Source organism: Pseudomonas sp. EA_65y_Pfl2_P78 (assembly GCF_963970495.1).
Lineage (GTDB): Bacteria > Pseudomonadota > Gammaproteobacteria > Pseudomonadales > Pseudomonadaceae > Aquipseudomonas > Aquipseudomonas baetica_A.
The window spans coordinates 1-115,039 of record NZ_CAXAON010000016.1 but is presented as its reverse complement, the minus strand read 5'-3'; the positions used below and the strand labels follow the sequence as shown (position 1 = coordinate 115,039).

Sequence of the window (115,039 nt, the reverse complement as noted above, 5' to 3'; positions counted from 1 at the left end):
TTTGTAGAGTTCGGTATCGTGAAGAATAGCGTTGCGGGCTCTGTCGAATTTTTCGCGTGTTGTAACATCACTCACTCGTATAGTGAGTTGGTCATAGTCGTAACTGACATAGTCACTCACGGCGTGGATTTTTTTTGAAAACGTATGTCCACCACCACTATCTATTCGACTGTCTTCAATTCTGTAGGTCGCCCATTCAAATGACTCCGGCGCCTGAAACGTTGTGCGGCCGAGACATTCTTGGTAACCGGGGTCTGCCAGTGCTGACTGCATAGCAAACAACAGAGAGGTATAAGCGATGGTCACGCGGATCATGAATTGTGCTCTTGTCTCGGAGAGGTTTCGTTAGCGCTGGCGAAATGCACATCTGATTTTTTGTTTTGATTGTGCGCAATGATCGTCAGGTTCAATCCTGAGTCATTGTTCTCACCTTTAGTCCAGTTGATGGGTAAGGCCGTAATGAATCCTTCAATCCCTATTGGCGCAGGGTAAGTCTTTACGTCAGCTAACGTCGTGCTTTCCCAAAAAGATATCTCGTAGGGTAACGCCCCCGTAAGCTTACCTCCAAGGCTTGGGTCCAACGTTGAGCCATACACCCACGTTGGCCATATTGAGGCTGGGAATCCGTTTCGGTATTTTTTCGCTGTTGACTCTTCTATCACTTGTAATCGGCTTACATTCTGAGGAATGAAGCTGAAGGATCGTTCGTAGGCCCTTGAATTGTTATTGGCCCGTTCCTGAATAGCCTTCCACGTCTTTTCGGCCGCAGGTTGATCCAGCGAATCTCTCAATCCAGTGAAAGCAGGGACAGAGCTTTTTTTGGTTTGGCTTAATCCAAAATGCTTCTTCCACAAGTCCTTGCGTAATTGGTTGATGGTTTTTCCCACTTTTTGTTGGTGTTTGCCATCTAGGAGCACGTTGACCGATTCACTGTCACGCAAAATCACGGCCAGTTCCGAATCACGGTTACCGCATTGACTGCGGTCGTTTATGTTTGCACTGCCTAGGATGGCTACACGGTCATCGGCGATCAACAATTTGCTGTGAACGTAAATTTGCTCAGTCACGATTTTCCCGCCCCCGAGTTTGTCCCAGGTTCGCAAGTTAAGTAGGGTCAAATATTGGGTCCAGTTTTGCTGGGCATATACGGGCTCATCGTTGATGTCTTTGCGCTCAATGATTTTCGCGGCTTCCTCCCGGGTCGCGCCACGATCCATCATTGCTTTCATCGCCATATGTCGCTGAACACGCTTGACCAGACTCTGCTCACCAAATACCAGACTTTGCATGGTCAGGTGAATCTGATGCATTAGGTTCAGCACATTCAATGCGCCCTCCGGGTGTACCGGCAAAATCAGGTACACGTGAAATGGGCGGTTTTCTGTAATCGCTCGCCCAATCCGGTCGGCGAGTGCTTTGCCGATGCTGTTGGTGAGCTTTTGTTCTTTCCCCAACTTTTGGGTCAGCCAGCCCTGCGCATTGGTTTGCCAGATGGAAAGGAAACTGTTGAGAAACTTGTGTGCTTCTTCCCCTGGTTCCTTCCCGATGGCATTGACTTCCTTCCAGTCGATTTTGGTGAAGTCCTGATCTTCGAGAGCTTCGCGCAACTTAACCCGGGCGACGTAGCCCTGGTGCAGGGTGGCCGGGTCGCGCAGGCTGGCCATCGGCCCCGAAAGTTGGCCGTCTTCGGACAACTCTGCCTCATCCCCAAAATCAGTCTGAAAAAACTGGTTCTCGATGTAAATGAAGTGTTGGGCACTGGAAATGGTCTGCAGCATGGCGCGCAGGCAGTTGTCCTGAACGCCGCCAGTGTTGAATCCGGCGGGCAGCGGCAAATTCACTTTGGCTTTGCCTCTGCCCTTGGCTTCCTGGCTGCTCATGGTGGCCGAAGCACTACGCAATACCTGTACGCTGACTTTGCCCGTCAGGAGGGCTGGCGGTGTCGGTAATGTCGCAGCCTGGTCGATCCATACTGGCTTGGGCATCGGCAACTTAAGGTTGATCTGGTTGCTGGCGTCCAGGTGGTGGGGCAGGCCGGCGCTTCGGGCGAGGGTATTGACCCATTCCATCAGGGCAACGATCACGTTGGTTTTTTCCAGGCTCTTTATTTCGGCAATGTAGGCCTGCTGACCGTTCCAGCGGTCGATGAAGTTGCGCGACAGGTCATAGACAGACGGACCTTCGATGCGGCTGTGAACATCCTGCCAAGGCATTCGCGGCTGGTCGTCGGCCAATCGGCTGTAGTCCGACGAGGCCAGTGGCTGTGGTGTGTGTTTGAGATAGGCGAACGGCTCCTGATGATTTTCCAGACGGTTTTGCAGCAGCGCGTAGAAGTGCCCGAGCAACGAGGTGGCGATCTGGCCGATGTCGCTCAGCCAGCCCATTTTTTCCGCCGGCATGGCATCGTAGCCCTTGTCGCAGAACATGGCGATCATGCGTCCCAGGTCGGTCGTGCTCATCCATTTGTTGATCAGTTCGTAGCTCTTCAGGCGCAGCCCCGCCTGCAACTCTTCTGCACTGGCCTCCACCTCCCGTATCCAGACCTGTGCCTGGCTTCTGAGCGGTTCGGCAATGGGCAGGCGCGTCCAGTTGTGTTTGATCAGTGCGGTGATCTGGCGGATGGCGGTGTCGATCAGATACTGCCGGGGGGAGGCCAAAGGGTCGATGGCCCCCACGTACTCCTTCAGGCTATTGCCACCCTTGGCCATCCAGTCGAATACCGGCAAGGGCGGGCTGGCAAAGAAGTTCTGTACGGTCGCGCCGATATTGATCAGGGTGTCGCGCCGGGGCAGTTCGAGCTTGATGTTGACGCTGTCAGTGCCCAGGGTTGCGGCGGCGATGGGTTTGGATAGATCGAACAAGCTGCCAAGGAGCAGGCCTGTGCGACTGACATGTTTGTGCATGTCCATCCAGCCCAGATGCGGAATTCCCGGGTTGTACGCGTCGTTGCCCTTGCGATCGCGGGCATCAAGGCTGAAGTTGTTGTCATCACGACGCCCGTAAGCCAGATCGATGCCGCCGACGTAGCCGATCTTGTTGTCGATCACCACGCATTTCTGGTGGTGAGAAAACGTTGAACCCAGGCCTTTCATGTCGCTTTGCTGGATGGCCGGTGTACAAAATGCGCGTGCGCCGCCGAGCCCTGCGTTGAGCTGGAATACCGCGAGCATGGTTTCGAAGTCGTGGGTGCCGACGCTTGCTGCGGGACTCAGCCACGGCATGACGAAGACTTTGAGGGCCGGCGTTTTCACCAGTGCGGCGTGCAGGCATTCCCAAAGGCTTTGTTTGCCGTCCAGCGTGACGTCGTAGTTGATTTGCCAGCCCGTGATGAAAATCGAGGTTTGGGCATTGCCGATTTCAGTGGCCAGATCCTTGTAGTAGTCCTCGCCGGTGGTGAAGAAACGCACGTCATTGCCGCTGCGCTTGGGTGCGAAGGCCGACTCGTCCTGGATGAAGAAGTCCGGCGCGTTCACCGCTGGCAGGGCCTTGCCCTGAGCTGTATTGATCTGGCTGATTTCTTTGTGGCGAATGCCGTTGTAAGGCGTTGCTGAGTCCGTCATGGTCATTCGTCCCTGGTTTGCAACTGGTTGTACGGATTGCCGTCGGCGAGCAGATCCTGTTTGCTGCGTTCACTGTTCGCCGTACTGATCCGGCCATGTTTGGCGCTGTCGTGAAAGTCGAGGGCGGCGAGGGCGAAGCGCTCCTTGTCGGCTTCCGAGGGTTCGTCATGCAGCGCCACTGGCACGCGTTGCCCCGGATAGCAGAGCCACAGAGGGCCCTTGGTCGCATAGGCTTGGGACAACTTCAAACGCTGGGTTTCATCGATGTTGACCCGTCCGTCGTCGTCGGTTTGACCTTCTAGCAAGGGGGCCTGCTCGCCGTCCTGAACAATCGACCAAGCGGTGTGTGCCAACGGGAAACCTTCGTCCCCCGGGACGTCAGTCAACTTGATATCGAAGAAATACTCCCTTGGCTTGGCCGGTGGTGCGATGACGCCGGGTTGGGCGGTGTCGAGCAAATTACCGGGTTTGGCTGACGGCGGTGGTATCGGCAGTTTCGGCAGCAAAATCGCAATCCCTGACCCGGTTCCCGCAGCCCCCCCGGCATTGATTTTCACCACCGGCCCAACCACCGTCACGCCGCCAGCATCAAGCTTGATAAAGCTACCGCCACCCAACACGGTCAATTCCGTTCCCGCCTCGATCACCATTTTGTCGCCAGACTTCAGGTGGATTTCTTTCCCGGCATGGGTCAATTGAGCGGTTCCGAGTTTGATGTGCTGGTTTTGGGTCACGGACAGGTGATCGTCGGCCTTCACTTCAATTTTTCGGTCGGCAATCGTGGTGCGGTGCTCTTCGGCCTTGAGTTCGGTGTAACTGTTCTTTTCGACCGTATCGTGACGTTCATTCCCGACCCGAATCTTCTGGTCATGCTCAACGTTTTCATCCCAATCCCGCTGCGCATGAATGTAGATCTGCTCCGCACCTTTCTTGTCTTCGATGCGCAGTTCGTTGTAGCCGCCACCACCCGGCGAGCTAAGCGTTTTGAACACGCTGCGAGTCTTGTTCGCCGGCAAGGCATACGGCACCGGGTTTTCCTTGTGGTACAGACAGCCGGTCACCAGCGGTTGGTCGGGGTCGCCTTCGAGGAAGGTGACCAGCACTTCCATGCCGATGCGCGGGATGGAGATGGCGCCGTAGCGGTCGCCGGCCCAAGAGCTGGAAACGCGCAACCAGCAGCTGGTTTTGTCGTCGGCCTGGCCTTCGCGGTCCCAGTGGAATTGCACTTTGATGCGGCCGTATTGGTCGCAGTGGATTTCTTCGCCTTTGGGGCCGGTGACCATGGCGGTCTGGCTGCCGAGTACGCGCGGTTTCGGGTGTTCGAGGGCCGGGCGGTAGAACACGTCCCACGGGGTGGCGAGGAAGGTGTTGCGGTAGCCTTGGTGGAAGTCGTCCTTGTTGTCGGTGGTATCGCTGGTCACGCCTTCTTCGAGGACTTGCGGCTGTTTGCCTTCGTGGACGATTTCGGTGAGCAGCCACAGGTCGTTCCACTCGCTGCGCGGGTGGTCGGACATTTCCATGAAGTGGCCGCTGACCAGTTTGGTCTGGTCGCCGCGACCTTCGGCCTGGCGGTAGTCGGCGCGATGGCGTTCGAGGGCGCGCTGGCTGAGGAACTTGCCACGGGCGCGATCGATGAAGCGGCCGGGGTAGTCGTAGTCTTCGAGATCCGGTTCGGCGTCTTTGCTATCGAGAGCGCCTTCAGGTTTGTAGGCCGCTTCCATTTGCAGGCGCGGTTTTTCGAAGTCGTAATCGCGGCGGGTGACGCGGCGGGTGCGGGTTTCCAGGCGCAGCTTGAAGCCTTTGATCACCGGTTCGTCGGCGACCATGCCGCTGCCCTGCACGTAAGCGGTCGGCTGCCCGAGTTTCGGGAACACGGTCTGGTCGTCGCCGAACACCAGCAGGTGGGCTTTTTCGCTGTGCTGGAAGTGGTAGTGAATGCCTTCCTCTTCGCACAGACGCTGGACGAAATGCAGGTCGGTTTCGTCGTACTGCACGCAATAGTCGCGATCCGGGCACGGCTGGCTCAGCTGGAAGCTGTAGGCGTTGCCCTTGATGCCGTGTTCTTCGAGGATCAGCGCGATGATTTTCGGCGCCGACATTTGCTGGTAGATGCGCTGGTTGGTGCGGTGATACAGGTATTGCAGTTGCGGCACCATCGACACTTTGTAGCGGGTCAGGCGCTTGCCGGCATCGCCCTGGGCGACGCGGTAGATCTGGCCGTGGATGCCTGAGCCCTGCGGATCGAATGCGAGAAACGCCTGCTTGTGCAGAAGTTTTTCCAGGTCCAGATCGGGGTTTTCGCTGACCAGTTCGAGGTCGAAACGATACGGCTGGCTGATGCCTTCGGTGCCGACAAACGACAGCACTTGCAGGTCGCCCACGTAGTCTTCGACCTTGAGGCTGAAGTGGGTTTCGTTGGCCAGGTTGAACATCTCAGACTCCTTGAGACAGCGCCGGTAATCCGTGGGCGTAGTGCATCTGTGTAGGGGGATGCAGATGGGAGCTGGATGTTAAACGTAAAAAGTTGCGCAAAAAGTTGCGCACATACGGTGAGGGCCCCGGTCTATGGGGGCTCCGGGAAAGTAATGCGAAATATTTCTTGGCGATGTGCCATCAGCTAGCCCAGCACAGAGCATGCTTTGCTGGGCAGTCGAGGGCATTTTTCAGCCGCTCAGGCGCTGAATTCCACCACCGGCATCTGCCGCTTCATCAATACCTTGGCGCCGCGAATCGAATACAGCGGCAGACCCTGGCTACGAATCACTTCGTAATCACTGTCCGCCGAAAGGATCAACAGGTTCGCCGGGCGCCCCGGTTCAAGGCCATAACGCTCGCCCAGATGCATGGCTTTGGCGCTGTTGTCCGTCACCAGATCCAGCGCACTTTGCAGGTTGCGGTAACCGAGCATGTGGCAGATGTGCAGCCCCGCTTCAAGCACGCGCAGGATGTTGCCGTTGCCCAGTGGGTACCACGGATCGACGATGGAGTCCTGGCCGAAGCACACGTTCATGCCAGCCTCCAGCAACTCGTTGACGCGGGTCACGCCACGGCGTTTCGGGAAGTTGTCGAAACGGCCTTGCAGGTGAATGCTTTCGGTCGGGCACGAAACAAAACTGATCCCGGAATGGCCGAGCAGGCGGAACAGTTTGGCGCAGTAGGCGTTGTCGTAGGAGCCCATCGCGGTGGTGTGGCTGGCGGTGACGAGTGCGCCCATGTCACGGCTGCGCGCTTCTTCGGCAAGCACTTCGAGAAAGCGTGAGTGCGGGTCGTCGGTTTCGTCGCAGTGCACGTCGACCAGACAACCGGTGCGCTCGGCCAGGTCCATCAGAAACTTCACCGAACTGACGCCCTGATCGCGGGTGTATTCAAAATGTGGAATCCCGCCGACCACGTCCGCGCCCATGCGGATGGCTTCTTCCATCAACTCGCGACCGTTGCGGAATGACTCGATGCCTTCCTGCGGGAACGCGACGATTTGCAGGTCGATGAGGTGACGGCTCTCTTCGCGCACTTCGAGCATGGCCTTGAGTGCAGTGAGTTGCGGGTCGGTGACGTCGACGTGGGTGCGTACGTGTTGAATGCCGTGGGCGGCCAGTGCCTCAATGGTTTTCTTGGCGCGGGTCTTGGTGTCTTCTTCGGTGATGGTGACCTTGCGCTCGCCCCAGCACTCGATGCCTTCGAACAGCGTGCCGCTCATGTTCCAGCGCGGCTCGCCAGCGGTGAGGGTGGCGTCGAGGTGAATGTGCGGCTCGACGAAGGGCGGCACCACCAGGTTGCCGCCGGCGTCGAGGTCGTCGGGCCCCAGGGACGGCGCTTCGGTCTGGGGGGCGATGCTGCGGATCAACCCGTCTTCGAGTTGCAGTTGGTGCAAACCTTCCTTGTGGCGCAATCGGGCGTTGATGATGTGCATCAGGCGAATCCTTTTTATAGGTCTTGTAGTGGCGCGCTGGCGCGGCGGGCGCCGAGCAGGCCGGTGACGATGACATACGTTAGCGCGGCAGCGGCAACGCCGACCAGCGGCGCGACCCATGGCGAACTGAATGCGGCCACGGTGCCGACGGCGTAAGCCCAAAGCCCCGGCCAGTTGAAGGCTGGCAGTTGTGCGTCGACCAGCCGTGGATAGCGCCCGCGCCAACGGTAGAAAAAGTCAGCCATGATCACCCCGCCAATCGGCGGGATCACCGTGCCGAGCAGAATCAGATAGGGCACCAGCATGTCGTACATGCCCAGCAGGGCGAGCAGGGTGCCGATCACCGCGCCGGCGAGGGTCACGGTCTTGCGCCGCCCGGTGCGCAGCAGGTTGCAACCGGCGACGGCGAAGTTGTAGATGGTGTTGTCCTGGGTGCTCCAGATGTTGAGCAACAGCATCGCCATCGCCGCCATGGCGAAGCCTTGCAGCAGCAAGACTTCAACCACATCCGGCTGCTGATAGACGATGGCGCCGTAGGCCCCGATCAGCACCATTAAACCGTTGCCGATGAAGAACCCGATCAGGCTGGCCAGTACGGCGACTTTTGCCGAGCGTGAGAAGCGTGTCCAGTTGGTCGCCTGTGTTGCGCCGCTGACGAAGGTGCCGAACACCAGCGTGATCGCCGTCGACCAGTCCATCGAGCCGCTCGGGACGATGCTGAGCAAACCCTCGAAACCGCCGACCTTCACCGTCGCCACCCACATCGACAGCAACAGCAGCAACATCATCGCCGGCACCGCGATGCAGGAGAGAATTTCCAGTCCGCGATAGCCGACATATGCCGTGGCGCAGAACATCAGGCCGAACAGCACCATCAAACCCAGCACCGTGCCTTGATCAAGATCGAAATATTTGCCAATCACCACCGCCGCCGTCGCGGTGCCCCAGGCGTACCAGCCGATCTGGGTGAAGCCGAGGATCAGGTCGCTGAGTTTGCTGCCGACTTCGCCGAAGCAGAACCGGCCCATCAGCACCGAGTTGAGGCCACTCTTGAAGGCGATGTAACCCAGGCCCGCCGCGTAGAGGCCCAGCAGCAAGTTGCCGACGATGATCACCGCCATCATCTCGCTAAAACTGAACGCCACGCCGAGCTTGCCACCGGCAAACATGGTGGCAGTGAAAAACGTGAAGCCCAGTAACACGATCGCCGTCGAGGCCAGGCCTTTGCGCGCGTGCATGGGGACTTCGCTGAGGGGGTAATCGTTGCCGGCATCGTTCTGCGTCATGGGGTGGTCCTTGCTGAAAAGGGGAAGACGCGGGAGGGTTGCAGTGCTCGTGCCAAATGCGGGTGGGCGAGATTATGTATAGACGAGTCGCGAGGAATGGCACGAAAGCGGTGCAGTTGAACGCACCGAGGCACAATCTGGGAGCTGTCGAGGGCGGCGGGTTTTCCGATGCACAGCGCGAAGGTTTGAGCCCGAAAAGTCCAGGCATGGAAAAGAGCGGTGGTGGCTGTTTAGTGGTGAACTTCAGAGTTGCCGGTATAGAGCCGGATAATCTGATCAATCTCCCCCGACATTTTCATCCTCAGCAACGTGCGTAAAACGCGCTGCACTGGCACCTTTGGGTCATTCCTGACATAGCAGCCCACGCTCTGCTCCTGCAGTATCGCGACACCTTGCAGTTGCTTTTCAGGCGTCAGGCGTTGGTTGAACCAGTCCAGCGTCCACTGATTGCTCACGGCATAGCGGTAACGCCCGGCCAGCAGTTTTTCCAGTACCTGTTCCTGATTTCGGGCGTCTTCGCGATGCAGTCGATCAGCATCGAACAGGTTTTGCAGGGTCGGGTAGGTGTAACCGAGCACGGTGCCGATGGATTGGCGTGGCAGTCGGTTAGTGTCGACGCGGGCAGGCTGATCCTGGTGGCTGATCAGCAAATCACGCTGAAAAAACAACGGAATGCTCCAGATGTAATCCCCGGACTGATTCGGCAGCCAGGATTGTGCGGCAAAGCAGCGCACGTCGACTCCGCCGTGTTCCATGGTGCTTTGTACGCGAGTCCGGGGCAGAACGTGGAATTCTGCCGGCACGCCGACCTGAGTCGCGAGGCTGAGCATCATGTCGTACAGAATGCCTTGGGTCGGACGACCGCGTTCAAGTTGCACCATCGGCATGGCCCAGCTATCCGGCACGGCGAAGCGCAGTGGTGTTTGCGCTGCCGTCACGCTCAAGCTGATTCCCAGCAGTGCCCCCAAGGCCCAACGCATAAACGCTCCGGTCATTTCCCGATCCCGAGCCGATAAAAGACTCCGCTCATGCAGCTTAGCCACATTAGACGAGGACACCGGATGCAATTTTGCCCTTGCTCCGCTAGCATTAGCCGCTTCAGCTTCCTTCGTTGCGACGGTTTTCGATGAGTTATCAGGTTCTTGCACGTAAATGGCGTCCGCGCTCGTTCCGCGAAATGGTCGGCCAGACCCATGTGCTCAAGGCTCTGATCAATGCCTTGGACAGCCAGCGGCTGCACCATGCGTACCTGTTCACCGGTACACGCGGGGTGGGTAAAACCACGATTGCGCGGATCATTGCCAAATGCCTGAACTGTGAGACAGGTATCACTTCCAGCCCCTGCGGCGAGTGTTCGGTGTGTCGTGAAATCGACGAAGGCCGTTTTGTCGACCTGATCGAGATCGACGCCGCGAGCCGCACCAAGGTCGAAGACACTCGCGAGTTGCTCGACAATGTGCAGTACGCGCCGAGCCGTGGGCGCTTCAAGGTCTACCTGATCGACGAAGTGCACATGCTCTCCAGCCATTCCTTCAATGCGCTGCTGAAAACCCTCGAAGAGCCGCCGCCGTACGTCAAATTCATCCTGGCGACGACTGATCCGCAGAAACTTCCGGCAACGATTTTGTCGCGTTGCCTGCAGTTCTCTTTGAAAAACATGACGCCAGAGCGTGTGGTCGAGCATTTGACCCACGTCCTCAGTGCCGAAAACGTGCCGTTCGAAGACGATGCCCTGTGGCTGCTGGGTCGCGCCGCTGACGGGTCGATGCGAGACGCCATGAGCCTGACCGATCAGGCCATTGCTTTTGGTGAAGGCAAGGTTCTGGCCTCCGACGTGCGAGCGATGCTCGGCACACTGGACCATGGTCAGGTCTATGACGTCTTGCATTCGCTGATCGAAGGTGACGCCAAGGCGTTGCTCGAAGCTGTGCGTCACCTGGCCGAGCAAGGCCCGGACTGGAATGGTGTGCTCTCGGAAATTCTCAACGTGCTGCACCGCGTTGCCATCGCCCAGGCGCTGCCCGAAGGTGTCGACAACGGTCATGGCGACCGTGATCGCGTGTTGGCATTGGCTCAGGCCTTGCCGGCCGAAGACGTGCAGTTCTATTACCAGATGGGCCTGATCGGCCGTCGCGATTTGCCGCTGGCGCCTGATCCGCGCGGTGGCTTTGAAATGGTGTTGTTGCGGATGCTGGCCTTCCGGCCCGCCGACACAGTGGACGCCCCCAGGCAACCGCTAAAGCCAGTGGGGATCAGCCAGGCCACAGTTGATTCCGCAAACGCCGTGGCTGCCGCGCCTGAAGCTGCGCCGGTGGTCGCTGCAGCTATTGCGCCGGCTCCAGCGCCGGCTGCTGCACCCGCGCCGGCTCCCGAGCCAGCGCCGGTGATTGCTCCTGAGCCGGAACCGGAACCAGAACCAGAACCAGATCCTGTGCCCGAGCCTGAGCCAGTCGTCGTCGATGCCGTCGTCGACTTGCCCTGGAACGATCCGGTAGAACCCGAACCCGAACCGGCCCAGCAGCCGGCGGTCGACCCCGTGCTGGAAACCGCTGCCGAGCAGCCTGATCTGCCGCCGATGCCGTTGCCCACCCCGGACAGCGTTGTACCGGACGCGCCGGAGTGGGCCGCCGCACCGATTCCCGAGCCGTCGGTCGCCGACGTCGATGCCGCCACGCCGGGCATGGACACGGATGACGAGCCGCCGCTGGACGAGGACTACATCGAGCCGGACATGGATTCGGCATACAGCTATCTCGACGAACTGGCGAGCGAGCATGCCGCAGAACCGGCCCCGGAACCCGAGCCGGAGCCCGCAGCGATGCCGGCCACCGGTCTGGCGTTGCAATGGCTGGAACTGTTCCCGAAACTGCCGATCTCCGGCATGACGGGCAGCATCGCCGCCAACTGCACGCTGATCGCGGTTGATGGCGATCAGTGGCTGATGCACCTGGACCCGGCTCACAGCGCCTTGTTCAACGCCACTCAACAGCGTCGTCTCAACGATGCGTTGAACCAGTTCCACGGTCGCACGCTGAGCCTGACCATCGAACTGATCAAGCCCGAGCAGGAAACCCCGGCCCAGGCCGCGTCCCGTCGCCGTGCCAACCGTCAGCGCGAAGCGGAGGAGTCGATCCACGGCGATCCGTTCATCCAGCAGATGGTTCAGCAGTTCGGCGCAGTGGTGCGACACGATACTATTGAACCCGTCGACGCCTTGGTCGCCCAAGGCTAATAACTGAAGGCGCTCGTTCTCCAAGGCCGGGCGCTGTTTTGATCCAAGTACTTTTGAGGTGATTCCCATGATGAAAGGTGGCATGGCCGGCCTGATGAAGCAGGCGCAGCAGATGCAGGAAAAAATGGCCAAGATGCAGGAAGAACTGGCCAACGCCGAAGTCACCGGCAAGGCCGGCGGCGATATGGTCACCGTGGTGATGACCGGTCGTCACGACGTCAAAAGCGTGAGCATCGACCCAAGCCTGGTTGAAGGCCTGAGCGAAGACGACAAAGAGATGCTGGAAGCCGTGGTGGCTGCCGCCGTCAATGACGCCGTGCGCAAGATCGAAGCCAGCAGCCAGGAAAAAATGGGCGGCATGACCGCCGGCATGAACCTGCCAGCGGGCATGAAACTGCCATTCTGATTCGCCATTGCGCGACAGATGAGCTACACAAAGTGCCAGGCATTGCGCCTGGCATTTTTGTTTCTGGCTGATTGTTTTGCATTGGCAGGGCTGACGCCTTCGCGAGCAGGCTCGCGAAGAAGTCGACTCGGTCGGTCCGAATAAACATCGAACCCATCACCGCCACCCACGGTCTGCTCCCTATACCGCCGAATTCATCATTCACAGGAGACGCTGACATGTCCGACCCTCTCACCCTCAATCAACGTGTCGTCCTGGCCTCACGCCCGGTCGGTGCGCCGACCCCGGAAAATTTTCGCCTTGAGCGCGAAGCCTTGCCAGAGCTTGAAGACGGGCAGGTGTTGCTGAAAACCCTGTACCTGTCGCTTGATCCGTACATGCGCGGGCGCATGAGCGACGCTCCGTCCTACGCCGCGCCGGTGGAAATCGGTGAAGTGATGACCGGTGGTGCGGTCAGCCGAGTCGAACGCTCGACCCACCCCAAATTCCACACCGGTGATCTGGTCGTTGGCGCGACCGGTTGGCAGAGTCACAGCATCAGCGACGGGCGCAATATCATTCCGATTCCGGCAGGGTTGCCGAGCCCCTCAATGGCCCTCGGTGTGCTGGGTATGCCGGGGTTGACCGCGTACATGGGCCTGATGGATATCGGTCAGCCAAAGGCTGGGGAGACGCTGGTGGTCGCGGCGGCGTCCGGGGCGGTCGGCTCAGTGGTCGGCCAAGTGGCGAAGATCAAAGGCCTGCGCGCGGTCGGTGTGGCTGGCGGCGCCGAAAAGTGCAAATACGTGGTGGAGGTGCTGGGATTCGACGCCTGCGTCGATCACAAGGCTGCGGATTTCGCCGAGCAACTGGCGAAGGCCTGTCCCGATGGTATCGATGTCTATTACGAGAATGTCGGCGGTCATGTGTTCGAGGCCGTGGTGCCATTGCTCAATCCCAAGGCACGCATTCCGCTGTGTGGTCTGATCGCGGGCTACAACGCTCATGAAGCCCCGCAAGGCCCGGATCGCCTGCCGATGCTGCAACGCACCCTGTTGACCAAGCGTGTGCGGATTCAGGGCTTTATCGTGTTCGATGACTACGGTGATCGTCAGCCGGAATTCATCAGCCACATGGTGCCGTGGGTGCGTGAGGGCAAGGTGAAATTCCGTGAAGACGTGGTCGAAGGCCTGGAGCAGGCACCCGATGCGTTTATCGGTCTGCTGGAGGGGCGCAACTTCGGCAAACTGGTGGTGCGGGTCGCCCAGGACTGAGTATTTGACGCTGGCCAGAGGCGCGGGTATAAACCGCGTCTCGTTGTTTTGTCGGACTTTTTACCCATGAGCTTCAGCCCTTTGATTCGCCAACTGATCGATTCCCTGCGCGTTCTGCCGGGTGTGGGTCAGAAAACCGCCCAGCGCATGGCGTTGCAGTTGCTCGAGCGTGACCGCAGCGGCGGTCTGCGTCTGGCTCAATCCCTGAGTCAGGCCATGGAAGGGGTCGGTCACTGCCGTCAGTGCCGCACGCTGACCGAAGACGATCTGTGCCCGCAATGCGCCGATACGCGCCGCGATGACACGCTGTTGTGCGTGGTGGAAGGGCCGATGGATGTCTATGCGGTCGAGCAGACCGGGTTCCGTGGGCGTTACTTTGTGCTCAAAGGTCACCTGTCGCCGCTGGACGGCCTCGGGCCTGAGGCAATCGGTATTCCGCAGTTGATGGCGCGGATCGAAGAGGCGGGCACTTTTGCCGAGGTGATCCTGGCCACCAACCCGACGGTGGAAGGTGAAGCGACGGCGCATTACATCGCGCAGTTGCTGAACAATAAAGGCTTGATCGCCTCGCGGATTGCCCACGGTGTACCGCTGGGGGGTGAGCTGGAGCTGGTGGATGGCGGTACCCTTGCACACTCGTTTGCCGGGCGTAAGCCGATCTCTCTCTGATAGTTGTGTTGCCTGATCTGAGGCCTTCGCGAGCAAGCCCGCTGCCACAATGGTTTTGTATACGCTACAAATCCCATGTGGCAGCGGGCTTGCTCGCCAATGGCGCGCCTCGGTCTGTCTGAATCAAACAATCTTGTTGAAAACCAAGCAAGCGCTCGGTTAACGTCGGTCAACCCTTCCGTGGAGTTTGCCGATGCCTGCCTTCCAGGAATACTTCGACCCCAGCCACCAATTGGTTCGCGACAGCGTCAGACGTTTCGTGGAGCGTGAAATCCTGCCGGACATCAATGAGTGGGAAGAAGCCGAAAGCTTCCCCCGTGAGTTGTATCTGAAGGCCGGTGCAGCGGGGATCCTTGGTATCGGCTACCCCGAAGCACTGGGTGGCAGCCATGAAGGCGATGTGTTCGCCAAGGTTGCCGCCAGTGAGGAATTGATGCGCTGCGGTGCTGGCGGCCTGGTGGCGGGGCTGGGTTCGCTCGATATCGGCCTGCCGCCGATCGTCAAATGGGCGCGTCCCCACGTGCGCGATCGCGTGGTGCCGCCGGTGCTCCGTGGCGAGAAAATCAGTGCGCTGGCCGTTACCGAGCCCGGCGGCGGCTCTGACGTTGCCAACCTGCAAACCCGCGCCGTGCGTGACGGTGATTTCTACCGGGTCAGCGGCAGTAAAACCTTTATCACCAGTGGCGTGCGCGCCGATTTCTATACCGTCGCGGTTCGCACCGGCGCGCCGGGTTTTGCTGGCATCAGCCTGTTGCTGATCGAGAAGCAAACGCCCGGATTCACCGTCGGCCGCCAGTTGAAGAAAATGGGCTGGTGGGCGTCGGACACGGCGGAGTTGTTCTTCGACGATTGCCGGGTGCCTGTCGACAACTTGATCGGTGCCGAGAACATGGGCTTCGCCTGCATCATGGGCAACTTCCAGAGCGAGCGGCTGGCGTTGGCGCTGATGGCCAACATGACTTCACAGTTGGCGCTGGAAGAGAGCCTGAAGTGGGCACGCGAGCGTGAGGCATTCGGCAAACCGATCGGCAAATTCCAGGTGATCAAGCACCGGCTCGCCGAGATGGCGACGGCGCTGGAAGTGTCGCGGGAGTTCACCTATCGGCAAGCGGCGAAAATGGCGGCGGGGCAGAGTGTCATCAAGGAGATTTCCATGGCGAAGAACTTTGCCACGGACACCTCGGACCGAATCACCACCGAAGCGGTGCAGATTCTCGGCGGGCTGGGTTACATGCGCGAGAGTCTGGTGGAGCGGCTGTATCGGGATAACCGCATCCTGTCGATTGGCGGCGGGACGCGGGAGGTGATGAACGAGATCATCAGCAAGCAGATGGGGCTTTGAAGGGTAGCTGAGGCTACTGCCTCTGCGCGGGCAAGCCAGTTCCCGGTGTACACAAGATTTGTGAACGACCGAAATCACTGTGGGAGCGGGCCTGCCCGCGAAGGCATCAGTACAGGCGCTACTTACTTATCGGTCAGGGCAAACTGCGTCAGGCAGAATGTCGGGATCCCCATGTCTTCCAGACGCTGCGAACCACCGAGCTCCGGCAGATCAATGATCGCCGCCGCCTCATGCACCCGAGCGCCCATCCGGCGAATCAGATTGGCCGCGGCAATCAGCGTTCCGCCGGTGGCAATCAAATCATCAAACATCACCACCGAATCGCCCTCACACAGGCTGTCGGCGTGCACTTCAAGGAACGCTTCACCGTACTCGGTCGCGTAACCCTCGGCCAGCACGTCCGCCGGCAGTTTGCCTTGCTTGCGGAACAGCACCAGCGGCTTGTTCAACTGATAGGCCAATACCGAACCGATCAAAAAACCACGGGCATCCATCGCGCCGATGTGGGTGAAGTCGGCTTCGACATAGCGGTGAGCGAAGCTGTCCATCACCAGGCGCAGGGCCGTTGGCGACTGGAAGAGGGGGGTGATGTCACGAAAGATCACGCCCGGTTTCGGGAAGTCGATTACGGGGCGGATCAGGGATTTGATGTCGAAGGAGTCGAAGACCATCGTCGAAGTGTCCTGGCAGGGCTGCAAACGGCGCAGTATACCCGCGGCTGAAACGCTTCGCTCAACCGCGGATCGAGATCAGCCCTCGAGCGAGCCACCCGCCAGCGCACACAGCTGAATCGGGTCGAGGATATGAATTTCTTTGCCCTCGGCGGCAATCAGTTCGTTTTGCTGGAAGCGGGTGAACACCCGGGACACGGTTTCTACCGCCAGCCCCAGGTAGTTGCCGATTTCATTGCGCGACATGCTCAAGCGGAACTGGTTGGCCGAGAAACCGCGAGCGCGGAAGCGGGCGGACAGGTTGACCAGGAAGGTCGCAATACGCTCGTCGGCAGTCTTCTTCGACAGCAGCAACATCATTTGCTGGTCGTCGCGAATTTCGCGGCTCATCACGCGCATCAACTGGCGGCGCAGTTGCGGCAATTGCAGGGCCAGTTCGTCGAGGCGTTCGAAAGGGATTTCGCAGACCGAGGTGGTTTCCAGGGCCTGGGCGGAAACCGGGTGTTTTTCGGTGTCCATGCCGGACAGGCCGACCAGTTCGCTGGGCAGGTGGAAGCCGGTGAGTTGCTCTTCGCCGGTATCGCTCAGGCTGAAAGTCTTCAGGGCGCCGGAGCGTACTGCATAAACGGAATCGAACGTGTCGCCTTGGCGGAACAGGAACTCACCCTTTTTCAACGGGCGGCCGCGTTTAACGATGTCGTCCAGCGCATCCATGTCTTCCAGATTCAGAGAAAGTGGCAGGCACAGAGGGGCCAGGCTGCAATCCTTGCAATGAGCCTGGGTGTGAGCGCGCAGTTTAACTGGCTCGGACATTTCTTTAATCCTTGTGGGAAAACACACATAAGCCGTAAGGGTAACTCACGGGAGGACATTCAGGCCAGCTTGTGAAGAGATTGCCCTGCGGGCATAAAGCCGCAGGGCACGCGACAGTCGAGGTGCTATCGAGTGAATCCTGAACCATCGGTTTCAAAGCGTCTGCGTAAGCAATAACAGTTCAGATCACCCGGGAAAAACGCTGGCGGTTCTGCTGTTCAAGGTAGGCGTCAAATACCATGCACACCGAGCGCACCAACAGCCGTCCGGCCGGTAAAACCTCAATACGCTCGCGACCAAGCGTGATCAGGCCATCGTTGGCCATGCCTTGCAGTTGCGGCCACAGCGCGCCGAAATACCCCTGAAAATCGATGTTGAACTGCTGCTCGATCTCGGCGAATTCCAGGCTGAAATTGCAGATCAGTTGCTGAATCACTGCGCGTCGCAGCCGATCATCGGCGTTGCACACCAGGCCCCGACTGGTCGCCAATTGCGCGGCGGCGAGGGTGTTTTGGTATTCGTTGAGATCACTGCTGTTCTGGCAATACAGATCGCCGATCTGGCTGATGGCCGATACGCCCAGGCCAATCAAGTCGCAATGACCGTGGGTGGTGTAGCCCTGGAAGTTGCGTTGCAGGGTTTGTTCTTCCTGAGCGACCGCCAGTTCATCGTCGGGCAGGGCGAAGTGGTCCATGCCGATGTAGCGGTAACCGGCGGCGGTCAGTTGCTCGATGGTGCGCTGGAGCATGTGCAGTTTTTGCGTCGGGGTCGGCAGTTCATTGCTGTTGATCCGCCGCTGCGGCATGAAGCGTTCCGGCAGGTGTGCGTAGTTGAATACCGAGAGTCGATCCGGCTGCAGGCTGATGACTTCCTCGACCGTGCGGGCGAAGTTGTCGGGGGTCTGTTTGGGCAAGCCATAAATCAGGTCAATATTGATCGAACGAAATTGCAGCGTGCGCGCCGCGTCGATCACGGCGCGGGTTTCTTCCAGGCTTTGCAGGCGATTAACCGCCCGCTGTACCGCCGGATCAAGGTCTTGCAGGCCAATGCTGACCCGGTTGAACCCCAGCTCACGCAGCAAGCCCATGGTCGACCAGTCGGCTTCACGCGGATCGATTTCGATGCCGTAATCGCCGGAGTCGTCATCCAGCAGATTGAAGTGTTTGCGCAGATGCGCCATCAGTTGGCGCAGTTCGTCGTGGCTGAGGAAGGTCGGGGTACCGCCGCCGAAGTGCAACTGCTCGACTTTCTGCGCCGGGTCGAGGTGGCAGGCGATCAGCTGGATTTCCTGCTCCAGGCGTTGCAGGTAAGGCAGCGCTCGGCCACGATCCTTGGTGATCACCTTGTTGCAGGCGCAGTAGTAGCAAATGTTCGCGCAGAACGGCACATGCACATACAACGACAAGGGGCGTAGCGCCTTGCGGCTGTCGCGCAGGGCGTGGAACAGGTCGAAGGTGCCGACCTGACTGTTGAATTGCACGGCCGTCGGGTACGAGGTGTAGCGCGGCCCCGCCAAGTCGTAGCGGCGGATCAGATCTGTGTCCCAACGAATGGCGTCGAGCATGCGGGCATTCCCCCGGGTAGGCTGGCAGTGTTGGCGAGTCTAGGGGAGGGCGCGCGCAGGCATGTTGATTTGCATCAACGGGGAGATATGTGTGGCGGGTGCGGGCTTACCCGCGAAGGTTGCGCCGCCGACTCAATGCCCCATCAACCAGTGTTGATGAGGGCCGGGCAGGGTCCAGATGCCGAACAGCATCACTAAAACCCCGCCGGTCATGCGTACGCTGCGTTTGCGCAACAACGCTGTGACGCGCTCGGCGGCGAGGCCGGTTGCGAGCAGCACCGGCCAGGTACCCAGCCCGAATGCGAGCATCAACAAGGCACTGTCCAGCGCATTGCCCTGGCTCGCCGACCACAACAGCGTGCTGTAAACCAGTCCGCAGGGCAGCCAGCCCCATAGCGCACCGAGCAATAAGGCGCGGGGCAGGCTCGACACCGGTAGCAAGCGGTTGGCTACCGGTTGAATGTAGCGCCACAAGCCGCGACCGAGGCTTTCGATGCGGGTCAGTCCGCTCCACCAGCCGGCCAGATACAAGCCCATGGCAATCAACAGCAAACCGGCCAGCACGCGCATGAACAGCGCGGCCGGGCTGTTCGCCACTGCCCAACCGGCGAGGCCGATCAGCAATCCGGCGGTGGCGTAACTGAGGATTCGACCCAGGTTGTAGGCCAGCAGCAGACGAAAGCGTCGGCTGCGTTGTTCCTTGGGGATTGCCAGCGTCAGCGCGCCCATCAAACCGCCGCACATTCCCAGGCAATGGCCGCCACCGAGCAAGCCGAGGATCAGCGCCGACACCAGCAGAGGCGCCAATTCAAGCATGGGGCGGCGCCTTGTCGTCCGGTTTGGTTGCGTTGGCTTCGTCCACCGCAGCGGTGTGGTTGGGGTCCTGATCGTCGAACAGAATGCTGTGGGCCGGACCGTCGAGGTCGTCGTACTGACCGCTGTCCACTGCCCAGAAGAAAATGTACACGGCGATGGCCACGATCAGCAGGGCGGCCGGGATCATCACGTAGAGAGCTGGCATCTATACTCCATGCCCTTGCGGCTCAGGCCGGCAGCGGGCGGGTTTCTGACGCGGTGCGGGCGGCCGGCGCGCTCGGCAGGCGAGTCAGGCGCAGGGCGTTGAGCACCACAGTCAACGAACTGATCGACATGCCAACCGCGGCCCACACCGGGGTGATCCAGCCGAGGGCGGCGAACGGCAACATGAAGCCATTGTACAGCGCCGCCCATAGCAGGTTCTCGATGATTACCCGGCGGGTGCGTCGCGCCAGTGTGAAGGCTTGCACCAGTGCGTCGAGCCGATTGGACAGCAACACGGCATCGGCGCTGGTTTTCGCCAGGTCAGTGGCCGAGCCCATGGCCACGCTGATGTCGGCAGCCGCCAGCACTGGCACATCGTTGACGCCGTCACCGAGCATCAAGACTTTGCGACCTTCCCGGTGCAACTGGTGCAGCACTTGCAGTTTGTCGTCCGGGCGCAGACCGCCACGGGCCTCTTCGATGCCCAGTTCTGCGGCAACACTTGCGACCATCGGCGAACTGTCGCCGGACAACAGCAATGTGCGCCAGCCACGCGCCTTGCAGGCGGCGAGCAGGGCCGGTGCATCGTCGCGCAAACGGTCATCGAGGACGAACCAGGCCAGCGGCCGCTGCGTGTCGCCGAGCAGCAGCCATTGCCCGGGTTCATTCGGCATCGCAGGCGCAGTGGCGCCGCTAAGGGCGCAGACAAATTCCGCCTGACCGATGCGCAAGCGTTGTTCGCCGACCAAGCCTTCGAGGCCAAGCCCTGGCGTGCTGTGGACCTCTTCGGCCGCCAGCGGCGCACGGCCGAACGCGCGGGCAATCGGGTGTTCCGAACGGTTCTCCAACGCAGCGGCGAGGCTCAGGCATTGATCGCTGTCCAGTGCGCCCAGTGGGCGAATCGAGCGCAATACCAGTCGGCCTTCGGTGAGGGTGCCCGTCTTGTCGAAAATCACCGTGTCGATCTGGTTCAGGCCTTCCAGCACATGGCCGCGGGTCAGCAGCAAGCCGAGTTTGTGCAACGTGCCGGTGGCGGCGGTGAGGGCGGTCGGTGTTGCCAGCGATAGCGCGCAGGGGCAGGTCGCCACCAGCATCGCGAGGACGATCCAGAATGCGCGTGACGAATCCAGCTCCCACCACAGCAGGCCAATGGCAGCAGCGGCGATCAGCGACAACAGCAAGAACCATTGCGCGGCGCGGTCGGCGATTTCCGCCAGTCGTGGTTTTTCGGTCTGGGCGCGGTCGAGCAAACGGACGATGGCCGACAGTCGCGTGTCCTGTCCTAGCGCGAGCACTTGCACGGTTAACGCACCCTCAACGTTCAGGGTGCCCGCTGTGACGGCATCGCCCGGCGTGCGCGGTTGTGGCAGGTATTCGCCGGTCAGCAGTGATTCGTCGATGCTCGACTGGCCATCGAGGATCTTGCCGTCCGCCGGCAGGGTCGAGCCCGGTGGCACCAGCACGTGATCGCCCAGGCGCAGCTCGCTGAGCAGGATGCGCTCGCTCTGGCCGGCCTCATCAAGGCGCAGGCACGAGGCGGGCAACAGGTTGACCAACTGTGCGGTCGCAGCGGCGGTTCGCTCCCGCGCGCGACGCTCCAGATAGCGCCCGGCGAGCAGAAACAGCGCAAACATGCCGACCGCATCGAAATACAACTCGCCGACGCCGGTGATCGCCGTCCAGATCCCGGCCATGTAGGCGCTGCCGATCGCTAGCGACACCGAAACATCCATGGTCAGGTGGCGCGTTCGCAAGTCACGCATCGCGCCCTTGAAGAACGGCGCGCAACTGTAGAACACGATCGGCGTGGTCAGAAACAGCGCGACCCAGCGCAGGATGGTGTGCAGTTCGGGGCTCAGGTCGATGTTGAATTCCGGCCAGGTCGCCATGGTTGCCATCATCGCCTGGAACCATAGCAGCCCGGCCACGCCCAATTGGCGCAGGGCGAGGCGGTTTTCGCTGGCTATTTGTTCGCTGGCACGGTCGGCCTGATACGGGTGGGCGGCGTAACCGATGTGGCGCAGTTCGGCGAGCAATCGGCTCAGCGGCAATTGCCCATCCGCCCAGCGAACGTGAAGTCGATGGTTGGACAGATTCAGTCGGGCTTCGGCGACCGCCCCAAGCGTGCGCAGATGTTTCTCGATCAGCCAGCCGCAGGCGGCGCAACTGATGCCTTCCATCAGCAGCGTGGTTTCGGCCAGTTCGCCTTCGTGGCGCACAAAAGGTTGCTGGACATCGGCGCGGTCGTACAGCGCCAACTCATCGACCAATTGCACCGGCAGCGCTTCGGGGTTGGCCGAGGCTTCGCTGCGGTGCTGGTAGTAGCTTTGCAGACCACCGGCAACGATGGCTTCGGCCACAGCCTGACAGCCCGGGCAGCAGAACTCACGGGGTTCCCCGAGTACAACGGCGGTGAAGCGACTGCCGGACGGGACGGGCAGGGCGCAGTGGTAGCAGGGGATCGGGGTGGTCATCAGGTTTTCATTAATGCGGCGTAATCGATGTCGTCCGGTCGGGCCTCTTCGCGAGCAAACCCGCTCCCACGGTGGATACTGGATATCCACCGTGGGAGCGGGTTTGCGCGAAGCGCGGCGTTACTTCTTCAGGTCTTCGGCGCCCTGGAGCGGTTCGTCACCGAGCAGCAGGTCCGTGTCATGGCTGACCCGCTCTTCTTCGAACATGCGCCAGATGTGATCATCCTGCGATCCCAGCAATTCGACAAACCGGCGGCCGTCGACCTTGTCGCTCAACTGGCCGATGTAGCGGCCCGCTTCAGTTTCGCTGCGGGTCAGGACGATCTTGCGATCCTTCTCCGGTTGGGTCGGCGAGATCAGGTTCAGCTCAAGTGTCCTGGGCTGGCTGTCGCCGCTCAAGCGCACTTCGACTTCACCGGTCAGATCATCCAGATGCACAGCGGCGCGCATCTTCAGGTGCTGTGCGAGCAGTTCGCGATCCAGTGAGCGGTTGATGCCTTTGCCTGCCTCGTAGTAGTTGTCGTTGACCAGGTTGTCCGGGTTGTTCACCGCGATGGTCACCATGGACAGGGTCAGCGTCACCGAACAGGCCAGAATCGCGATGATGATCCATGGCCAGAGGTGCTTGTACCAGGGACTTGCGGCGTTTGCTGCGGGCATGTTCAGTTCTCTTAACGGATTTGTGGGCCGATGAATCGGCTCTTGGCTTCAACGTGGACGCTGTTGTCATCAGCATCCTTGAGGATGAATTTGACCTCGTTGGTGCTCGACGGCAGTTGTTCCGGTGCGCTCGACAGCTCGACCGGCATGCTGAAAATATCCCCGGCCGCGACCTTGATTTCACGTTTGCCTTGCAGGCGCAGATCCGGCAAGCCAGCGGCTTCCAGCACGTAGGTGTGGTCGCGCTGATCCTTGTTCATGATCTTCAGGCTGTAGACGTTTTCTATCCGGCCTTCGGCGTTCTCGCGATACAGCACGCGGTCTTTGCTGACATCGAAACCGACCAGTGAACGCATGACAAACGCAGTCACCAACAGGCTGATCATCGCCAGCAACACCACGGCATAGCCGATCAGGCGTGGCCGCAGTTTATGGGTTTTCTGGCCCGACAGGTTGTGTTCGGTGGTGTAGCTGATCAGGCCGCGCGGGTAATCCATCTTGTCCATGATGCTGTCGCAGGCGTCGATACATGCGGCGCAGCCGATGCATTCGATTTGCAGGCCGTCGCGGATGTCGATACCGGTCGGGCAGACCTGAACGCACATGGTGCAGTCGATGCAGTCGCCCAGGCCCTGAGCCTTGTAGTCGGCGCCTTTTTTGCGCGGGCCACGGCTTTCGCCACGACGCGGATCGTAGGAAACGATCAGTGTGTCCTTGTCGAACATCACGCTCTGGAAGCGAGCGTACGGGCACATGTAGATGCACACCTGTTCGCGCAGCCAGCCGGCGTTGCCGTAGGTGGCGAGGGTGAAGAAGCCGACCCAGAAGTACGACCAGCCATCGGCTTGTCCGGTGAAAAACTCGAAGACCAGTTCGCGGATCGGCGAAAAGTAACCCACGAAGGTCATGCCTGTGACGAAACCGATCAGCAGCCAAAGCGAGTGTTTGGCGAGTTTGCGCAGGAGTTTGTTGCCGCTCATCGGCGCCTTGTCGAGCTTGATGCGCTGGTTGCGGTCGCCTTCGGTGACCTTTTCGCACCACATGAAAATCCACGTCCACACGCTTTGCGGACAGGTGTAGCCGCACCAGACTCGGCCGGCATACACGGTGATGAAGAACAGGCCGAACGCGGCAATGATCAGCAGGCCTGAAAGGAGAATGAAGTCCTGTGGCCAGAAGGTGGCGCCGAAGATGAAGAACTTGCGCTCCGGCAGGTTCCACCACACGGCCTGATGGCCACCCCAGTTCAGCCACACCGTGCCGAAATACAGCAGGAACAGGGCGGCACCGCCCATCATCCGCAGATTGCGGAACAAACCGGTAAAAGCACGGGTGTAGATTTTTTCTCGTGAGGCGTAAAGATCAACGCTGTTGTTCGCGTTTTTGCTCGGTGGCGTGACGTCGTGTACCGGAATCTGGTTGCTCATCATTGCATCCCACGGCAGTGGAAAAATGCCTCGGTCGATACGTGCCGGCCGGGGTCGGAAAGGGCGTTGCAGTGGCGCAATGATACGCCTGTCACGCCGTCTAACGGGTGCGACCTTTGGTCGCGTTGGGGGCGGGCTGTAAATGGTGTAGCAGATGTAACAAGTCCTGATCCAGATCAATTGACTATAGACGATGCATGAGAATCGCTCGGGCGAGTGAGTCCCATGCATCGTCTCGGCAGGCAATCCGCAGGCATCAGTCCAGCCTGCCGCCGCCGAGACTTTCAAGCCCGCCGTCTTTGGGTTTTTTCACCTCATGGCCAGCGGTGGCGTCGCCGCTGGCATCGGGGAGCGGAGTGTCGGGTTTGATACCCGGGTCGGCAAAAGTGAAATCTTCGTGGGATTGCACACAATCAACATCGGATTCTCGCATGGCTTTCTTCCTTGATATGCAGCGGTATAGGGGGTGGTCTGACGAACCATCGGCAGACGGAAAGAAAAGTTACAGACCGATGAAGATTGAGTCTATTGAGCATTTGCCTCAAATCGTGAACGCTTTCTGATTGCAAGTTTCGCAAGCCCCTGCGGCTGATCGTTGATTGCTTTTTAATTGTTAGTCCTGGTTGTTTTTTAGAAGCTTGGAAACAAGAGTGATTAATTAATCAGGTTTGTGTGTTTGAGATTTTATTGTCTTTCGAATAAGTTGGTGGCTGGCGACATGAGGTCGTCAGCATAAGTTATTGAATGGAAGTTAAATATGATGACGGGTAGTAAAGTTGCGGCTTTTATTCTGGGTGTGTGTTTGTTGTTGTCGGTAGTCTCGGCTTATTCTGTGGAGCCTGCGCCTAAATATATGGTGTTTGCATCGGATACGCAGTATCCCTGGACAGACAAGACAGACAGCGGGGCGCCTGAATCTGATGAGGCGTTTACAAAGCGTTCGAAGTGGCTGGTGGAAACTCAGTTGGCAAGTATTGCCGCTTTTCGAAATGCTCAGGGTGGGCAGGCGAAAGTGCCATTGATGATCAACGGAGATATCACCGCGTTCGGTCATGACTGGCAGCGCTCCTATATGAAAGAGGTGCTGGCTAAGCACTTCGGTGGTGAGTATCTGTATGGTTTGGGTAATCATGACTATGAAAACAATGTGGATGATTGTTTCAGTAACAGCTGTGCGGCGGGCAGTATTGTTGAATTCAGAAAACATCATGAAAACAGGGTGGATAACTTTGATGTGAGGTCCGCGCAAGGTTTTTGGGGTAATACGTATTCAGGAAGTCTCGCTTATTCAAAGACCATCGGTGACGTCCACATGGTTCAACTCAACAATGAGCCGACGTACACGACCCGGATTGCTCATTTCCTGAACCCGACGACGTTCGAGATCAATAGTGCACTGGACTGGCTTGAGGTTGACCTGCGTCTGGCGAGAGCTCAGGGGTACGCCATTATCATAAATATGCACAAGCCGTTGAAGATGAAGGGCGACAGTGCGCAGCAAAAACGCTTTCGCGACATGATCGTCAAGTATCAGGTCACAGCAATATTCGCCGGTCATTTACACCGGGACGGCGGTGACTCTTACTGGGTGGGAGATGTGCCGATGTATCTGAGTGGCGCCACGTCTCAGCAGACCTACTTGATCACCCGTTTTACCGAGGATCGCAAGCAGTTGCAGATTTATCTGGTGAAGGACAATCAATGGCAGGAGCGCACGCTCATCGACACGGTGGCGGTGAAATCCATCTGGGCCAGCCGTCCATGAAAAAGGCCCGGCCAATTGTCATTGGCCGGGCCTTCCTTTGCATCAAGCGTCGGCCTTACTGCGCCTCGGCTTCCGGCATTTTTTCACCGTGGGACAGGCTGTAAACGTAAGCCGCCAGCAGGTGAACCTTGTCGTTGCCTTGCAGTTGTTCCTGCGCCGGCATCTGGCCCTGACGGCCGTAACGGATGGTTTGTTGGAGTTGCGCGAAGCTCGAGCCGTAGATGAACGCGCCCGGGTGGGTCAGGTTAGGCGCGCCCATGGCCGGGGTGCCTTTGCCTTCCGGGCCGTGGCAAGCCACGCAGTTGACGGCGAACAGTTTCTGGCCGTTGACCGGGTCAGCCTTGGCGTCTTGCGGCAGCTTGCGGCCATCGAGTTGCGTCACCACATAGGCTGCCACGTCGGCAACGCCTTGCTCGCCGATCACTTCGGCCCAGGCCGGCATCACCGCGTGACGACCGCCCATGATGGTGGTCTTGATGGTTTCCGGCTCGCCGCCCCAGCGCCAGTCGGCGTCGGTGAGGTTCGGGAAACCGTAAGCGCCTTTGGCGTCGGAACCGTGGCAAACCGAGCAGTTGGAGGCGAACAGGCGGCCGCCCATCTTCAGGGCTTGCGGATCCTTGGCGACTTCTTCGATCGGCATGGCAGCAAACTTGGCGAAGATCGGACCGAACTTGGCGTCCGAGCGAGCCATTTCCTTTTCCCACTCGTGGACGCCGGTCCAGCCGGTCTGGCCGTTGGCGAACGCGGTCTGCTTGTCGTTATCGAGGTAGTTATAGCCTGGCAGCAGGCCTTTCCAGTTACCCAGACCCGGATACAGCACCAGGTAACCCAAGGCAAAAATGATGGTGCCCACGAACAGCATGAACCACCATTTCGGCAGTGGGTTGTCGTACTCCTCGATCCCGTCGAAGGAGTGCCCGACCGTCTCGTCCGTCTGTTCGCTGCGCTGGCCCTTGCGGGTCGACAGCAGCAGCCAGGTCAGGGAAAAGATCGTACCGAGACTGAGGACTGTGACGTACAGACTCCAGAATGTAGTCATTCTTTGTTACTCCTAGAAGCTTGCTCGACGTGCTTGATGGCTTCGGGATCATCCGCAAAAGGCAGCAAGGTCGCGTCTTCAAACTCCGACTTGCGCTTGGGGCTGAATACCCACAAGGCCAGACCGATGAAGGCCACCATCACGACAACGGTGCCCAGGCCACGAATCATCCCGATATCCATCCAATTCACCGTTTGCTTTTGATGATGGTGCCCAGGCCTTGCAGATAGGCCACCAGCGCGTCCATTTCGGTTTTGCCCTTCACGGCATCTTTTGCACCGGCGATGTCTTCGTCGGTGTAAGGGACGCCGAGTGTGCGCAACACTTCCATTTTCTTGGCCGTGTCTTTGCCGTCGAGCTTGTTTTCCACGAGGAACGGGTAAGCCGGCATTTTCGACTCAGGCACTACGTTGCGCGGGTTGTACAAGTGCGCACGCTGCCAGTCATCGGAGTAGCGACCACCCACACGGGCCAGGTCCGGGCCGGTACGTTTGGAACCCCACAGGAACGGGTGATCCCAGACGCTTTCACCAGCGACCGAGTAGTGGCCATAGCGTTCGGTTTCGGCGCGAAACGGACGGATCATCTGCGAGTGGCAGCCGACACAACCGTTGGCGATATAGATATCGCGGCCTTCCAGTTCCAGCGCCGAACGTGGCTTCATGCCCTCGACCGGCTTGTTGGTCACGTCCTGGAAAAACAGCGGAACGATTTGGGTCAGGCCACCGACGCTGACGGCGATGACCATGAAGAAGGCCAGCAGGCCAATATTCTTCTCGACAGCTTCATGCTTCATCAGTGAGCTCCAACGACAGCGATCTGGGCGGCGGCTTCGGCTTCAGCCGGGTTCGAGGCGCGCACGGTGCGCCAGACGTTGTAAGCCATCAGGAACATGCCGCTGGCGAAGAATGCACCGCCCAGGGCACGGACGATGTAGCCAGGGTGGCTGGCTTGCAGCGCTTCAACGAACGAGTAGGTGAGGGTGCCGTCGTCGTTGATTGCCCGCCACATCAGGCCTTGAGTGATGCCGTTGACCCACATCGACGCGATGTACAGCACGGTACCAATGGTTGCGAGCCAGAAGTGCGCGTTGATCAGGCCGACACTGTGCATCTGCGCACGGCCGAACAGTTTCGGGATCATGTGGTAGATCGCACCGATCGAGATCATGGCCACCCAGCCCAGAGCGCCGGCGTGTACGTGGCCGATGGTCCAGTCGGTGTAGTGCGAGAGCGAGTTGACGGTCTTGATCGCCATCATCGGCCCTTCGAAGGTCGACATGCCGTAGAACGCCAGCGATACCACGAGGAAGCGCAGGATCGGGTCGGTGCGCAATTTATGCCAGGCGCCCGACAGGGTCATCATGCCGTTGATCATGCCGCCCCAGCTCGGTGCCAGCAGGATGATCGACATTGCCATGCCCAGCGACTGTGCCCAATCCGGCAGTGCGGTGTAGTGCAGGTGGTGCGGGCCGGCCCAGATGTACAGGGTGATCAGTGCCCAGAAGTGCACGATCGACAGGCGATAGGAGTAGATCGGACGTTCGGCCTGTTTAGGCACGAAGTAGTACATCATCCCCAGGAAGCCAGTGGTCAGGAAGAAACCCACGGCGTTGTGGCCGTACCACCACTGGATCATCGCGTCGGTCGCGCCGGAGTAGGCCGAGTAGGACTTGAAGAAGCTGACCGGCAGCGAGGCGTGGTTGACGATGTGCAGCATCGCGGTGACGACGATGAAAGCGCCGTAGAACCAGTTACCGACGTAGATGTGCTTGGTTTTGCGCTTGGTGATGGTGCCGAAGAACACCAGACCGTAGGTGACCCAGACAATGGCCAGGAGAATAGCCAGCGGCCATTCCAGTTCCGCGTATTCCTTGGTGGTGGTGTAACCCAGCGGCAAGGTAATGATCGCGCCGACGATCACCGCTTGCCAGCCCCAGAAGGTGAAGGCGGCGAGGCTGTCGGAAATCAGTCGCGTCTGGCAGGTTCGCTGCACGACATAGTAGGAAGTGGCAAACAGTGCACATCCACCGAAGGCAAAAATCACCAGGTTTGTGTGCAACGGGCGCAGGCGTCCAAAGCTCGTCCACGGCAGACCGAAGTTCAATTCCGGCCAGACCAGTTGCGAGGCGATGAAGACACCGAGCCCCATGCCAAGGATCCCCCAGACCACCGTCATGATGGCGAACTGGCGGACTACCTTATAGTTATAAGCAGTCGGACTGATTGCTGTGCTCATTCTAAGGTTCCACGGTTTAGGTGTTTTATTAGGATTAAAATCGGCCGCAAGTATGCAGAGAGCAAGGGGTCATTGCAACGCGCCATGACCTGGGTCAATGCTTTCCAACGCTGATTCTGCGGCCTTTCCATACGCCGCGTAAGGACAAAATTGGCCTCGGACAAAATGTCGCAGCAGACAAAAAAAGCGAGGGGTTCAGATCACTTGTAACGAGGTGTGTTAAAACTGCCGGTTCGGCTGATGAACGGCAATCGGCGCGACAGCCGGTATCTACCGGCCTTTGCGGCGCGTTTGTCAGCCGATTCATCGAACACATCGCTCAGGTCGACCTGGAACCAGCACGGGCCAGTCCGCATCGAGCAAGCGTAGACCCGAATCAGGGGAACCGAAAGGAGAGGGTATCAAGGGGTGCGACAATGCGTCGCAAAGGGGCGGGAAACTGCCGCACTGAGAAACATGCGGCAGCGGTGTAGTCAATAACTACTGCTTATTGTCTTCAGTAATAAGTTTTTCTGTATTCAATTTGTGGCTGAGGCTGTACACATAAGCAGCCAGTAATTGCACTTTATCGTTACCCAGCAGCTCATTCTGCGCTGGCATATGACCTTGGCGACCATGGCGGATGGTCTGTTCGAGCTGGGTCAGGCTGGTGCCATAGATAAATCCGGCCGGGTGCGTCAGATTCGGCGCCCCCATGGCTTCAGTGCCGTGGCCGGTTGCCCCATGGCAGGCGACGCAAGTGGTGCTGAACGTTTGCTGTCCGGCTTGCAGGTCGGCCTTGCTGTCGGCGGGCAAAGGCAGGCCGGCCAGATCGTGACGCACATACGCGGCAACGTTTTTCACACCCGCTTCACCGAGCACTTCGCCCCAGGCCGGCATCGCCGCCATCCGCCCACCCATGATGGTGGTCTTGATGGTGTCGGCGTCGCCGCCCCAGCGCCAGTCGCTGTCGGCCAGGTTGGGGAAGCCGAACGCGCCTTTGGCATCCGAGCCGTGGCAGACCGAGCAGTTGGAGGCGAACAGACGGCCACCCATTTTCAGCGCCTGTGGGTCTTTTGCCACTTCTTCCAGCGGCATGGCGGCGAACCTGGCGAAGATCGGTCCGAACCTGGCGTCAGCCTTGCTCATTTCCTTTTCCCACTCGTGCACGCCGGTCCAGCCGTCCTCGTAACCGGGCAGGATGCCTTTCCAGTTACCCAGGCCCGGATACAGGATCAGATAGCCCACGGAAAACACCAGCGTGCCGGCGAACAGCATGAACCACCACTGCGGCAGCGGGTTGTCGTACTCCTCGATGCCGTCGAAGCTGTGGCCCATGGTCTGGTCGACGCTGCCCTTGGTCTCGCCCCGACGCGTGCCGATCAGCAGCCAGGTCAGGCCGATCAGGCTGCCGATGGTCAGTACGCAGATCCACGTACTCCAGAAGGTGGTCATGGCCGGGTACTCCTTGGTTCAGATGCGGGGGTAGTGTCGGGTTGCGGCTCGTCGGCGAACGGCAGCAGACGTGCTTCGGCAAACTCCGGGGTGCGCTTGCGATTGAAAACCCACAAGGTCAGGCCGACGAAGGCGACGAACACCACGACCGTGCCGAGGCCACGTATGAGGCCTGTGCTCATTTCAATGACCATGGCTCACCTCTTGCTCTTGATTGCAGTGCCGAGCACTTGCAGGTAGGAGACGAGGGCGTCCATCTCGGTCTTGCCCTTGAGGCTGGCCACCGCGCCGCTGATATCGTTGTCGGTGTACGGCACGCCGAGGGTGCGCAGGGTCTTGAGCTTGGTTTCGGTGTGGCTGCTGTCGACCGCTTGCGTGACCAGCCACGGGTAGGCGGGCATCTTCGACTCCGGCACGACGTTGCGCGGGTTGTACAAGTGCGCGCGGTGCCAGTCATCCGAGTAACGCGCGCCGACCCGGGCCAGATCCGGACCGGTGCGTTTCGAGCCCCACAGGAACGGGTGATCCCACACGCTCTCACCGGCTACCGAGTAGTGCCCGTAGCGTTCGGTTTCGGCGCGGAACGGGCGGATCATCTGCGAGTGGCAACCGACGCAGCCTTCGCGGATGTAGATGTCGCGGCCTTCCAGTTGCAGCGCGGTGTAGGGCTTCATGCCTTCCACCGGTTTGTTGGTCACGTCCTGGAAGAACAGCGGGACGATCTGGGTCAGGCCGCCGATGCTCACGGCGAACACCATGAGCAACATCAGCAGGCCGACGTTCTTTTCAATCGTTTCGTGTTTCATGGCGGACTCCTCAGGCCATCTGCGCGGCAGCAACGACGTCAGCAGGCTGTGAGGCCCGCACGGTGCGCCAGGTGTTGTAAGCCATCAGGAACATGCCGCTGAGGAAGATCGCCCCACCCACCAGCCGTACGACGAAGCCTGGGTGGCTGGCCACCAGGGTTTCGACGAAGGAGTAGGTCAGCGTGCCGTCCTCGTTCACGGCACGCCACATCAGGCCTTGGGCGATGCCGTTGACCCACATCGACGCGATGTAGAGCACGGTGCCGATGGTTGCGAGCCAGAAATGCGCGTTGATCAGGCCGATGCTGTGCATCTGCTCTTTGCCGAAGATTTTCGGGATCATGTGGTACAGCGCGCCGATGGAAATCATCGCCACCCAGCCCAGAGCACCGGCGTGTACGTGGCCGATGGTCCAGTCGGTGTAGTGGGAGAGCGCGTTGACGGTCTTGATCGCCATCATCGGACCTTCGAAGGTCGACATGCCGTAGAACGCCAGCGACACCACGAGGAATCGCAGGATCGGGTCGCTGCGCAACTTATGCCATGCGCCCGAGAGGGTCATCATGCCGTTGATCATCCCGCCCCAGCTCGGTGCCAGCAGGATCAGTGACATCACCATGCCCAGCGACTGTGCCCAGTCCGGCAGCGCGGTGTAGTGCAAGTGGTGCGGGCCGGCCCAAATGTACAGGGTGATCAGTGCCCAGAAGTGCACGATCGACAGGCGATACGAATACACCGGGCGCTCGGCCTGTTTCGGCACGAAGTAGTACATCATCCCGAGGAAACCGGCGGTGAGGAAAAAGCCCACGGCGTTGTGGCCGTACCACCATTGCACCATCGCATCGGTCGCACCGGCATACACCGAGTAGGACTTGGTGAAACTCACCGGCAACTCAAGGTTGTTGACGATGTGCAGGATTGCCACGGTGATGATGAACGCACCGAAGAACCAGTTGCCCACATAAATGTGCTTGGTCTTGCGCTGCATGATCGTGCCGAAGAACACGATGGCGTAGGCCACCCAGACGATGGTGATCAGAATGTCGATCGGCCATTCCAGCTCGGCGTATTCCTTGGAACTGGTGTAACCCAACGGCAGGCTGATCGCCGCCAGCAGGATCACCAGTTGCCAGCCCCAGAAGCAGAACGCGGCGATTTTCGGCGCAAACAGTTGAGTCTGGCAGGTACGTTGCACCGAGTAGAACGAACTGGCGAACAGCGCGCAGCCACCGAAGGCGAAGATCACCGCGTTGGTGTGCAGCGGGCGCAGACGGCCGAAACTGGTCCAGGGCAAATTGAAGTTGAGTTCAGGCCAGACCAATTGGGCGGCGAGAAAAACCCCGAGGCCCATGCCGACGATGCCCCAGACCACCGTCATAATGGCGAATTGGCGGACCACCTTGTAGTTGTAGGCGGTACTGATAGAAGTGTTCATGGTTCCCCATCCACGGTTCAGCCGAAGTGAGCGCGAGCAACAATCGCCGCGAATCCTTCGCCTGGAGTTATAGGCAGACTAAAAGCGAGGCAAGCATGGACAAACAGCACAAGGCCAGTATTGACGGGGATCAATGGGCGCAGTGTGCGCGCGAGCATGGATGGCTGTGGGACGCCGCGTCGGGCGAGGCTTCGGCGACGTTGATCCTGGCCCACGGTGCTGGTGCGCCGATGGACAGTGACTGGATGACGGACATGGCTCGGCGCCTTGCTGCACTTGGGGTCAACGTGTTGCGCTTTGAGTTTCCGTATATGGCGCAGCGACGGGTTGATGGGGGTAAGCGGCCGCCCAATCCTGCGGGGAAATTGCTGGAGTGCTGGCGCGAGGTGTTCGTTGAAGTGCGACGTCATGTCGCTGGGGTTTTGGCCATTGGCGGGAAGTCGATGGGGGGGCGGATGGCGAGTCTATTGGCCGAGGAATTGGGTGCCGATGCGTTGGTCTGTTTGGGTTATCCGTTTTATGCGGTGGGGAAGCCGGAGAAACCTCGGGTTGAGCATTTGGCGTCTTTGAAGACGCGGACTTTGATTGTTCAGGGGGAGCGCGATGCGCTTGGCAATCGGGAAGCTGTCGAGGCTTACACCTTGTCACCGAGTATCGAGGTGACGTGGCTGGCGGCCGGGGATCATGATTTGAAGCCGTTGAAAGCTTCAGGTTTTACCCATGAACAGCATCTGGCTAGCGCCGCGCAGCAGGTAGTCGAGTTTCTCGGCAATAGTTCAGCGCGTATCCATCTCTTTAATTGTCTCGGTGGATGATCTGTCTCTGCGCCTCCGAACTCTGGTAATGAACGCATGTACCGGATGGAGGATGGCGGTAAGCACGCCAAGCAGCATGATGATGAAGATGATGATCAGCGGGACGCTTTCATGCGAGAACATGGTGGTTTACTCCTGTAGTCACTATGTCGGAACCCGCAGACTAGACGCATAGAACCCTGTTTTCGATGAACGTATATTCATCCTCAGACGCTCGAGCTGTGCTACGGCACAGCTGTGCGCAGTCGTCGACCAAACGTGTGCTTTAGGTCATGAATCCTTATGGATGCATACCCAGGGTGAGCGGGGCGAAGGTTTTTCTCTGGCCGCACTCATTGCTCCCTTGGTTGCCGTTGTGTCCGTCGCTTTCCATCAGGAGTGTGGAAGGAAACACCGCGATAGCGCGCTCTCGCAGAGAGGCTCGGGCGGTTCTCGTCAGGCTGACGTGGTACCGTCCTGTGAAATGCTGAGGCAGTAGGATTCGGTTGTCACACGTCCTGCTCATGCGCCATGCAATGAATGCATCCCGGGCCTGGCGAATCGCTGGGTACTGGTAACGTTCGCCCGGCGAGTTCCAGTTGAAAATCAATCTCGGCGTCAACCCAACTCGCGAACTCGGCCGCTGCATAATGAAACGCGTGCTCTAGCTCTTTCATATCCGGCGCGTCGTCTGATGCATCCAGCCAAGCCTTTTTGGCAATACGGTAGTCCTCCAGGACCGACAAGGTATCCTCATCAAGTCTGATAGCCGCCGGGGCCGGTAGGATTTTGCGGGGGGCGGTCCATTTCATGGTGGTTTTACCTTTACCAAGAGCACACCGAACAAAGGGAAGACGAGGTGCCGGCACGGCCTTGCAAGCGCCATTCGTCCATCCCCGAGAACTGCACGCATCAACGATGGCCAGATGGCTATGTTGCAAAGGCCGAAAAGCTACAGCAGCTCTCAGAGACAGGGTTAAATCGTGCAGGCCTCTGCTGCGAAGTTACGACACGTGCGGCTGCGATCCAGCCTCAAACGGCCATCCCCAGTGAGCCGAGTCAGGTTCCAGGAGCTGATGAAAATGCTCCGAAATCGACTCTACCAGCGCTGCATCATCAAGCCCGTCCAGTCCTGGATACGGCCTGCCGTTGTAGTCCCCTGTATGCGTCAGCACTTTTTCGACACTGCCACTTTCATCGTAAAGCTTCCTTATCCCAAGGCACTCCTGTTCCTTGCTGTCGGTCGAGCGCAGGGCGTAATGAATGGCCAGTGCGGCACCGAACTCGAGGGCGGGCGTTTCGATCCCGTGTTTTCTGGCGAGATCAATGCTGCTCAGAATGCGCTCGTTGCGCTGCAATTTGCGCAGGGGGTCGCGGCCTACACGTGCGCAAGGGTCCTTGAAGGAAGTCTTGCAGCGCTCCAAAAAGGTTTGAGCAAACGCGGCGACCGCCTCGTTCATCTGCGCATTGTCTGCCAACAAGGCGGGAGCAACCTCCTGGCGGATCAGCCGCTCGGCCAAAGCGCTTACACGCGAGTCCCCCATGCCTTGGCCCACCCACGAATATCCCAGCAGGCTGGCATACCAGGCAATAATCGCGTGAGGACCGTTCCAAAGGCGATTCTTGATGACCTGGATCTGGGCAATGTCATCTACGGTTTTCACTTGGCGCAGTCGCTCCAGCAGATCGCTGCCGCGTTCCACATACAGAGGCATATCCGGCTCGCTGTTGAACAGGATCAGATGCATCTGGTTAAGTGCGCTGCTGGACTGGGCGAACGGGCGAAAGCGACCAATCAGCCGTTCGTATTCCGGTACCGGAGTGGCAAGCCTGGGTGCCATGCTCGGTTCCTCGTCCATGCTGTTCTGGAACATTTGCGACTTGATTCGCAGTTGTCGCAGCAGGGCATCTTTGCTGATCTTGGAGACGATTCGGCTGACAACGGTTTCGGCAAAGTGGGTCTTGTTCAGGATCTGCTGGCAAATTTCCACTGAGCACAGCAGCGCCAATTCCGCTTCGACGTGTCGGCGAACGAAGGCGGCGCCACCCACTTTGTTCAACACGATCAAAATGGTTAGTTCGCGGCCGCGGCGTTCAAAGCGCCGCAGCAGTCCCTTGGCGATCACCCCGGCCTGTTTGCGGATGGCTTGCTCCGGCAGGCTGAGGCCAATGATTTCGGCGACGTCATACATATCGATCACCGCTTGGGCGTCGTCCATATCGATCATTCTGAGGTTTTCGATGGTCTGGTCGAAGGACGTGGCACCGTAACGCACGCTGAACCGACCGAAGGCGTCGACCGTCTCGCGCAGCATCCGCGAGCGGGTCGCGGCAATGATTTCACAGGGCCGGGTGTAGCCGTCCCAGTGGGAGAACACTTGCGTCAAGTAGCCACCACCGATCGCACCAAAGCCATGAATACCCACGCGAAACTGGTTCAGCGCCTGGGGGAAAGGCTCGCTCAGTTCAGGTGTGCCCAAGTGGGGAATGCACTCGCTGATGTCGGCGAGAAACTCGTGCATGCTGCCGTAAGCCTTGAGCGCGCCGGCTTTGACCTCAGTGGCAGGTGGCTTGATGTCTTCGATCAGGATCGGTTGCCCTTCGGCACGGATCGCCGACAGCAGTCCGTTTTCAGAGTCTTCGACCATGAAGCAACTGCCAGGCGCGCAATTGAGGGCGCTGGCTGCGCGCAGGAAAATCTCGGGATGGGGCTTGCCCTGGCTGACTTCATCGCCACACACGGTGATGTCGAAGTACTTGAGCACGTTGGCATTGATCAGGTATTCCTCGGCGATGGCTCGGCGGCTTGAGGTGGCGACTGCCATGGTCAGGCCGCATTTGCGCAACCGCTCCAGCACCTCCAGCAAGCCCGCTTTGATGGGGACGCCGTGATCACGCACGTACTCCAGTTCTAGCTCATCGGCCCGCTGGCGGATCTGCGCGTAGGGGAAATCTTCACCGTTGTGCGCCTTCGCGAGCGCTTCGGCCTTCTTCGCGCTCAGGCCCAGTGAGCCGATCAAGGTTTGCTCGCTGAGCGGCTTGCCGAAAATTTCGTTGGATGCCTGTTTGAGGGTTCTGAAGCGCAGGCGCTCAGTGTCAAACATGGTGCCATCCATATCGAAGATGGCGCTGAGTATTCTCTTCCCCTGGAAAAAAATCATTGGCTGATGCTCCTTGTAACGTGGGAACGCTCACAACCGGTCAACCTCGTGCAGGAGGCGCTGCGGCAGCATTCTGTCGTGACCCGAAGTTGACGCCGTTTGAGGCTGGATGCCGACCGGTTTGTGTTTCACTCAAGTGAGTGATGAATTCAGATAGAAAAAACCAGGCGAGCAGAACTCACCGTGACGAACCACAACGAGGTGGCGCCGGTTCAGTGACTATCGATCAGAAGGGCAGGCGGAGGGACGTAACGATGGCGCCTATAGGCGTAGCTGCCAGACAAGCGAGTTCGCAGGCAGTGTGAAGCGGAGTGTGTGGAGCGCTGAATAACGGACCCTGTGGCTACATTCAAGTAGTGTTTGACGTAAGGCCCACAGTGCGCAATCAGGGATGCATACGGTGGGCCGGACTGGCGATTGATGTGTGTGACTCCATGCATACGGCTTGATAACTTCCTGCGAATTGGCTAGTCGTTTTTTAGCAATAGCATGTACGAGACGCCGGAATCAAGGACGCTGGCCGTGCAGTCGGAACATCAATCGATGTTTGAAGTGAACGGCATGACCATCTATTCAGACTGCTTGCGTCTGTCGATGGAACTGGGAGATCACGCGCTTTCGCTCGGCGTGCAGTGAGGTTTCATGATTTTTTTAACGATAAGTTTTATTTTTTTTGAAACGCATAAACCCCCAGACCACAAGGCCTGGCGCCATGCCCCTTGGACAGGTTGGTGCATCCCGTTGCAGCTCCAGCGGTTGCGCTGAAACGTTTCGAGTGCGATAAAAAAAAGGGAAACGACACGAGAATTGTAAAAAACATGATTTTCGAACGCGTATTCACTCTTCAAAATCCGCTCCCCTCAGCGGAAATTCTTGCCGTTCAACCTCATAGAGGCCATTTCATTCGGTATCGCCAACGCCGTGCTGTAACAAAGGACCGGACCCATGAGAAATCCATCCACTGCGAACGCTCAGCTCACCGAGAAAACCAGTATCCCTTACCCCGGGAGCTTCGTCGGCCTGACTGAGGTGATCTCTGCGCTGCAAACCGGCCTGTATGCGCTGAGGGCGCGGATGACAGAATCTCTGCACGATCCAGCGCCCGGCATCCGTCCTGGGTCCACCCTTGTCCGCATCAAACCTCGCCGACATTGACCCAGCGCTGTTCCCGCGCCGCCATTCGAATGGCTGTCGCCAATCGCTCGACTTCCAGTGCTTGTTCGAAATCAGTGCCGGCTTGTCCTTGGCCGGCCAGGGCCATGATCAGCTCATGGACTTCCAGCGTCTTCAACTCGTTGTAGCCCAACTGATGCCCCGGCGCCGGACTGAACGCTGCGTAACCGGGCAGGGTCGGCCCGGCCAGTAAACGCTGGAAACCGTCCTGGCCTGCACGGCACAGGCGTAACTCATTCAAGCGCTCCTGGTCGAACGTCAGGGTTCCGTGTGTGCCACTGATCTCGAAGCTCAGGTGGTTCTTGTAGCCATGCTTGAGCCAACTGCTGCTGAAGGTTCCACGCGCGCCGCTGGCGAAGCGCAGCAATGCATGCGTCTGATCGTCGACGGCAATTGTGCGTTGTTGCTGACTACCGGCGGTGGTGGGGCGCTGGCGGTGCACGGTCTGGGAGTCGGCGCAGACCGCTTCGACATTGCCCAGCAGGTAGCGCGCCATGCCCAGCAAGTGGCTACCCAGATCCGCTAATGCGCCACCGGCATGCTCGGCTTCACAGCGCCATGACCAGGGGGACGCGGGATCGGCCATGAAGTCTTCGCTGAATTCGCCTTGAAAACTGATGATCTCGCCCAGTCTGCCGCTCTGAATCAACTCCCGCGCCAGCCCGATGATCGGGTTGTGCTGGTAGTTGTAGCCGACACGGGTGACGACGCCGGCATGCTTGGCCGCCAGGTGCATGGCATTGGCCTGTTCAAGGTTAACCGCCAGCGGTTTTTCGCAGTACACAGCCTTGCCTGCGGCGATAGCGGACATGGCCATCGGGTAGTGCAGGTGGTTGGGCGTGGTGATGGCGATCAGGTTTACTTTGGGATCGTCGATCAATGGCTGCCAATCGCCATAGGCCTGCTCAAAGCCCCAGGCAGTGGCGCAGGCTTGCGCACGAACGTGATCGGCGTCCGCCAGGGCGGCCAGGCGCAGTGTGAAGGGCAGTTCGAAGGCCCCACTGACGTTGCGAAAGGCCAAGGCGTGGGCGCGGCCCATGAAGCCTGTGCCGATCAGTCCGATTCCGAGTTCGCGCATGGCAGGATCCTCTAAATTCTTGTTTTCAGAGAATCAGCTTATAGAATAATTATTCTTTCCTGTAAATAAATGGAATAAATATTTACAAGCGAGTGCGCGGCCGCTGCCAGCGATGGGGGAGGGAGGGCGCTACGCGTGCAGCCGTAACGCCGCTCCTGGATCAGTCTTCGAACCCGACCTGCTCGTGAATATCATCGACCTTCAACTCCAGTCGATACGCCACGGCGATAAACAGCGCCTGGCACAGGCACAGGGTCGCACTCAATGAGCGGAACGCAAATGAACTGCCTTCGTTGACCAGCAGCAGGGTGTTGGCGCGCTTGGCCAAGGGCGAGAGATTGCTGTCGGTGATGATCAGGGTTTTCGCCTGTTGATGCTGGGCGATACGCAGGCAATGCTGAGTTTCCTTGCCGTATGGCGTGAAGCTGATAGCGATCACCAGGTCATTGGCGCGCACGCTGCGCATTTGCTCGCGATAGCTGCCGCCGAGCCCCGAGACCAGGTGGATTCGTTTGTTGGTGTGTTGCAGGTTGTAGACCAGGTAATCGGCTACCGCGAACGAACGGCGCACGCCGACCACGTAGATGTTGTCCGCATTCACCACCATGTCCACGGCCTTGTCGAAGGCCAGGTCATCGAGCTCCATTCCCAGTCGTTCGATGCCCGACAGGGTTGCGTTGATGCACTCGCGCGCCAGGTCGCCGCCGCTGGCTTTCTGCGATTTGTTGGCGATCATGCTGCGAATGCGCTGCTGGTAGTTCTGCACCGGCGTGGTTTTGTGGGTATACGCCTCGCGGAACAACGCCTGCATTTCGCTGAAGCCACTGAAGCCGAAACGCTGGGAAAACCGCACGATGGCCGACGGGTGCACTTCGCACTCGCGGGCAATGTCGCTGATGCGGTCGACCATGATCCGGTCGCTTTGCTGGCTCATGTAACTGGCGATGCGTTTGAGCTGGCGCGGCAGGCTGTCGTATTCATTGGTGATCAGCTGCAACAGACGCTCGGCATTGATCGGGGGGCTGGTGAGATCGCTCTCGAGCGTGCTCTCGGTCGTAGCCGGCTGATCGGTGCGGGACATAGGGAATCCTTCAGGCTGTTCTTATAGGGACGATTTTTCACCTCGTCCCCTGGCAATAGGTTTGCAATGCGCAGTCTACAGGGTAGGCAAGAACAAAATCTTGAGCTTGCAGTCGTGCGCAGCGTGCTGAAACGATCCACGACCTCTGGAACGCTTGTACAGGAGCATGTTGGAAAAAATATTCCACATAAAAATTATTTGGAATAATTATTGATTGTTCGGTCCCGGTCGTTTTAGTCTGCATCCACCAAGAGTGTTCGGCGCGGTCATCGTCCTGAGCACAGGCTGATAAAAATAACAGGAGCCAGCATGGGCCAGACTCGTTTTGCCAGTGGACGTCAGTTGGATCTGATTTGCCTGGGGCGCCTTGGCGTCGACCTCTATGCGCAGCAAGTCGGCGCGCGGTTGGAAGATGTTTCAAGTTTCGCCAAGTACCTCGGTGGATCGTCCGCCAACATCGCTTTCGGTACGGCTCGATTGGGCCTCAAGTCGGCGATGTTGAGCCGGGTCGGTGACGACCATATGGGCCGCTTCCTGGTGCAATCCCTGGCCCGCGAAGGTTGTGACATCAGTGGCATCAAAGTCGATCCGGAGCGCCTGACCGCCATGGTCCTGCTGGGCCTCAAGGATCGCGAAACCTTTCCATTGGTCTTCTACCGCGAAAACTGCGCCGACATGGCGTTGCGGGCTGAAGACATCAGCGAAGCCTTCATCGCTTCCAGCAAAGCCTTGCTGATTACCGGCACCCACTTCTCCACCGATGGCGTCTACAAAGCGAGCACCCAGGCGCTGGATCATGCCGAGAAACACAACGTCAAACGGGTGCTGGACATCGACTATCGCCCAGTGCTCTGGGGACTGGCCGGCAAGGCTGACGGGGAAACACGCTTCGTCGCCGATCAGAGCGTCAGTCAGCACGTGCAAAAAATCCTCCCGCGTTTTGACCTGATCGTCGGCACTGAAGAGGAGTTTCTGATGGCTGGCGGCTCCGAGGATTTGCTCACGGCATTACGCAATGTCCGCCGGCTGAGCGCTGCAACGTTGGTGGTCAAGCTCGGCCCGCAAGGTTGCACGGTGATTGATGGCGTGATCCCGGCTCGTCTCGAAGACGGCGCCATTTATCCAGGCGTGCGCGTGGAGGTGCTCAATGTGCTGGGTGCCGGCGACGCCTTTATGTCGGGCTTCCTCAGTGGTTGGCTGGAGGATGCGAGCGACGAGCGCTGCTGTCAGTTGGCCAATGCCTGTGGTGGTCTCGTGGTTTCACGCCACGCTTGCGCCCCGGCCATGCCGACCCGCGCCGAACTCGAATATCTGTTCAACAGCCCGTTGCCGATTACCCGGCCGGATCAGGATGGGGTGTTGCAACGCCTGCATCAGGTCAGCGTGCCGCGCAAACAATGGAAGCAACTGTTCATTTTTGCTTTCGACCATCGCGGGCAATTGGTGGAACTGGCGCACAAGGGCGGTCGCGACCTGAGCGCGATTGGCGAACTCAAGCAACTCTTTATCAAAGCCGTGGAGCGGGTCGAAGCTGATTTGCACAAGCAAGGCATCGAGGCCGATGTCGGGCTGCTGGCCGATCAACGCTTTGGCCAGGACTCGCTGAACGCTGCCACTGGCCGTGGCTGGTGGGTGGCGCGACCGGTGGAAGTGCAAGGTTCGCGTCCATTGGCTTTCGAGCATGGTCGCTCCATCGGCAGCAACCTGATCGCCTGGCCGCAGGAGCAAATCATCAAGTGCCTGGTGCAATTCCACCCCGACGACGAGCCGTTGCTGCGACTGGAACAGGAAGCGCAGATCAAGGGTTTGTATCAGGCATCCCTGGTCAGCGGTCATGAACTGCTGCTGGAAATCATCCCACCCACTGATCATCCCTCGCCCCATCCAGACGTGTTGTATCGCGCCCTCAAACGGCTCTACAACCTGGGTATTTATCCGGCCTGGTGGAAAATCGAAGCGCAGAGCGCCCAGGAGTGGAAGCAACTCGACGAACTGATTCAGGCGCGTGATCCGTATTGCCGAGGCGTGGTGTTGCTGGGGCTGAATGCGCCGACAGCAGCCCTGGCCAAAGGGTTTCAACAGGCCAGCCAGAGCCAGACCTGCCGTGGTTTTGCCGTGGGCCGGACGATTTTCCAAGAGCCGAGCCGCGCGTGGATGGCGGGTGAAATCGACGATCAAGCGCTGATCCGCCAGGTGCAGGACACGTTTGTCGAACTGATCGATGCCTGGCGCACAGCCCGGGCCTGACGGGTTGACGCAAATCCCCTGTGGGAGCGTCGGTCTTACAGATAGGTAAAAACAATAAAAGGTGCAGCCATGCCCGCTATTCGAATTGGCATCAACCCGATCTCCTGGAGCAACGATGACTTGCCGTCCCTCGGGGGCGAGACGCCGCTGAGCACCGCATTGAGCGAAGGCAAGGAAATCGGCTACGAAGGTTTCGAACTCAACGGCAAGTTCCCCAAAGACGCCAAGGGTGTCGGCGATGTACTGCGTCCCTACGACCTGGCGCTGGTGTCCGGCTGGTATTCCAGTCGTCTGGCCCGCCGTTCGGTGGCCGAAGAAATCGACGCCATCGGCAGCCATGTCGAACTGTTGGCGAAAAACGGCGCCAAGGTGCTGGTGTACGGTGAAGTCGCCGACTCCATTCAAGGCCAATACATTTCGCTGGTTGAACGCCCGCGTTTTCACACCGAACACGCCTGGCAGGAGTACGCCGACAAACTCACCGAACTGGCACGCTTCACCCTGTCCCAAGGTGTTCGTCTGGCCTATCACCATCACATGGGCGCCTACGTCGAGTCCCCGGCCGACATCGACAAGCTGATGGCGCTGACCGGCAGTGAGGTCGGTTTGCTGTTCGATTCGGGCCATTGCTACATGGGGGGCGGCGAACCCCTGAAGGTGCTGGGCAAGCACATCGAACGCATCTGCCATGTGCATTTCAAGGACGTGCGCAAACCGGTGGTGCAACTGGCGCGCAACAACCTGTGGAGTTTCCCGGACTGCATCATCAACGGCACGTTCACGGTGCCCGGCGATGGCGATATCAACTTCGGCGCCTTGCTCGATGTGCTGCTGGCCGCTGATTACCAAGGCTGGCTGGTGGTCGAAGCCGAACAGGACCCCGCGGTGGCGCCGAGTTATGTCTACGCCAAAAAAGGCTACGACACCCTGCGCGCGCTGCTCGACGAGAGGACTGCATGATGAGCCTGCTGGTCAAAAGCAATGCCCGTGGCTGGACCATGGTCGAGCTGGGTAAAGATGAGTTGGAGTACGTCGGTTTCGCCGCGTACCGCTTGAGTCTGGGCAAGACCCTGCCAGTGTCTGCCGGTGATAAAGAACTGTGCCTGGTGCTGCTCAGCGGCCGGGTCAGCATCAAGGGCGAAGCGCCGGGGCAGGGCGCGTTCGACTGGGACAACCTCGGCGATCGTCAGTCGGTGTTCGAAGACAAATCTCCGTTCGCCGCGTATTTGCCACCCGGCAGTCAGGCGCAAGTGGTCGCGCTCAGCGAAGCACAAATCGCCGTGTGCGCCGCCCCCGGTTCCGCGGGCAATGGCCTCGGCCCAAGGCTGATTCAACCCGACTCCATGAAACGCAGCGTGCGTGGTAAAGGCGCCAACACCCGTTATGTCTGCGACATTCTGCCGGACACCGAACCGGCCCATTCGCTGCTGGTGGTGGAAGTGCGTACGCCGTCGGGTCACTCGTCGAGCTACCCGCCGCACAAGCACGACACCGACGATTTGCCGCACCAGAGTTTTCTGGAAGAAACCTATTACCACCAGATCAACCCGCCCCAGGGCTTCGTGTTCCAGCGGGTCTACACCGACGATCGCAGCATCGATCAGGCCATGGCCGTGGAAAACAGCGACCTTGTTGTCGTGCCCAAGGGTTATCACCCGGTGAGTGTGCCGTACGGCTATGAGTCGTATTACCTGAATGTCATGGCCGGCCCGAAACGCGTCTGGCAGTTCCACAACGATCCGCAGCACAGTTGGCTGCTTGATCTGTGAACTGAAAAGCCCAAATTCCAACCTCTGCACGGAGAACACGATCCATGAGCGACGCCCCGGTCATCGGCCATTACATTCACGGTCAAGTGCAAGACAGCCACAGCGAACGCTTCAGCAATGTTTTCAACCCGGCCACCGGCAGCGTCCAGGCGCGCGTCGGGCTGGCCAGCCAGAAAACCATAGACGAAGCTGTTGCCTCGGCCCTGAAAGCCTTCCCGGCCTGGTCCGAACAATCATCCCTGCGCCGTTCGCGGGTGATGTTCAAGTTCAAGGAACTGCTCGACCAGCATCACGATGAACTGGCAGAAATCATCAGCCGCGAACACGGCAAAGTGTTTTCGGACGCCAAGGGCGAAGTCACCCGGGGTATCGAGATCGTCGAGTACGCCTGTGGAGCGCCGAACCTGCTGAAAACCGATTTCAGCGACAACATCGGCGGCGGCATCGACAACTGGAACCTGCGTCAGCCGCTGGGCGTGTGTGCCGGCGTCACGCCGTTCAACTTCCCGGTGATGGTGCCGTTGTGGATGATCCCGCTGGCGCTGATCACCGGTAACTGCTTCATCCTCAAACCGTCCGAGCGTGATCCGTCCGCCAGCGTGCTGATGGCCCGACTGTTGAGCGAAGCCGGTTTGCCCGACGGCGTGTTCAACGTGGTCCAGGGCGACAAGACAGCGGTGGACGCGTTGCTGCAACACCCGGACATCGAGGCGATTTCCTTTGTTGGCTCGACGCCGATTGCCGAGTACATCCACCAACAAGCTACCTCCCGGGGCAAGCGTGTGCAGGCACTGGGCGGGGCGAAAAATCACATGATCGTCATGCCCGACGCCGACCTGGATCAAGCGGCAGATGCCCTGATCGGCGCGGCCTACGGCTCGGCCGGCGAGCGCTGCATGGCGATTTCGATTGCCGTGGTGGTGGGCGATGTCGGTGACCCACTGATTGCCAGACTGCTGCCGCGTATCGATCAGTTGAAAGTCGGCAACGGCCTGAAGGGCGACAGCGACATGGGGCCGTTGGTGACCGCCGAGCACAAGGCCAAAGTCGAAGGGTTTATCGACGAAGGCGTGGCTCAGGGCGCACGACTGATCGTCGACGGCCGAAACTTCAAGGTGCCGGGCGCCGAGAACGGCTTCTTCGTCGGCGCGACGCTGTTCGACAACGTCACGACGCAAATGAGCATCTACCAACAGGAAATTTTCGGCCCGGTGCTGGGCATCGTGCGGGTGCCGGATTTCGCCAGCGCCGTCGCGTTGATCAACGCCCACGAATTCGGCAACGGCGTGTCCTGTTTCACCCGCGACGGTGGCATCGCCCGAGCCTTCGCCCGCACCATCAAGGTCGGCATGGTCGGCATCAATGTGCCGATTCCGGTGCCGATGGCCTGGCATTCTTTCGGCGGCTGGAAACGCTCGTTGTTTGGTGATCACCATGCTTACGGCGAGGAGGGCATTCGCTTCTACAGTCGCTACAAAAGCGTGATGCAGCGCTGGCCCGACAGTATCGCCAACGGCCCGGAATTCAGCATGCCAACGGCCAACTGATTCACCTGTGCGGAGAACAACAATAATGAGCAAACCCCTGCGTTTCGCCCTGAACCGTATGGTCGCCCCACGCTTGTCCCTGCCGGCGTTCATCGACCTGGCGGTGGCCCTCAAGGCCGACGCCATCGAAATTCGCAACGACCTTAAAGGCGTCGAGATCGAAGACGGCACCGCCCCCGAGCGCGTCCGTGAGTTGTGCACCGCCCAAGGCATTACCGTGCTGTCGATCAACGCGCTGTATCCGTTTGATGTGTGGAATGACGAGCGCCGTGCACAGGCCTTGAAGCTGGCTGCTTATGCCCGTGATTGTGGTGCTCAAGGGTTGGTCATGTGTCCGCTCAACGACCGTGCTGACCCGCGTAATGAGGCTGCACGCGCTTCGGGTTTGCGCATGGCGTTGACTGAACTGGCGCCGATCCTGCGCGAACACGGCATCCTCGGTTTCATTGAACCGCTGGGTTTCGAAGAGTGCTCGCTGCGCCGCAAGCGTACGGCGGTGGACGCGATCAAGGCCATTGGCGGGCTGGATGTGTTTCGTCTGGTGCACGACACCTTTCACCATTACTTGGCCGGCGAACATGAATTCTTTCCCGAGCTGACCGGACTGGTGCACATCTCTGGTGTCGAGGATGCCGAGGCGCCGTTGGCGACCATTCGCGACGGCCACCGGGTGCTGGTGGGCGAGGGCGACATCCTCGGCAACGCGGCGCAAGTCGACACCTTGCTCAGCAGTGGTTACAGCGGCTACCTGTCGTTCGAGCCTTTTGCCGACAGCGTCCATGGTCTGGCGGATATCCAGCAGGCGATCGGCGCGAGCATGGATCACCTGCAAAGAACTCAAGGTTAATGGAAATCCCCCATTAGATTGGATTTGCCTTCATAAAAGGTGCGGCGATGAACACAACAAGACTGACCATGGCCCAGGCCCTGGTGAAATTCCTCGATAACCAGTACATCGAGGTCGATGGGGTCCAAAGCAAGTTCGTGGCCGGGATCTTTACCATTTTCGGCCACGGCAACGTGCTGGGTCTGGGCCAGGCGCTGGAGCAGGACAGCGGCGACCTGATCGTCCATCAGGGGCGCAATGAGCAAGGCATGGCCCACGCGGCCATCGGTTTTGCCAAGCAGCACCAGCGGCGCAAGATCTACGCTTGCTCTTCATCGGTAGGCCCTGGTGCAGCCAACATGCTGACCGCCGCGGCGACGGCGACGGCCAACCGCATTCCCTTGCTGTTGTTGCCCGGCGACGTGTATGCCTGCCGCCAGCCGGACCCGGTGTTGCAACAGATCGAGCAGTTCCACGACCTGAGCATCAGCACCAACGATGCGTTCAAGGCCGTGAGCAAATACTGGGACCGCATCAACCGCCCCGAACAACTCATGACGGCGGCGATCCACGCCATGCGTGTGCTGACCGATCCTGCCGAAACCGGCGCAGTGACCCTGGCCTTGCCGCAAGACGTGCAGGCCGAGGCCTACGACTATCCCGATTACTTCCTGCAAAAACGCGTGCACCGCATCGAGCGTCGTCCGGCGACCGAGGCGATGCTCGGTGATGCGCTGGCGCTGTTCAAAGGCAAGCGCAAGCCGCTGATCATTTGCGGTGGCGGGGTCAAATACTCGGGTGCCAATGGCGCCTTGCAGGCGTTGGCCGAGCGCTTCGACATTCCCTTCGCCGAAACCCAGGCCGGCAAGAGTGCGGTGGTGTCCAGTCACCCGCTGAACGTTGGCGGGATCGGTGAAACCGGCTGTCTGGCGGCGAACTTGCTGGCCAAAGACGCGGACCTGATCATCGGTGTCGGCACCCGCTACAGTGATTTCACCACCGCCTCGAAATCCCTGTTTCAGCATCCGGACGTGCAATTTCTCAACCTCAACATCAGTCCTTGTGATGCCCTGAAGCTCGACGGCGTGCAACTGCTGGCGGACGCCAAAGTTGGCTTGCAAGCCCTGGCTCAAGCCTTGGGCGATTACCGTTCTGCGTGGGGCGATCAACCGCGACAGGCCAAGGTGCAACTGGACGAGGAAGTCGACCGTCTCTATCAGGTCGAATACCAGAGCCAGGACTTCATCCCGGAAATCAACGACCACATGGACCCGGCGGTGCTGCGCGAATTCATCGAGCTGACCGGCTCCTGCCTGACCCAGAGCCGTGTGCTTGGCGTGCTCAATGAAACCCTGGCCGATGACGCGGTGATCGTCGCCGCCGCCGGCAGCCTGCCCGGTGACTTGCAGCGCAGTTGGCGCAGCAAGGGCGTGAACACTTATCACGTCGAGTACGGCTATTCCTGCATGGGTTACGAGGTCAATGCCGCACTGGGCGTGAAACTTGCCGAGCCTGAGCGCGAGGTCTATGCGCTGGTCGGTGACGGCTCTTACATGATGCTGCATTCCGAACTGGCGACCTCGATCCAGGAGCGCCGCAAGATCAACGTGGTGCTGTTCGACAACATGACTTTCGGTTGCATCAACAACCTGCAGATGGAACACGGCATGGACAGCTTCGGCACTGAGTTGCGGTTCCGCAACCCGCGAACCGGCAAGCTCGACGGCGGTTTCGTGCCGGTGGATTTCGCCATGAGCGCGGCGGCTTATGGTTGCAAGACCTACAAAGTGAGCACGGTCGAAGAGCTGCGAAGCGCATTGGCCGATGCGCGTTTGCAGACGGTGTCGACGCTGATCGATATCAAGGTTCTACCCAAAACCATGATTCACAAATACCTGTCGTGGTGGCGGGTCGGCGTGGCGCAAGTCTCCACCAGTGCCCGCACCGATGCGGTGGCCAAGACCCTGAATGAACGACTGGCCAAGGCCCGTCAGTACTGATTGCCCCTGATACCACAACAAATTTTCACAGGAGAATCTTCATGTCATTGCTCTCTCATTCACTGCGGATCGGCGTCATCGGTACCGGGGCGATCGGCCAGGACCATATCCGTCGTTGCAGCCAGACCCTGCTCAATAGCCAGGTCGTTGCTGTAACCGACATCAATTTGCAGCAAGCCGCGAAGGTCGTTTCCGACTTGAAACTGACCGCCGAGGTCTATCCCGACGGCCATGCGCTGATCAAGGCACCGGAGGTCGAAGCAATCCTCGTCACCTCTTGGGGCCCGAGCCATGAAGCGTTCGTGCTGGCGGCGATTGCGGCGGGTAAACCGGTGTTCTGCGAGAAGCCGCTGGCGGTCACCGCTCAAGGTTGCCGCAACATCGTCGAGGCCGAAGTGGCCCACGGTAAACGCCTGGTACAGGTCGGTTTCATGCGCCCCTATGACGAAGGTTATCGGGCACTCAAAGCCGTGATCGACAGCGGTCAGATTGGTGAGCCCTTGATGTTGCACTGCGCGCATCGCAACCCGAGCGTGGGTGAAAACTACAAGACCGACATGGCGATCACCGACACCCTGATCCATGAACTGGACGTGTTGCGCTGGTTGCTCGACGACGATTACGTGTCGGTGCAGGTGGTGTTCCCGCGCAAGAGCAGCAAGGCCCTCGCGCATTTGAGAGACCCGCAGATCGTGCTGCTGGAAACCGCCAAGGGCACGCGCATCGACGTGGAAGTGTTCGTCAACTGCCAATACGGCTACGACATCCAGTGCGAAGTGGTGGGGGAGACCGGCATCGCCAGGTTGCCCGAGCCGTCCCAGGTGCAGTTGCGCAGCGGGGCGAAGTTGTCCAACGCGATTCTGATGGACTGGAAGGATCGGTTTATCGCGGCGTATGACGTTGAGTTGCAGGCATTCATCGATGGCGTGCGCGCCGGGCAGGTGGGTGGCCCGTCAGCGTGGGATGGCTTCGCCGCTGCCGTCGCCGCAGACGCGTGCATCGAGGCGCAGAGCAGCGGGGCGATCGTCAAAGTCGGTCTGCCAGACCGCCCACATTTCTACGGCTAACGATGATCGCCTGTGGGAGCGGGCTTGCTGGCGAAAGCGCTGTGTCAGCCGACATCAATATTGACGTGTCCGCCGCCTTCGCGAGCAAACCCGCTGCCACAAGGACGGCGTGTGTCCAGTGAGCGGTTACATAACAATAAGAAGGAATGCACACATGCGGATCGGACTTGTCGGTTACGGCCATGGCGGCCGGTTTTTCCATGCTCCGCTGATCAGCAGTTTGCCGGCGGCGACGTTCGTGGGTGTGGTCACCCGTTCACCGGAACGCCGACAGTTGCTGGCGGCAGAACACCCAGGGGTGCCAGCGTTCGACAGCATCGGCCAACTGGTGGAGGCCGGGATCGATGTGCTGGTGGTGTCCACGCCGCTCAAGGGCCGTCCGGCGTTGGTGCTTGATGGCATCGAACACGGAGTGGCGGTGGTCAGCGACAAACCGTTTGCCGCTGATGCGCAGCAAGCGCAAACCCTGATTACCATGGCCGAGCGCCAAGGCGTGCCGCTCAGCGTCTATCAGAACCGTCGCTGGGACTCGGACTTCCTGACCGTGCGCAAACTCATCGAATCCGGTGCGTTGGGCCAAGTCACCCGTTTCCAATCGCGGATCGAACGTTACTCACCACTGGCGGTGAACAACGGCAGTGGTGGTGGTTTTCTTCGCGACTTGGGCAGCCATCTGGTCGATCAGGCGTTGCTGTTGTTTGGTCCGGTGACACGGGTCTACGCCGAACTGGATTACCTGGAAAAAGGCCAGGTCTTCGATAACGGCTTCTTTATGGCCCTGACCCATGCCAGTGGCGTGACCTCACACCTGGGCGGCAGTTGCCTGCAAAACACCCCCGGCCCGCGCTTTCGGGTGACCGGCACCCACGGTTGTTACAGCGTCGATGGTCTGGACGGGCAAGAAGCCTCGGCACTCGCCGGGCTTTCGCCAAAAACCGAAGGTGAGCGCTGGGGGGTGGAAGAACATCGCCGCTGGGGCTGGTTCGAACAGGGCGAGGTGCGCGAACGGGTGCCCTCCGAGCGCGGTTGCTGGAATCAGTTCTATTTACAGCTACAAACCGCGTTGCAGAGCGGTGGCCCACTGCCTGTGGACGCCCGTGATGCACTGGCGACCACTTGCGTGCTGGACGCTGCGCGACTGAGCGCCGAGCGGCATCAAGTGGTGGAATTGAGCCTGTTCGAGCGCCATGGAATAAAATCAGAATAAAATTCTAAAATGAGTTGATATGGAAATTATTTTCCAATAAAGTCGTTTTCAGCGACCTGCCTCGCCACCTGTTTAAACCCTTTTCCCGCTTGCCTGCTTACTGAAATCGTCACGCCTCATCCATAAAACCAACAAGAATGTGGAGAAAGACTTTTCATGAAGACCAAGATCCGCTTTGCCTCACTTGCCTTGTCGCTGATGTTCGCCAGTGGCGCGGCGCTCGCCGATATGAAGATCGGCGTCAGCATGTCCCAATTCGATGACACCTGGCTGACCTACCTGCGCGAATCCATGGACACGAAAGCCAAGTCCTATCCCGATGGCGTACAGCTGCAATTCGAAGACGCCCGCAGCGACGTGGTCAAGCAATTGAGTCAGGTCGAAAACTTCATCAGCCAGAAGGTCGATGCCATCGTGGTCAATCCGGTGGATACCGCCGCCACCCGTAAAATCACCGAAGCCGCCGTCAAGGCCGGTATCCCGCTGGTCTACGTCAACCGCCGCCCCGATGACCTGAAGCTGCCCAAAGGTGTCGTCACGGTCGCCTCCAACGATCTGGAGGCCGGTGAAATGCAGATGCAGTACCTGGCCGACAAAATGGGCGGCAAGGGCAACATCGTGATTCTGCTCGGCGACCTCGCGAACAACTCCACCACTAACCGCACCAAGGGCGTCAAAGAAGTATTGGCCAAATACCCGGACATCAAGATCGAGCAAGAGCAGACAGGTATCTGGTCGCGGGATAAAGGCATGACCCTGGTCAACGACTGGCTGACCCAGGGCCGCAAGTTTGACGCGGTCGTGTCCAACAACGATGAGATGGCGATTGGCGCGGCCATGGCCCTGCAACAGGCAGGCGTCAAAAAGGGTAGCGTGCTGATTGCCGGTGTCGACGGTACGCCGGACGGCTTGAACGCAGTGAAGAAGGGCGCCTTGGCCGTCTCGGTGTTTCAGGACGCCAAGGGACAGGCCGACGGTTCGATCGACACCGCCGTGAAAATGGCCAAAAACGAGCCGGTTGAACAGTCCGTGTGGGTGCCATACCGCTTGATCACCCCGCAAAACGTCGACACGTTCAAATAGCCCGTCCGTTCAATAACAACAATAAATACGCAAGGTTGCCACCGCGACCTTGCTGATGGAGTACCTGATCATGTTCGCTTCAGCGACTGCTTCGAGCACCCCGTTAGTGGGTATCCAGCCAACTGCAACACCTGCCGATGAGCCGTACCTGCTGGAGATCGTCAACGTCAGCAAGGGATTTCCCGGTGTGGTTGCCTTGGCCGATGTGCAGCTTCGGGTACGCCCAGGTTCTGTGCTGGCCCTGATGGGTGAAAACGGCGCTGGCAAATCCACCCTGATGAAAATCATTGCCGGCATCTATCAGCCGGACGCCGGTGAACTGCGCCTGAGGGGCAAGCCGGTGGTCTTCCAAACACCACTGTCAGCGCTTCAGGCCGGGATCGCGATGATCCACCAGGAACTCAACCTGATGCCGCACATGAGCATCGCCGAAAATATCTGGATCGGCCGTGAGCAGCTCAACGGCTTTCGCATGGTCGATCACCGGGAAATGCACCGCTGCACGGCGAAATTGCTCGAACGCTTGCGGATCAACCTCGATCCGCAAGAGCAGGTCGGCAACCTGAGCATCGCCGAACGGCAGATGGTCGAGATCGCAAAAGCGGTGTCCTACGATTCCGACATCTTGATCATGGACGAACCGACCTCGGCCATCACCGACAAGGAAGTTGCCCACCTCTTTTCGATCATTGCCGACCTGAAAAGCCAGGGCAAAGGCATTATCTACATCACCCACAAAATGAACGAAGTGTTCGCTATCGCCGATGAAGTGGCGGTGTTCCGCGATGGCGCCTACATAGGCCTGCAACGGGCCGACAGCATGGACAGCGATAGCCTGATTTCGATGATGGTCGGTCGCGAGTTGAGCCAGTTGTTCCCGGTACGCGAAAAGCCGATCGGCGATCTGTTGCTGTCGGTGCGCGACCTTAAACTGGACGGCATTTTCAAGGATGTTTCCTTCGACCTGCACGCCGGCGAGATCCTCGGCATCGCCGGGCTGATGGGCTCGGGGCGGACCAACGTTGCCGAAGCGATTTTCGGCATTACCCCAAGCGACAGTGGCGAGATTCGTCTCGATGGCGAAGTGGTGCGCATCAGCGACCCCCACATGGCAATCGAGAAGGGCTTCGCGCTGTTGACCGAGGATCGCAAGCTCAGCGGTCTGTTCCCGTGCCTGTCAGTACTGGAAAACATGGAAATGGCAGTGCTGCCGCATTACGCCGGCCGCGGATTTATCCAGCAAAAAGCCCTGCGCGCCTTGTGCGAAGACATGTGCAAGAAGCTACGGGTGAAAACCCCGTCACTGGAGCAGTGCATCGATACCTTGTCCGGTGGTAATCAGCAGAAAGCCCTGTTGGCGCGGTGGCTGATGACCAATCCGCGCATCCTGATTCTCGACGAGCCGACCCGCGGTATCGATGTCGGCGCCAAGGCCGAGATTTACCGGCTTATCGCCTATCTCGCCAGCGAAGGCATGGCGGTGATCATGATTTCTTCGGAACTGCCGGAAGTGCTCGGCATGAGCGACCGCGTGATGGTCATGCACGAGGGCGACCTGATGGGCACCCTCGACCGCCGCGAAGCGACTCAGGAGCGAGTGATGCAACTGGCCTCGGGCATGTCCGCCGTTCACTAATGAATGCTGACGCTGGCACGGCCAGCGTCGTCGACGCGATAGAAGGGTGAGTAGTTATGAACGCGATACTGGAAAACAAACCGGCAGCGGCGCCGGCCAAGAATCGCCGGCGCTTTCCGACCGAGCTGAGCATCTTCCTGGTGCTGATTGGTATCGGCCTGGTGTTCGAAGTGTTCGGCTGGATCGTGCGCGACCAGAGCTTCCTGATGAACTCCCAGCGTTTGGTGCTGATGATTCTGCAAGTGTCGATCATCGGCCTGCTGGCGATTGGCGTAACCCAGGTGATCATCACCACCGGCATCGACCTGTCGTCGGGATCGGTGCTGGCCTTATCGGCGATGATTGCGGCCAGCCTGGCACAGACCTCGGATTTCTCTCGGGCGGTATTCCCGTCGCTGACCGACTTGCCGGTGTGGATTCCGGTGATTGTCGGGCTCGGCGTCGGGCTGTTGGCGGGGGCAATCAATGGCAGCATCATCGCCATTACCGGAATTCCACCGTTCATTGCCACCTTGGGCATGATGGTCTCGGCCCGTGGCCTGGCGCGTTACTACACCGAAGGCCAGCCGATCAGCATGCTGTCGGACTCCTACACGGCCATCGGTAACGGCGCGATGCCGGTGATCATCTTTCTGGTGGTCGCGGTGATTTTCCACATCGCACTGCGCTACACCAAGTACGGCAAATACACCTACGCCATCGGCGGCAACATGCAGGCGGCGCGTACGTCCGGTATTAACGTCAAACGCCATCTGGTCATCGTCTACAGCATCGCCGGGTTGCTGGCAGGATTGGCGGGCGTGGTGGCTTCGGCCCGCGCCGCCACCGGGCAGGCGGGGATGGGCATGTCCTATGAGCTGGATGCCATTGCCGCAGCGGTCATTGGCGGAACCAGCCTGGCGGGCGGGGTGGGGCGCATCACCGGCACCGTCATCGGTGCATTGATTCTTGGAGTGATGGCCAGTGGATTCACGTTCGTCGGGGTCGATGCCTATATTCAGGACATCATCAAAGGCTTGATCATCGTGGTCGCGGTGGTCATCGACCAATACCGCAACAAGCGCAAACTCAAGCGCTGACTTTGACGGCAAACAGCGAGGGCCTGTTCTGGCTCTCGCTTCACCACATCCCCATTATTTTCAGCCAGGGTGTTTGCCACGCATCATGAGGGCTGTCGGTGAGTCGACCGTTGTGCTGATCAGTCCAGCAAGGCAGTAGAAAAATCGGTAAAAGCGGCAAATTGCTGGCCCCCTGATTGCACTTTGAACGGCAAACTCGCTTTTTTTCAAAAGGTTAGGTTGGCCACATGCGGACGATTGTCATCACCGTTGCAACGCTTTCCCTGGCTGTCTTTGCCGCGGGGGTTCAGGCAAGGGCATTGAGCAAAAACCATCGCTTTGCCTGTACCTGGGGTGCCGATATCGCCGCCGGTGCGCAGCAATCGAAACTGTCCGGAATCTCCCTGTACGGTGCACGCAAGCGCTTGCAGGCCCGCAAGTTCCAGCAGCCATGGATGCGCATGACCGCCATGGGCATCACCGAGCAAACCTACAACAGCAGCTCGCGGCTCAGACCCGCGGCGATCAAGCAAACCTACTATGAACAATGCGTGCGGCATGAACTGGCACAGCGTTAAGCCAAAAGCCCAACCCTTAACGGTTGGGCTTTTTCATGGGTGTGGAAAACGCAGACTCACTTGTCGCTATCGCAATTGACCATCCATGACACGCCAAAGCGATCCACCAACATGCCAAATCGTGCGGCCCAGAAGGTCGCTTCCAGCGGCATGTCGACGCGACCGTCCTTGGCCAGCGCGTTAAATATCCGCTCGGCTTCGGCAATGCTGTCGACGTTCAGGGAAATTGAACAGCCACTCATGCCCTGAGTCGGGCGGTCGGGCGTGGTGTCCGAAGCCATGATCATCTGATCGCCGACTTTCAGGCAGGTGTGGATGATCAGGTGCCGATGTTCTTCTGCAACGTGCTCCGCAGCGGGGGATTCACCGAAAGAGGTCATCGCCTCCAGTTCGCCGCTCAGGGCTTGCTGATAAAAAGTGAAGGCTTCTCGGCAGTCGCCGTTGAAGATCAGGTACGGGTTGATTTTCATGTCTTTGTTCCTGGCAGTCAGGCGTGGAGTAGTGGTTGTACAGCGTGTTCCACGATGGGCGGTTAAAACATAGCAGAGGTTTTGACGTCGGGATCGAGCGGGTTCTCCCGATGTTTTTCAAATGAAAAGACCCGGGCAAGTCCCGACTCAGTCGACGATGACGTGCTCGTCGTCACCCAGGCATATGGTCAATTGCTGACCCTCCTTGCTGAACGCGCAATGGGGTAGCTCAAGGTGCGTGGCAATTTTGATCGGCGCGCCGATAAAAACAACGGCTATGAGAACCGCCACCACAGACCTGCCGATCATTGCGAAGCGGGACGGCTGGCCGCTGCTGTGGCTTTTCTTGAGTCTTGAGCGCAAAAAAAGACCGAACAGCATCAAGCCTGCGCCGATCAACATTGCGCTGCCGATTTCATGGGGGCTGATGCTGTAGATCCGTTGTTCTGCATCGTCTGGATAGTTGACTAGCCTCCAGGCGCCCATGCCAAGTGGCAAAAGCCCTGCGGCGATGCAGGCATGGATCGATCCAGGCAAGCGCACTAGCAGGCTTATCAACAAAACCACTGTGGTCAGAACCCAGGCACTGACAAACATTTGCCCGCCCATGCCGCCCATGAAGGTGCCACCGACATCGATCGGTGTCATCAGATTCCAGTCATAAAAAGCGCTGTGCAGCAGCAGCGTCAGAGCCGCGAGCCAGCAGAGAGGGTAATAGAGCCAAAGGGCATTGGGGCGAGATAACACGTTGAGTCCTTTTCGTGGTGTTCGGCGCACGCCAGTATGCCGAGGAATTCGCACACTATGAATTTCAATCGTTGCGCTGGAGTACCATGGCGCACTGTCATCACCTGCCGGGTTCAACGTCCTATGCCTTCATTTTCCCGCGTCACTTTCTTGTTCGACCAAGCGCAGCGTGCGTTGCGGTTGGTCTGGGGGACGTCGCGAGGTTTGTTTCTGGGGCTGGTGCTGGCGACGCTGATTGCCGGAATGCTGCCGGCACTGGCGGCGTGGTTGGGCCAGCGCATTGTCGATGCCGTGGTCGCGGCGATGCAGCTGCACGCGCAGCACGGCAGTGCGCCGCTGTGGCCGGTGTTGCGATATGTGCTGATGGAGGCGGGGGTATTGGCGTTGTTGTCCGGCACACAGCGGGCGCTGTCGGTGCAGCAGTCGCTGTTGCGGGTGCAGTTGGGCCAGAAGGTCAACACGATGATTCTGGAGAAGGCGCAGACCCTCTCACTGGTGCAGTTCGAGAACTCCGAGTTCTACGACAAGCTGGTGCGGGTGCGCCGCGAAGCCTCGACGCGGCCATTGGCGTTGGTCATGAAGTCGCTGGGATTGATCCAGAACCTGATCATGCTGATCAGCTTCGGCGTGCTGCTGGTGCACTTTTCGCCGTGGGCCTTGGTGCTGTTGGTGGCCGGGGCGCTACCGGTGTTTTTCGCCGAGGCGCATTTCTCCGGTGATGCGTTTCGCCTGTTTACCCGTCGCGCGCCGGAGAGTCGACAGCAGAGTTACATCGAGACGCTTCTTTCCCACGAGGCCTATATCAAAGAGGTCAAACTGTTCGGCTTCGCACCGCTGTTGCTGCAACGCTACCGCGACACGTTCGCCAGACTCTATGCCGAAGACCGGCGCTTGACGCTGCGTCGTGATGGCTGGGGTTTCGGTCTTGGATTGCTTGGCACCGCGGCGTTCTACGTGGCCTACGCCTGGGTGGTGATCGATGCCGTGCAGGGCGACATCAGTCTGGGCCAGATGACCATGTATCTGGTGCTGTTCAAGCAAGGTCAGAGCGCTGTGAGCAGTAGCCTGAGCGCGATCAGTGGTCTGTACGAAGACGGCCTGTACCTGACGAGTCTTTATCAATACCTCGCTGAACCGGTGCTGGCCGATACCGGTCACCTGACCGTCGGCGCGCAACCGGGCGATGGTCTGCGTTTCGAAAACGTCGGTTTCTGTTACCCGGGGGCCAGCCGTCCGGCACTGCAAAGCATTGACCTGCATCTGGTGCCGGGCAACAGCCTGGCGTTGGTGGGGGAAAACGGTTCCGGCAAGACCACGCTGATCAAGTTATTGACCCGCCTATACCGTCCCGATCAAGGACGCATTCTGCTCGATGGCAGCGATTTGCAGGATTGGCAGGAAACCGCGTTACGCCGTCGCATTGGCGTGATTTTCCAGGATTACATCCGCTACCAGTTCAGCGTCGGGGAAAACATCGGCGTCGGCGATACGCTGGCGTTCAACGACCAACAACGCTGGAAGGAGGCCGCTGCCGAAGGGATGGCGGCGCCATTCATCGAAAGGCTCGACCGTGGTTATGCCACGCAGTTGGGGCGCTGGTTTGCCGGTGGCCAGGAGTTGTCCGGGGGGCAATGGCAGAAGATTGCGTTGTCCCGGGCGTATATGCGCCGTGATGCCGACATCCTGATCCTCGATGAGCCAACCTCGGCCCTGGACCCGGCGGCGGAAGCCGCGGTGTTTGAGCATTTCAGCCAGCACACGGCAGGGCGCATGACCTTACTGATTTCCCATCGTTTTTCCAGCGTGCGCAATGCCGATCACATCATCGTGCTGCAACAAGGAAAGATTCTGGAACAGGGTGGCCACGGTGCGCTTATCGCCGCGGCCGGGCATTACGCGCAACTGTTCGATTTACAGGCGCGTGGTTATCGTTAGGTGTCCCGTGCGCTGCGCACAGTCGCGGGGCCGGCGATACGAGGGGCGGGCTGGGTTTGCATCAACGCATCAATAGCCTTGCGATAATGTTGCCCGCCCAACGCCATGCTGTTGTTGTGCGTCGCTCCAGGCACCAGCAGCAAGCGTTTGGGTTGCTGTGCCGCGTTGAACAGTTGTTCGCTGAAACGCGGGGGGACTAAGGCATCGGCCAAGCCATGCACCACCAGCAGCGGCATATGAATCTCGGCGATCTTGTCGATGGAATCGAACTTCTGCGACAGCAGCCAGCGCACCGGCAGCGAGGTATTGGCCACCGCCGCGGCGACATCCGCCAGAGAGGTGAACGTGGACTCGATCACCAGTCCGCGCACGGGCAGTGGCGTGTGATCGCGGGCGGCGTCCTGTCCGAGTTCGGCTGCCAGATCGATTGCCACGGCACCGCCGAGGGAGTGACCGTAGATCAGGCGTTTGTTCGGATCCGGTTGCAACAGCTTGAAACGCTCCCACGCCACTCGCGCATCTTCATAAACACTGCTTTCGGACGGCAGATCACCCTTGCTCTTGCCAAACCCACGGTAATCGATGGCCAGCACCGAATAGCCCGCTGCGCGCAGTTGCTCGATGCGGAACAATTGCCCGGTGAGGTTCCAGCGCACGCCGTGCAGATAGAGGATGGCCGGGGCATTCTTGCGTTCTGCAGGCCACCACCAGGCATGAATGTTTTGCCCGGCCTTGAAACGTTTGGGTTGCAGATCGAGTTCCTGCACGCTGCCGGGCAAGCCGTGATACCAACCCGCCGTGCCCGGTTCGATGCGAAACAGCAGTTTGCGCTCGGTATGTTCCAGCACGGCACAACTCGCCGGCACGCCGATAATAAGCGCGGCCATGCAGGCGAATGCCAAGCGGCGACGTCGCAGGCGGGTCATGAAGGAAAGGAACATTAAACGGTTCACCACTGCGCAGACAAAGAACGCTTTTTACCAGATGCCTCGGTCTGTGCACGACATTTTCGACCATCGCCCGTGTGCAACGATTACAAAATGCTGCGGCGGCTCAGTCCACGCGAAGCACGATTTTGCCGATGTGATCGCCGGCTTCCATGTGGGCATGGGCTTTGGCCGCGTCGGTCAGTGAGTAGACCTTGTCGACCATCGGCAGACAGCGTCCGTCGGCCAGCACCGGCCATACGTGTTCGCGCAGTTGATCGGCGATCGCGGCTTTCTCGGCAGCGGTGCGTGCGCGCAGCAGAGAACCCGTTACAACGGCGCGTTTGCCGAGGATTGCCAGCAGATCAATGTCATTGGCCCGGGCGCCGCCAAGGAAACCGAGCATCACCACTCGTCCATCCATCGCCAGGGCGCTGATGTTTGCGTTGAGGTAGGAGGCGCCCATGATGTCGAGAACGATATTCACGCCTTGACCGGCAGTTTTCTCGGCGATGACGTCAGCGAAATTCTCTTCGCGATAGTTGATTGCCTGACCGCCCAGCTTACGGATCACTGCGCATTTCTCGGCGCTACCGGCCGTGGCAAATGCCTCAATGCCGAACTCACGACACAGCATCAGCGCGGTGGTGCCGATACCGCTGGTGCCACCGTGAATCAGCGCACGTTGCCCGCTGCTGGCACCACCTAGGCCGAACAGGTTGGCCCACACGGTAAAAAAGGTTTCCGGGATCGCGGCGGCCTGCACCCAATCAATCCCGGCGGGGATTGGCAGGGTCTGGCCGGCCGGTACTGCGCAATATTCGGCGTAACCGCCGCCATTGGTCAGCGCGCAAACGCTGTCGCCAAGCTCAAACTGGCTGACACCGGCCCCGAGCGCGACCACTTCGCCGGCTACTTCAAGACCGGGAATCGGGTTCATTCCGGGCTTCATCGGGTATTTGCCGGCGCGTTGCAAGGCGTCTGGCCGGTTGATGCCGGCGGCGTGAACGCGGATCAGCACTTCACCCTCGGCGGCGACCGGCAACGGTACGCGTTTGGCTTGCAGAACATCGGGGCCACCGGGTTCAGTGATTTCGATGCGAGTCATTTCGTTGGGTAAGGACATTTGGATTCCTGTTGCCAGAGGTTCTATAGATGGGAGCGCGGCCTGCCGGTAATGATTCCGTTCAATTTTCACAGAACCGCGGTTTAGGCGAAGAGGGTAGCCATTTCGGGGCATGCTCCAGCAAAATTGCCACCGTGATCGCGCCCGCGGCGATCATGAACAGCCAGGCGTGATGGCCACCTGTGGCATTGAACAACGCCGAATAGGCAAACCCGGCCAGCGCCTGAAACGTGGCAAACGATACGGTGGCGCGGCTCCAGGCGATTTGCTGGCGATGATGATCCGGCACCAGTTCATGCACACGGGCCAAGGCCAGTGGCACGATACCGGGTGGGAATGAGCCGATAATCACCGCCAGCACGGCCAGGGCCATGAAGGTGTGGGAAAACGCCAGCAGCCCCAGCGCAATCACCTGCACCATCAATACCAGCCGGATGCCTGTCCGCGCGCCAAGTCGATCAGCGAGAAAACCATAACTCACCGGCCCGACAATCGCGCCCAGGCCATACATGACCCACACCCGTGCACCCATATGCGCCCCGGCACCGAGCCCGCGAGCCACGTAATCCACCAGAAAAACCATGGCCGGCACCAAACCTGCGGCCATGAACGCATATTGGCCGAACAGCAAATAGACGGCGTGAGGTGTTGGCTCAACCGGCACAACCTCGTGAGTCGCAATCGCATGCGGTAAATCGGCGGGCCAGCCAAACCAGCTCAGTGCGGTCAGCAACAACGACAAACCGCCCAGCCCCAACCAGGTGGCCTGCAGGCCCAGGCTCAGCAGCGGCGGCACGATTGTCCCGGAACCGGCAATCCCCAGGCCGATACCGAGGAAGATTGCGCCGCTGGCCAGCCCTTTACGGGACGCCGGCACATGGGGCAGGACGGTCGCCGCCACCAGCACCATGATCGCGCCACCGGTAATCCCTGACAGCAAACGCCAGCCAAAGAACCAGCCCACCGACAACGGAAACGCACAGGCAAAAAACGCGGCGGTGACCAGCAGCATCATCAGTCGCAGGGCGTTTTTATTGCCAAGTTGCCTAGCTATCGGCCGACCGAGCAGGGCGCCGATCAGGTAACCGACCAGATTGGCCGCGCCGAGATAGACCACGTCGTTGGCAGAAAACCACTGCGCCTGAATCAGCGAGGGAATCAACGGCGTGTAGGCGAAGCGCGCCAGGCCGATGCCGACCAGGCTGGCGCAGAGTCCGGCGAAGATCGGTAACGCTGAGGATGATGTACGCATGGGAGCGATCCTGAGAGGTATATGCCGCTCAGGATATCGGCTATTGTTGCTGCGCTGGTGCAGCGAGTTGGCATCGTATTGATGCATATTTGCATCATCAGGAGGCAAGATGAATTGGGACGATGCGCGGGTATTTCTCGCGGTATGCAGGGAGTCGACGTTACGCGGCGCGGCGCGGGTACTGGGCGTGGATCAGGCGACTGTCGGAAGACGGATCACGGCGTTGGAAAAGTCGCTGAGCGCGACGTTGTTTTTGCGCACGTCCGACGGTTACGCGTTGACGGCGGTCGGCGAAGCGGCGCTTAAAAGCGTCGAAAAAATGGAGCACTCGGCGCTGGAGCTGGAGCGGCAGATTCAGGGCCTGGACGATCGCCTGACCGGTAACGTGCGCGTCAGCACCACCGATTCGCTGGCCATCGATTTCCTGATCCCGGCCATCGCCCGACTGCACGAACTGCACCCGGACGTGCGCGTGCAACTGGATGCTTCCACGCAGATCCTCAGCCTGGCCAAGCGCGAGGCGGATATCGCCGTGCGCAACACCCGTCCCGACAATCCAGACCTGATCGCTCGGCGGATTGCCCGCTGGCCGGTGGGATTGTTTGCGTCACAGGCGTATGTCGACGCCAAGGGCATCCCTCAGCAAGGTACGGCGTTTGAGGGGCATGACCTGGTGGTTTACGAACCCTATCTAAAGGGTAACAAGGACATGACACTGGTCTGCGAGCCGTTGCATCGCGGGCGAATCGTCGCCAGCCTGAGTTCCAGCTTGTTGGTGCGTCGCTCGATTGCGGAGAGCCTGGGTGTAGGAGAAATCCCTGTTTACATGGGCGAACGTGATGGCCTCGTCAACCTCTGGCCGGCGCGCAATCGCCCACAACCCTATGAAGTGTGGCTGGTGACCCACGCAGACTTGCGCCATACGGCGCGGGTAAGGGCCGTGATCGAGCAGATTGTCGAAGCGTTTGCGCAGGAGAATGAGTGAGCGCTGAGTGGCTTTGGAGAAGCTACGTAGCCTGACGAAACGGCCTACACCCAGAGCAGAATTCGCTGGCTTGTGGGTGTTGGGGAGGGGCTCCATGGTTGTTGCAGCTCGCGGTCATACAACACTCGCTTTTTGAGAGATGAGCCAGGAAAGGTATCGGTCACCCAAGGAAGGGGATCGGATTGAAAGCCAGGGAATTTTTGTAATGGTCAAATTGGTAGGCTTTCATCGCAGCGAAGCTTTCATCCTGCGTGAGGACGATGAGGTAATCGTCGTTTTGCCAACCTTCGTTCATAAAATACTGACTCACTTCCAGGATTCGGTTTGCTATCAGTTGCCCATGGCTGCAAGCCGCCTGTTAGTACATATCATATTGCCCATCACCGCGAGGAGTCTATGTGACCGTAACAGCGAGAACCGCCAAATTTCCCACTATACCGAGAACCACCCACGCAAACGCTACCAGCGCCTTGAATACCTTCCGCGAGGGGCTGAAAACAACGCCAAGCAATGCCCCAATGAGGATGCCTGGAAAGCTGAATAAATAGAAAAGCCACCCCATGGAGTCTGTGACCCAGAGGTCGAAAAGGAACAAGTACAGCCCCATGGCAGTAGCCATTCCCCCCAGCGATTCTCGTGACGCTTTGCACAGCAGCGCTATGCAAAGCACTGCCACTTGCGGTAACCAGGAGTATGCAAAGTTATCTAGGAAGAAGGGGCCTTTTCCAGTTGTATAGACGGCAACGGCAAGGCCCAGCCCGACGCCGATGGCTGCCAGCGGAATACGAGTGAACTGTGGAGGATTATTTTCTATCGATCTCATTCCCTGTGACCTTTTTGAAGCGGGTTGTTCGTTGAAAGTCCGCAGCCTTTTTACAGTGAAATCCCGTCAAATCAAGCGACATTCGAAATGCCAGCTTTCAGCCGATCGCTGCCTTCTAGGGCGACACCCTAAAACTGCCTTAGTCGTGCAATCGCATCTGTAATCGCTTTGGCATTTATGTCTAAGGTTTCCATCGCCACAAGTGCGTTCTCGGCGACAGTATCTACGCCATTCTCTGAAAGCCACTTGGTGACCTCCTCTATTGGGCTCCCAAGGCATGCTGGTTGTGTAGAAGCAATGTCAGTGCATCCCCAGTAGCAATGTTGGACTCTGAGTCATGCGCCATGAAAATCGTATGCGTCCGGCCAAGTCATCTACCCAACCTCGCAAGGCCAAGACATGGTGTGCACTTAAATTTAAGTGGGCACCAGTTCTAGCCTTTTAAGCGGGTATTTCATGCAACCAACACGCCGTTCCTATTCAAAATCCTTCAAGGCCCAGGTCATTCAAGAGTGTGCCCAGCCCGGCGCTTCTATTGCCAACATCGCACTCGGCCATAGCCTCAACGCAAACCTGGTCCACAAATGGATTCGGATGCACGCGCAGAAAAGCATGGCGCTGCAACCTGCATTTATTCCGTTACCCATGCAGTTGGGCGGAGCAAGTTCGCAAGCTACATCGTCGAATATCTACGTCGAGATCCAGCATCCGCGCGGCACCGTCAAAGTGAACTGGCCAACCGAAAATGCTGCTGCTTGCGCCACCTTTCTTCGAGACCTGCTGCGATGATCCGCATCGACTTCATCTGGCTCGCTACCGAGCCGATGGACATGCGAGCGGGCACCGAAACCGCGTTGGCCAGGGTGATCGCGGTGTTCGGTGCGGCGAGGCCGCACTGTGCTTATCTATTTGCCAACCGCCGCGCTACTTGCATGAAAGTTCTGGTACATGACGGCTTCGGTATCTGGCTGGCTGCTCGTCGGTTGAACCAGGGCAAATTCCATTGGCCAAGCATCCGTCATGGAGCTGAAATGCAGTTGGACACCGAGCAACTTCAAGCTCTGGTAGTGGGCCTGCCATGGCAACGTGTGGGTTGCGGCGGCGCGATCACACTGCTTTAACGGCTGCAATTCGGCTATCGGTCTATCCCCGCGAACTGCCTGCTCTGGCAAAATCCGCAGCATGACTTCTTCGCCCAATCTCGACCAAATGTCCTCCGACCAACTGCGTGCCTTGGCAGCGCAGTTGCTGTCGCAAGTCGACACCATGGGCAAGAAGATCAACCGAGACCAAACGGTGATCGAGAAACTGACTCACGAGATCGCGCAGCTCAAGCGATTGAAGTTTGCCAAGCGCAGCAAGCAGATGAATCCCGAGCAGGCCAGCCTGCTCAATGACCTGATCGATACCGATATCGCGGCGATTGAAGCAGAGCTTCAGGCGTTGCAAACAGTGCCAGCGGCGACCGAGAAAAAGCAAAAGCCCAAGCGCACTGCATTGCCGGCAGGGTTTCCACGCACGTTGATCCATCACGAACCGGACAATACTCACTGCCAATGCGGCTGCGCACTCAGCGCATCGGTGAAGATGTCAGCGAAAAGTTAGACTACACGCCCGGCGTATTTACCGTAGAGCGTCATGTCCGTGGCTAGTGGATCTGTAATGACTGTGAAACACTGATCCAGGCGCCGGTTCCGGCACAGGTCATTGATAAGGGCATCCCGACCGCTGGGCTGCTTGCTCACGTCATGATCGCCAAGTTTGCCGACCATCTTCCGCTTTACCGGCAAGAGTCGATTTTCGGACGAGCTGGCTTGGCCATTCGACGTTCAACCTTGGCGCAATGGGTTGGCATGACGGGCGTACAGTTACAGCCTCTGGTCGATGCGTTGCGTGATGTAGTGCTCGGACAGCAGGTCATCCATGCCGATGAAATACCATTGCAGATGCTCACGCCGGGTGCGAAGAAAACCCACCGTTCTTATGTTTGGACCTACGCCACCAGCCAGTTCTCGGACTTGGCGGCGGTCGTTTACGACTTCAGCCCCAGCCGTGCCGGAGAGCACGCTCGCAACTTTCTGCAAGACTGGAAGGGCAAGCTGGTCTGTGATGATTTTGGCGGTTACAAGGCAAGCTTCGAACTTGGCGTTACCGAAATCGGCTGCATGGCCCATGCGCGACGCAAGTTCTTCGAATTGCATGCCACCAACAAGAGCCAGCTCGCCGAGCAGGCTTTGCGATACATCCAGTTGCTTTACGAAATCGAGAGCGAAGTCCGCGACCTGGAACCGGATTTACGGCGCCGAATACGGCAAGAAAAAGCCGTACCAGTGATGGACATGCTGCATGCTTGGATGATCGCCCAGCGCGATGTTGTGCCCGAAGGTTCGGCTATCAGCAGAGCACTCGATTACAGCCTGAAACGCTGGGCAGCGCTGTCGCGCTACCTCGATGACGGGGCCGTACCCATTGATAATAATTGGGCAGAGAACCAGATCCGGCCGTGGGCTCTTGGGCGCAAGAACTGGCTCTTTGCAGGGTCGCTACGCAGCGGGCGAGTGAAATCGATCAGTTGCTGCCGCATAAGTGGAATCCCATTAAGGCGACTATTTTCCAAGCGCCCAACTGTTAGGAGAGAACCATCAAGGCTTTATCAATTGTACGGCCCAGTGGCGGTCGAATCGCTTCTGGCGAGAAAACCCTCGAAGTTCGTCGTTGGTTTCCAGACTTAGATCCTTTCGAGGATCTTCTGATTGTCGAAAACGGGAGGTTTCTTCATAACGATGGTGACGAAGACGATAACGGTATTGCCGTCGCAATTGTGCGCGTGAAAGCCGTGCGCCCATTCGTCCTGGCTGACATGCAAGCGGCCTGTGCAAGTTATTTTGAAGACGGCTGGCTCGCATGGGAGCTGAGTGACTTAAGGCCAGTCACACACTCAGTGGCCATCCGAGCGGCGCGCGGTATCTACGAGGTAGACTTCTTGCTTCCAGACAAGCGCTGACCATTAAGCAAGACGTGTTGAGCAGACGCTTACTGAAAATCGGCCTTGGATTCGGGTTCGCAAAAGCCTAGTTCATATCGTCAAAGGCGAAGACTGATCACTCATCCAGTCGGACCAATTTACGCACCAAAATAGCGCACCAGTCCCATCTCAGTCCCATATGGCTTTTTTTCAGACACCAAAAACCACAAACTCCCAACTTTCTCTAGGAAAATCAGGAATTTGCGTTTACTTAATGTGGCGGTGAAGTAGAGATTCGAACTCTAGAACTCCTGCGACCATAAATATTCATCACGATAACTTCCCACTGGCAGCATCCGGCCAAAAGCGGACGGTGACAACAGGTAGCGAACGGTAGGGAGCGGAGGGGCGCGCCAGAAAAAAAAGGGTTCCCTTTGGCGGTCGGAGGAGTGCTGAGCCGATTCTATTGGGGTAGTTTGGCGATCACTTTGATCTCGAAGTCGAAGCCGGACAACCAGGTCACGCCGATAGCAGTCACTGTCGGGTAGGGAGCTTTGCCCCAGTACTCGGCCGCTACTTCCCAGATAGTTTCGAATTTCGAGTCGGGGTCGACCATGAAGATGGTCGTGTCGACCACATCCTCGAAACTACTGCCGGCCTCGGCCAAGATCGCGTTGAGGTTGGCGAAGGCCAGGCGAACCTGTGCCGCAAGGTCCGGCTCGGCCGAGCCATCCTTGCGGCTGCCGACCTGACCGGATACGAACAGAAAACCGTTGGAGCGAATCGCCGGCGAGTAGCGGTGGAGTTCGTACAGTGCATGGCGGTCAGGCGGGAAAACGACATCACGTTTGCTGGTCATTGCATACCTCCTTCGGGGCCATCGCGGCCCGCTGTTTACGATGAAGCCACTGTAAAAAAACGACCAACCTGAATAAACAAGCAACTCTGGTCATGACTGTTTGTAGAATCCAAACTATCCAGACCCGAGTGAGGCGTGAAATGGACCGTTTCGATGCAATGCAGGCCTTTGCCCGAGTGGTGGAAACCGGCAGTTTCACCAAGGCGGCAGCCACCCTGCACATGAGCAAGACCACCGTGACGCAGCTCGTTCAGCAACTGGAAGCGAGGCTGCGCGTGCGCCTGCTCAACCGCACCACACGCAAGGTCAATGTCACCGCCGATGGCGCGGCCTACTACGAGCGCGTCATCCGGCTACTGGTCGATATGGACGACGCCGAGACCAGCTTGTCCAGCGCTTCGATGACACCGCGCGGGCGGCTGCGGGTGGATGTACCCAGTCCGCTGGCGCGAATGCTGCTGATACCAGCCTTGCCGGGGTTCTTTGCACGCTACCCGGAAATCCAGCTGACCGTGGGCGTGAGCGATCGCATCGTCGACATCATTGGCGATAACGTAGACTGCGTGGTGCGCGGCGGCGAGATCATCGATCAGTCCCTGGTGGCAAGGCATGTGGGCGATCTGAAACTCGGCATCTATGCCGCGCCCGGCTATCTGCAGCGCTTCGGTACGCCGGCGCACCCCAGTGAGCTGGAGGAGGGCAGGCACAGTACCGTTGGCTTCCTCTGGTTTCGTACAGGCAAATCCTTGCCCTACGCGATGCAGCGGGGTGAGGAACGCATCGAGGCCCAGGGCCGCCCGCAACTGACGGTCGACGACGGCAATGCGTACCTCGCCGCCGGCTTGGCTGGTCTGGGCATGCTTTGGCTACCGCAGTACATGGCCAAACCGCACCTGGTCAGCGGTGAGCTGCTGCCGCTATTTGAGGACTGGCACATGGCGCCAATGCCGATGTATCTGGCATTCCCGCCGAATCGCCATGTCAGCGCCAAGGTGCGGGTATTTATCGACTGGGTAATAGATTTGATGGCCGAGCATGCGCCGGTGGTTAGGTGAAACAGGTGTAAAGCCATTTCAGGACTAGACACTCTAAACGTCCATTTTTGACAAAAGTTGTCGGTCATGAACGTCTGTTTCCGACAACGGCTATTTGCTTTAAGGCCACAAGCCTCTTAAGCCGCTGGTAGCACCCATGCCAACGGTATTGTTTGGATCATCATGTTCGTCAGTCCTAAAAGCGGTCTCCTCAATATGGTAGACCTTCGGTTCTTCCGAAAAGTATCCCTCTAAGCCCATCATGAACAGCCGATGGTCTTCACTCGCTTCGAAGCCCGGCGTGTGATCTTCGAGTGATTGCCATCTCACTATCAGGTTGAACAGCTCGGGGCTTTCGATCCCTTGCGCTAGCAAGTGGCCGCCGTAGCCCTTTGCGCGGCTGAGCAAAGGAGCGACCTCGGCAAATGCACATCTGAACTTATCAATGTGTTCTTTGTGTACGGGGAGCAAAGCAATTTCATAAATCATGGCGTGCCTTTAAGTGAGTTCAACGGTTAAAAATACGCACTTACGGGATGAGCCTATGGCTCGACTGCGATCGCGATTTTTCCTTGAATGCCGTTGTTGGGACTCTCCAACCGGGCATGGGCGAGCGCAATGTCGGCAAGCGAATAGACAGCGCCAACGTGTGGCCGCAGCTGACCGCGCGCTACCAACGCGCTCAGTTCATCAAGCTTGCCGCGGTTTTGCCTGGTGAAAACGAAGTGATAACTCGCGTTCTTGCCCCAGGCCTGAACGACGTTTTGTGGCAGTGCAATGTCCACAATCGTGACCACGCGGCCAAGTTGTGCGAGCACGTCGGGGCTACGCGACAGTGTGTTGCCGCCGATGGTGTCAAACACGACATCGACTCCGCGGCCACCTGATTCCCGGATGATGGCGTCGACGTAATCCTCCTTTTCGTAGTCGATGACCACATCGGCACCTAAACTTCGTGCGAACTCGGAGTTTGCCTCGCGCACGGTCGTGTACACCCTTGCCCCCATGGCTTTTGCCAGCTGGATCGCCACATGACCGACTCCCCCCGCGCCACCGTGTATGAGGATGCTTTCCCCCACTCTGAGCGCTGCACGCACGACCAGTGCTTCCCACGCCGTCCCACCAACCAAGGTCAGGCTTGCCGCCTCAAGATGGCTCAGCGAGGGAGGCTTCTTCCCGACAATGCTTTCTGCAGCGACGTGGTACTCGGCATAACTTCCTGGCCCGTCAAATATTTGCGGGGTGTACCAGACTTCGTCTCCTGGTACGAAGGTCGTCACACCTGGCCCAACTTCTTCGACAACGCCAGATACGTCGTGTCCGGTAATGGCCGGCAGTTGCACCAGGTCGGGATAATCGCCACGTCGAACCTGGTAATCCAGTGGATTGATGGAGGTTGCGTGTACCCGGACCAGGACCTGTCCCGTGTGTGGCACGGGCTTGGGCACGTCGCAGAGTTCGAACGATTCAGGACCGCCAAATGATTTAAGTATCATCGCTTTCATAGTAAATCCTCGTATCTACAAAAAGGAATATCGAGATATCTAGATATATTGCGGTAAAAAAATTACAGATCTTTCCCAATGATCTCGGCAAGAGCACTGATGGTTGCCTCATTTCGTTTGTAGTAGGTCCACTGACCGATGCGCCTTACTTCGACCAGGCCCACTCGTTGCAACGTGGCAAGATAACCGGACACCGTTGACTGCGACAGTCCGATACCTTCTTGAATACTACTGACGCAGACTCCGACCGTGAGAACGTCACCTTCATCCTGCGGAGGGAAGTTCTTTGCGGGATCCTTCAAACCTTTCAAGATTTCAAGACGCGTAGGGTTTGAGAGGGCTTTGAATATTTCGATCAATTCCATAAGCTTAGGGTATCGAGATTTATCGATATGTCAATACGGGAGATTAGAACAATTTTGAACTTCGAATTGCCAACGGTTTCGTTGGCTAGACCGAGTGTCCGCTTCTGGCCGTTCTCTGCCGATCATGGTTACAAAGCGTGCTGGTCAAATCCGATGCGATCGGTGGTCAGGTCGAATGCAAACGGGTGGTCAAGTGGAGTGCAATTTCGCAGACAAAAGAGGCGGTCCGACAGGCCTCTACGATCAAGGCAAATTATTGGGCTTCAACCGCGGTGTATTTTCTTGGCATCGTCGGCATAGTCGTTGCGCCCTATTACGCCAATCAGGCCAACGTCTTTGTAGCGATTCAAACGACTCTATCGGCGGTTCAAGCAGGCAAGGTTACCCCTCCACCTAACCCCGCGATGTTGCCATTACCGATCACGCCACCCTAAAAAACGGCCTTCAAAAGAAGGCCGTTTTTGTGGGCGTTAAACACTCGTTTATGGCATCTGCGGCAACTCTTGCGGGCGCAAGTCAAACACCAGCACTTCGGCATCCACGCCATTGCTCAAGGTCAGCACCTGCTCCTCGCGAACCCGCACGCCGTCACCTTCCTGCAACCGCTGGCCGTTCAGTTCAACGCTGCCACGCGCCACATGCACATAGGCGTAACGGTTGGCCGGCAAATCCAGCGTGGCGCTCTCTTTGCCATCGAACAGCCCGGCGAAGACTCGCGCATCCTGGCGCACGGTCAGCGAACCATCACGGCCATCCGGCGAGATGATCAGTTGCAGGCGACCGCGTTTTTTCTGCGCACTGAAATGCTCCTGTTGATAGCGCGGTTTGGCGCCGCCGACGTCCGGCACGATCCAGATTTGCAGGAAGTGCACAGGCTTGGTCGCCGAATGGTTGAACTCGCTGTGCGCCACGCCACTGCCGGCGCTCATCAGTTGCACATCGCCGGGGCGAATCACTGAGCCTGTGCCCAGGGTGTCTTTATGTTCCAGCGCGCCTTCGAGCACGTAGGAAAAGATCTCCATGTCGCGATGTGGGTGCTGGCCGAAGCCTTTGCCGGCGGCAACACGGTCATCGTTGATCACCAGCAGATCGGAAAAACCCTGTTCACGCGGGTTGCGATAGCTGGCGAAAGAAAAGGTGTGGAACGACTTCAACCAGCCATGATTAGCGAGGCCACGATCGGAGGCTTTACGAAGAGTCAGCATGATGAAATCTCCTTGCGGGACGTGAATTCGTCCGAGTGAGGAGAAGGTTACTGGTTACTTTGCGATGCAATAAGTAGATGAAAATTGAAATACTGTCCCTCTCAGGTTGACAGTTTTGCGGTTCAGTTCACGCATTCTTTTTTAACGACTTCGCTGTACTTGGCCATAATGCTCACTCTGCCTCATGCCTTTCATTTTTGCTCTCAGTGAAGTCTCCCCATGAAAACCGTGGCAATGGTGTTGTTCCCTGACTTTCTTCTGCTCGACATGGCCGGGCCGCTGGAGGTGTTTTCGGTTGCCAACCGGTATTTGAAACCGCAACTGCATTATCAATTGACCACCCTTGGCACTGAACGCGGCCCTCTGCGCGCATCCAACGGTGTGCAAGTGCTGGCCGACTGCTCTATCGAAGACGCACCGCAGCGCTATGACTTGTTGCTGGTGCCCGGTGGTCCCGGCGCTTACAACGAAAAGCCTCCCGCATTGCTCGCTTGGCTAAAAGAGGCCGTCCCGCGCGCCGAGCGCTACGGCTCGATCTGCACCGGCGCGTTCATTCTTGGGCATGCCGGATTGCTCGACGGTTATCGCGTCACCACGCACTGGAATTACACCGAACGCCTGATCAAGGCATTCCCGAAGGCGAGCGTCGCGACCGATCAGATTTTCATTGAGGATCGCAACCTGATTTCCTCGGGGGGTGTCACTGCCGGCATCGACCTTGCGCTGGCGTTAGTCGCCCAGGATCACGGCAAGAAGCTGGCTCAGGATGTCGCCAAAGTGTTGCTGGTGGTGATGAAACGTCAGGGCGGGCAGGCGCAGTTCAGCCCATTGATGGCGGCAGTGGCGCCCCAGGAAACCCCGATCACACGGGTGCAGAATTACGTGCTCGAACACCTCGACGAAGCCTTCAGCGTCGAACGCATGGCCCATTTGGCGAACATGAGTACGCGGCACTTCGCGCGGATTTTCGCCCGTGACATCAATATGACTCCCATGGAATTCCTGCAGAGTGCGCGCATCGACTGTGCACGCAACCTGTTGGAAACCAGTGACCTGCCATTGAAAACCGTGGCCTACAAGAGCGGTTTCGGCAGCGTGCGGCACATGCGCTTGTTGTTCGCTGAAAAGCTCGGTCTGACGCCTGTGCAGTACCGCGAACAGTTCAGCTAGAGCCATTGTGTCCGTCACGCGCACTCGTATGTCCGTGATGCGCCCTGTGTGGTGGTTGTACCGTCAGCCGGGACTGCCAAGATAGCGGGTATGAACAACCGCCACGATGTGAACCCGGCGTCGGTGCTGTATTTCGGCCCCTACGCGTTTCATTTGCGCCAACGGTTGATCCTGGAAGGGGATCGGCCACTGCGTATGGGCGGGCGTGCGCTGGACATTCTGCAGGTGCTGGTCGAGCGAGCGGGGCGCGTGGTCAGAAAGGAAGAGTTGATTGCGCGGGTCTGGCCGACGTCAGTGGTTGAGGAAATCAACCTTCGCGTTCACATCGCGGCGCTGCGCAGAGCATTGGGTGAGGGTGAGAAGGGGCATCGCTACATTGTCAATGTGCCGCAATGCGGCTATCGCTTCGCGGCGCCGGTGCACGGTGACAGCGCCGGGCAAGTGGTGTTCGAAGGTCTGCAAGCGCCCCTGCACAACTTGCCGGCGCGACTGACGCCGGTCACGGGTCGCGATTCATTGGTGGGCGCCATGGTGCGGCAATTGCCGCTGTGCCGGCTGATGACCGTGACCGGCCCGGCGGGCGTCGGCAAAACCACGGTCGCGTTGCGCGCGGCAGAGTTGTTGCTGGAGCATTTTGGTGACGGCGTGTGGCTGGTGGATCTGTCTGTGATCGACGAGCCCGCGTTGCTGCTCGATCATCTGCTGCAAACACTCGAAACCGATCTCGACGCGCTATCTCGCCGCCACACCTTGCTGGTGCTGGATAACTGTGAGCACCTGCTCGACGCTTGCAAGGCGTTGGTTGAACGCTTATTGGACGCAGCGCCCAGGCTGTCGATTCTTGCGACCAGTCGTGAAGCCTTGCACGCCAGCCTGGAGACCGTGCAACAACTGCCGCCGCTGGCCATTCCCAAATCCACGGCACTGAACAGTGTTGCAGAAGTCATGGGTTATTCGGCGGTGCAGTTGTTTGTCAGTCGTGCCCGCGCGCGGCAGCAGGGATTTACGCTGCGCGAACAGGATCTCAACGCTGTGCGTGACATCTGTCGGCGACTCGATGGTTTGCCGCTGGCGATTGAACTGGCAGCGGCACACATCGATGCTTTGGCGATGGTCGGGTTGCAGGCCCAACTCGACAACTGTCTACAGATGCTCAGTCATGGTCGGCGCACCGCCGTGCCCCGCCATCAAACCCTGACGGCCGCGCTGGACTGGAGTTATCAGCACCTGAGCAAGCAGGAACAACGGGTGTTGCACCGACTGTCGGTGTTCCAGACGGCTTTTGCCCTTGATGCCGCGTTGAGTGTGATCAGTTGCGCACAACTGCCGCCCTCGATGCTGGCCTTGATGATTGAGCGGTTGGCGCAGAAATCGTGGCTGGTGGTGGTGCGGGGCACCGGCGGGCTGCGCTATCGCATGCTCAACACCACCCGGCGTTATGCTCGCGAACGACTGGAACGCAGTGGTGAGTCGAGTGATTTCGAACACCGCCATGCACGCAGCCTAAGCCGCAGCCGTTGGCCTTCAGACTCGCAGTTGACTGCTCAGCTCGTCGAGTAGCGAGCGCACCTTGCGCAAGTCCGGCGTGGCGTAGCCTTCGGTGAAGCGTTGGTAGATCGGGTTCAGCAGATCCAGCGCTTCGCGGCAGCGGTTTTGCCGTTGCCACAGTTGGGCCAGCGACGTGGCGCTGCGCAGTTCCCAAGCCAGGGCGCCCTGGGTTTGGGCGATCGAGAGTGCCTGTTGCAATACTTCTTCTGCCTGGCGGGTATTGCCGCCCGAACACCCTGATTCTTCAGCCAACAACCGATCCGCGCGAGCGCGCAAAATCTCCGCTGTACTCCAACCCGCTGCGCCGCTTTGCGCGCGTTCAAGCAATGCATCATCAACAAATCCGCTGTCGAGGGTCACCATGACTTCTCTGACTAGACCGCTGCTCTGCAACGGCATTGGCGTAGCGGTATCCGCGTCGATCACCTGCGCGTAGTGCCGTGCCCACGTATAGAACAGCATGACCGAATGCTTCTGTGCCTGCTCCAGCAACAGATGCAGCAGCGCACGGGCGTTTTGCCGGTCACCGTTGTAATGAGCAATCAAACAACTGGCCAGCGCCAAGGTGTAACAGATCGAGGTGCCGTGGTTGATCTGCACGGCAATATCCAGCGCCTGTCGCGCGGTGCGCCAGGCTTGCTCCGGGAAACCTTGCAGCCACAGCACACGGGCGAGCACTGTCAGCGAGGCGACGCTCTGGTCGTACTGCACGCCAAAACCGTGGGTAAAACGGTTGAGGTGACCGCTGTGTGCCATCCGTTCGATCACCTGCTCGGCATGAATGCGCGCCTGCGTCTGGTCGCCCGCGTAGTGCAGGGCCAGCACCCGCAACCGGTGCATGCTCAGCGACAGCAGCGGGTCGCCATGCAGGCCAATGCGGTCGAACTGCTCGCTCTGCTCCAGCGCTGCCTGGTAATGACCGCAACTGAGATTGACCGCCATGTGTCCTGACACCGCCCGCAGTTGCCCGGCGATATCGTCGTGTGCTTGCGCCAGCGTACGGGCGTCGACGAAGGCTGCGATGGTTTCCGGGGTGCCACCCCAGGTGTGGTAGCAGGCACTGCCGAGCGCCAGTTTCAGAGCGATTTTCACACGCGGACAAGGTTCGGCGGCCTTGTCGAGCAGGGCCAGCGCCTGACGCACGTAACCGCCGTACTCCTTGAGCAGCGACAACTCTTGCCACAACGGTGCCGAGGTCGCGGCCAGATAAATCCCCACTTCATCGGGCCCGGCACCGTTCAGGCTCCAGTCCAGCGCAGCACGCAAGTCTTCGAGACCGCGTGCATAGCGTTCGATCCACAAAGCGGTCGAGGTGCTCTCCCAATCACTTTGCGCTTGATGCATCAGCGCCAGGCAGCGTTCGGCGTGGCGTTTGCGGGTGTCGGCAAGTTCCGCGCAGTGGTCGAGTTTTTCCAGGGCGTAGCGCCGGGTGGTGTCGAGCAAGCGGTAGAACACCTCTTCATCACCGACCTCGACGTTGAGCAGAGATTTGGCGACCAGTTGTGTGACGGAGCCAAAGACCTCGTCGGGTTCAATGTGCTGACCGACAATCACGGCGGCAGCGGACTCCAGTGTGAAACCGCCACGAAAGACGCCCAATCGTCGCAAGCAAGTCTGTTCGCAAGGCGTGAGCAGATTGAAGCTCCAGTCCAGCGTCGCGCGCAGGGTATGGTGGCGTTCCAGGCTGCTCTGATTACCTGCTGGCGAGGCGGGCAGGCGCCCCTGCAATTGGCTCAGCAAACCGCTCAGCCCCAGTTCGCTGACTTGCGCCGCCGCCAGTTCCAGTGCAAGCGGAATGCCATCCAGCCGTCGGCAGATTTCAATGACATGAGGCAACTCGGCATCCTGCAACTCGAAGCTCTCGTGAGCGGCAAGGGCTCGTTCGACAAACAGTTGCAGTGCCGAAAAGCTCAAGGCTTGCGCACGATCGAGCACCGCAATCGGCGGCGGGTAATCCAGGGATTCCAGGCGCTGCACATACTCGCCTTCGGCGCGCAGGCTCTCTCGGCTGGTGGCCAGAATGTGCACTTGCGGCGCACCGCGCAAAATGTGCTCGCTGAGCAGCGCTACGGCATCGATCAGGTGTTCGCAATTGTCGATCACCAGCAACATTTGCCGTTTGCTCAAGCCTTCGATCAACCTGTTAAGCGGTTCGCCATCGTGCAGCGACAGGTCGAGCAAGGTCGTCAGGTGCGAGCAGATCATTTGTGGGTCGTTGATTGGCGCCAGGTCCAGCAGCCGGATACCGTCCTGGTAGCGGCCGATCATCTGTTCGGCCACACGCAGGGCCACGGTGGTTTTGCCGATCCCGCCGGGGCCGACCAACGTGATGCAGCGCTGACGTGGCAGTTGGGCCACCAAGCTGTCGACCAGTGGCTGACGGCCGATCATCCGTGTGCGGCGCAGCGGCAGGTTATGCCGGGTGCCGCTATCGGCGAGCGGGCGCTGCCCGATGGACTCCAGCAGGGTCGGCGCGACAAAACTGTAGCCACGCTGCGCCACCGTGATGATGTAGCGCTGGCCGGCCTGGCCGTCGCCAAGGGCTTTGCGTAGCGCCGCCATGTGCACCCGCAGGTTGATGTCTTCCACAACACTGTTCGGCCACACCTCGGCGATCAACTGCTGCTTGCTCACCACTTCGCCGGCGTTCGCCAGCAGGATCAGCAGAATGTCCATGGCACGTCGCCCCAGACGCAACGGCTGGTCGCCCTCAAGCACCAGCCGTTGTCCGGGATGGATCCGATAGGGGCCGAAACCGATGGCCTGATTCGGGGAAAGAATCAACAGCTCACTCCTGCAATGTTTTTATGATCCTGACCGTACTGTGCGAAGCCTTTGTGACGAGCAGGGCGGAGGAAGAGAACAGCGCACGCAAGCCCTCTAATCCGCAGTATCGGGACATATTCCTCAGGTTCTTGCCTGCGTGCAACGTGCAGAAGGACGGCCTCGATGAACGCGAAGCGGCGCAACCCCCGTTTTTACGGACTGCCATGTTCCAAGCCGCGTCTTCAGGCGCGCCACAATTAACAACGATTAACTCGTCTGTGTCCGGTCTAGCCCTAAAAATCCAGTCAGACAAGTTCAGCGACAGGCACCGGCCTGCTGGCTGCAATGGAATGCACACGTCCGGAGGACGGCGCAATGAGCAACGTGGTGGTTGTCTATCACAGCGGCTATGGGCACACGCGGGTCATGGCCGAAGCCGTGGCGCGAGGCGTCGAACGGCATTTGGGCAGCACCTGTCGGTTGATTGCGGTAGAGGAAGTGGATGCCCATTGGGATGAGTTGCATTACGCCGATGCGATCATCTTCGGTGCGCCGACCTACATGGGCAGCGCTTCGGCGGGGTTCAAGCAATTCATGGAGGCCAGCGCGGCGTTCTATCTGGCCAAACCGTGGCGCGACAAAATCGCCGCCGGGTTCACCAACTCGGGCAGCCTGTGTGGCGACAAGCTCAACACGCTGCTGCAAATGGCGGTGTTTGCCGCGCAACATTCGATGATCTGGGTCGGTCTCGACCTGCTTCCGGCGCGTTCAGCGGCCGGATGCTTTGATGGGCAATTGAATCGTCTCGGCAGCTCACTTGGCGCCATGTCGCAATCCAATGTCGAACAGACGCCCGACCAGGCGCCACCGCCTGAAGACCGGTGCACAGCGGCGCACTTGGGCGAGCGGGTCGCGCGTTTGGCGCAGCGCATGGCGCAAACGTGAGCCCCACCCTACAAAGCGATGCAAACGCTTGCGACTGGCGCAGGCTGCGATCGTTTGATTTTGCTGCCTTGCGCCTCACGACAGCGCCAGGCGAACGGATTGATCCCCTCGCTGCGGGTGAAGATGTGACAGAAGTGCGCCTGATCGCAGAAACCGCATTCCAGGCTGATTTGCGTCAGGCTCAAGTCGGTGTGCAGGATCAAAAGCTTGGCGCGGGCGATGCGTTGGGTGCGGATCCATTCTTGCGGTGAAAGCCCGGTGCTGCACTTGAACGCCCGGGAAAAGTGACTGCGCGACAGCGAACACGCTTGCGCCAGTTCCGTGACTTCCAGACTGTCGTCCAGACGCTCGAGAATCAACTGTTTGACTCGCCGTTCGCGTTGCGGACTGAGACCGCCGAGGCGCGGTGCGTGAGGTTCGCTGGCAGGGGCGAGGGCGACGCTGTGTTGTACGTGAACCATGGCCAATGTCCGTGTCGGTGGGGAACGCACGTTCGGCACTTTCCCCCAGGTCAAAAAAACAACGTTTCGCTGAGGGTTTCATTGTTGGGCGGGGCCAGAGGGCTGACGAGTTAAACGTTGTTAATTGCGCCGCGAAGCGTTGAACTCAGCACATCGCTGCAAGTCAGCCTGTGGCAGATCGGCGAAGATGATGAAGACGCCGGGCGCGTCCGCGTGTCCGCTGATGTTGGAGGCACGCAGAGTGGCTGTCGGGGATGTAAGGCCCTGACAAACCCGCCGCCAAAGTGCCGTTGATCGAGTAAAGTAAGTCGCACTCGCGCCTGACTGAACAAGACTTCCAAGTAAGGAACAGATGCTCATGAACCGTAACGATCTGCGTCGCGTCGACATGAACCTGCTGGTGATTTTCGAAGCCCTGATGTTCGAAAAAAACCTCACCCGGGTCGCGGAAAAACTGTTCATGGGTCAACCCGCCGTGAGCGCGGCGCTTGGTCGTTTGCGTGATCTGTTCGATGATCCGCTGCTGCTGCGCAACGGTCGCGCCATGGAGCCGACCGCCCGCGCCCTGGCCATTCTCAAGGAATTGCAACCGGCGATGGACGTCATTTCCGGCGCTGTCAGCCGGGCCAAGGAGTTCGAACCGGCGAGCAGTTGCGACGTGTTCCGCATCGGCCTGTCGGACGACGCCGAATTCGGTCTGTTTCCGCCGCTGTTGCGTAACCTCCAACAAGAGGCGCCGGGGATCGTTGTGGTCGTACGGCGTGCCAACTACCTGCTGATGCCGGCGTTGCTGGCCTCCGGCGAAATCTCCGTCGGCGTCAGCTACACCACCGACCTGCCGGCCAATGCCAAGCGCAAGAAGCTGCGCGACATCCCTTGCAAAGTCCTGCGCGGCGACGACCGCCCGGGGCCAATGACGCTGGACGAATACTGCGAGCGTCCGCATGCGATGGTGTCGTTCTCTGGCGATTTGAGCGGCAACATCGACCTGGATCTGGCCAAGCTCGGCCGTTGCCGTCGCGTGGTGCTCGGCGTGCCGCAATTCAGCGGCTTGCGCGCGTTGCTCGCCGGCACCGAAATGATCGCCACCGTGCCCGATTACGCCGCGTGCGCGCTGGTCGATGGCTGCGCTCTACGCGCTGAAGACCCGCCGTTCCCGATTGATGCCGCGCAACTGTCGATGGCCTGGAGCGGGGTGCATGACAACGACCCGGCCGAGCGCTGGCTGCGATCCAGGATCAGTCAGTTCATGTCGGCATCGCTGGACATCCCGCCCGCCTGACGCTGCACACCTTTCCTGAAAATGACACAACACCCTGTGGGAGCGGACTTGCTCGCGAAGACGTCGGATCAGCCAGCATCATCGTTGAATGACACAGCACTTTCGCGAGCAAGCTCCGAAAGGTCTCTTTAGTTCCTTTTGGTTTTTGCTCGATCTGAGAAGAGAGCACATCCATCCAATTTCGCCCCGCCCCGCATTGGCATTATTGAGCTCAATGACATTTAAAGGGTCGGGTCATGAATGCCTTGCAACGCGACGAACGGGCGCGCGACGTCGGTTTACTGTTTCTACGGGTCAGCGGCGGTCTGTTTCTGCTGTGGGTGCACGGTTTGCCCAAGCTGCTGGACTTCACCGCGCAACTGCAACTGATCGAAGACCCATTCCACCTCGGTGCCCACCTCACGCTGATTCTGGCGATCTTCGCCGAAGTCCTCTGTCCGCTGTTGATCGTCGCCGGTGTCCTGGCGCGATTGGCCTGCTTGCCTATTCTATTTGTGCTGCTGGTCGCGCTGTTGGTCGTGCATCCGCAATGGAGTGTGGCCCAAGGGCAGTTCGGCTGGTTGCTGTTGATCGTGTTTGCCACTGTGTTTATCGCCGGGCCGGGACGGCTGGCGCTCAATGTTCGCCTGCCCGGAGTGCTGCGTTATGCCTGATAGCCCCTTTCAGAATGCACCCGGGAGCGATGAGATTGTCACGCTGATCGTCAAGCATCGGGTCAAGGCCGGTTTTGAAAAGCCCTATGAGGCCTGGTTGCGCAATATCGTCAGTGTGGCGGGGCGCAGCGACGGGCATCTGGGGGTCGATGTGATGCGCAGCAAGCATGGCGGGCTGGATCTGTTCACCTGCGTGCTGCGGTTTTGCTCGACCGAGGCGATGCAGCGCTGGCTCGACTCTGAGCAACGCCAGGCCCTGATCAATGAAGCCGCACCGATGCTCGCCGACGGCGACCAGACCGAAGTCGCACCGATCAACGAGTTCTGGTTCTCCCCACTGGCCGATGCCGCGTCACCGCCACCGCGCTGGAAACAAGCGGTCATCACATTGCTGGTGATTCTGCCGCACACCTTGCTCGTGCCGCTGATCTGGGGGCCGCTGCTCAAGCTGCATCCGCTGCTTTCCAACTACGTGGTGGGCACGTTCCTGATCACCCTGACCATCGTCGTGTCAGTGGTGTACGTGTTCATGCCCCGCGTGACCCGTTTGTTCGCGCCGTGGCTGGAAGCCAGTCAGGCCCATGAACACATTGACCCCGACGAACACCCGTCACGCTGAACCCCATTCACTTTTGTCGAAGGAACTGCGATGAACGCTGATCTGATTCTGTTCAATGGCCAATTTCATACCGTAGACCGAACCAAACCGCTGGCCAGCGCCGTGGCGATCAAGGACGGTCGCTTCGTGGTCGTCGGTAACGACACCCAAGCCATGGCCCTTCGCGGCTCGGCCACACAAGTGGTCGACATGCACGGGCGCTGCGTCATCCCCGGTCTCAATGACTCGCACTTGCACCTGATCCGTGGTGGTTTGAACTACAACCTCGAACTGCGCTGGGAGGGCGTGCCATCGCTGGCCGATGCGCTGCGCATGCTCAAGGAGCAGGCCGACCGCACACCGACCCCGCAATGGGTACGCGTGGTCGGCGGCTGGAACGAATTCCAGTTCGCCGAAAAACGCATGCCGACCCTTGAAGAACTCAACCAGGCCGCGCCGGACACCCCGGTGTTTGTCCTGCACCTGTACGACCGCGCCTTGCTCAACCGCGCCGCGTTGCGTGTGGCCGGTTACACCCGCGACACGCCCAACCCGCCGGGTGGCGAGATCGTGCGCGATGCCAACGGCAACCCGACCGGCATGCTGGTGGCAAAACCCAACGCGATGATTCTGTACTCGACCCTGGCCAAGGGGCCGAAGCTGCCACTGGAATATCAGGTCAACTCGACCCGCCAGTTCATGCGTGAACTCAATCGCCTCGGCCTGACCAGCGCGATTGATGCCGGCGGCGGTTTCCAGAACTACCCGGACGATTACCAAGTGATCGAGCAGTTGGCCAAAGACGACCAACTGACCGTGCGCATCGCCTACAACCTGTTCACCCAGAAACCGAAAGAAGAGCTGACCGATTTCCAGAACTGGACCGGCAGCGTAAAGTTGCACCAGGGCGACGACTTCCTGCGGCACAACGGCGCCGGCGAGATGCTGGTGTTTTCGGCGGCGGACTTCGAAGACTTCCTCGAACCGCGCCCGGACCTGCCGCAAACCATGGAACAGGAACTCGAACCGGTGGTGCGTCACCTGGTCGAGCAGCGCTGGCCGTTCCGTCTGCACGCCACCTACAACGAATCGATCAGCCGCATGCTCGACGTGTTCGAGAAGGTCAACCGCGACATTCCGTTCAATGGTCTGCCGTGGTTCTTCGACCACGCCGAAACCATCACCCCGCAGAACATCGAACGCGTAAAAGCGCTGGGCGGTGGCATCGCGATTCAGGATCGCATGGCGTTCCAGGGTGAGTATTTCGTCGACCGCTACGGCAAGCAGGCCGCTGAAGCCACACCACCGATCAAACGCATGCTCGCCGAAGGTGTGCCGGTTGGCGCGGGCACTGACGCAACACGGGTATCGAGCTACAACCCATGGACGTCGCTGTACTGGATGGTCAGCGGTCGCACCGTCGGTGGCCTGGCCTTGTACGAGGAAGGTTTGCCGCGCACCACCGCGCTGGAGCTGTTCACCCACGGCAGCGCCTGGTTCTCGTCCGAGCAGGGCAAGAAAGGCCAGATCAAGGTCGGACAACTGGCGGATCTGGCGGCGCTGAGCGCCGACTTCTTCCACGTCGAAGAAGAAGCCATCAAGTGGATCGAGTCAGTGCTGACCGTGGTCGGCGGCAAGATCGTTTACGCCGCAGGCGACTTCCAGGACCTCGGCCCGGCCAGCGTGCCGGTGCTGCCGGACTGGTCGCCGGTGGCGAAAGTCCCGGGCCACTGGCGCCAGAACGCGCCATTGCAGGCGCAAGTACACCAGTGCGTCGGCGCGTGCGCCGTGCACTCGCACAGCCATGAAAAGGCCCGCCTGTCGAACGCACCGGTCAGCGATTTCGCCGGTTTCTGGGGCGCGTTCGGTTGTTCCTGCTTCGCGTTCTGATCCTTACAACAAAGCGCCGACCCCGACGGTCGGCGTCTCACGCAACAACCATCCACCGAGGAGTTTCACATGAGCAACGTTCCTTACTCGCGCCTGAACAAAGACGATGCCGTCGTGTTGTTGGTCGATCACCAGACCGGTCTGATCTCGCTGGTGCAGGATTTCTCGCCGAACGAATTCAAGAACAACGTGCTGGCACTGGGCGACATCGCCAAGTTCTTCAAACTGCCGACCATCCTGACCACCAGTTTCGATGCCGGCCCCAACGGCCCGCTCGTGCCTGAACTGCTTGAACAATTCCCGGATGCGCCATTCATTCAGCGTCCAGGTCAGATCAATGCCTGGGACAACGAAGATTTCGTCAAGGCGATCAAGGCCACCGGTCGCAAGCAACTGATCATCGCTGGCGTGGTGACCGACGTTTGCGTGGCATTCCCGACCCTGTCGGCGATTGCTGAAGGCTATGAAGTGTTTGTGGTGACCGATTCATCCGGCACCTTCAACACCACCGTGCAGCAAGCGGCATGGGCACGCATGTCGGCCGCCGGCGCACACCTGATGAACTGGTTCGCCGTGGCTTGCGAGCTGCAAGGTGACTGGCGCAACGACATGGAAGGCTTGGCACATTTGCTCTCGGAACGCCTGCCGAACTACCGCAACTTGATCAACAGCTATACCAAGTTCACGGCCAAGTGATGAACTGAAAAATGCCCGCAAATTTGCGGGCATTTTTGTCTCTTCGCCGCCGCAAAACTGCGTTGGCAAACGCTGTGGCGAGAGATTTCGCTTAGTTCAGATGAGTCTTGAGTTCAGCCGCTGCCTGACGTACTGCAGCCTTCACCTCAGGAATCTGACTCAGCGGGTTGAGCAGCCCGAAGTCATGAATCATCCCGTTGTAACGCACGGCGGTCACCGGCACACCCGCTGCATCCAGATGCCGCGCATAGCCTTCGCCTTCATCACGCAACACGTCGAATTCGGCAGTCTGCACCAATGCAGCGGGCAAACCCTTGAGTTGTTCGGCGCTGGCATTCAAGGGCGAGGCGTGGATCTGTGCACGTTCGGCCGAGCGGGTGGTGTAGTTGTCCCAGAACCACTGCATCATGTTTTTGGTCAGGAAGTGGCCCTCGGCAAACTGCTGGTACGAACCGTCGTCGAATTGTGCGTTGGTCACCGGCCACATCAGCAACTGGAAACGCAGGGCCGGGGTTTTCTGTTCCTTGGCCATTAACGCTACGACCGCCGCCATGTTGCCGCCGACGCTGTTGCCGGCCACCGCCAGACGCTTGCCGTCGACGCCGATGTCCTTGCCGTGCTCAGCCACCCATTTCGTGGCGACGTACGCCTGGTTGATTGCGGTCGGGTACTGCGCTTCCGGCGACGGCGTGTAATCGACGTACACCGCGACGGCGCCGGAGCCCACCACCAAGTCACGAATCAGGCGCTGGTGCGTCGGGAAGTCCCCCAGCACCCAGCCGCCACCGTGGAAGAACATGAACACCGGCAACTCGCCTTTGACGTTGGCCGGACGCACCACTTTCAGGTTGATGGTCTGACCGTCGACGTTGATGGCCTTGTCGCTGACTTCCACGCCGGACAGATCAACCTTCACCGAAGCCTGTGCGCCGGTCAGCACGGCACGGGCGTCTTTCGGGCTCAGTTGCTCAAGCGGTTTGCCACCGCCAGCCGCGAGGGCTTCGAGGAAGGCTTGAGTGTTGTGTTCGACGCCGGGGCTGCCCGCGGCAAACGCGTTGCCGATGGAAAGAGCGAGGAGGGAAGCGGTCAGGGTTTTCTTGACGAGGGTCATGGTGGAAATCCTTTTGAGTGTTTTTAGGGGATGTGCCTTGATGGCGGGCTGCTGTGGCACTGGGGTTCAGGCCTCAGCAACACCGTGAGCACAGATTAGTGGGGTGCCGAACAGCGAAAAAGCGGCTATAAAGCGTTTAACTGTCCACCAGAGAGTGACAATGAACCCGTTCGAAGACATGCGTATTTTTTGCCAGGTCATGGACTCCGGCAGCTTCACCGCAGCGGCCGATCAGTTGGGCCTGTCCAAGCAGTTCGTCAGCCGTCGGTTGATGCAATTGGAAGAGCGCCTTGGCGTGCGCTTGTTGAACCGCTCGACCCGGCGCCTGGACGTCACGCCGCTGGGCCAGAGCTATTACGAGTCGGCGCTGCGGCTGCTCGGCGAAGTCGAGCAAGTGGAGCAGAGCATCGCCGGACAAACCGCCGAGCCGCGCGGGACGATTCGCCTCAGTGCACCGCTGTCGTTTGCCGTGGCGCATCTTGGATGCCTGCTGCCGGTGTTTTTGCAGCGCTATCGTGAAGTGACGGTGGAAGTGGATCTGAGTGATCGCCCCGTTGACTTGCTGGGCGAGGGTTACGATCTGGCGCTGCGCATTGGCGTGCTGGAAGACTCGACCCTGATCGCCCGTCGCATCGCCTCCATCGAGCGGGTGTACTGCGCCAGCCCCGCATACCTCACCGAACGTGGCACGCCGCTCAGCCCTGAAGATTTGCACAGCCACGACTGCCTGCCTTATGGGCACGGCCGCTCGGTGCAGTGGCGGTTCAATGCCGGGCAAGGCAAGCCGGTGTTGGTCAACGTCACCGGACGGATGCGCGTGAACAACGGCGAGTTGCTCAGGGACGCGGCGGTGCAGGGGATGGGGATCACTTACCTGCCAACGTTCATTGTCGGCGCGGCGCTGAAGGACGGGCGACTGGTGCCCGTACTGGATGACCTGCGGCCCGAGCCGCTGACGTTGTCGGCGGTGTATCCGCAGCATCGTCAGGCCTCGCGCCCAGTGCAGGCGCTGATCGAGTTTTTGCGTGAGCGCCTCAATCAAGGCAACGTCGCTCTCTAAGCTCACGCAAATGGAAATGTGGGAGCGGGCGACGGCTTACAAAGTCGCAACAACCACAATTGCCTGGCTGATCTAGACTCCGACCGCTCAATCAAGCGCATCGTGCGGAGTACGCCATGGAAGTGCCGAACAATAAGAACGCTATCGAAAGCAATCGTCAGGCGTGGAACGATTCCGCCCGCCACCATCAGGACTCCCCTGACTGGCAGGCGCTGCTGACTGACGTCGCACAGGCAGGTTTCTCGTGCCTCGACGACACACTGCGCGGGTTGCTGGAACAGGTCGGCGTTGACGGTAAAGATGTGATTCAACTGGGCTGCAACAACGGTCGCGAAAGTCTCTCGCTGTTCGCCCTCGGTGCGCGGAATGTGGTGGGTGTGGATCAGTCGAGCGCGTTTCTCGATCAGGCCCGCGAGCTGAACAGCCGTTCAGCGCACAACGCCGAATTCGTTGAATGCGATATCCATCACCTGCCGGCGTCGTTGCAAAACCGCTTCGACGTAGCGTTGATCACCATCGGCGTACTGAACTGGATGCCGGACATCGGCGAATTCTTGCGCCACGTTGCGCAGACCCTGAAACCGGGCGGGAAACTGGTGATCTACGAAACCCATCCGTTTCTGGAAATGGTCGATCCTGACGCCGAGGACCCGTTCCGCCTCGCCAGCTCCTACTTCCGCGCCGAACCGTTTGTGCAGCAAGAGCCCATCGTCTACGTCGGTAAGGTCGAGCAACCGGCGGCGAAGTCGTACTGGTTCGTGCACACCCTCGGCGCGATCTTCAGCGGCGCCATCGGGGCAGGGCTGAACATCGCGCACTTCAAGGAGTATGCGCATTCGAATCGGGAAGAACTGTACGACCGGTACCTGAATCAAGAGGCGCAGTTGCCGTTGTGTTTCACCCTGGTTGCCAGCAAGAGCTGACGCTGTCGCAGCCACTGGCCGCGAAGGCGGCACCAAAGCCGCCACACCTTTTGGGGTTGATTCAAGTCTGCGCCGCCGCACTCACCACCGGCCGCCCCGGTTTGCGCAGTAACTCCAGGCGTGAGCCCTCGTAGCGGGTCTCACGGAAGAACCGCCACCGCCCAAACAAGCAGTAGAGGTGCGTCACGCGGCCCTGTTCTTGATAGCCCATACGAATGTGCAGTTTCATTGCCGGGATGTTGCGGGTTTCGCAGACGTCGACGACTTTGTTACAGCCCTGGGCGGCCATGGCTTCCCACAACGCCACTTGCACGTCCACCGACAGGCTGCTGCCGAAATAGGCGCGGGTCATTTCGCCGCCGAATTCGAAGAACTCGCCGGGTTTGACCGGGAAGTTGCAGCCGTAATAGTGGCGGTCGTGATAGTCGCGAATGCTGCCCCAGATGAACGCCACCGCGTGACCGTCGGCGTCGAGGTACATGTGCCCGGTGTGACCTTCGGCGGCGAGTTCGGCCATGGTCGCCACGCGGTCACCAAAATGCTTGGCAAACGCGCCGGCATTGTGCGGTGTGATATCGACTTTGCGCAGGCCCTCATAGGGGCGCAGCTTGTGCGGCGGCACCGGGCTGACCAGGTCACGTTCCATCCACAACAGTTCCCAATGGAAGAACACGTAGCGTTTCCACAACGTGCCGACGGTGTGGCTCAGGCCTTTTTGCTTGATGCGTTCACGCAGTTTTCCGATAACGTTCATGATGCCCTCTTTGGCCGAAGCCCAGTGTTGTGGATGTCGCTTTTTGTGTTTATAGATCAAGCCTTTACATGCCTTTCAGAGTGCCATTTTCGAAAATGTTGAAACGTATGCAAGTCAATCGAGTGCCGTGGCACCGCTTGGAAAGTCCTTGTTCAGGTCGGCGTAGCAAACCCGTGGAACGCCCATCAGCCGCTGCGCTAACACGCGGCTCAGGGATTCGCCGGGGTTGAGATACGCGTCACCAAAGTCGGCCCCGAGTTGAGTCGGATGGGCGACGATTTCCAGTACGCCGTCGGTCGGCGAGCTGCCGTTGCGCAAATCCACGGGGGTGCACACGTAGTCCGCCGTTGCGCCGGCCAGACGCTGCAAACGCCAATTGAGCCAACCTTTGAAAACGCGTTTGGGCAGATTGAGGTTTTGCCCCAGATTGCGCGCCAACCGAATCGGTACACCGTGATGCGCAGCGAAGCGCGCGACGATCTCGCCGATCGGCAAAATGTTGTGCACATGCTGGTGCGAGTCGATGTGACTGGGACGCACGCCATGATCGACGCAGCGTTGCCACTGCGCCTGCAATTCTTCATGCACCGCCTCACGGTCTTCGCGACTGAGCCACAAACGGTGGCGCGGCAGGTTGAGGTCGAATACGCCATGGCTGTCGCAGAACGTTCGGCGCTCCACAATCGTCCGGCTCAGCGGTCGCCCGTAAGTCAGGTTGAAGTGCAGCCCGACCCGGCCCTCAAGCAAGGGCTGCCGAGCCATGGTGCACGCGGCTTCGAACGCTGGCATGTTGGCCATGGCGGTGGCGGAACTGATGACCCCGGCCTGAAACGCCGCGAAGATCACCGCGTTTTCGTTCGGGCTGAGGCCGAAATCGTCAGCGTTGACTATGACTTGGCGAGGCATGTTCGCCCTCCGTGGTGATCGCGACAGGTTTGACGACAGGTGCAGGTTTGGCTGCACGTTTTGCCCGCCACCGTTGCAGTGTCGGTTTGAGCCGGTGCCAGACGCGTAATGCCAGACCCAGCGCCAGGCCACTCGGGCGCCAGGAATAGAAACTCCAGCGCCAGTGTTCCAGTTGCCCGGTCATGCGTTCGTGCAGTTGGTGGCTGGAGTTTTCCAGGCTGACCCGTGAGGCATCGATCCAGCGCCAGTGGTCGTCCAGGCCCCAGCGAATCCATTCCTCCAGCAGCACCCGGCCGCTGCCCAGATCGGCGTATTGCGGCAGGAAGGCGAGGTTGTAATCGTAGAGCCGGCCCTGTTCGAGCAAGCCCAGGCGATAGCTGATGCAGCGCCCGTTCAACTCCAGCGTCACCACCCGCACCAAGCCTTGGCCGGCGAGGGCAATGAAAGCACGCTCGATCAGATGGCGACTGCGTTCGCTGGCGAAGATCCCGACGCCTTCGTCGCCTTTCCAACTGACCGCTTCGACTTCGCCGATGACCTGCAACAGCGGACCCATGCTGATCGCGTCCGGAATGATCCGCCGTACCTGAGCCCCGCACGCGGCGATGCGCTTGCGAGCCCGGCGCAGTTTGTAGCGTGGATCGCCGGACACTTCCTGATGATCCGCCTCGCTGATCAGGTGCACAGGCGCCCGACAACTGAGCCGTCGCTCGCCCGCAGAGCTGTGTGCCATCCATTCGGTGAGGCTACTTTCCTCACCGGCCGGCTCCGAGAGTTCGTTGAGCTGAAGCAGTGCATGGGGCAGGCGTTGGCGAATCAATACAAGGGCCTTGCGCATGTCCTCGCCGGCCAGCAAAGAGAGCAGGGCCAAGCGATCAGCCAACGGATACCCCAAGTGGTGCAACACCCGAAACCGCAACCCGGCGAAGCGCTCACGACTCGCCACCAGCGGTAGGCACAGACGCAATTGATCCGCCTCCCATCCCAGCAGGATGTGCAGGCGCTCACCCTCGCCAAGGGCCTGCTCGGCCGCACACAACCAGCCAAGGTTGTTGAACGGCGTGTGGTCCGTCACGCGCAGGCGCAGCGCTTCATACGCTGTTGCCGGAAAGTCGGCGGCGCACAATGAAGTACGCCATTCGAATCGCGTCGCCATGGGCTCAGGCCGCCGTTACTGTGACGGGTGGACGGGAAGGTTTGCGTAGCGCTTCCAGGCGCGAACCGCTGTAGCGGGTTTCGCGGTAGAAGTTCCAGCGACCGAACAGGGTGTAAATGTTCATGATCCGGTGTTGCTCGGTGTAGCCCATGCGCAGGTGCAGCTTGAGCGCCGGGATGTTGTGGAATTCGCAGACGTCCACGACCTTGTTGCAGCCCTGGGCGGCCATGGCTTTCCACAGCGCCAGTTGCAGATCCACCGACAGTTCGCTGCCCCAGTAGGCTCGGGTCAGTTCGCCGCCGAATTCGAAGAACTCGCCGGGTTTCACCGGGAACAGACAGCCGTAGTAATGCCGGTCGAGATAGTCCCGCGCGGTGCCCCAGATGAACGCCACGGCGTCGCCCTGATCGTCCAGGTGCATGTGCCCGGTGTGGCCTTCTCTGGCCAGTTCGGCCATGGTGCCGACGCGGTCGCCAAAGTAGCGGGCAAAGGCACTGGTGTTGTCCGGCGTGATTTTCACCACCCGCAGCGGCGGGTAGGGTTTGAGGTTGTGCGGGGGGACGGGACTGACCAGATCACGCTCCATCCACAGCAATTCCTGATGAAAGAATACGTAGTGCTTCCAGGCCTTGCCGAAGGTGGCGCGCAGGCCTTTTTGTCTGATGTGTTCGCTGAGTTTTTGCACAATGTTCATGGTCTTGACTCCTGATGACGATGCATCGCGTGGCCCAGGCCAACGCGGCGGAACATCAAAGGACGGTTCATGACGCTCTCCAGCGGAGCGAGAACAGGGTTTGCCCCGGCAGGTCGAAGCGCACGCGTCCGTCCTTGCAGGCAAACGGCGCATCGCGGCTGCGGTTGTCGGCGCCGAAGTAGCGCAAGGCGCCATTGTTCAGCGGACACTGGGTGCCGCTCAGGTCTACACGTTGCAGGCGGGTGCCTTTGTTGACGCCCAGCAAGCCACGCTGCTCATCGCTGGACATCGCCAGCACGTCGACTTCAAACCCATCGTTGTCCAGCGCCAGGACGTTATGCAGCCAGTGTTGCGCGATGAATTGCTGGGCCAGACCCACTGGTTTGAGTTCGAAGCGTTGTTCATCGGCCGAGACGCGCAGCATGCCTTTGGGGTACTGCGGTTCATCGGCGGCCTGGAACCAGTTGAGCATGCTCAGCAAGCCGTCCTGGGAGGCGTTGATCACCACCGACGCCCACCACAGCGCGGCGTAATGGGTTTCCTGATCGTAGGGGCTGAGGCTGGAGCCGCTGGACAAATTGGTCTGATCGAGCAGCAAGGCTTTGCGTGGCTGGCCTTTGTCGTCGAGGCCAACGAGTTCGGCGGCGCGGCGTACGCTGTCGCGGTAGACGCGGGTGGCGAGCAGGTCGCGAATCATCCATTCGTGCCACGCCAAGGCGTCGACCTGATCGCCGGATTCGCTCAGCAAGCGCCGTGCCCAATCGATACCACGCTTGTCTGCCGCGTTGTCAGCGAACGGCCCGTTGACCAGCCGCGAACTGGCCGGCATGGCGATACGCACGCCAGCCTTGGCGTTCGCCGGGTCGCTGCGCACCTGCCGGGCCATGCTGGCGAAGATCGCCTGATACTGCGCGTAGCTGGAGTAGTTGAGGTTCGGTTCGTCGGCAAACCCGATGTAGTGGGTGCCTTTGCCGCCGAGCGTGCGGGTACTGGCGAGCCACGCATCAAGGCCGCTGTTGCTTTGTACGTCGGCGCGCAGATCAGCCTGACGCTGGCTGCCGGCGAGCAAGGTGATGTCCTGCTGGATGCCGAAACGATTCTGATAGAACTGACGGAACGCGTCCTCGAAATGCCGGTTCTTCGCCGTCACATCAACAAAGCTGTAGTAACTGGCGGCAGTGGGTTTCAGCGCATCGAGGGCGGCATAGCTGGTGGTGGGCGGCATCACATAGGGCAGGGCGATGCCCAGATCCGGCGTGCGCCCGAGCACTTTGTCGTGCAGGGTCAAGCGGGTCTGGCCGACGTCTTCGCGCAGCGGTTTGAGCTGTTGTGGATTCTGCGCAAACAGATTGGCCGTGCCGTCGAGCCAGAACGCGGCTTTGCCGCTGCCTTGCAGGCGCAGGCGCCAGACTTGTTCACGCTCACTGACCGGCAGCGCGACCTGATCGAACTGCCAATAGGCTCGGTACGGTTTCAGGGCCAGCGTCAGTGCCTGACCATCACCCACCCGTTGCGCCTGCAGCGCACTGACGCCGCCATGAAATTTACCGGCCAGCACCGCGCGCTCACCGGGCGCGACCTTGAAATACAACATGTCGCCGTTCTGGGCTTGAACGCTGAAGTGCACTTTGGCCGGGGCGAACAGCGCGACCGTGTGTTCATCGTGTTCTATCCGGTAATTGCGGAAGCTGTAGCCGGGGATTTCCAGTCGATAGCTGGCGGCGCCGGGCGCCAGACTCCAGCGCTGGCTACCACGGGTTTCACTGGCCTTGATGAACCTGTCACCTTGCAGTTTGCCTTGGCCGTCGAGCAGGTACAGATGCTCTTCGTTGGCATCCGCTTGCCACGCCGGGGTCCAGCGCACGGTCACGTTATCGGGTTGATCGGTTTGCAGGTACAGGCTGGCGTCGCGGATTTCGCCCCAACGCATCGACGCCGCGAAGGCGTCCAGCGAGAGGCCGAGACCGAACAGCAGGGCCAGGCCTTTCATGCGGCTTTGCGACGTTGCAGCATCAACCACATCGGGGTGATGTCGCTGGGCAGGATGATCAGGGTTTGCCAGAACGGCACGCCGCTCAGACGGCAGTACAACACCAGCATCGCCACCGTGACGGCGAGATAGGCAATCGACGAAGCCGCCGCTGCGCCGACAATCCCGTAGGCCGGAATCAACACCAGGTTCAGCGCCAGATTGAGCAAGGCCCCCAGCCCCATCAGCAAGGACACCGTGCCGGGGCGATTTTTGCCCAGCAAGTCCAGACGCAGAATGCTCGCATAGCACAAACCCAACAGCCCCGGCAGTAACGCGAGCAGCGCCGGATAGGCCGGTTGGTAGGCGATGCCGAACAGGGTGACGATCAGCCAATTGCCGATCACCGCCATGCTCAGGCATGCGCCGAGCATCACCGTTGCGGTCAGGCGTAGCGCCAGCGGGGTGACTTTGTCCATGCCTTCGTCCTGTTGCAGCAGGCGTTTCATCAACGGCGTGGTCACCGCTTCCGGGACGATCAGCAGCAGTTCGGCGGCGGCGCTGGCCATGGCGTAATGACCCAGCGCGGTGCTGCCGAGCAGGGCGCCGATGAACAAATAATCCGAGCGCAAAATCACTTGCTGGAACAACAGGTCGGGATGGCTGCGGGCGCTGTAACGCAGCAGCTCTTTCTGGCTGGCGCGATCCCATTGCAGTTGCAACGGTTGCGCCCGTTTGAGCCAGACCCAACCGACCAGCACCACCAGGCTGATCCCGGCCAGCCAACTGATCAGTGCCGCTTCAAGGGCGGCGCTTTTCCACATCCAGAAAAGCCCGAGAAACATCAGCAGCGGTGCCAGCGACTCCACCAGGCGCAAGGCATTGAATGCGACCACGCCGCCGGACGCGTTGTGCAACGTCAGCAAGCCGCTTTTCAACACCGTCAGCGGCACTGCCAACAGCAACAGCCAGGCGAGCAGGCCAAGCTGCGTGGTCACATCCAGTTCACCGCCAAACTCGCGCACCAGCGCGACCACCAGCAGGGTTAACAGCGCCGCCAGCAAGCATCCGAAAACCAGCACCTGACTGAGCAACACCCCCAGCGGCCTTTGTTTGGCGGCCTGATAACCGACCGCCGAATTCAGCCCGCCACTGGTGGCCGCGCTGATCAGGTCGGGCAAGGTGCTGAGCAATGCAAACAGCCCGCGTTCACTCGGCCCGAGGATCCGCGCCAGCAGCACGTTGCGCAGTAAACGCAGGGCGATCATCGCCAGTTTGGTGCCCATGCTCAGCGCCAAGTGCTTGAGGTAGCGGCCTCGGCTCATGGTCGTGCTCCGCGAAATATCCGCCACGACAGCAGTTGCGGATTGCGCGCCGTGCGCTGACTGACACCGAAACGCGGCAGGTTCAGCGGATCGCCTTCACCGCGATAGAGGCCGGTGCTGGTGCCCAGCGCAAACGGATAATCGTGATCGGCAACCTGCTTGCGCACGCGCTCGTCGTTGTCGCCGTTGGGGTAGCAATACACCGGCAGCGGCCGATTGCAGCCGTTGTGCAAGGCATCGCGGCTGCGGCTGATTTCTTCGCTCAGGCGCACATCGTCAAGGCCGGTAAGGATCGCGTGACTGGCGCCGTGGGGGCCGAAACGCACCAGACCTGAGGCTTCCATCGCGCGCACCTGATGCCAGTCCAGTGCCTGCGGTTGCGATTCTTGCGGGCACTCATCGGTCAGGCGTTCAAGTTCTTGCGGTGCCAGTGTCTTGAGCCCTTGCAGGTAATGCAGCAGTGCCAGGCTGCGCCGATCGACATCAATGTCATCGAGCAACACCGGCAGCGGATGGCCCGTGGCATGCAAGCGCTCGATCAAATGCATCCGTGCCTTGTCGCCGTGGCTGCCCCACAGGGTTTCGCCCACGGCCTCCCACCAAAAACGTTGACGGCTGCCGATGAAATCGGTCGAAAGGAAAATGCTCGCCGGCACCTGGTGTTTTTGCAGCAGGGGGAAGGCGTTGACCGCGTTGTCGCGCCAGCCGTCGTCGAAGGTCAACGCCACCCGTGGGCGTTCGGTGCGCAGGGAGTTGGGCTGAAGGATTTCCATCAGCGGTACGCATTCGAAGTGGCGACGCAGCCACACCAGCCAATGCTCGAAGGCCTTGGGCCCGACGCACAGCTCATTGCGGTGGGGCAGGTCGGCGGCGCGGTCGTTGGACAGCACCCGGTGCAACATCAGAATCACCCCGGCGCCCTGCAACTGGTTTCGGCCCACGGACGAGTTGAGATAGAGCCAGCCACTGGTGCTTTTTATCAATTGTTTGATCGCCATGGCTTCGGTCCTTTTAGCGGTTCTGTTCAGGATTCCACTGGGCATAGCGCTGGCCGCGCAGGAACTGCCACAAGCCAAGACTCATCCCGGCGAGGGTGACCAGCACAAAGGCGGCGAGGCGGAAGGGTTTGGGCAAGCGGTGTTGCGAATCCATCAATCCGGCTATCGCCACGGCGTAGCCGAACAGTTGTGCAATGAGGCTCAGGCGATAGAAACCGTGCTCGCTCCACAGCCAGAAGTTGCTCAGCAACAATGGCAGCAAAAGGATTGGTGCCAGGCGGCGGATCAGTTTGTGGCTGATCAGCGCGATCGAATACAGGCCATATTTCAGCGGATTGAGCAGTTCGCGGCGCTGAGCGAGGCTTTGCAGCCCGCCGACGGTGACGCGTTGACGACGACGGAACTGTTTGTCGGCTTCATCGACGCCTTGGTCGATGACCTGCGCTTGCGGTACATAGACGATGCGTTTGTGCGCGACCGGCGCGCAGGTGCTGATAAAGAAATCGTCGTTAACCTCTGCCGGCACGTTCTGGAACAACTCGCGGCGCAGCGCGAGCAGGGCACCGTCGGCGGACACCATGCAACCGGTGCGGTTTTCCACCCGGCGCAGCCAGCCTTCGTAATGTCGATACAGGCTATCGCCGACGCTCAAGCCGCCACCGGTGACCGGGATCACCATGTGCCCGGCACAGGCGCCGATTTGCGGGTCGCTCAATGGCGCCAGCAAATGTCCGAGGGTGTCGCGTGACCATTGGTTGTCGGCATCGGTGAACACCAGAATGTCGCCCGTGCTCAGGGCCACGCCGGCGTTAAGCGTCGCCGCTTTGCCTTGGCGCGGCAGGTCGAGCACGGTAATGCGCGGATCGACGACGTTGTGTGCACAAGCCACGGTGTCATCCGTCGAGCCGTCGCTGGCGAGAATGATCTGCAAACGGGCAGGCTGATAATCCTGGGCCAGCAGCGTGCGCAACTTGTGCTCGATGTGCCGCGCCTCGTTGTGGGCGGCAATCACGATGCTGATGTTCAGCGGCGGCGTTGGGCCATGCCGGCTGGCCGCGAACAGAGGCGCCAGTATCGTCAGCAAAAGCGGGTAACCCACATACGCGTAGACCGGTAGCAACAGGCACATCCAGAAAATGAACTCAGCCACGGGCAGGCCTCCTGGCATTCCAATGACACAGACTGAGAATGAACGCGGCGCCGGCCAGGTGCAGGCGTACCCAGTGCAGGCCCCACAGTTGCAGGGTCAGCAAGAGGTCACGATGCTTGATGCTTTGGCGAATGCTCAGCACCAACCCCGGCACCAGGGTCAATATCAGCATGGCCGCCGCGTGATGAGGAAAATTGTCGAGCAGGGCCGAGATCGCCAGAAAGTCGAGGAGCCAGACCAGCAGCGAAAGCATCGGGAAACGCAGCAGACGCAGGCTGTAACCGTGGGTGCGCAGCAGTTGCAGATGACTGCCCTGACGCCACATCTCCTTGCCCATCCACTCGCGCCAGTTCATTTCGTAACCCCAGTGCAGGGCTTCGTTGTCGTTGATCGACAGCAGCAACGCACCGTTTTCACGCAGGCGCAGGGTGAACTCCTTGTCTTCGCCGGTACGCAGGCTTTCATTGAAACCGCCGACCTTGTCGAACCAGTCACGGCGCATCAGCAGGTTGGAGCTGGGCAGCCAGTCCACGACGTGCGAGGCCTGCGCGCAAATACGCTGGGTGCGACGCTGCCACGCGATGGCGTACCACGGCGCTTGTGCCGGGATGCCCAGGTCCAGCGCAAACACATCGGCCTGACCACTGGCGTGCAGATCGAACAGCGGCTGCAGCCAGTCTTGCGGCATCTCAACATCGGCATCAATGAAGGCCAGCCAATCACCGGTTGCGACCGCCGTACCGCGATTGCGCAGGGCGCCGATCAGCAAACCCGGATGCACCAGCACTTGTGCGCCAAACTGGCGGGCAATGTGCGGGCCGTCATCGCTTGAACCGTTGTCGACCACGATCAGTTCGCACTCGACGCCGGCGGCGTGGGCGGCTTTTTCTGCCGACAGCAAGGTGCGGCCAATGTGCCGGGCTTCGTTGTACATCGGGATGATGATGCTGATTCGGCTCATGCAACGGCCTCCGTGATCGGTTCTTGTTCGGCTTTCAGGCGCAGCACCCAGGTCATGGCAAGCATGATCCACACGTATTTCTGGTTCGGCGCACTGAGGAACATCAGGAACAACGTCAGCGACAGGAAACTCACGCTCAGGTGGGTCATCAGGTCCGCCTGTTGCCAGTCGCGTCGGCGCATCCACACGGCGCGTGCGCGGATCAGGTTGTACAAGCCGAGCCCGAGCATGCCGACGAACATCAGGCCGGCGGGAATCCCCAGTTCGCTGAAGATTTCCAGATAAGTGTTGTGAGCGCGGCGATAGAGGTCACCGATCTTGCGGTTGGCCGAAAACGCCTTGGCGTAGCCGGTGGTCGCGTAGTGCAGCGCGAAGGTGCCGGGGCCGGAGCCCAGCAGCGGGTTCTCGCGGATCATCTGCGTACCGACAACGATGTAGGAAGCACGGCGGCCGAGGGATTCGTCGTTATGGCCCTTGGCGCCGGCACTTAATACGCTCAAGGATTGAATGCGCGCCAGGTAACCGGCGGGCATCGCATAGATTGCCAGCGGAATCACGATGGCCGCGCCGAGCATGGCGAAGCCCAGGTGCCGTGGGCGAATTCGTGTCATTTGCGCGCGGTAATGCCAGCCGCCGATCAACAGACTCAAGGCCACGACCACCAGCCCTGAGCGCGATTCGGTCTTGGTCATGCCGCCGAGCAACAGCAGGCAGCACGCGCCCCAGAACAACCGATGCAGCAGGTTAGGGCCGCGAATCACCAGCAGCAGCCCCAGCGGGATGGCGAAGGCGATCAGCATCGCGAAGGCGTTGGGGTCTTCGAGCAGGCCGGCAGCGCGGCCCTGATCCTGGAATCTGGTCGAGAACATCGCCATCGCGCAGGTGCTGCTGACGGCAAGGGTGACCAGTCGGGCGAACAGGTCGAGGTTCAGCTCGCGGCCGATCAACAGGGTGATGACAAACAGGATCAGCCCGACGCTGAGCTCGCGCAGATGCTCCAGCGACATGCCCATGTCATCGGTGTTCAGCAGGCTGAGGAAGTACAGAACCATGAACCCGATCAGGTAACGCCAGATATTGCTGCGCAGGCGTTCGGAGGGAATCTGATGCAGCGCCAGTTGCAGCATCAGAATCACCGCCAGCGAGGCACCGAGCAGTTTGCTGCCGGACAGCGAACTGTCCTTGAAGAAACCTTCGAACGGCACCAGTGCGGCGATACCGAGCAGGCCCCAGGTTGGCTTGCGGTACAACACCGTGAAACCCACCAGGCCCAGCACCGCTCCCGGTGCCAGATACGGATAGGGGCTGGCCAGCAAAGCGATGCAGACCAGACCGAGCAGACTGACGATCGAGAGCGGGAAAATCATGCGCGTGCCTCCCGTGCCGTGCGGATGTAGAGCTGCGACCAGCGTTCGGCCAGGGCCTTGAGGTCGTAGCGATCCTGTTGCGTGCGTTTGGCGTTGTCGCGCAGTTGTCGCGCCAGTTTGGGCTCGCTCAACAACGTTTCGAGCTGATGGGCGAGGGCGGTGCTGTCGGTCGGAGCGGCGAGCAAGCCGTTGTGCCGATGTTCCAGCACATCGGGAATTCCGCCGACACCAAACGCCACCACCGGCACGCCGGCCTGCATTGCCTCCAGCAAAATCATCGGTGTGCCTTCGGTGCGCGAGCTGATTACCAGCGCATCGAGCTGCTGCCACCACGGTTGCATGGCCGTCTGATAACCCGGTAAACGAATCCGTTGCTGCAAACCGGCGTTGTCGATGCGTGCCTGCAACGCCTCGCATTCCGGCCCGTCGCCGAGCATCACGGCGTCCAGTTGCGGGTGCTGATGACACAGCGGGATCAGCGCATCGAGAAACAGATCCGGGCCTTTCTCGCTGCTCAATCGGCCAACGTAACCGGCCAGCCAGCGTTGCCGACCCGCATCGGGAACCATCGCCGCAGCCGCCGGCAAACCATTGGGGATCACCTGCAACTTCTCGGCCTGTACGCTGGCTTCGCGGTGCAACACCGCGATGCTTTCTGCCACGCAGACCACCCGATCCACCGACGCGGTGCGGCACAGTTGCAGGCTGAGCCAGGTGTAGAACTTCTGCTTGCGACTGCGCGGCGTGAAGCCGTGTTGGGTGATGACCAGCGGCAGGCGCAACAGTGTCGCGCCCATCCAGCCAAACAGCAGGCCTTTGAAGTTGTGCGTGTTGATCAGCGGCTTTTCACTGCGACGCTGACGCAGGTGCCGCAACAACTCCCCAAGCCCGCCGCAGCCACGGCCATCCACCCCGGCTTCGCGAAAGCGCTCGATCAATTCTGGCGGCGCGTCGAGAAACAGCACCTGATGCTGCCCCGGCGTCGCCAGACAATGATCCAGCAACATCCGCTCGGCCCCATAGAAACCGCCGCTGCTGAGCAAATGAATGATCGGCAGCGCGGTCTTCGGGGTGGACACGGTGTTCAATTGCGCACCCAGTGCAGGAAGCTCGGCACCGTCCAGTTTTTGTGCGGATTGCTCGGTAGCACGTTCTCGTCGTTGATCACCAGCAACACCGGCAGACCAAGCTCGTGGCTGATTTGCGCCGGGTGTTTGAAGCGATGGTCGAAGAACTCACGCACATAGACCAGGGCAATGGCCAGCAGCAGACCGGTGAACAGGCCGAATGGAATGATCAGCATCGGTTTCGGGAACGCCGCTTCGGTGGGTTCGAACGGCGGGCTGAGCACCCGGGCGTTGGACAGATCGTCGTTCAGCGCGCCGACGGTGCTGCTCTCGGCGAAACGCTGGGCGTAGGTCGAGAACGCGGCGTGCATGGCGTCGATTTCGGTGTCCATCTGCCGCAGCTTGCTTTGGGTTTGCTGCAGGTCACGGATACGGTTCTTGAATTCGGCGATGCGTGCGGTTTTCTGATCGATCACCTGCTTGACCACCGAAAGATCGTTGGTGCGCTCCTGAATCCGGTTGCTCACCACCTTGAGGAACTGCTGGCGGGTGCGGCCGATTTGCTCGCGGGTCAGCAACATGGGTTCACTGCCAGGCTGGAACACCGCAAGGTCGTTCATGTAGCGGCTGACCTGAGTGGTCAGTTGCTCGCCCAGTTGTTTTATTTCCCGATCTTCGAACGCCACATTGTCGACGGTCGTGGTGAAGGTGAAGGGGAAGGTGTAGTCGTTGAGCTTGTTGTTGCTGCTGGCGGCGGCCAGCGCGGTTTTCAGGTATTCGAGCCAGCGCTGGCTTTGCAGCAGGCGATCGCGATACAGGTTCAGTGCCTGTTCCTCGGTGTTGATCGCGTTCAGGCGGAAGGTGATTTCTTCCTTGGGATCCGCCGCACCGACACTTTCGAGCAGTGCCTGACGGTTGCCTTCCAGGCCGTCGAGCCGTACTTGATACAAGTGCTTTTTGGATTCGTAGAAGGACTGCGGCAGGTCGATCGATTGCAGCGCCTGACGGCTCACCAGATAGTTTTGCAGCAGGGCCGTGACAAAGGTCGTGCCTTGGTGCGGGTCCGGGAAGCTGTAGATGATCGAGATCACGTTGGAGCCCGGCAGGGTCTCGATTTTCAGGCTGTCGATGGCTTGTTGGGTCAGCGCATCTAGGGCTGTGTCACGCACCGGGTCGGTTTCCAGCCCGAGCATGTTGCGCGTCGGGTTGATCACGTATTGACGCAGTGGCGAGGTGAAGTAGCGCTTGAAGGGCTCGCTCACCAGTTTGTTGAACATGCCGGGCGAGGGCGTATATTCGCCTTTGTCGCGCAGTTCGCTGATGGTCTGACGGATCAGCGCCGGCGAGCGGAGGATGTTGCTCTCGGTTTCCATGTCCGCCAGCGACGGCGGAATGAACGTGGCGTTATCGACCGTCAGTGACGTGGTGGCGTCACCCTGGGAGAGTTTTTTCGACTGCACGATCACCTGTGCGGTGATATCGAAGCTCTGTTTGAGCACCAATGGCAGCAGCAGGGCGATGACTGCAAAGATCAGGAAGACCCGTTTCACCAGTTGCTTGTTGGCGAAGAAGATCCTGAAGAACTCATGCAGGTAGTTTTCCTTTGGATTCATGATCGTTCACCTGGGAGTCAGTTACTGCTGCTGCTTTTATTGTCGACGCGGTAGCCGAAGCTGAACCCGACGCCCTGGAACAACACCACGTCGGCCAATTGCCGGGCGAGTTCGCCGGCGCTGGCCAGTTTGGTTTTCGGTACGAAAAGCATGTCGTCCGGTTGCAGATACGCGATCTGCGAGGCGTCGCCGGCCAGGGCTTTTTCCACGTCGTAATGCACGGCCTGCACCTGATTGCCGTTGCGGCGCATGATCACCACCGAATCCAGGCGCGCCTTGACGTTGGTGCCGCGCGCCAGGGTCAGCGCTTCTAGCACCGATACCGGCCGACGGATCGGGTAGGAACCCGGTTGGCCGACTTCACCCAGCACGTAAATCTCGTTGCCGGCGGTGGATTTGAGCAGTACATCCACGGTCATCCGCCCCGGCAGTTGTGCGTATTTCTGGTTAAGGAACGTTTCCAGTTGATTGACGGTCATGCCTTGCAGCGGCACGGCGCCGATCTCCGGGAAACTCGCGTAACCGTCAGTGCCCACGGTGATCTCGCGGCTCATGCCGGTGGCCGGGTGGTTCAGCGCACTTTTCAGGTTCTGCTCGTTAGTCAACGGGCTGATGATCTGCACCGTCAGTTGATTGCGGTTGGGCTGGAACAGTTGTTTGCGCTGATAGGCCCGCTGGATTTCCTGACGGGCCTCATCGCTGGTCAGCCCGGCGATTTTCACCGAGGTGTTGGCGCCCGGCAGTTCGATGGTACCGTCGGGCAGCACCAGTTGATTGCCGTTGAGCTGGCTGGCAGCGGTGAAGTTCAGGCCGATCTGGTCACCTGACTGCACGCGGTAAGCGTCCGAGCCGCTGGTGCTGATGTGGAAGATCACGTCCAGCACATCCTGCGGGCGCAGGGTCTGCTCGATCTTCGGCATGTCGGTGGCCTGGGCGTTGGCCGGAGTGGCGGTGAGAATATTCACCGGCATGGTCTGGACTTCGGAAGTGCTGGAGCAACCTGCAAGCGGCAGCAACAGCAGGACAAGCATTCTGGCGTTCATGGCGTCATCCTTCGCGGTGGCCTAGAGGTTTTTGTAAAGCCATTTGGGCATGTAGTACTTGCGCCGGTTAAACACGCTGCCGACCACTTTCGCCCCGGCCTGGGTCAGGCGTTGCACGGCGGCCTGGGCGACTTCCCAGCGGGTGTCTTCGGCGCGTACGACGAACACCACGCCATCGACCTGAGTGCTGATGACCAGCGTGTCGGCGGCGGAGTACACCGCGTCGCCATCGATCACCACAAAGCGGTACTGGCTGCCCAACTGGTCGAGCAACGGGCTCAGGCGCTCGGCGGTCAGGTGTTCCAGGGTGCGAATCGGCCGGCCGTTGGGCAGCACATGGAAGGGCAGGCTTGAGACCTGCACCACACAGTCCTGCAACAGCGGCGGGTTATCCGGGCTGAACAGCAAATCCCGCAGGCCGCGCTCCTTGCCCAGGTTCAACTGCTGGGTGAGGTTGCTCGCCGACTGGCTGGCATCGACCAGCAGCACTTGGCCGCTGCTCATTTGTGCCAGTTGACTGGCCAGCGCCAGAGCACTGGTGGTGGTGCCGGCACCGGGGTTGGCGGCGGTCAGGAACAGGATCCGCAGATTGAGATCCAGCACGGTCGAGGTCAGGTTCGATTCGCTGGGACTGGCGATGCTCAGGCTTTTGTTGGTTGAACCGTCCATTAGCTTGCTCCGTGGCCGCTGAATACTTTGAAGGGGGTTTTCAACAGGATCTTCAGATCAAGCAAAAGGCTTTGCTCGGCGATATAGCTGAGGTCCAACTCAACGCGCTGGTCGAAGTCGATGTTGCTGCGTCCGGAGATCTGCCACAGACCGGTCATGCCGGGGTAGATCGCCAGACGTGCGAGGTGGTTGTCCTTGTAGCGATAGGCGTTGAACGAAGTCGGACGAGGGCCGACCAGGCGCATGTCACCGGTCACCACGTTGATCAGGTTGGGCAACTCGTCAAGGCTGGTACGCCGCAGGAAACCGCCGATGCCGGTGATGCGGGGGTCCTTGTCGATCTTGAAATCGATGGCTTCGGCACCGTGCTTGTTGAGATGGCGCAGCGACTCCTTCAACTCTTCGGCGTTGGCGACCATGGTGCGAAATTTGTACATGCCGAACTTGCGGCCGCGATAGCCGGTGCGTTGCTGCACGAACATCACGGGCCCCGGGCTGGTGAACTTGATGGCCAGGGCCAGGCCCAGCAGCACGGGGGAAATCAGCAGCAGAATCAGCAGCGCGCCGAAACAGGCGACCACCCGATTGGTGCGCGACAGTTGCCATGGACGACCGCCATCGCGCCCTGTGAACCACCCGCGGCCTTGGCGGTGGATCGCCGCATCGAGGCGCATTCGGTGCTCGGGGTCGACGCGCTTGTCACGCCGCATCTCTTGGATCGGCACACCTTTTTCATGTCCAGTCATGGAGTCCTCCACATAAACTCAGCCGCGAGCGGCGCGTGGGCGATAGGCAGTGGGGTAGTAGTCGCGGAACCAGGCGATGAAACGCTCCAGTCCTTCATCCAGTTCTATCCGCGGCTGGAAGCCGGTGGCCTGGGCCAGATCGCTGGCCTCGGCGCAGGTGTTGAGTACGTCGCCCGGTTGCAGGGGCAGCAGCTCGACAATGGCTTTGAGGCCAAGGTGTTTTTCTATCAGGGCCAGGTAGGTTTTCAGCTCCACCGGGTGTTGCCCGCCGATGTTGAACAGCCGCCACGGCGCCATGCTGCTGGCCGGGTCGGGTAGCTCGCGATCCCATTCAGGACGGGCCAGCGGTGGCTGGTCGGTGAGGCGGGCGATGCTTTCGACGATGTCGTCGATGTAGGTGAAGTCGCGCTGGTGTTCGCCGTAATTGAACAGCTTGAGCGGCGTGCCTTGAGTGATTGCGCGGGCAAACTGGATCGGCGACATGTCCGGCCGACCCCAAGGGCCGTACACAGTGAAGAAGCGCAGCCCGGTGCAGGGAATGCCGAACAGGTGGCTGTAACTGTGGGCCATCAACTCATTGGCTTTCTTGGTCGCGGCGTACAGCGACAGCGGATGATTGACGCCGTCCTTCACGGAGTAGGGCGTGTGCTGGTTGGCGCCATACACCGAGCTCGACGAGGCGTAGATCAAATGCTCGACGGGGTGGTGACGGCAGCTTTCCAGGATATTCAGGAAACCGTTGAGGTTGCTGTCCAGATACGCCCGAGGATTGTCCAGCGAATAACGCACGCCGGCCTGCGCCGCGAGGTGGACCACCACTTGCGGGCGTTCGCGGACAAACAGCGCTTCGATGGCCAGCGCATCGGCCAGGTCAACCGTGGCGAGCTGGAAATCGCCGACCTGCTCGCGCACCCATTGCACGCGGTCGTGCTTGAGTTGCGGGTCGTAGTAGGCGTTGAAATTATCCAGACCGACCACCGAATGCCCGTCGCGCATCAGCCGCAATACGCAATGGGCACCAATGAACCCGGCCGCACCGGTGACCAGAATCCTCATGGCCGCAGTCCTTCAGGGGCGACATGGCGCAGGCCGATGCCGCTGTAGTGCAGACCGGCCGCCGCCAGGTGTTGCGGGTTATAGAGGTTGCGGCCGTCGACCACGACCCGCGAGCGCAGTTTGCTGGCCAGCAGCTCGAAATCGACCACGCGGAAGTTTTTCCACTCGGTGCAAATCACCAGGGCGTCAGCGTCTTCCAGTGTGTCGTCGCGGGTGGCGCACAGATGCAGGTCGTTGCGATAACCGTAAAGGCGCCGGCATTCGGACATGGCTTCCGGATCGTAGGCCTGCACGCTGGCGCCTTCGGCCCACAGTGCGTCCATCAGATAACGGCTGGGGGCTTCGCGCATGTCATCGGTGTTTGGTTTGAACGCCAGGCCCCAGATGGCAATGGACTTGCCGGCCAGACCTTGTGGGAATTGCGCTTTGAGTTTGCTGAACAGAATGTGCCGCTGAGTGTCGTTCACGTCGGTGACGCTGCGCAGCAGTTTCAGCGGCATGCCGTTGTGTTCGGCAGTGTGCAGCAGGGCACGCAGATCCTTGGGAAAGCACGAGCCACCGAAGCCGCAGCCCGGATAAATAAAGTGGTAGCCGATGCGTGGATCGGAGCCGATGCCTTTGCGCACCGCTTCGATGTCGGCGCCGAGCAGTTCGGTGAGGTTGGCCAACTCGTTCATGAAGCTGATGCGGGTGGCGAGCATCGCATTGGCCGCGTACTTGGTCAGCTCGGCGCTGCGGTTGTCCATGAACATCAGTTTTTCGTGGTTGCGGCAGAACGGCGCGTAGAGTTCGCTCATCTGCTCGCGGGCCTCGTCGTCGAGGGTGCCGATGATGATCCGGTCCGGGCGCATGCAGTCAGCGAGCGCGCTGCCTTCCTTGAGGAATTCGGGGTTGGAGACCACGCGTACGGTCAAGGTGCTTTTGCCACGACGCAGCAGTTCGCTGTTGGCGGCGGCCAGCACTTCATCCGCTGTGCCGACCGGTACGGTGGATTTGATGATCAGGGTGCGATCAGCCTCCATGTGCGACGCAATCTGCCGGGCGACGTTGAGCACGTGGGAGAGATCAGCGGAGCCGTCCTCGTCGGCTGGCGTGCCGACGGCGATGAAGATCAACTCGGCATGGGTGACGGCGTCGCTGGCCTGGGTGCTGAACAGCAGACGACCAGCCTTGATATTTTCTTCAAGTGTGTTCGACAAACCCGGTTCGCTAATGGGCGGCACCGCTTGTTGCAGTTGTTTAATCTTGTTCGGATCAATATCAACGCATAAAACGCGATGTCCGACATCGGCAAGTGCGGCGGCTTGAATCAAACCAACGTAGCCCGTGCCAAATACACTCACGTCCATAATGCGCACCTCTCAAAAACAAAATGAGAACTTAAGAATTGAACTGTCAAAATGGGTATAGCGCAGCGTGCGCAAAGCGTGTCAGCAAAATGACATGTTGCACGTGTATAACACCCGGCTTTTTTCAGGCTATTGGCCATCAAGTGCTTGCTATTACTGGGTTTGTCGCGTGCTTGACGCTTTTTCCCTGTTGAGAAGAAAGCGATAAACGGTCGAGAGCCCTGAAATTAAAGACTTGTAGCCGCTGGAGTGTGTCAGGAATGAGTCAACGTTTTTTTGACGCTTTAGGGAAAAACCAGTCTTTTCTTGCGGTTTGATGGCCGGGTGCTAGTGTCAGGTTTTGACCGACAAACTATTGACCCAATACCGTTTTGTACGACCGGGATTGCCATGTTTCGATATTTGAAAGAACTGCTTTTAGTTGTTTATCTGCTGCTTTATTCCGAATATTACATTGAGCGGTTAAATGCTATCGGTGTTGGTTTTGCTGTACTCCTTTTTGGCGCGATGTTTTTGGCGCTTACTTTAGCGTTATATCTAACGGCTTATATTCGTCAGGCGCTCATTCGGCATTTATTCGCGATAACGATGTTTGTTTCGGCGGTGTTTTTTGATGTCTACACCCGGGTTACGGCCGATTACCTGAGCTACAGCAGCTTCGTCTCGCTGGTGTATTCCGGCGGTTTCATTCAGGAAGCGGCTTACCAGTATCGCGATGCGATCATCCACGGTGCGCTCAGTGGCTTGCTGTTGTTGGTGGGCATCGGTCTCAAACCGCGGCATTCGCTTGTCGTGCCCAACGCATTGCGCGTGGCGGCGCCGATCTGTGGCGTGATCGTGCTCAGCGCTGTGCTGTTTCTGCGCGCCGGTGAGGGCGCCCGGGGCTTGCCGATCATGTACACGCCGCTGGCCTATCTGAACCTGTTCGCCTATGAGGCGCTGCACAACACGGTCGGTCCGCGTGAACCCGTCACACTGGCGCGCAATGGCCAAGCGGTCGGGCATGACATCGTGCTGATCATCGATGAAAGCATCTCCGGCAATTACCTGGACATCAACGCGCCATTCGGTGTGCACAGCAACCTCAAACAACCGCACGCGGGCGTCGACATGTTCAATTACGGTTACGCCGCGTCCATCGCCAATTGCAGCGCCGATACCAACGTCACCTTGCGCTACGGCGGCACCCGCGCCGACTACATGCGCATCAACAGTACGCTGCCGTCGATCTGGCAGTACGCAAAAAAGGCCGGGATGCGCACGGTCTACATTGACGCCCAGCGCACCGGCGGTCACTTGCAGAACCTGATGACCGACGCCGAGAAAAAGGACATCGACGAGTTTGTCCAGTTCGACCGTACCAGCGTGCGAGATCGCGACATGGCGGCCGCGCAGAAACTGATCGGTTTGCTCAACGACGACACGCCCGAACTGATCCTGATCAACAAGGTCGGCGCGCATTTTCCGGTGCACGACAAATACCCGGATGCGTTCATGGCTTACCGTCCGACCTTGCCGCGCGGACAGTTCACCGAAGTCGCCGACACCGGCAAACGCGATGGCTTCAATGGTCAACCGGATGACTGGGTGCTGTATCGCAATGCCTACAAGAACACGGTTTTATGGAACGTCGGCGAGTTTTTTGCGCGGGTGTTTGCCCAGGCCAATCTGAACAATGCGCTGGTGATCTATACCTCGGATCACGGTCAGGATCTTCATGAACGTGGCAACCCTGGGCTCAATACGCATTGCGGCGGCGATCCGGTGGAGGAGGAGGGCCTGGTGCCGCTGGTGGTGATTCAGGGCCGCGACTTGAAGACGCTGGATTGGTCGGCGCAACTGGCCGCCAACAAGGATCGCTCCAGTCACTACAACATCTTCCCGACGCTGTTGCAGTTGATGGGTTACGACCTGGCGGGGATCGAGGCGGTGTATGGCAAGCCGTTGACAGTGCCAACGGCGGATGAATTCACCTTCAACTACCGCTTCAACGCGCGGCTGGGGGCCAAGCCTGAGTGGAAACATATTGATCTGGGCAGCATTGTCACGCCGTCGCAGGCACCGACCAGTGTGGCGGCGGGGCAGTAGATTTCGAGGCAAACGCTCAGTCGGCTTGCAAGGCAAACACCCAGATCGCATCGGCTGACGAGTCACAGACATACAGCTTCTGGCGGTCGCGACTGAACACAGGGCTTTGCGGATATTCGCCAGCCGTAAACGTGTGAATGCTGCGCCGCGATACGGTATCGATGATTGAGACGGTTCGTTCGCCGGCACTGCAGCAGCAGGCGAGGCGGCCGTCCGCGCTGACGACAAACCCGTGAGGCAACTGAGCGGTCGGGATCAAGTCAATCAGTTTGCCTACGCCCAGATCAATGACCGCCGTGCTGCTATCGGCGTTGCGATAGGGTACGTAGGCCAACTGATTGTCGGGGCTTAGCGTCACTTCCTCAAAGGAGTTGGGGAGGGTCAAAACACTCTGCGTCTCGGCATTGCGGGTGTTCAGGAACCGCAGTTCATGATGGATGTAGTCGCAGTAGTACAACCGACCGTCGGCACTCAATGCCGCGCCACTGGTGAACGGCCCGGTATCGACGCAGGCGACGACCTTGGCGTTCGCCGTATCGACTTCATGGATGTGCCCGTTCACATGACTGTTGCTGTGCACAAACAACCGCGCGCCGTCAGCGCTGAGCACCAACGAATGTCCCTGGGCAGCGCTGATGGTCTGACGGATACGTTGGCGGCGGGTATCGATGGCCAGTATCAGCGGTTGATCGAGGCCGGTGATGTATGCGGTCACACCACTGTTTTCGATAACGATTGCCATGGGCCGGATTGGTAGCGGTATCACCGCGCTCACCCTGTGCAAGTGCAGGTCGATGATCGACAGGCTGCGGCCTTCGGTATTGCACACGTACGCAACCGGCAGTTTCGGGTGCAGGGCGATGGCTCCGGGTTCACGCCCCACGGTGATGACCTCGATGACCTGGGAGGTGCATTTGATCGGAGCAGTGAGCGTTTCATACATGATTGTTGTCTTCATGGCGGAGTGGCCTTTTGGATTCAACTGCCTCTGTTCGACGGCCTGTTTATTAGATACCCGTGCCCTTTGCTCCGCTACTGTCAGAGTTGACAGGTACCGGCACACAAAAAACACTCGCGGCCGCTATCCTAGAGCCACTTGCAAACTTTGGATGACGGCATGCTTCAGGTTCTGGATGTCTTTAAAAGCTATCTCACCCCCCAAGGCCCATTACCGGTGCTGCAAGGCGTCGACCTGACGCTGGAACCTGGTAGTAGCTTGGCGCTGATGGGCGAGTCCGGCAGTGGCAAAAGCACCCTGCTGCACCTGGTGGCCGGCCTCGACAAGGTCGACAGCGGCAGCATTCGCTGCGGTGAGCATCGACTTGAAGCGATGAACGAAGCGCAACTGGCGAACTGGCGCCGAACGGAAATCGGTCTGGTGTTCCAGCAGTTCAACCTGATCGGCAGTTTGCGCGTCGAGGACAATCTGGCGTTTCAGGCGCGTTTGGCCGGGCGTCATGAACCGCGTTGGCTGGCGCATCTGGTGCAACGCCTGGGGCTGGGCGATTTGCTCAAGCGTTATCCCGAGCAACTGTCCGGTGGCCAGCAGCAACGGGTTGCACTGGGGCGTGCGCTGGCCTCGCAGCCGAAATTGCTGTTGGCCGACGAACCCACGGGCAGCCTCGACGAAGCGACCAGTGATGAAGTACTGCGACTGTTGCTCGAACTGCTCGACGACACGCCGACGACGTTGTTGATGGTCACCCACAGCACGCGTGTGGCACAACGGTTGGCACAGCGTGTGGTGTTGTCCAACGGGCGTCTGCTGTGATCGTCTTCAAACAAACCCTGCGCGCGCTGCTCAGCCATTGGCGGCGGCATCCGGTGCAGTTTTTCAGTGTGCTGACCGGGTTGTGGCTGGCGACCAGCCTGCTGACCGGCGTCGAGGCGCTGAACAGTCAGGCGCGTGACAGTTACGCGCGCGCCAGCCAGTTGATTGGCGGCGAGCCGCAAGCCAGTCTGAGCACACCGAGCGGCGCAACATTCCCTCAGCAATGGTTCATCGATCTGCGCCGTCAGGGCTGGCCGGTCTCACCGTTGTTGCAGGGCCGCTTGAGTCTCAAAGATCACGACAACCAACGTCTTCAGTTGATGGGGATCGAACCGGTGTCGCTGCCGGCGGATTCGGCAGTGGCCGGGAAGGCGATGCCGATCGAGCGGGTCGTCGAGTTTCTCACGCCGCCGGGCAGCACCTGGATTTCCCCGCAAACCTTGCAGGCGTTGAACCTGCAAGAAGGCGCCACGCCGCAAACCCAGGGGGGCCAGAAATTGCCACCCTTGCTGGCGCAAAAAGACATGGCGCCGGGCGTGTTGCTGGTGGACATCGGCGTTGCGCAAACCCTGCTCGAACAACCCGGGCAACTGTCACGCTTGTTGTTGCCCAAAGATTTTCACGGCGAGTTGCCGCCCACGTTCAAGGGGCAGTTGCAACTCAAGAGCCGTGGCGAGGAAAACAATCTGGCGCGACTGACCGAGAGTTTTCACCTCAATCTCGATGCCTTGGGCTTTCTTTCGTTCGTCGTCGGTTTGTTTATCGTTCACGCCGCCATCGGGCTTGCGCTGGAACAACGGCGTGGCCTGCTGCGTACCTTGCGAGCCTGTGGGGTCAGTGCGCGGATGTTGATCGGCTGCCTGATCGTCGAACTCGGTGTGCTGGCGCTGATCGGTGGCGTGTTTGGCGTCATCAGTGGTTATTGGCTGGCCAGTGTGTTGCTGCCCGATGTCGCCGCCAGCCTGCGCGGTTTGTATGGCGCGCAGGTGGCAGGGCAGTTGCAACTGAGCCTTTGGTGGTGGTTCAGCGGGATCGGCTTAAGCCTGCTCGGCGCCTTGCTGGCCGGTGCCAACAGCCTGATACGGGCGGCGCGTTTGCCGCTGTTGGCGGTGGCCGATCCGCAAGCCTGGCATCAGCAATATGCGCGCTGGCTGCAGCGCCAGGGTTGGCTGGCTTTTGTGTTGGGCGTGATCGCGCTGCTGGCACTGATCTGGGGCGACAGCCTGGCCAGCGGTTTTGTGCTGATGGTCGGGCTGTTGATCGGCGCCGCGCTGGCCTTGCCGGTGTTGCTCAGTGCGCTATTGAATCAGTTGCTGGGGCGCCGTCGTTCAGTGCTCGGCCAATGGTTTCTCGCCGACTGCCGACAACAACTGCCAGCGCTGAGCCTGGCGTTGATGGCGTTGCTTTTGGCGCTGGCCGCCAATATCGGCGCCGGTAGCATGACCGCCGGTTTTCGCCAGACCTTCAACGACTGGCTCGAACAACGTCTGAGCGCGCAGTTGTACATCAATCCGGTGAATCCGGCACAGGCCCGCGAGATGCACAACTGGCTCAAACAGCAGCCACAGGTCACGGCGATACTGCCCAACTGGCAGGTGTCGGTGACGCTGCATGGCTGGCCGGCGGAGGTGTTCGGGGTGATCGACGATGTCTATTACCGTCAGCACTGGCCGTTGCTCGACTCGGTTGGCGGTGAACCGTGGGCGCATCTGGCGACGGATGATGCGGTGATGCTCAGCGAACAAATGGCCCGACGCTTGAAGGTCCACCCCGGCGATCACATGACGATCCCGACACCCAACGGGCCATGGTCACCGCGCATCGTGGGTATTTACGCCGATTACGGCAATCCCAAGGGGCACCTGCTGGTCAACGTCAATCATCTGTTGCACAACTGGCCGCAACTGACGCCGAACCGCTTCAACCTGCGCATCGACCCGCAGAATATTGCGCCGTTGCTCAGCGCATTGCAGGCGCGTTTCCAACTCGATGACAGCCGTATCGTCGATCAGGCACAGCTCAAGGGCTGGTCGGTTCAGGTGTTCGAACGCACCTTTGCGGCGACGGCGGCGTTGAACAGCCTGACCCTTGCGGTCGCTGGCGTTGCGCTGTTCATCAGCCTGCTGACCCAGAGCCAAAGCCGCCTCGGCCAACTCGCACCGCTGTGGGCATTGGGCGTGACACGACGGCAATTGATGCTGCTCAATCTCGGCCAGACCTGGCTGCTGGCGGTGCTGACGCTGGTCTTGGCGTTGCCGCTGGGGATCGCGCTGGCGTGGTGTCTGGATGCGGTGATCAACGTGCAGGCTTTCGGCTGGCGTCTGCCGCTGCGGGTCTTCCCATGGCAACTGCTGCAACTGATGGGGTTGGCGTTGCTGGCGACATTATTGGCCTCGGCCTGGCCTCTGTATTCGCTGTACCGCACGCAACCTGCAGATCTGCTGAGGACGTTTGCACATGAGGATTAAGCGGGTTGTGCTGTGTGTCGCACTGCTGCTGGGCGGATGTGATCAGTCCACGCCCGAACAGAAGGGTTTTGCCGGAATGGGCAATCAGGCTCAGTCGTTTAAGCCGGTGGTACCGGGGCGAGCGTTCAGCTTTCCGGCCGATCATGGCGCGCACGATGGTTTTCGCATCGAATGGTGGTACGTGACGGCCAATCTCAAGGATCAGCAGGGCAATGATTTCGGTGTGCAATGGACGTTATTTCGCAGTGCGTTGAAACCTGTGCCGGAGCAGGCGGGGTGGGGCAACCAAACCATCTGGCTGGGGCATGCGGCAGTGACTTCCCGTTCTGTTCATCATGCGGCCGAGCGCTATGCGCGGGGCGGTGTGGGGCAGGCGGGCGTGCGGCTGGCGCCGTTCGAAGCGTGGATCGACGATTGGCGGTTTGCCAGTCAAGCGCCGGACCCTCTCAGCGATATGCAGCTGAGTGCTCGTGACACGTCATTCGCCTATCAACTGCACCTCACTTCGAGCCGTCCGTTGGTGCTGCAAGGTGACAAGGGCTTCAGCCAAAAGTCCGAACAGGGCCAGGCCTCGTACTACTACAGCCAGCCATTTTTTCAGGCCAGCGGCACTTTGCAGGTCGACGGTCAGACCTACACCGTCAGCGGCCCGGCGTGGCTTGACCGCGAGTGGAGCAGCCAGCCACTGACGGCCAACCAGACGGGTTGGGACTGGTTCTCGCTGCATCTGGACAACGGCGAACACCTGATGCTCTATCGCATGCGCCAGAAGGACGGTGCGCCCTACCTGACCGGCACCTGGATCGCCGCCGACGGTCAGACGCAAACCCTGCGCGCCGAACAGATCAAACTCACTGCGCAAGACACCGCCGATGTGGCCGGCCGCTCGATGCCGGTGAAATGGTCGATCAGCATCCCTGACAAACACCTCGACATCCGCCTCGACGCACTCAACCCCAACGCGTGGATGAACTTGCGCATTCCTTACTGGGAAGGCCCGGTGCGCATCAGCGGTAACCAGGGTGGGCAAGGGTATCTGGAAATGACAGGTTACTGAGCGTCCTAAAGAACTGACAGTCGGGCGGAGCGTTATTGTCACTTACACGGATGTATTAAAAGTGACCCGTCAGTGTGAAAGTTGAGTATTAGCTCTATCGATGTTTGTTCTTGTACAGGTTGAGGCATGAGGGCACTACATATAAAAGTATGCGTTGAAACTTTCTCGGTAAATTTCGGCGAGATACAGTTTTTAACTTTTCAGTACATAAATTTCATCATTATCCATGGCGACATATACGCCAACTTCCATTAAAATCCTCCCCGTTCGCCCAGTGTCAGGGCTCTTTACCGGTGCATGGATTGCCAGGCCATAACACTGGGCGAACACCATGCAGGAGCAGTTGTATACAATTTCACATAAAAAAGGGGCGACTTTGAAGTCGCCCCTTTTTTTTTCCTTGAATCAGACCGGCGTTTGCATCCCGGATTTACCGTGTTGCCCTTGAAAGCGTTTGAGCGTCGCCTGATACATTTTCGTGCGCCGGTGATCTTTCCCGTAGGTGCCTGCCGCAGCGACGGTTCCTGCCTGAATGTGATCCAGATAGCTGAAAATCTTGCGCGGCGACAGGAACTTGATGCCGTAGCCCAAGCCTGCCATCCGGTCCTGCAGCGTATAACCGGGCACTCGGTCATCCATGCAAAAGTGCAGCCCCAGAGACTTCATCAAGCGGACATTCCACAGCGTACAAAAACTTTTGAGGTGAGTTTCCTTATAGGGCTTCGGCTCTTTTGAATGCAGGCCCAAGTGATTCTTTGCGCGTCGAACATGATGCTTGCAGAAACGCGAAGTTAAACGCCAGGTATCTCTCACCACGCCACGATTGATTTGCTCGACACAACCGACGGCGGCGATATCCGGCGTCTTTGTACATTCGCGCATCATCATGGCAAACACTTCCTTGTCGTAGACAAAGGTATCGGTGTGCAGCAGAAACAGATAATCGCTGTCGACTTTTTCCAGCGCCATATCCAGCGCCTTGCCATGCGCAATATGCCCGGCCTCTTTGCAAGGCGATGGCCGTTCGATCAGATTGATCCAGTCCAAAGAACGCAAGTAATCCAAGCTTGCATCCGCCGAATCGTTGTCCACCACCCACACCGCAATACGTTGCTCTTTGACGTGCTCACGCAAAAGCTCAAGGCACATCCTGGTGATGTCCAAGGTTTTGTAATTTACCAAGACAAGGCTGAAGTTCGCCGGTGGCTGGGCTGGTAAATCAATGGCTTTCATATCTGAAGGACTCATCCGCGATTCATGGGCAACAGTGGTTTCATGAGCCGCAACGGTAGCGAGGCAACCTTAGGCGAAGCTTAATTTCCGGGTTCGCGTGGGTGAAAGGCTAAACTGCGAGCCCATTTACGCTTCAAGGAAGAGAAGGCCAGCGCCGTTACCTCACGGATGAACCCACTTTCCCTCTACCACCTGGTCCTGTAATGGCTGCGCGTGTGGCCGAAAAAACTGTTCCGCCAAATTGCCCGGCATTGCTCGCGCAAACGCTATGCACGTCTCGCCGGCGCCGTTGAGCGCTTGCTGTTTCGCTACCTCAAACACACCTCAAAACTGAGTAAGCGCTCCATAAACCCCACCGTGTTCGGGTAGTTCGTGGATGACTTCGATACGCGGCAGATCAGCCGACAGTGGCTTGCGTTTGCCTCGGCGCGGTGTCGCGGCAACAACTTCTTCATCAGCGTCGCCAACCAACGGCATGGGTTCGCTTTCGGGCTCGTTGAACAAGGCCAATTGTGGGGTGTTGGGCTCGATGGTTTGCTCGGACTTACGCCCGAACAGACGGTCGCGCAACAGCTTGATCTGTTCTTTCAGGTCGACGATGTGGGTCTGATAAGCCTGGGCCGATTCCTCTTGGCGACTGAGTGCCTCAAGCAGCAGTTGCTTGAGCAAAACAGGATCATCAGGAAGGTCATCGGGCAGAGAAATCATGGCCCGGATTATACCGGGTCACGCCACGTAGCGCGGCGTCAAAACCTGATGAGGGCGGTTGCGCCAGAGGTCGAAACCGTCGAGCAGCCAGTTCAGTTCCTGGACGCTCAACACAATGGCCTCATCGGTTACATCGGGCGATGTTTTAAAGCGCTCGGATTCGAGGCGCTTGAGCCAAAGGCAAAAGCCGTTGCGCTCCCAATACAAAATCTTCACCCGGTTGCGGGATTTGTTGAGGAAGACAAAAAGCACCGGGTCAAACACCGCGACCTTGAGGTCCAG

Annotated in this window: 101 protein-coding genes and 3 pseudogenes (1 of these 104 cut by a window edge); 42 read left to right on the top strand and 62 right to left on the bottom strand. The window is 59.4% G+C overall.

Annotated features, from left to right (window positions below; all coding sequences use genetic code 11):
* From AACY02_RS14755 to AACY02_RS14730, 6 genes are all read right to left on the bottom strand, one after another.
* On the bottom strand, positions 1-315 hold part of the coding region annotated (locus tag AACY02_RS14755) for a hypothetical protein (protein ID WP_339432590.1) (this coding region is incomplete at its 3' end). 690 nt of the annotated region lie to the left of the window's left edge; 315 of 1,005 annotated nt are visible.
* On the bottom strand, positions 312-3,566 hold the full coding sequence (locus AACY02_RS14750; protein WP_339432589.1) for a phospholipase D-like domain-containing protein: 3,255 nt from the start codon (positions 3,564-3,566) through the stop codon (positions 312-314). The genes AACY02_RS14750 and AACY02_RS14755, both read right to left, overlap by 4 nt.
* Complete coding sequence (locus AACY02_RS14745; RefSeq protein WP_339432588.1) at positions 3,563-5,992, bottom strand: type VI secretion system Vgr family protein; 2,430 nt, start codon at positions 5,990-5,992, stop codon at positions 3,563-3,565. The genes AACY02_RS14750 and AACY02_RS14745 overlap by 4 nt, the downstream gene beginning before the upstream one ends.
* Positions 5,993-6,231: 239 nt before the next feature.
* Positions 6,232-7,470, bottom strand: a complete 1,239-nt coding sequence (codA, locus tag AACY02_RS14740) for a cytosine deaminase (RefSeq protein ID WP_339432587.1) — start codon at positions 7,468-7,470, stop codon at positions 6,232-6,234.
* A gap of 14 nt (positions 7,471-7,484) precedes the next feature.
* Positions 7,485-8,756: a cytosine permease gene (gene codB, locus AACY02_RS14735; RefSeq protein ID WP_339432586.1), complete on the bottom strand. Its 1,272-nt coding sequence runs from the start codon at positions 8,754-8,756 to the stop codon at positions 7,485-7,487.
* 230 nt (positions 8,757-8,986) lie between these two features.
* Positions 8,987-9,736, bottom strand: a complete 750-nt coding sequence (locus AACY02_RS14730; protein WP_339432593.1) for a substrate-binding periplasmic protein — start codon at positions 9,734-9,736, stop codon at positions 8,987-8,989.
* A gap of 146 nt (positions 9,737-9,882) precedes the next feature.
* Between AACY02_RS14730 and dnaX the strand changes: the two genes are divergently transcribed.
* From dnaX to AACY02_RS14705, 5 genes are all read left to right on the top strand, one after another.
* Positions 9,883-11,988 carry a DNA polymerase III subunit gamma/tau gene (dnaX, locus tag AACY02_RS14725; RefSeq protein ID WP_339432585.1) on the top strand — a complete coding sequence of 702 codons (2,106 nt, stop codon included), beginning with the start codon at positions 9,883-9,885 and terminating at the stop codon, positions 11,986-11,988.
* A 67-nt stretch (positions 11,989-12,055) separates the two neighbouring features.
* Positions 12,056-12,394 carry a YbaB/EbfC family nucleoid-associated protein gene (locus tag AACY02_RS14720; RefSeq protein WP_008088817.1) on the top strand — a complete coding sequence of 113 codons (339 nt, stop codon included), beginning with the start codon at positions 12,056-12,058 and terminating at the stop codon, positions 12,392-12,394.
* 218 nt (positions 12,395-12,612) lie between these two features.
* A complete protein-coding gene (locus tag AACY02_RS14715) occupies positions 12,613-13,647 on the top strand; it encodes an NADP-dependent oxidoreductase (RefSeq protein ID WP_339432584.1) in 1,035 nt (344 codons plus the stop codon).
* Between the two features lie 66 nt (positions 13,648-13,713).
* A complete protein-coding gene (recR, locus tag AACY02_RS14710) occupies positions 13,714-14,316 on the top strand; it encodes a recombination mediator RecR (protein ID WP_339432583.1) in 603 nt (200 codons plus the stop codon).
* Positions 14,317-14,509: 193 nt separating this feature from the next.
* Positions 14,510-15,658 (top strand): acyl-CoA dehydrogenase family protein, encoded by a 1,149-nt coding sequence (locus tag AACY02_RS14705; RefSeq protein WP_339432582.1) that lies wholly within the window; start codon positions 14,510-14,512, stop codon positions 15,656-15,658.
* Between the two features lie 122 nt (positions 15,659-15,780).
* On the opposite strand, the gene AACY02_RS14700 is transcribed toward AACY02_RS14705, so the two are convergent.
* The 9 genes from AACY02_RS14700 to AACY02_RS14660 all read right to left on the bottom strand — a co-directional run bounded on the left by AACY02_RS14700 (position 15,781) and on the right by AACY02_RS14660 (position 24,720).
* Positions 15,781-16,329 carry an adenine phosphoribosyltransferase gene (locus AACY02_RS14700; protein ID WP_027921719.1) on the bottom strand — a complete coding sequence of 183 codons (549 nt, stop codon included), beginning with the start codon at positions 16,327-16,329 and terminating at the stop codon, positions 15,781-15,783.
* A gap of 78 nt (positions 16,330-16,407) precedes the next feature.
* Complete coding sequence (gene fnr, locus AACY02_RS14695) at positions 16,408-17,142, bottom strand: fumarate/nitrate reduction transcriptional regulator Fnr (protein WP_339432581.1); 735 nt, start codon at positions 17,140-17,142, stop codon at positions 16,408-16,410.
* 181 nt (positions 17,143-17,323) lie between these two features.
* Complete coding sequence (gene hemN, locus AACY02_RS14690) at positions 17,324-18,706, bottom strand: oxygen-independent coproporphyrinogen III oxidase (RefSeq protein ID WP_339432580.1); 1,383 nt, start codon at positions 18,704-18,706, stop codon at positions 17,324-17,326.
* Positions 18,707-18,838: 132 nt separating this feature from the next.
* Complete coding sequence (locus AACY02_RS14685) at positions 18,839-19,522, bottom strand: sulfite exporter TauE/SafE family protein (RefSeq protein ID WP_339432579.1); 684 nt, start codon at positions 19,520-19,522, stop codon at positions 18,839-18,841.
* On the bottom strand, positions 19,515-19,727 hold the full coding sequence (ccoS, locus tag AACY02_RS14680) for a cbb3-type cytochrome oxidase assembly protein CcoS (RefSeq protein WP_339432578.1): 213 nt from the start codon (positions 19,725-19,727) through the stop codon (positions 19,515-19,517). Before ccoS ends, AACY02_RS14685 begins: the two co-directional genes overlap by 8 nt.
* 22 nt (positions 19,728-19,749) lie before the next feature.
* Complete coding sequence (locus AACY02_RS14675) at positions 19,750-22,200, bottom strand: heavy metal translocating P-type ATPase (protein WP_339432577.1); 2,451 nt, start codon at positions 22,198-22,200, stop codon at positions 19,750-19,752.
* 120 nt (positions 22,201-22,320) lie between these two features.
* Positions 22,321-22,860 (bottom strand): FixH family protein, encoded by a 540-nt coding sequence (locus AACY02_RS14670; RefSeq protein WP_339432576.1) that lies wholly within the window; start codon positions 22,858-22,860, stop codon positions 22,321-22,323.
* Between the two features lie 11 nt (positions 22,861-22,871).
* Positions 22,872-24,287, bottom strand: coding sequence for a cytochrome c oxidase accessory protein CcoG (gene ccoG, locus AACY02_RS14665; protein ID WP_339432575.1), 1,416 nt, complete (start codon positions 24,285-24,287; stop codon positions 22,872-22,874).
* A gap of 256 nt (positions 24,288-24,543) precedes the next feature.
* Positions 24,544-24,720: a hypothetical protein gene (locus tag AACY02_RS14660; protein ID WP_339432574.1), complete on the bottom strand. Its 177-nt coding sequence runs from the start codon at positions 24,718-24,720 to the stop codon at positions 24,544-24,546.
* Between the two features lie 327 nt (positions 24,721-25,047).
* Between AACY02_RS14660 and AACY02_RS14655 the strand changes: the two genes are divergently transcribed.
* Entirely contained in the window at positions 25,048-26,052 is a 1,005-nt protein-coding gene (locus tag AACY02_RS14655; protein WP_339432592.1) for a metallophosphoesterase family protein, read from the top strand.
* 55 nt (positions 26,053-26,107) lie between these two features.
* Here AACY02_RS14655 and ccoP (AACY02_RS14650) read toward each other — a convergent pair whose 3' ends face one another.
* The 8 genes from ccoP (AACY02_RS14650) to ccoN (AACY02_RS14615) all read right to left on the bottom strand — a co-directional run bounded on the left by ccoP (AACY02_RS14650) (position 26,108) and on the right by ccoN (AACY02_RS14615) (position 33,004).
* Positions 26,108-27,091, bottom strand: coding sequence for a cytochrome-c oxidase, cbb3-type subunit III (gene ccoP / locus AACY02_RS14650; RefSeq protein WP_339432573.1), 984 nt, complete (start codon positions 27,089-27,091; stop codon positions 26,108-26,110).
* On the bottom strand, positions 27,088-27,273 hold the full coding sequence (locus AACY02_RS14645; RefSeq protein ID WP_003175465.1) for a CcoQ/FixQ family Cbb3-type cytochrome c oxidase assembly chaperone: 186 nt from the start codon (positions 27,271-27,273) through the stop codon (positions 27,088-27,090). The genes ccoP (AACY02_RS14650) and AACY02_RS14645 overlap by 4 nt, the downstream gene beginning before the upstream one ends.
* 5 nt (positions 27,274-27,278) lie before the next feature.
* Positions 27,279-27,887 carry a cytochrome-c oxidase, cbb3-type subunit II gene (gene ccoO, locus AACY02_RS14640; protein WP_221733289.1) on the bottom strand — a complete coding sequence of 203 codons (609 nt, stop codon included), beginning with the start codon at positions 27,885-27,887 and terminating at the stop codon, positions 27,279-27,281.
* A complete protein-coding gene (ccoN, locus tag AACY02_RS14635; RefSeq protein ID WP_123463551.1) occupies positions 27,887-29,329 on the bottom strand; it encodes a cytochrome-c oxidase, cbb3-type subunit I in 1,443 nt (480 codons plus the stop codon). Before ccoN (AACY02_RS14635) ends, ccoO (AACY02_RS14640) begins: the two co-directional genes overlap by 1 nt.
* 480 nt (positions 29,330-29,809) lie before the next feature.
* Positions 29,810-30,763: a cytochrome-c oxidase, cbb3-type subunit III gene (gene ccoP / locus AACY02_RS14630; protein WP_339432572.1), complete on the bottom strand. Its 954-nt coding sequence runs from the start codon at positions 30,761-30,763 to the stop codon at positions 29,810-29,812.
* The gene (locus AACY02_RS14625) at positions 30,760-30,957 is read right to left on the bottom strand and encodes a cbb3-type cytochrome oxidase subunit 3 (RefSeq protein WP_339432571.1); all 198 of its coding nucleotides are present in this window, start codon (positions 30,955-30,957) and stop codon (positions 30,760-30,762) included. The genes ccoP (AACY02_RS14630) and AACY02_RS14625 overlap by 4 nt, the downstream gene beginning before the upstream one ends.
* Positions 30,958-30,960: 3 nt before the next feature.
* Complete coding sequence (ccoO, locus tag AACY02_RS14620; protein WP_339432570.1) at positions 30,961-31,569, bottom strand: cytochrome-c oxidase, cbb3-type subunit II; 609 nt, start codon at positions 31,567-31,569, stop codon at positions 30,961-30,963.
* Between the two features lie 10 nt (positions 31,570-31,579).
* Positions 31,580-33,004 (bottom strand): cytochrome-c oxidase, cbb3-type subunit I, encoded by a 1,425-nt coding sequence (gene ccoN, locus AACY02_RS14615; protein ID WP_221733294.1) that lies wholly within the window; start codon positions 33,002-33,004, stop codon positions 31,580-31,582.
* A 95-nt stretch (positions 33,005-33,099) separates the two neighbouring features.
* On the opposite strand from ccoN (AACY02_RS14615), the gene AACY02_RS14610 reads away from it, so the two are divergent.
* A complete protein-coding gene (locus AACY02_RS14610; protein WP_339432569.1) occupies positions 33,100-33,819 on the top strand; it encodes an alpha/beta family hydrolase in 720 nt (239 codons plus the stop codon).
* A 488-nt stretch (positions 33,820-34,307) separates the two neighbouring features.
* On the opposite strand, the gene AACY02_RS14605 is transcribed toward AACY02_RS14610, so the two are convergent.
* The 4 genes from AACY02_RS14605 to AACY02_RS14590 form a co-directional block, all read right to left on the bottom strand.
* Entirely contained in the window at positions 34,308-34,610 is a 303-nt protein-coding gene (locus tag AACY02_RS14605; RefSeq protein WP_339432568.1) for a hypothetical protein, read from the bottom strand.
* 192 nt (positions 34,611-34,802) lie between these two features.
* Positions 34,803-36,959: a bifunctional mannitol-1-phosphate dehydrogenase/phosphatase gene (gene mtlD / locus AACY02_RS14600; RefSeq protein WP_339432567.1), complete on the bottom strand. Its 2,157-nt coding sequence runs from the start codon at positions 36,957-36,959 to the stop codon at positions 34,803-34,805.
* A 1,135-nt stretch (positions 36,960-38,094) separates the two neighbouring features.
* On the bottom strand, positions 38,095-39,210 hold the full coding sequence (locus AACY02_RS14595; RefSeq protein ID WP_339432566.1) for a Gfo/Idh/MocA family protein: 1,116 nt from the start codon (positions 39,208-39,210) through the stop codon (positions 38,095-38,097).
* Positions 39,211-39,370: 160 nt separating this feature from the next.
* The gene (locus tag AACY02_RS14590) at positions 39,371-40,291 is read right to left on the bottom strand and encodes a MurR/RpiR family transcriptional regulator (protein WP_339432565.1); all 921 of its coding nucleotides are present in this window, start codon (positions 40,289-40,291) and stop codon (positions 39,371-39,373) included.
* A gap of 309 nt (positions 40,292-40,600) precedes the next feature.
* On the opposite strand from AACY02_RS14590, the gene AACY02_RS14585 reads away from it, so the two are divergent.
* From AACY02_RS14585 to AACY02_RS14530, 12 genes are all read left to right on the top strand, one after another.
* Positions 40,601-42,538 (top strand): bifunctional 5-dehydro-2-deoxygluconokinase/5-dehydro-2-deoxyphosphogluconate aldolase, encoded by a 1,938-nt coding sequence (locus tag AACY02_RS14585; RefSeq protein ID WP_339432564.1) that lies wholly within the window; start codon positions 40,601-40,603, stop codon positions 42,536-42,538.
* A 69-nt stretch (positions 42,539-42,607) separates the two neighbouring features.
* Positions 42,608-43,498: a myo-inosose-2 dehydratase gene (gene iolE, locus AACY02_RS14580; protein WP_339432563.1), complete on the top strand. Its 891-nt coding sequence runs from the start codon at positions 42,608-42,610 to the stop codon at positions 43,496-43,498.
* Positions 43,498-44,307 (top strand): 5-deoxy-glucuronate isomerase, encoded by an 810-nt coding sequence (gene iolB / locus AACY02_RS14575; protein WP_339432562.1) that lies wholly within the window; start codon positions 43,498-43,500, stop codon positions 44,305-44,307. The genes iolE and iolB overlap by 1 nt, the downstream gene beginning before the upstream one ends.
* A gap of 44 nt (positions 44,308-44,351) precedes the next feature.
* Positions 44,352-45,854 carry a CoA-acylating methylmalonate-semialdehyde dehydrogenase gene (locus AACY02_RS14570; RefSeq protein ID WP_339432561.1) on the top strand — a complete coding sequence of 501 codons (1,503 nt, stop codon included), beginning with the start codon at positions 44,352-44,354 and terminating at the stop codon, positions 45,852-45,854.
* A gap of 25 nt (positions 45,855-45,879) precedes the next feature.
* A complete protein-coding gene (locus AACY02_RS14565; protein WP_339432560.1) occupies positions 45,880-46,701 on the top strand; it encodes a TIM barrel protein in 822 nt (273 codons plus the stop codon).
* A gap of 47 nt (positions 46,702-46,748) precedes the next feature.
* On the top strand, positions 46,749-48,680 hold the full coding sequence (gene iolD / locus AACY02_RS14560; protein WP_339432559.1) for a 3D-(3,5/4)-trihydroxycyclohexane-1,2-dione acylhydrolase (decyclizing): 1,932 nt from the start codon (positions 46,749-46,751) through the stop codon (positions 48,678-48,680).
* A 41-nt stretch (positions 48,681-48,721) separates the two neighbouring features.
* Complete coding sequence (locus AACY02_RS14555) at positions 48,722-49,747, top strand: Gfo/Idh/MocA family protein (protein WP_339432558.1); 1,026 nt, start codon at positions 48,722-48,724, stop codon at positions 49,745-49,747.
* A gap of 154 nt (positions 49,748-49,901) precedes the next feature.
* Entirely contained in the window at positions 49,902-50,954 is a 1,053-nt protein-coding gene (locus AACY02_RS14550) for a Gfo/Idh/MocA family protein (RefSeq protein WP_339432557.1), read from the top strand.
* Positions 50,955-51,110: 156 nt separating this feature from the next.
* On the top strand, positions 51,111-52,037 hold the full coding sequence (locus AACY02_RS14545) for a sugar ABC transporter substrate-binding protein (RefSeq protein ID WP_339432556.1): 927 nt from the start codon (positions 51,111-51,113) through the stop codon (positions 52,035-52,037).
* Between the two features lie 70 nt (positions 52,038-52,107).
* The gene (locus AACY02_RS14540; RefSeq protein WP_339432555.1) at positions 52,108-53,673 is read left to right on the top strand and encodes a sugar ABC transporter ATP-binding protein; all 1,566 of its coding nucleotides are present in this window, start codon (positions 52,108-52,110) and stop codon (positions 53,671-53,673) included.
* 56 nt (positions 53,674-53,729) lie between these two features.
* Positions 53,730-54,752 carry an ABC transporter permease gene (locus AACY02_RS14535; RefSeq protein WP_339432553.1) on the top strand — a complete coding sequence of 341 codons (1,023 nt, stop codon included), beginning with the start codon at positions 53,730-53,732 and terminating at the stop codon, positions 54,750-54,752.
* A 227-nt stretch (positions 54,753-54,979) separates the two neighbouring features.
* A complete protein-coding gene (locus AACY02_RS14530) occupies positions 54,980-55,309 on the top strand; it encodes a hypothetical protein (protein ID WP_339432552.1) in 330 nt (109 codons plus the stop codon).
* A gap of 56 nt (positions 55,310-55,365) precedes the next feature.
* Here the strand turns inward: AACY02_RS14530 and AACY02_RS14525 are convergent, their stop codons facing one another.
* Both AACY02_RS14525 and AACY02_RS14520 read right to left on the bottom strand, forming a co-directional pair.
* Positions 55,366-55,779: a VOC family protein gene (locus AACY02_RS14525; protein ID WP_339432551.1), complete on the bottom strand. Its 414-nt coding sequence runs from the start codon at positions 55,777-55,779 to the stop codon at positions 55,366-55,368.
* 147 nt (positions 55,780-55,926) lie between these two features.
* Positions 55,927-56,526 carry a hypothetical protein gene (locus AACY02_RS14520; RefSeq protein WP_339432550.1) on the bottom strand — a complete coding sequence of 200 codons (600 nt, stop codon included), beginning with the start codon at positions 56,524-56,526 and terminating at the stop codon, positions 55,927-55,929.
* A 123-nt stretch (positions 56,527-56,649) separates the two neighbouring features.
* Between AACY02_RS14520 and AACY02_RS14515 the strand changes: the two genes are divergently transcribed.
* Positions 56,650-58,461 carry an ABC transporter ATP-binding protein gene (locus AACY02_RS14515; RefSeq protein ID WP_339432549.1) on the top strand — a complete coding sequence of 604 codons (1,812 nt, stop codon included), beginning with the start codon at positions 56,650-56,652 and terminating at the stop codon, positions 58,459-58,461.
* Here the strand turns inward: AACY02_RS14515 and AACY02_RS14510 are convergent.
* The 3 genes from AACY02_RS14510 to AACY02_RS14500 form a co-directional block, all read right to left on the bottom strand.
* Positions 58,458-59,402 carry an alpha/beta hydrolase gene (locus AACY02_RS14510; protein WP_339432548.1) on the bottom strand — a complete coding sequence of 315 codons (945 nt, stop codon included), beginning with the start codon at positions 59,400-59,402 and terminating at the stop codon, positions 58,458-58,460. The two genes, AACY02_RS14515 and AACY02_RS14510, sit on opposite strands and share 4 nt — an antisense overlap.
* A 112-nt stretch (positions 59,403-59,514) precedes the next feature.
* Positions 59,515-60,513 (bottom strand): NAD(P)H-quinone oxidoreductase, encoded by a 999-nt coding sequence (locus tag AACY02_RS14505; RefSeq protein WP_339432547.1) that lies wholly within the window; start codon positions 60,511-60,513, stop codon positions 59,515-59,517.
* Positions 60,514-60,574: 61 nt separating this feature from the next.
* Positions 60,575-61,765, bottom strand: coding sequence for a YbfB/YjiJ family MFS transporter (locus AACY02_RS14500; protein WP_339432546.1), 1,191 nt, complete (start codon positions 61,763-61,765; stop codon positions 60,575-60,577).
* A 109-nt stretch (positions 61,766-61,874) separates the two neighbouring features.
* On the opposite strand from AACY02_RS14500, the gene AACY02_RS14495 reads away from it, so the two are divergent.
* Complete coding sequence (locus AACY02_RS14495; protein WP_339432545.1) at positions 61,875-62,750, top strand: LysR family transcriptional regulator; 876 nt, start codon at positions 61,875-61,877, stop codon at positions 62,748-62,750.
* A 205-nt stretch (positions 62,751-62,955) separates the two neighbouring features.
* Positions 62,956-63,294, top strand: coding sequence for a hypothetical protein (locus tag AACY02_RS14490; RefSeq protein ID WP_339432544.1), 339 nt, complete (start codon positions 62,956-62,958; stop codon positions 63,292-63,294).
* A gap of 407 nt (positions 63,295-63,701) precedes the next feature.
* Here the strand turns inward: AACY02_RS14490 and AACY02_RS14485 are convergent.
* Positions 63,702-63,919, bottom strand: a pseudogene (locus tag AACY02_RS14485) (hypothetical protein).
* Positions 63,920-64,029: 110 nt separating this feature from the next.
* Here AACY02_RS14485 and tnpA point away from each other — a divergent pair.
* From tnpA to AACY02_RS14465, 4 genes and pseudogenes are all read left to right on the top strand, one after another.
* Positions 64,030-64,362 (top strand): IS66-like element accessory protein TnpA, encoded by a 333-nt coding sequence (tnpA, locus tag AACY02_RS14480; protein ID WP_339432542.1) that lies wholly within the window; start codon positions 64,030-64,032, stop codon positions 64,360-64,362.
* On the top strand, positions 64,359-64,694 hold the full coding sequence (tnpB, locus tag AACY02_RS14475) for an IS66 family insertion sequence element accessory protein TnpB (RefSeq protein WP_339432541.1): 336 nt from the start codon (positions 64,359-64,361) through the stop codon (positions 64,692-64,694). The genes tnpA and tnpB (AACY02_RS14475) overlap by 4 nt, the downstream gene beginning before the upstream one ends.
* A 61-nt stretch (positions 64,695-64,755) precedes the next feature.
* Positions 64,756-66,305, top strand: a pseudogene (tnpC, locus tag AACY02_RS14470) (IS66 family transposase).
* Complete coding sequence (locus AACY02_RS14465; RefSeq protein ID WP_339432591.1) at positions 66,215-66,577, top strand: ASCH domain-containing protein; 363 nt, start codon at positions 66,215-66,217, stop codon at positions 66,575-66,577. The pseudogene tnpC and the gene AACY02_RS14465 overlap by 91 nt, the downstream one beginning before the upstream one ends.
* Before the next feature lie 424 nt (positions 66,578-67,001).
* Here AACY02_RS14465 and AACY02_RS14460 read toward each other — a convergent pair whose 3' ends face one another.
* Positions 67,002-67,397, bottom strand: coding sequence for a RidA family protein (locus tag AACY02_RS14460; RefSeq protein WP_339432540.1), 396 nt, complete (start codon positions 67,395-67,397; stop codon positions 67,002-67,004).
* 140 nt (positions 67,398-67,537) lie between these two features.
* Here AACY02_RS14460 and AACY02_RS14455 point away from each other — a divergent pair, with 140 nt between their 5' ends.
* A complete protein-coding gene (locus tag AACY02_RS14455; RefSeq protein WP_339432539.1) occupies positions 67,538-68,452 on the top strand; it encodes a LysR family transcriptional regulator in 915 nt (304 codons plus the stop codon).
* Between the two features lie 99 nt (positions 68,453-68,551).
* On the opposite strand, the gene AACY02_RS14450 is transcribed toward AACY02_RS14455, so the two are convergent.
* The 3 genes from AACY02_RS14450 to AACY02_RS14440 form a co-directional block, all read right to left on the bottom strand.
* The gene (locus AACY02_RS14450) at positions 68,552-68,920 is read right to left on the bottom strand and encodes an antibiotic biosynthesis monooxygenase family protein (RefSeq protein ID WP_339432538.1); all 369 of its coding nucleotides are present in this window, start codon (positions 68,918-68,920) and stop codon (positions 68,552-68,554) included.
* Between the two features lie 53 nt (positions 68,921-68,973).
* Complete coding sequence (locus tag AACY02_RS14445; protein WP_339432537.1) at positions 68,974-69,936, bottom strand: zinc-dependent alcohol dehydrogenase family protein; 963 nt, start codon at positions 69,934-69,936, stop codon at positions 68,974-68,976.
* A gap of 62 nt (positions 69,937-69,998) precedes the next feature.
* Positions 69,999-70,301: an ArsR/SmtB family transcription factor gene (locus AACY02_RS14440; protein WP_017338400.1), complete on the bottom strand. Its 303-nt coding sequence runs from the start codon at positions 70,299-70,301 to the stop codon at positions 69,999-70,001.
* A gap of 137 nt (positions 70,302-70,438) precedes the next feature.
* On the opposite strand from AACY02_RS14440, the gene AACY02_RS14435 reads away from it, so the two are divergent.
* Positions 70,439-70,735 (top strand): hypothetical protein, encoded by a 297-nt coding sequence (locus AACY02_RS14435; protein WP_339432536.1) that lies wholly within the window; start codon positions 70,439-70,441, stop codon positions 70,733-70,735.
* Positions 70,736-70,783: 48 nt separating this feature from the next.
* Here AACY02_RS14435 and AACY02_RS14430 read toward each other — a convergent pair whose 3' ends face one another.
* Positions 70,784-71,506, bottom strand: a complete 723-nt coding sequence (locus AACY02_RS14430; protein ID WP_339432535.1) for a pirin family protein — start codon at positions 71,504-71,506, stop codon at positions 70,784-70,786.
* A gap of 219 nt (positions 71,507-71,725) precedes the next feature.
* Between AACY02_RS14430 and AACY02_RS14425 the strand changes: the two genes are divergently transcribed.
* Positions 71,726-72,676, top strand: a complete 951-nt coding sequence (locus AACY02_RS14425) for a GlxA family transcriptional regulator (RefSeq protein WP_339432534.1) — start codon at positions 71,726-71,728, stop codon at positions 72,674-72,676.
* Positions 72,677-72,766: 90 nt separating this feature from the next.
* A complete protein-coding gene (locus AACY02_RS14420; RefSeq protein ID WP_339432533.1) occupies positions 72,767-74,236 on the top strand; it encodes an ATP-binding protein in 1,470 nt (489 codons plus the stop codon).
* On the opposite strand, the gene AACY02_RS14415 is transcribed toward AACY02_RS14420, so the two are convergent.
* Positions 74,201-77,008 carry an ATP-binding protein gene (locus AACY02_RS14415; protein ID WP_339432532.1) on the bottom strand — a complete coding sequence of 936 codons (2,808 nt, stop codon included), beginning with the start codon at positions 77,006-77,008 and terminating at the stop codon, positions 74,201-74,203. The genes AACY02_RS14420 and AACY02_RS14415 overlap by 36 nt on opposite strands.
* A 357-nt stretch (positions 77,009-77,365) precedes the next feature.
* Between AACY02_RS14415 and AACY02_RS14410 the strand changes: the two genes are divergently transcribed.
* A complete protein-coding gene (locus AACY02_RS14410) occupies positions 77,366-77,935 on the top strand; it encodes a flavodoxin family protein (protein WP_339432531.1) in 570 nt (189 codons plus the stop codon).
* Between the two features lie 8 nt (positions 77,936-77,943).
* Here AACY02_RS14410 and AACY02_RS14405 read toward each other — a convergent pair whose 3' ends face one another.
* Positions 77,944-78,396, bottom strand: a complete 453-nt coding sequence (locus AACY02_RS14405; protein ID WP_339432530.1) for an AraC family transcriptional regulator — start codon at positions 78,394-78,396, stop codon at positions 77,944-77,946.
* 358 nt (positions 78,397-78,754) lie between these two features.
* Here AACY02_RS14405 and AACY02_RS14400 point away from each other — a divergent pair, with 358 nt between their 5' ends.
* The 5 genes from AACY02_RS14400 to ycaC all read left to right on the top strand — a co-directional run bounded on the left by AACY02_RS14400 (position 78,755) and on the right by ycaC (position 83,515).
* Positions 78,755-79,678 carry a LysR family transcriptional regulator gene (locus tag AACY02_RS14400; RefSeq protein WP_221729543.1) on the top strand — a complete coding sequence of 308 codons (924 nt, stop codon included), beginning with the start codon at positions 78,755-78,757 and terminating at the stop codon, positions 79,676-79,678.
* Positions 79,679-79,914: 236 nt separating this feature from the next.
* Complete coding sequence (locus tag AACY02_RS14395; protein WP_339432529.1) at positions 79,915-80,331, top strand: DoxX family protein; 417 nt, start codon at positions 79,915-79,917, stop codon at positions 80,329-80,331.
* Positions 80,324-80,950 (top strand): antibiotic biosynthesis monooxygenase, encoded by a 627-nt coding sequence (locus tag AACY02_RS14390; protein ID WP_339432528.1) that lies wholly within the window; start codon positions 80,324-80,326, stop codon positions 80,948-80,950. Before AACY02_RS14395 ends, AACY02_RS14390 begins: the two co-directional genes overlap by 8 nt.
* A gap of 30 nt (positions 80,951-80,980) precedes the next feature.
* A complete protein-coding gene (locus AACY02_RS14385; RefSeq protein WP_339432526.1) occupies positions 80,981-82,819 on the top strand; it encodes an amidohydrolase in 1,839 nt (612 codons plus the stop codon).
* A gap of 69 nt (positions 82,820-82,888) precedes the next feature.
* Positions 82,889-83,515, top strand: a complete 627-nt coding sequence (gene ycaC, locus AACY02_RS14380) for an isochorismate family cysteine hydrolase YcaC (RefSeq protein WP_339432525.1) — start codon at positions 82,889-82,891, stop codon at positions 83,513-83,515.
* A 91-nt stretch (positions 83,516-83,606) separates the two neighbouring features.
* Here the strand turns inward: ycaC and AACY02_RS14375 are convergent, their stop codons facing one another.
* Positions 83,607-84,626 carry an alpha/beta hydrolase gene (locus AACY02_RS14375; protein ID WP_339432524.1) on the bottom strand — a complete coding sequence of 340 codons (1,020 nt, stop codon included), beginning with the start codon at positions 84,624-84,626 and terminating at the stop codon, positions 83,607-83,609.
* A 160-nt stretch (positions 84,627-84,786) separates the two neighbouring features.
* On the opposite strand from AACY02_RS14375, the gene AACY02_RS14370 reads away from it, so the two are divergent.
* Both AACY02_RS14370 and AACY02_RS14365 read left to right on the top strand, forming a co-directional pair.
* Positions 84,787-85,686, top strand: a complete 900-nt coding sequence (locus AACY02_RS14370) for a LysR family transcriptional regulator (protein ID WP_339432523.1) — start codon at positions 84,787-84,789, stop codon at positions 85,684-85,686.
* 116 nt (positions 85,687-85,802) lie between these two features.
* Positions 85,803-86,609 (top strand): class I SAM-dependent methyltransferase, encoded by an 807-nt coding sequence (locus AACY02_RS14365; RefSeq protein WP_339432522.1) that lies wholly within the window; start codon positions 85,803-85,805, stop codon positions 86,607-86,609.
* A gap of 61 nt (positions 86,610-86,670) precedes the next feature.
* On the opposite strand, the gene AACY02_RS14360 is transcribed toward AACY02_RS14365, so the two are convergent.
* The 17 genes from AACY02_RS14360 to AACY02_RS14280 all read right to left on the bottom strand — a co-directional run bounded on the left by AACY02_RS14360 (position 86,671) and on the right by AACY02_RS14280 (position 105,432).
* Positions 86,671-87,363: an N-acetyltransferase gene (locus AACY02_RS14360; RefSeq protein WP_339432521.1), complete on the bottom strand. Its 693-nt coding sequence runs from the start codon at positions 87,361-87,363 to the stop codon at positions 86,671-86,673.
* A 114-nt stretch (positions 87,364-87,477) separates the two neighbouring features.
* A complete protein-coding gene (locus AACY02_RS14355) occupies positions 87,478-88,269 on the bottom strand; it encodes a ChbG/HpnK family deacetylase (protein ID WP_339432520.1) in 792 nt (263 codons plus the stop codon).
* A complete protein-coding gene (locus AACY02_RS14350) occupies positions 88,241-89,425 on the bottom strand; it encodes a GNAT family N-acetyltransferase (RefSeq protein WP_339432519.1) in 1,185 nt (394 codons plus the stop codon). The genes AACY02_RS14355 and AACY02_RS14350 overlap by 29 nt, the downstream gene beginning before the upstream one ends.
* A 4-nt stretch (positions 89,426-89,429) precedes the next feature.
* Complete coding sequence (locus AACY02_RS14345) at positions 89,430-90,119, bottom strand: N-acetyltransferase (RefSeq protein WP_339432518.1); 690 nt, start codon at positions 90,117-90,119, stop codon at positions 89,430-89,432.
* A gap of 67 nt (positions 90,120-90,186) precedes the next feature.
* Entirely contained in the window at positions 90,187-92,109 is a 1,923-nt protein-coding gene (locus AACY02_RS14340) for a hypothetical protein (protein WP_339432517.1), read from the bottom strand.
* Positions 92,106-93,413, bottom strand: a complete 1,308-nt coding sequence (locus tag AACY02_RS14335; protein ID WP_339432516.1) for an oligosaccharide flippase family protein — start codon at positions 93,411-93,413, stop codon at positions 92,106-92,108. The genes AACY02_RS14340 and AACY02_RS14335 overlap by 4 nt, the downstream gene beginning before the upstream one ends.
* Positions 93,410-94,411, bottom strand: a complete 1,002-nt coding sequence (locus tag AACY02_RS14330) for a polysaccharide deacetylase family protein (RefSeq protein ID WP_339432515.1) — start codon at positions 94,409-94,411, stop codon at positions 93,410-93,412. Before AACY02_RS14330 ends, AACY02_RS14335 begins: the two co-directional genes overlap by 4 nt.
* A 13-nt stretch (positions 94,412-94,424) precedes the next feature.
* Entirely contained in the window at positions 94,425-95,561 is a 1,137-nt protein-coding gene (locus AACY02_RS14325; protein WP_339432514.1) for a glycosyltransferase family 2 protein, read from the bottom strand.
* On the bottom strand, positions 95,554-96,522 hold the full coding sequence (locus AACY02_RS14320; protein WP_339432513.1) for a glycosyltransferase: 969 nt from the start codon (positions 96,520-96,522) through the stop codon (positions 95,554-95,556). The genes AACY02_RS14325 and AACY02_RS14320 overlap by 8 nt, the downstream gene beginning before the upstream one ends.
* Positions 96,519-97,889 carry an O-antigen ligase family protein gene (locus AACY02_RS14315; RefSeq protein WP_339432512.1) on the bottom strand — a complete coding sequence of 457 codons (1,371 nt, stop codon included), beginning with the start codon at positions 97,887-97,889 and terminating at the stop codon, positions 96,519-96,521. The genes AACY02_RS14320 and AACY02_RS14315 overlap by 4 nt, the downstream gene beginning before the upstream one ends.
* Complete coding sequence (locus AACY02_RS14310) at positions 97,886-98,977, bottom strand: glycosyltransferase family 4 protein (RefSeq protein ID WP_339432511.1); 1,092 nt, start codon at positions 98,975-98,977, stop codon at positions 97,886-97,888. Before AACY02_RS14310 ends, AACY02_RS14315 begins: the two co-directional genes overlap by 4 nt.
* The gene (locus AACY02_RS14305; RefSeq protein ID WP_339432510.1) at positions 98,974-100,569 is read right to left on the bottom strand and encodes a GumC family protein; all 1,596 of its coding nucleotides are present in this window, start codon (positions 100,567-100,569) and stop codon (positions 98,974-98,976) included. Before AACY02_RS14305 ends, AACY02_RS14310 begins: the two co-directional genes overlap by 4 nt.
* A 17-nt stretch (positions 100,570-100,586) precedes the next feature.
* Positions 100,587-101,612 carry a polysaccharide biosynthesis/export family protein gene (locus AACY02_RS14300; protein WP_221729562.1) on the bottom strand — a complete coding sequence of 342 codons (1,026 nt, stop codon included), beginning with the start codon at positions 101,610-101,612 and terminating at the stop codon, positions 100,587-100,589.
* A gap of 21 nt (positions 101,613-101,633) precedes the next feature.
* The gene (locus AACY02_RS14295; protein ID WP_339432509.1) at positions 101,634-102,281 is read right to left on the bottom strand and encodes a CpsD/CapB family tyrosine-protein kinase; all 648 of its coding nucleotides are present in this window, start codon (positions 102,279-102,281) and stop codon (positions 101,634-101,636) included.
* Positions 102,281-103,027, bottom strand: a complete 747-nt coding sequence (locus AACY02_RS14290; RefSeq protein ID WP_339432508.1) for a sugar transferase — start codon at positions 103,025-103,027, stop codon at positions 102,281-102,283. Before AACY02_RS14290 ends, AACY02_RS14295 begins: the two co-directional genes overlap by 1 nt.
* Positions 103,028-103,045: 18 nt before the next feature.
* Positions 103,046-104,083: an NAD-dependent epimerase gene (locus AACY02_RS14285; protein ID WP_339432507.1), complete on the bottom strand. Its 1,038-nt coding sequence runs from the start codon at positions 104,081-104,083 to the stop codon at positions 103,046-103,048.
* Positions 104,080-105,432: a UDP-glucose dehydrogenase family protein gene (locus tag AACY02_RS14280; RefSeq protein WP_339432506.1), complete on the bottom strand. Its 1,353-nt coding sequence runs from the start codon at positions 105,430-105,432 to the stop codon at positions 104,080-104,082. Before AACY02_RS14280 ends, AACY02_RS14285 begins: the two co-directional genes overlap by 4 nt.
* 390 nt (positions 105,433-105,822) lie before the next feature.
* On the opposite strand from AACY02_RS14280, the gene AACY02_RS14275 reads away from it, so the two are divergent.
* Complete coding sequence (locus AACY02_RS14275; RefSeq protein ID WP_339432505.1) at positions 105,823-107,520, top strand: sulfatase-like hydrolase/transferase; 1,698 nt, start codon at positions 105,823-105,825, stop codon at positions 107,518-107,520.
* Between the two features lie 16 nt (positions 107,521-107,536).
* Here the strand turns inward: AACY02_RS14275 and AACY02_RS14270 are convergent, their stop codons facing one another.
* A complete protein-coding gene (locus tag AACY02_RS14270) occupies positions 107,537-108,478 on the bottom strand; it encodes a YncE family protein (RefSeq protein ID WP_339432504.1) in 942 nt (313 codons plus the stop codon).
* Between the two features lie 159 nt (positions 108,479-108,637).
* Here AACY02_RS14270 and AACY02_RS14265 point away from each other — a divergent pair, with 159 nt between their 5' ends.
* The 3 genes from AACY02_RS14265 to AACY02_RS14255 are packed head-to-tail and all read left to right on the top strand — an operon-like array spanning position 108,638 to position 112,816.
* On the top strand, positions 108,638-109,291 hold the full coding sequence (locus AACY02_RS14265; RefSeq protein ID WP_221729569.1) for an ABC transporter ATP-binding protein: 654 nt from the start codon (positions 108,638-108,640) through the stop codon (positions 109,289-109,291).
* On the top strand, positions 109,288-111,759 hold the full coding sequence (locus tag AACY02_RS14260) for an ABC transporter permease (RefSeq protein ID WP_339432503.1): 2,472 nt from the start codon (positions 109,288-109,290) through the stop codon (positions 111,757-111,759). The genes AACY02_RS14265 and AACY02_RS14260 overlap by 4 nt, the downstream gene beginning before the upstream one ends.
* Positions 111,749-112,816: a lipocalin-like domain-containing protein gene (locus tag AACY02_RS14255; protein WP_339432502.1), complete on the top strand. Its 1,068-nt coding sequence runs from the start codon at positions 111,749-111,751 to the stop codon at positions 112,814-112,816. The genes AACY02_RS14260 and AACY02_RS14255 overlap by 11 nt, the downstream gene beginning before the upstream one ends.
* A gap of 405 nt (positions 112,817-113,221) precedes the next feature.
* Here AACY02_RS14255 and AACY02_RS14250 read toward each other — a convergent pair whose 3' ends face one another.
* The 3 genes and pseudogenes from AACY02_RS14250 to tnpB (AACY02_RS14240) all read right to left on the bottom strand — a co-directional run.
* Complete coding sequence (locus AACY02_RS14250; RefSeq protein WP_339432501.1) at positions 113,222-114,049, bottom strand: glycosyltransferase family 2 protein; 828 nt, start codon at positions 114,047-114,049, stop codon at positions 113,222-113,224.
* Between the two features lie 357 nt (positions 114,050-114,406).
* Positions 114,407-114,757: pseudogene (locus tag AACY02_RS14245) on the bottom strand (transposase domain-containing protein); the annotation flags it as partial.
* Between the two features lie 18 nt (positions 114,758-114,775).
* Positions 114,776-115,039: IS66 family insertion sequence element accessory protein TnpB (gene tnpB / locus AACY02_RS14240; protein ID WP_339432500.1), on the bottom strand; the 264-nt coding region annotated here is incomplete at its 5' end.

Bases quoted from the DNA above. Each gene is read 5' to 3' on its own strand.
- AACY02_RS14265 (WP_221729569.1), top strand. From the start codon at position 108,638: ATGCTTCAGGTTCTGGATGTCTTTAAAAGCTATCTCACCCCCCAAGGC.
- AACY02_RS14400 (WP_221729543.1), top strand. From the start codon at position 78,755: ATGAACCGTAACGATCTGCGTCGCGTCGACATGAACCTGCTGGTGATT.
- AACY02_RS14700 (WP_027921719.1), bottom strand. From the start codon at position 16,329: ATGGTCTTCGACTCCTTCGACATCAAATCCCTGATCCGCCCCGTAATC.
- AACY02_RS14555 (WP_339432558.1), top strand. From the start codon at position 48,722: ATGTCATTGCTCTCTCATTCACTGCGGATCGGCGTCATCGGTACCGGG.
- AACY02_RS14745 (WP_339432588.1), bottom strand. From the start codon at position 5,992: ATGTTCAACCTGGCCAACGAAACCCACTTCAGCCTCAAGGTCGAAGAC.
- ccoO (WP_221733289.1), bottom strand. From the start codon at position 27,887: ATGAAGCATGAAGCTGTCGAGAAGAATATTGGCCTGCTGGCCTTCTTC.
- fnr (WP_339432581.1), bottom strand. From the start codon at position 17,142: ATGTCCGAGCCAGTTAAACTGCGCGCTCACACCCAGGCTCATTGCAAG.
- AACY02_RS14565 (WP_339432560.1), top strand. From the start codon at position 45,880: ATGAGCAAACCCCTGCGTTTCGCCCTGAACCGTATGGTCGCCCCACGC.
- AACY02_RS14730 (WP_339432593.1), bottom strand. From the start codon at position 9,736: ATGCGTTGGGCCTTGGGGGCACTGCTGGGAATCAGCTTGAGCGTGACG.
- AACY02_RS14255 (WP_339432502.1), top strand. From the start codon at position 111,749: ATGAGGATTAAGCGGGTTGTGCTGTGTGTCGCACTGCTGCTGGGCGGA.
- AACY02_RS14290 (WP_339432508.1), bottom strand. From the start codon at position 103,027: ATGACTGGACATGAAAAAGGTGTGCCGATCCAAGAGATGCGGCGTGAC.
- AACY02_RS14275 (WP_339432505.1), top strand. From the start codon at position 105,823: ATGTTTCGATATTTGAAAGAACTGCTTTTAGTTGTTTATCTGCTGCTT.
- iolB (WP_339432562.1), top strand. From the start codon at position 43,498: ATGAGCCTGCTGGTCAAAAGCAATGCCCGTGGCTGGACCATGGTCGAG.
- AACY02_RS14450 (WP_339432538.1), bottom strand. From the start codon at position 68,920: ATGATTTATGAAATTGCTTTGCTCCCCGTACACAAAGAACACATTGAT.
- AACY02_RS14550 (WP_339432557.1), top strand. From the start codon at position 49,902: ATGCGGATCGGACTTGTCGGTTACGGCCATGGCGGCCGGTTTTTCCAT.
- ccoG (WP_339432575.1), bottom strand. From the start codon at position 24,287: ATGAGCAACCAGATTCCGGTACACGACGTCACGCCACCGAGCAAAAAC.
- AACY02_RS14455 (WP_339432539.1), top strand. From the start codon at position 67,538: ATGGACCGTTTCGATGCAATGCAGGCCTTTGCCCGAGTGGTGGAAACC.
- AACY02_RS14605 (WP_339432568.1), bottom strand. From the start codon at position 34,610: ATGAAATGGACCGCCCCCCGCAAAATCCTACCGGCCCCGGCGGCTATC.
- AACY02_RS14350 (WP_339432519.1), bottom strand. From the start codon at position 89,425: ATGGCGACGCGATTCGAATGGCGTACTTCATTGTGCGCCGCCGACTTT.
- AACY02_RS14675 (WP_339432577.1), bottom strand. From the start codon at position 22,200: ATGACCACCCCGATCCCCTGCTACCACTGCGCCCTGCCCGTCCCGTCC.
- tnpB (WP_339432541.1), top strand. From the start codon at position 64,359: ATGATCCGCATCGACTTCATCTGGCTCGCTACCGAGCCGATGGACATG.
- ccoN (WP_123463551.1), bottom strand. From the start codon at position 29,329: ATGAGCACAGCAATCAGTCCGACTGCTTATAACTATAAGGTAGTCCGC.
- hemN (WP_339432580.1), bottom strand. From the start codon at position 18,706: ATGCTCGACGCCATTCGTTGGGACACAGATCTGATCCGCCGCTACGAC.
- AACY02_RS14385 (WP_339432526.1), top strand. From the start codon at position 80,981: ATGAACGCTGATCTGATTCTGTTCAATGGCCAATTTCATACCGTAGAC.
- AACY02_RS14570 (WP_339432561.1), top strand. From the start codon at position 44,352: ATGAGCGACGCCCCGGTCATCGGCCATTACATTCACGGTCAAGTGCAA.
- ccoN (WP_221733294.1), bottom strand. From the start codon at position 33,004: ATGAACACTTCTATCAGTACCGCCTACAACTACAAGGTGGTCCGCCAA.
- AACY02_RS14535 (WP_339432553.1), top strand. From the start codon at position 53,730: ATGAACGCGATACTGGAAAACAAACCGGCAGCGGCGCCGGCCAAGAAT.
- mtlD (WP_339432567.1), bottom strand. From the start codon at position 36,959: ATGATTTTTTTCCAGGGGAAGAGAATACTCAGCGCCATCTTCGATATG.
- AACY02_RS14460 (WP_339432540.1), bottom strand. From the start codon at position 67,397: ATGACCAGCAAACGTGATGTCGTTTTCCCGCCTGACCGCCATGCACTG.
- AACY02_RS14590 (WP_339432565.1), bottom strand. From the start codon at position 40,291: ATGTCCCGCACCGATCAGCCGGCTACGACCGAGAGCACGCTCGAGAGC.
- AACY02_RS14305 (WP_339432510.1), bottom strand. From the start codon at position 100,569: ATGAATCCAAAGGAAAACTACCTGCATGAGTTCTTCAGGATCTTCTTC.
- AACY02_RS14430 (WP_339432535.1), bottom strand. From the start codon at position 71,506: ATGCTGACTCTTCGTAAAGCCTCCGATCGTGGCCTCGCTAATCATGGC.
- AACY02_RS14645 (WP_003175465.1), bottom strand. From the start codon at position 27,273: ATGGATATCGGGATGATTCGTGGCCTGGGCACCGTTGTCGTGATGGTG.
- AACY02_RS14250 (WP_339432501.1), bottom strand. From the start codon at position 114,049: ATGAAAGCCATTGATTTACCAGCCCAGCCACCGGCGAACTTCAGCCTT.
- AACY02_RS14345 (WP_339432518.1), bottom strand. From the start codon at position 90,119: ATGAACATTGTGCAAAAACTCAGCGAACACATCAGACAAAAAGGCCTG.
- AACY02_RS14585 (WP_339432564.1), top strand. From the start codon at position 40,601: ATGGGCCAGACTCGTTTTGCCAGTGGACGTCAGTTGGATCTGATTTGC.
- AACY02_RS14440 (WP_017338400.1), bottom strand. From the start codon at position 70,301: ATGGAATTGATCGAAATATTCAAAGCCCTCTCAAACCCTACGCGTCTT.
- AACY02_RS14340 (WP_339432517.1), bottom strand. From the start codon at position 92,109: ATGAAAGGCCTGGCCCTGCTGTTCGGTCTCGGCCTCTCGCTGGACGCC.
- AACY02_RS14705 (WP_339432582.1), top strand. From the start codon at position 14,510: ATGCCTGCCTTCCAGGAATACTTCGACCCCAGCCACCAATTGGTTCGC.
- AACY02_RS14525 (WP_339432551.1), bottom strand. From the start codon at position 55,779: ATGAAAATCAACCCGTACCTGATCTTCAACGGCGACTGCCGAGAAGCC.
- AACY02_RS14610 (WP_339432569.1), top strand. From the start codon at position 33,100: ATGGACAAACAGCACAAGGCCAGTATTGACGGGGATCAATGGGCGCAG.
- AACY02_RS14500 (WP_339432546.1), bottom strand. From the start codon at position 61,765: ATGCGTACATCATCCTCAGCGTTACCGATCTTCGCCGGACTCTGCGCC.
- AACY02_RS14425 (WP_339432534.1), top strand. From the start codon at position 71,726: ATGAAAACCGTGGCAATGGTGTTGTTCCCTGACTTTCTTCTGCTCGAC.
- AACY02_RS14390 (WP_339432528.1), top strand. From the start codon at position 80,324: ATGCCTGATAGCCCCTTTCAGAATGCACCCGGGAGCGATGAGATTGTC.
- AACY02_RS14300 (WP_221729562.1), bottom strand. From the start codon at position 101,612: ATGAACGCCAGAATGCTTGTCCTGCTGTTGCTGCCGCTTGCAGGTTGC.
- AACY02_RS14445 (WP_339432537.1), bottom strand. From the start codon at position 69,936: ATGAAAGCGATGATACTTAAATCATTTGGCGGTCCTGAATCGTTCGAA.
- AACY02_RS14660 (WP_339432574.1), bottom strand. From the start codon at position 24,720: ATGCGAGAATCCGATGTTGATTGTGTGCAATCCCACGAAGATTTCACT.
- AACY02_RS14720 (WP_008088817.1), top strand. From the start codon at position 12,056: ATGATGAAAGGTGGCATGGCCGGCCTGATGAAGCAGGCGCAGCAGATG.
- codA (WP_339432587.1), bottom strand. From the start codon at position 7,470: ATGCACATCATCAACGCCCGATTGCGCCACAAGGAAGGTTTGCACCAA.
- iolE (WP_339432563.1), top strand. From the start codon at position 42,608: ATGCCCGCTATTCGAATTGGCATCAACCCGATCTCCTGGAGCAACGAT.
- AACY02_RS14405 (WP_339432530.1), bottom strand. From the start codon at position 78,396: ATGGTTCACGTACAACACAGCGTCGCCCTCGCCCCTGCCAGCGAACCT.
- AACY02_RS14510 (WP_339432548.1), bottom strand. From the start codon at position 59,402: ATGTTCCTTTCCTTCATGACCCGCCTGCGACGTCGCCGCTTGGCATTC.
- AACY02_RS14360 (WP_339432521.1), bottom strand. From the start codon at position 87,363: ATGAACGTTATCGGAAAACTGCGTGAACGCATCAAGCAAAAAGGCCTG.
- AACY02_RS14495 (WP_339432545.1), top strand. From the start codon at position 61,875: ATGAATTGGGACGATGCGCGGGTATTTCTCGCGGTATGCAGGGAGTCG.
- AACY02_RS14315 (WP_339432512.1), bottom strand. From the start codon at position 97,889: ATGATTTTCCCGCTCTCGATCGTCAGTCTGCTCGGTCTGGTCTGCATC.
- AACY02_RS14335 (WP_339432516.1), bottom strand. From the start codon at position 93,413: ATGAGCCGAGGCCGCTACCTCAAGCACTTGGCGCTGAGCATGGGCACC.
- AACY02_RS14355 (WP_339432520.1), bottom strand. From the start codon at position 88,269: ATGCCTCGCCAAGTCATAGTCAACGCTGACGATTTCGGCCTCAGCCCG.
- AACY02_RS14540 (WP_339432555.1), top strand. From the start codon at position 52,108: ATGTTCGCTTCAGCGACTGCTTCGAGCACCCCGTTAGTGGGTATCCAG.
- AACY02_RS14330 (WP_339432515.1), bottom strand. From the start codon at position 94,411: ATGGCGATCAAACAATTGATAAAAAGCACCAGTGGCTGGCTCTATCTC.
- AACY02_RS14490 (WP_339432544.1), top strand. From the start codon at position 62,956: ATGGTCAAATTGGTAGGCTTTCATCGCAGCGAAGCTTTCATCCTGCGT.
- AACY02_RS14420 (WP_339432533.1), top strand. From the start codon at position 72,767: ATGAACAACCGCCACGATGTGAACCCGGCGTCGGTGCTGTATTTCGGC.
- AACY02_RS14715 (WP_339432584.1), top strand. From the start codon at position 12,613: ATGTCCGACCCTCTCACCCTCAATCAACGTGTCGTCCTGGCCTCACGC.
- AACY02_RS14370 (WP_339432523.1), top strand. From the start codon at position 84,787: ATGAACCCGTTCGAAGACATGCGTATTTTTTGCCAGGTCATGGACTCC.
- iolD (WP_339432559.1), top strand. From the start codon at position 46,749: ATGAACACAACAAGACTGACCATGGCCCAGGCCCTGGTGAAATTCCTC.
- AACY02_RS14320 (WP_339432513.1), bottom strand. From the start codon at position 96,522: ATGAGCCGAATCAGCATCATCATCCCGATGTACAACGAAGCCCGGCAC.
- AACY02_RS14595 (WP_339432566.1), bottom strand. From the start codon at position 39,210: ATGCGCGAACTCGGAATCGGACTGATCGGCACAGGCTTCATGGGCCGC.
- AACY02_RS14750 (WP_339432589.1), bottom strand. From the start codon at position 3,566: ATGACCATGACGGACTCAGCAACGCCTTACAACGGCATTCGCCACAAA.
- AACY02_RS14375 (WP_339432524.1), bottom strand. From the start codon at position 84,626: ATGACCCTCGTCAAGAAAACCCTGACCGCTTCCCTCCTCGCTCTTTCC.
- AACY02_RS14285 (WP_339432507.1), bottom strand. From the start codon at position 104,083: ATGAGGATTCTGGTCACCGGTGCGGCCGGGTTCATTGGTGCCCATTGC.
- AACY02_RS14515 (WP_339432549.1), top strand. From the start codon at position 56,650: ATGCCTTCATTTTCCCGCGTCACTTTCTTGTTCGACCAAGCGCAGCGT.
- codB (WP_339432586.1), bottom strand. From the start codon at position 8,756: ATGACGCAGAACGATGCCGGCAACGATTACCCCCTCAGCGAAGTCCCC.
- AACY02_RS14365 (WP_339432522.1), top strand. From the start codon at position 85,803: ATGGAAGTGCCGAACAATAAGAACGCTATCGAAAGCAATCGTCAGGCG.
- AACY02_RS14270 (WP_339432504.1), bottom strand. From the start codon at position 108,478: ATGAAGACAACAATCATGTATGAAACGCTCACTGCTCCGATCAAATGC.
- AACY02_RS14280 (WP_339432506.1), bottom strand. From the start codon at position 105,432: ATGGACGTGAGTGTATTTGGCACGGGCTACGTTGGTTTGATTCAAGCC.
- ccoP (WP_339432573.1), bottom strand. From the start codon at position 27,091: ATGACTACATTCTGGAGTCTGTACGTCACAGTCCTCAGTCTCGGTACG.
- ccoO (WP_339432570.1), bottom strand. From the start codon at position 31,569: ATGAAACACGAAACGATTGAAAAGAACGTCGGCCTGCTGATGTTGCTC.
- AACY02_RS14545 (WP_339432556.1), top strand. From the start codon at position 51,111: ATGAAGACCAAGATCCGCTTTGCCTCACTTGCCTTGTCGCTGATGTTC.
- AACY02_RS14395 (WP_339432529.1), top strand. From the start codon at position 79,915: ATGAATGCCTTGCAACGCGACGAACGGGCGCGCGACGTCGGTTTACTG.
- AACY02_RS14625 (WP_339432571.1), bottom strand. From the start codon at position 30,957: ATGGTCATTGAAATGAGCACAGGCCTCATACGTGGCCTCGGCACGGTC.
- AACY02_RS14670 (WP_339432576.1), bottom strand. From the start codon at position 22,860: ATGCCCGCAGCAAACGCCGCAAGTCCCTGGTACAAGCACCTCTGGCCA.
- recR (WP_339432583.1), top strand. From the start codon at position 13,714: ATGAGCTTCAGCCCTTTGATTCGCCAACTGATCGATTCCCTGCGCGTT.
- AACY02_RS14505 (WP_339432547.1), bottom strand. From the start codon at position 60,513: ATGTCCTTACCCAACGAAATGACTCGCATCGAAATCACTGAACCCGGT.
- AACY02_RS14410 (WP_339432531.1), top strand. From the start codon at position 77,366: ATGAGCAACGTGGTGGTTGTCTATCACAGCGGCTATGGGCACACGCGG.
- AACY02_RS14530 (WP_339432552.1), top strand. From the start codon at position 54,980: ATGCGGACGATTGTCATCACCGTTGCAACGCTTTCCCTGGCTGTCTTT.
- ycaC (WP_339432525.1), top strand. From the start codon at position 82,889: ATGAGCAACGTTCCTTACTCGCGCCTGAACAAAGACGATGCCGTCGTG.
- ccoP (WP_339432572.1), bottom strand. From the start codon at position 30,763: ATGACCACCTTCTGGAGTACGTGGATCTGCGTACTGACCATCGGCAGC.
- dnaX (WP_339432585.1), top strand. From the start codon at position 9,883: ATGAGTTATCAGGTTCTTGCACGTAAATGGCGTCCGCGCTCGTTCCGC.
- AACY02_RS14655 (WP_339432592.1), top strand. From the start codon at position 25,048: ATGACGGGTAGTAAAGTTGCGGCTTTTATTCTGGGTGTGTGTTTGTTG.
- tnpA (WP_339432542.1), top strand. From the start codon at position 64,030: ATGCAACCAACACGCCGTTCCTATTCAAAATCCTTCAAGGCCCAGGTC.
- AACY02_RS14295 (WP_339432509.1), bottom strand. From the start codon at position 102,281: ATGGACGGTTCAACCAACAAAAGCCTGAGCATCGCCAGTCCCAGCGAA.
- ccoS (WP_339432578.1), bottom strand. From the start codon at position 19,727: ATGCCAGCTCTCTACGTGATGATCCCGGCCGCCCTGCTGATCGTGGCC.
- AACY02_RS14685 (WP_339432579.1), bottom strand. From the start codon at position 19,522: ATGCTTGAATTGGCGCCTCTGCTGGTGTCGGCGCTGATCCTCGGCTTG.